The sequence below is a fragment of the Aquibium carbonis genome (genome assembly GCF_003970795.1).
GTDB classification, from domain to species: domain Bacteria; phylum Pseudomonadota; class Alphaproteobacteria; order Rhizobiales; family Rhizobiaceae; genus Aquibium; species Aquibium carbonis.
In genome coordinates this window covers 1-113,013 of sequence record NZ_RWKW01000020.1, presented here as the reverse complement: position 1 = coordinate 113,013, position 113,013 = coordinate 1, and the positions used below count along the sequence as shown (strand labels likewise).

Here is a 113,013-nt window from a genome sequence, read left to right as displayed (position 1 = left end):
GCGCGAAAGCGCCGGCGCGCCCGCCAGCGCCGCCTCGAGCTCATGCCGCGGGGCCGCGACGGACCAGGCGCGCCGCAGGGCCTCGCCGCGTGTCACCGCGACCAGGTTCACGGCCTGCCCGGACCGGATCGGGTAGGCCACGACATGAAAGCGACGATGCAGGAAGGCGGTGACGACGGAGCCGGACAGAACCGGGCCCTGGCCCTCGGCCGGCTCGCCGCGATGAAGCGTCGCGCGCCAGGCCGTCAGGCCGGAAAAGGCGCCGCGCTTGTCGTCTTCCGTTCCGCGCATCGTCGACCACACGCCGTCGGCGGCGATGACCAGGTCGCCGGCGGCCTCGATGATCGAACCGGCCTGGTCGATCGACAGCGTCACGCCCCGCGCATGGTAGGCGGCATCGCGAACCGCGGCGCCGGTCGACAGCCGGATCGACGGCTCGCGCTCGACGCGGCTCAACAGCGCGCTTTGCAGATCCGCACGATGAACCGTGAAATAGGGCGCGCCCCAGCGGGCCGCCGCCGCCGCCCCCAGCGGCACGCGGGCGATCTCGCGCAGCGACCTGGCGCGCCGCAGGACGATCGCCTCCGGCTGGACGGACACCGCGCGCAGACGCTCGATCACACCCAGGCGGTCGAGAATGCGCGTCGCGTTGGGAGAAAGCTGAAGCCCGGCGCCGACCTCTTCGAGCTTGCGCGCCTGCTCGAACAGGTGGACGGAGAAACCCCGACCGGCGAGCGCCAGCGCGACGGTCAGCCCGGCAATGCCGGCGCCCACCACCAGGATCGGTCTGTCTGGAGACAAGGTCTTCAAGCGGGCAAACCGCCCCGGGTCACGCCGCGCGCGTCAGGTAAACGCAGCCGGCCGGACGGGTCTCGGCCGCATGCAGCGCGGCGTTGTAGCGATAGAGGGTCGAGCAGTAGGGGCAGACCTTCTCGACGTCGTCGCCCATGTCGAGGAAGACGTGCGGATGGTCGAACGGCTCCGTCGCGCCGACGCACATGAACTCCTTGACCCCGACCTCCACCACCGGATGGCCGGCGTCGTTCTGGAAATGGGGAATCGTGTGTCCGGCCATCATCATCTCCTGGAATGCAGCGTGCCGGGTGGTGACGCCCGGCACGCATCTGTATCATAATCGGCTTGTTTGCAAGCCTGTGATATCACTCCGTCACGAGGCCTCGCTACCGAATCGTGGCCGCCAGTCGATGCCGCGCGCGAGCGCAAGGATAGGGGTGTGAACGTGACTGAAATGGAAGCTCCAGGTCCCGAGCGAAGCGATTTCCAGAAGGACGTGCCGCCCGGCCCGGTCATGGCCGAAGGCAACCCCGACCGGTTCGTGAACCGCGAGTTCTCCTGGCTTCAGTTCAATCGGCGGGTGCTGGAGGAATCGCAGAACGGGAACCATCCTCTTCTGGAACGCGTCCGCTTCCTGTCGATCTCGGCCGCCAATCTCGACGAGTTCTTCATGGTGCGCGTCGCCGGCCTTGCCGGCCAGGTGCGCGAAAACATCGCGACGCTGAGCGCCGACGGCCGGACGCCGGAGCAGCAGCTGGAACAGCTCCTGGTCAAGGTGGGCCGCCTCCAGGAAGACCAGCAGGCCTGTTTCTCGTCCCTGCTCGCCCTGCTCGAACCCGAGGGTATCCAGCTGGTGGGACGCGAGGCGATCACGCCCGCCGAACAGCGCTGGCTCGAGCAGCATTTCGACGCCGAGATCTATCCGGTCATGACGCCGCTCTCGATCGACCCGGCGCATCCGTTCCCGTTCATCCCCAACCTCGGTTTCTCGATCGCGCTCGACCTGCGCAACCTGCGCGACGGCTATCGCATGACCGCCCTGTTGCGTCTGCCCGTCGCTCTGAGGCGCTTCATCCGGCTGCCGGGCGACGAGCGTTCGATCCGCTTCATCACGCTGGAGGATGCGGTGGGGCTCTTCGTCGACAAGCTCTTCCCGGGCCACGAGGTCATGGGCATGGGCACGTTCCGCATCATCCGCGACAGCGATCTCGAGGTCGAGGAAGAAGCCGAGGACCTCGTGCGCTTCTTCGAGACGGCGCTGAAGCGCCGCCGCCGCGGCTCGGTGGTCCGCATCGAGTTCGACCGCGACATTCCCGAGGCGCTGCGCGGTTTCGTCACCAGCGAGCTCGGTGTCGCGGCATCGCGCGTCAGCCTTCTCAACAAGCCGCTGGCGCTCAACCAGATTTCCGAGATCGTCGGCGTCCAGCGCGACGACCTGAAGTTCAAGCCCTACAATCCGCGCTTTCCCGAGCGCATCCGCGAGCATGGCGGCGATTGCTTCGCGTCGATCCGCGAGAAGGACATCCTCGTCCATCACCCCTACGAATCCTTCGACGTGGTGGTGCAGTTCCTGCGCCAGGCGGCCGCCGATCCGGAGGTCGTGGCCATCAAGCAGACGCTCTACCGAACCTCCAACGACAGCCCCATCGTGCGCGCCCTGATCGACGCGGCCGAAAGCGGCAAGTCGGTGACCGCGCTGGTGGAGCTCAAGGCCCGCTTCGACGAGGAGGCCAACATCCGCTGGGCGCGCGATCTCGAACGCGCGGGCGTGCAGGTGGTGTTCGGGTTCCTCGAGCTGAAGACGCACGCCAAGCTGTCGCTGGTGGTGCGCCGCGAGGACATGAAGCTGCGCAGCTACGTGCATGTCGGCACGGGCAATTATCATCCGATCACCGCGCGCATCTACACCGACCTGTCCTATTTCACCGTCGATCCCGCGATCGCGCAGGATGTCGCGCGCATCTTCAACTTCATCACCGGCTATGCCGAGCCGGCCGAGGAGATGCGGATCGCCGTCTCGCCGTTCACGCTGCGCCAGCGCATCCTCCAGCACATCGCCGACGAGATCGGCCATGCCAAGGCCGGCCGGCCGGCGCAGATCTGGATGAAGATGAACTCGCTGGTCGATCCCCAGGTCATCGACGCGCTCTACGAGGCGGGCCGGGCCGGCGTGGAGATCGACCTCGTCATTCGCGGCATCTGCTGCCTGCGCCCGCAGGTGCCGGGCTTGTCCGACAACATCCGCGTCAAGTCGATCATCGGCCGCTTCCTCGAGCACAGCCGCATCTTCTGTTTCGGCAACGGCCATGGCCTGCCGTCCGACGAGGCGCTGGTCTATATCGGGTCGGCCGACATGATGCCGCGCAATCTCGACCGCCGGGTCGAGACGCTGGTGCCGCTGGTCAACCGGACGGTGCATGAACAGGTGCTGGGCCAGATCATGATCGGAAACATCATGGACAACCAGCAAAGTTTCGAAGTACTGCCCGACGGCACCTCGCGCCGGATCGTTCCGGAGGAGGGCGAGGAACCGTTCAACGCGCAGGAGTATTTCATGACGAATCCCAGCCTGTCGGGCCGCGGAATGGCGCTGAAATCCAACGCGCCGAAACGCATCGTGCGGCAAGCGCGCCGCAAGAAGGGCAAGGCGACCACCGCCGCATGATCGCAAATTCCCAGGGGCGCCTGCAGAATCGCCAACCCATCTCCATCATCGACATCGGTTCGAACTCGGTTCGCCTGGTCGTCTACGAAGGTGTCGCGCGCGCGCCCACGGTTCTCTTCAATGAAAAGATGCTGGCGGGCCTGGGCAAGGGGCTGGTGTCGACCGGGCGGCTCGATCCGGACGCCGTTCGCCGTTCGATGGAGGAGTTCCGCCGCTTCCGGGCGCTGTCGGAACAGGCCGGTTCGCGGGAACTGCACGTCATCGCCACCGCCGCCGCGCGCGAGGCCGACAACGGCGCCGACTTCATCCGTCGGGCCGAGGAGGTGCTCGGCACCGAGATCCGGGTCCTCACCGGTCGCGAGGAAGCCTATTACTCGGCGCTTGGCGTCATCTCCGGCTTTCATCCCGCCGAGGGGATCGTCGGCGACCTCGGCGGCGGCAGCCTGGAACTGGTCGACGTGCGCGGCGAGGCCATCGGCGACGGCATCACGCTGCCGCTCGGCGGCCTGCGGCTGCACGACATGTCGAAGGGCTCGATCCTTTCAGCCGGGCGCATCGCCAAGCGCGAACTCGCCCGCGCCGAGCTGCTGAAGCAGGGCGAAGGGCGCAACTTCTACTGCGTCGGCGGCACGTGGCGAAATCTCGCCCGGCTGCACATGCACGCCACCGGCTACCCGCTTCACGTCATGCACCACTACCAGATGGACGTGGCGGGTTCCGCCTCTTTCCTGAAGCGGGTCGCGCGCGGCGACATCGACAAGATGAAAGGCATCGAGCGCGTCTCCAAGAACCGTCGCGGCCTGCTCGCCTATGGCGCGACCGTGCTGAACCACATCATCTCGGTGATGAAACCCGGGAGCATCGTCATCTCCGCGCTGGGCGTGCGCGAGGGCTATCTCTACTCGCTGCTGTCCGACGCGGAGAAGGCCGCCGACCCGCTGATCTCCTCGTCCGAGGAACTGGCGCTGCTGCGCGCCCGCTCTGTCCGGCATGCGCATGAACTGGCGGACTGGACCGGCGATGCGTTCCGGGCCTTCGGCGTGGAGGAAACCGAGGACGAGGCGCGCTATCGCCGCGCAGCCTGCCTGCTGGCCGATATCGGCTGGCGCGCGCATCCCGACTATCGCGGCACGCAGTCGCTCAACATCATCGCCCACGGCGCCTTCATCGGCGTCGACCATCCCGGCCGGGCCTACATCGCGCTGGCCAATCTGTTCCGCCACGAGGGCCTGTTCGACGATGCGGCCGAGCCGCGCATCCGGGCGCTCGCCACCCCGCGCTATCGGGAGCGCGCGCGCCTGCTCGGCGCCATCCTGCGGGTGGTCTACCTGTTCTCGGCCTCGATGCCCGGCGTCATCCCGCAACTGCGCTGGGAGGAAAACGATCGAGGCGGGCTCACGCTGGTGATCCCGCGCTCGCATGCGGCCCTGCTGGGCGAGCGGCCCGAGGGCCGTCTCCAGCAGCTCGGGCGTATCACCGGCAAGCTGCTCGACATGCGGGCCGAACAGTAGGGCAGGGCGGCGGCGCGGTCGGGCCGGCTCGCCCGCCGCCCGCCTCAGATATCGAAGACCGAGACCTTGCGCTCGTCGAACTTGAGGGCAAGCCGGCCCTGCACGAGCTTCAGCGCCTTGTCGCCGAAGACCTCGCGTCGCCAGCCTTGCAAGGCGGGCACGTTCGCCTTCTCGCCTTCGGCAGCGATGCGCTCGATGTCGTCGCTCGACGCCAGCATCTTGGCCGCCACGTTCTGCTCGTCGGAGACGAGCTTGAGCAGCACCTTGAGGAGTTCGCCCGCCGCGGCCGAGCCTTCGGGCGAATGGTTCTGCTGAGGAAGGCGAGGCATCTGGTCCTTCGGGATGGCGAGCGCGGTGTTGACGGCCGCGAGCAGGCCGGTGGCCTGGCCCGACCGCTCCCAGCCCTTGGGGATGGTGCGCAGGCGGGCGAGTGCGGCGGCATCGCGCGGCTGCTGCTGGGCGACTTCGTAGATGGCGTCGTCCTTGATGACGCGTCCGCGCGGCACGTTGCGCTCGCGCGCCTCGAACTCGCGCCATGTCGCCACCGCCTGCAGCACCGCCAGTTCCTGCGGCTTGCGCATGCGCATCTTGAGGCGCTTCCAGGCATCTTCGGGATGCGGGTCGTAGGTGCGGCGCGCGGTGAGGATCTCCATCTCCTCCGTGAGCCAGCCGGCGCGGCCTTCCTTTTCGATTTCGTCCTTCAGCTTCTCGTAGACGTCGATGAGATGCGTCACGTCGGCCAGCGCATAGGTCAGCTGCTTGTCGGTCAGCGGCCGCTGGCGCCAGTCGGTGAAGCGCGAGGACTTGTCGATCTGCCCGCCGCTCAGCTTCTGCACCAGCTGCTCGTAGGAGACGCTGTCGCCGAAGCCGCAGACCATGGCCGCGACCTGCGTGTCGAACACGGGATGCGGAATGAGATTGCCGCGGTTGAAGATGATCTCGATGTCCTGCCGGGCGGCATGGAAGACCTTCGTCACCCTCTCGTTTGCCATCAGATCGAAGAACGGGCCGAGATTCATGCCCGGCGCGAGCGGGTCGACCAGCGCGGTCACGCCCGGCGCGGCCATCTGGATGAGGCACAGTTCGGGCCAGAAGGTCGTCTCGCGAATGAACTCCGTGTCGACGGTGACGAAGGCGGATTTCGACAGTTCGGAAACGACGGAGGCCAGCTCGTCGGCGGTCGTGATCAGATGCATCCGTTTCCTTTACGGGATTCGCGTCGCGGAGTCTTCAGCATGGCAACGGGGTCGTCTGACCTTGCCGGCCAACGATGTTACTTGCCCGGGCCGCCCTTGTCGCCACTTCGCTTCGCCAGCCGTGCGAACATGGTCGAGGTGCGCAGCAGCGCCGTGAAACGGCCCCGGCGCTCGGCCGGAACGCCGCCGCGCGCGATCATGCGGTAGAGGATGAAGCCGATGAAGACGGCGTAGACGACGGCGGTGAAGACGAACAGGAAGTTCGGGCCGTAGAACTCCATCGCACTGGAGGCGGCGAAGGGGCCGCCGATCGCTCCGAACGAATAGAAGAGCATCAGCGCGGCGTTCACCTGAACGAATTCGCCCTTGCCCGCCCGGTCGTTGGCGTGCGCCGCCGAGAGCGAGAAGAGCGGCATCGCGAAGGATCCGAAGATGAAGACCAGAGCGAAGTTCGTCGTCGGGTTGGTGCCGCCCACGGTCGCCAGTGCCACGGCTGATCCAAGCGCGCACACCGTGGTCAAGAGCAGCACCTTGCGGCGGTCCCAACGGTCCGACAGGTAGCCCAGCGGATACTGCATCAGCGCGCCGCCGATGATGCCGACGCTGACGAAGACGACGACATTGGCCACCGACATGCCGATGGCTTCGGCATAGACGGGCGAGAGCGTTCGAAACGCGCTGTTGGTGACGCCGATGGCGATGCAGCCGATCGCGCCGAGCGGCGAGATGCGCCAGACGCGGCCAAGGTCGAGCTTCACGTCCTCTGGCGGCGCGGGGTTGGAGCGGTCGCCGAGCGACACCGGAACCAGCGACAGCGTGATCATGATCGACATGACCGCGAAGATCGCGAAACCGTCCGCGCCGATCGCCGGGATCAGGAATTGCGCGCCCGTCACCGAACCGATGTCGATGATGCGGTAGAGCGCCAGGACGCGGGCGCGGCTGTCGTTGGACGCGCCGGAATTCAGCCAGGCCTCGATGATGGTGAATAGCCCGGCGAAGCAGAAGCCGGAGAGGAAGCGGATGGCCGACCAGACGACGGGGTCGATCATCAGGACCATGAGCAGCGTCCCGGCCGACGCGATGGCGGCCAGTGCGGAGAAGGCGCGAACGTGTCCGACGGCTTTCATCATCCGCGAGATGGCCAGGCAGCCGATGAGGAAGCCGCAGAAATAGGCCGTGCCCATCAGGCCGATGGTCGAGGCCGGGAAACCCTCCTGCGCGCCGCGCAACGCAATCAGCGTGCCTTGCAGTCCATTGCCGCCGAGCAGGATGCCCGCGGCAAGGAGGAGTGGGATCAGCGGCCGGATGGAGGACATTGCGGGCACTTGCACGAGAAGGACGGCGAATGATGGACTGCCCGTGTCAGCACCGGTTGTGCCAAGGAGACCTATTCGGTTGAAGGAACGACGGATGCGGGACGAGGGCGACGCGCTCCGCTCGCGCCTCGGCATGAGGATGACAGGTCGGCTTCCTCCCGGCTCGCCCCAATTTGCAGAACTTGACGCACACAACCCTGCGCTCCGGCTCCGCCCCGGATGACGAACAGGAGAGGGACGCGGTGCCGGGTGGGGCAGGGCCGCAAGAGCGAAGCAAGCGGACGCAGCGTCTTGTGACGCGTTTATCAAGTCCTTTCGGACCCATGGTTCGCGGACGTTCCGCCATGATCCTTGCCCGCTGGACCCGCGCATGCTCCTTCATGCCCGCCGCTCCATTCTTGACAAACCACCCCGCGCATGCGCTTTTCGCGCGGATTTTGGAGGGCCGGGCGTTCGCCGTCTGCGGCCCCGTCATCGTTTCTCGAGAAGACCGGACATCCTCATGCATCGCTACCGCAGCCACACCTGCGCCCAACTCCGCAAGTCCGACGAGGGCACCACCGCGCGCCTGTCGGGCTGGGTTCACCGCGTCCGCGACCATGGTGGGCTGCTGTTCATCGACATGCGCGACCATTACGGCATGACGCAGATCGTCGCCGATCCGGATTCGCCGGCCTTCAAGGTGGCCGAGACGGTGCGCGGCGAGTGGGTGATCCGCGTCGACGGCAAGGTCAAGGCGCGCACGCCCGAGACGGTCAACGCCAACATGCCGACGGGCGAGATCGAGCTCTATGCCGACGAGATCGAGGTCCTGTCGACGGCCAAGGAACTGCCGCTGCCGGTGTTCGGCGAGCCGGACTATCCCGAGGACATCCGCCTCAAGTACCGCTTCCTCGACCTGCGCCGCGACACGCTGCACAGGAACATCGTGCAGCGCACGAAGATCATCGCCGACATGCGCCGCCGCATGACCGACGTCGGCTTCACCGAGTACTCGACGCCGATCCTGACGGCCTCCTCGCCCGAGGGCGCGCGCGACTTCCTCGTGCCGTCGCGCATCCACCAGGGCAAGTTCTTCGCCCTGCCGCAGGCGCCGCAGCAGTACAAGCAGCTCCTGATGGTGGCGGGCTTCGATCGCTACTTCCAGATCGCGCCGTGCTTCCGCGACGAGGACCCGCGCGCCGACCGGCTGCCGGGCGAGTTCTACCAGCTCGACTTGGAGATGAGCTTCGTCACCCAGGAAGACGTCTGGACGACGATGGAGCCGGTGATCCGCGGCGTGTTCGAGGAATTCGCCAACGGCAAGCCGGTGACGCAGACCTTCCAGCGCATTCCCTACGACACGGCGCTGCGCAGATACGGCTCCGACAAGCCGGATCTGCGCAATCCGATCGAGATGCAGGCGGTGTCGGAGCATTTCGCCGGCTCCGGCTTCAAGGTCTTCGCCAACATCCTGGCCAACGACCCGAAGGCGGAGGTGTGGGCGATTCCGGCCAGGACCGGCGGTAGCCGCGCCTTCTGCGACCGGATGAACGCCTGGGCGCAGCAGCAGGGCCAGCCCGGGCTGGGCTACATCTTCTGGCGCAAGGAGGGCGAGGCGATCGAGGGTGCTGGCCCGCTGGCCAAGAACATCGGCCCGGAACGCACCGAGGCGGTGCGCACGCAGCTGGGTCTCGGCGATGGCGACGCCTGCTTCTTCGTCGCCGGCGACCCGCAAAAGTTCTACAGGTTCGCCGGCGAAGCGCGCACGCGGGCCGGCGAGGAGCTGAACCTCGTCGACCGCGACCGCTACGAACTCGCCTGGATCGTCGATTTCCCCTTCTTCGAGTGGAACGAGGAGGAGAAGAAGGTCGACTTCGCCCACAACCCGTTCTCGATGCCGCAGGGCGGCATGGAGGCGCTGGAGAACCAGGATCCGCTGACGATCAAGGCCTACCAGTACGACCTGGTCTGCAACGGCTTCGAGATCGCGTCGGGCTCGATCCGCAACCAGTCGCCCGAACTGATGGTCAAGGCCTTCGAGACGGTCGGCCTGTCGAAGGCCGACGTCGAGGAGCGCTTCGGCGGCCTCTACCGCGCCTTCCAGTACGGCGCGCCGCCGCATGGCGGCATGGCGGCCGGCGTCGACCGCATCATCATGCTTCTGGTGGGGGCGAAGAACCTGCGCGAGATCACGCTGTTCCCGATGAACCAGCAGGCGCAGGACCTGTTGATGGGCGCGCCTTCCGAGGCCCTGCCGGCGCAGCTGCGCGAACTCGGCGTGCGCGTCATCCCGCAGAAGAAGGACGAATAGCCCGATGGCGACCGGCGCGCGCGTCCTGGTCACCGGCTTCGAGCCGTTTCCCGGCGCGCCGGTCAACCCGACCGAGACACTGGTGGCGGCGCTGCGGGCCGAGCCGCCGGCTTTCGACGGCGTGGCGGCCTTCCGCGCCGAGATCCTGCCGGTCGACTTCGACGCGGTCGGCCCGCGTCTCTCGGCGATCGGCCGCGATTTCGCGCCCGACATCGCCATCCATTTCGGTCTCGCCAACGAATGCGCCGGCTTCCGGCTGGAGCGCCTCGCCCGCAACCGTTTCCTCGCCGACCGGCCCGACAATGCAGGCGTGCTGCGGGAGGCCGGCACGGTCTGCGACGGCGCGGAGACGTTTGCGTCTAGACTGCCGCTCGAGGCGATCCACGCCCGGCTTGCCGCCATGGGCCTGCCGGTCGAATGGTCGGACGATGCCGGCGGCTATCTCTGCAACATGGTGTTCGTTCTGTCGCGCGCCCACGCCTGCGAAGGCTTTGCCCCCGGCATGAGCGGCTTCGTCCACGTGCCGCTGACGGGGGAGGGCGCGGCCTTCCGGCTCAGCGACGCCGGCCTGCTGGCCGGCGCGCTGGCGGTGGTGGGGGAGTGCGTGGAGGCTTGGCGAATGGCGAATAGCAAATGGCGAGTAGTGATTAGCGAGTAGCGAGTAGCTGGGGGCGGATAGAGGATTGCTTCCGTGCGAATCCTCTAACAATCCATTCGCCATTCGCCATTCGCCATTCGCCCACTCACCACCCACTCACGCCCTCACTCGTTCGCCGCGATGCCGAAGCCGAGCTGCTGCGGCAGCGACTGCGGCGCCGTCATGGCGCCGGCCGCGAGCAGCGCGAACGGGATCGGGTTCGCCGGCGCGATGCGGATTTCCAGGCTCTCGGGATTGTCGAGAAACGTGTTCACCGCGGCGCTCACCGCCGCCGTCAGCTCCGGATTGCCCACCTGCGCCAGGGCGAACGGCAGCACCGCCTTGGCCTGGTTCTTGATGTCCGAGGGCTGCGCGCCCTGCTGCGCGGCGACGAAGGACAGCACCTTGTCGGTCAGCTTGTCGTCGTCGAAGCGCACGGTGGCGCCATGCAGGTTGATCTGCTGCATGAGGCCGAGCATCGCCATGCTCTGCGCCGACTGGTCCTGGCCCTCGGTCGCCGCCATCCTGGTCTGGATGTCGCGCAGCGCCTGGATGAACTGGGGCGTGTAGCCGCTGATGTCGAGCGTCATGCCGATCGTGCCGGCGTCGGTGATCGACGTGTCGTACTGGTCCAGGATGAGGCGGCCGTCCTGCGGATCCCAGGTGCCGGTCATCTCCACGTAGCCCTTGAGCGTCTGGTAGCCGAGCGCGTTGATGACCGCCTTCGACTGCGGGTCGTCGACCATGGCGAGGTTGATGGAAAACTCCTCGACCGCGCCGCCGAACGTGTAGCTGCCATCGTCGGCGGCTTCCATCTCGGCGTGCAGCTGGCGGATCGCGACGATCTCCTGTCCGCCGCCATAGAAGGTCAGCTCCCCGATGTCGGCGCTGTCATAGAACATCACCGTGTTCATCGCGTCGGCCGATCCGGTCTCGGGCAATTGCAGTCCGGTCATCGACACGCCGCTGATCGACAGCGTCATGTCGTCCTGCGTGCGGTTGTAGCCGGGCATCGTCACACTGCCGACGACGATCGTGTCGCCGTCACGGCTGATGTCGGACAGGGCGACGTCGCCGATCGGCGCTGCGCCGTCGAGACCCTCCATCGCGGCGCTGACGCCCTGCAGGACGAGGCCGTCGCCCTGTTCGGTAACCCCGGTCCAGGAAAGCTGGATGCCCTGATGAGCGAAGATCGCCTTGATCCGCTCGCCCACCTCGGCCGCGCTCTGCGCATGGGCCATCTGCGGGAGGGCGGCGAGCACGAGGCCGCCAATGGCGAGGCTCCTGAGTTTCGACTTGAGATACGTCATCATCTGTTCCCTGAGTTGGTCGCGCCTTGGCGCAGTCTGATTGGTCGACGCCGATATCGTCAGGATGATGTCTAGATCGGCATATCGCGCACCATCTGTAAACTTCGCCACTTTCGAAGGCGTAACGACCCCTTCCGCGAAAGCGTTCCGAACCGGCAGGCCGCACCGGGGCCAGCGCGGTGTCGAAACGTGTCGGAAAGGCTTGACGATCGCCGCCGGATCGCTTGCTCCGAATCGCCTGATTCGCTAACTGCCGCATATGTCGAAATCGCAAACGCCGCCGAACTCCGGCGATGACAGTTCAGGCATCGAGCCCGTCGACCTGAAGAAGGCGCTGGAAGAGCGCTATCTGGCCTATGCGCTGTCGACCATCATGCACCGCGCGCTGCCCGACGTGCGCGACGGCATGAAGCCGGTCCACCGCCGCATCGTCCACGCCATGCGCCTGCTCCGCCTCAATCCCGACCAGCGATTCGCCAAATGCGCCTCGATCGTCGGCGAGGTGATGGGCAAGTTCCACCCGCATGGCGACCAGTCGATCTACGACGCACTGGTGCGTCTCGCGCAGCCGTTTTCGGTGCGCTACCCGCTCGTCGACGGGCAGGGCAATTTCGGCAACATCGACGGCGACAACGCGGCCGCCATGCGCTACACCGAGGCGCGCATGACGGAGGCGGCGACCGAGCTGCTGTCCGGGATCACCGAGGACGCGGTCGACTTTCGCGCCACCTACAACGAGGAGAACGAAGAACCGACGGTCCTGCCGGGCGCGTTCCCGAACCTGCTCGCCAACGGCTCGACCGGCATTGCCGTCGGCATGGCCACCTCGATCCCGTCGCACAACGTGGCCGAACTCGCCAAGGCCTGCCTGCATCTGATCGACCACCCCGACGCCGCCGTCGAGGATCTGCTGACCAAGGATCCGCATCCCGAGGATGCCGACGAGAACATGGTGCGCGGGCCGGACTTCCCGACCGGCGGCATCATCGTCGACCGCTGGCCGGCGATCGTGGAGGCCTACAAGACGGGGCGCGGCTCCTTCCGCGTCAGGGCGAAATGGGCGGTGGAGGACCAGGGCCGCGGCACCTGGACCATCGTCGTCACCGAAATTCCCTACGGCGTGCAGAAGGCCAAGCTGATCGAGAAGATCGCCGAGCTTCTTCTGGCGCGAAAGCTGCCGCTGCTCGACGACGTGCGCGACGAGAGCGCCGAGGACGTCCGCGTCGTGCTGGTGCCGAAGAGCCGCACGGTGGACCCGGCGATCCTGATGGAATCGCTGTTCAAGCTGTCCGAGCTCGAAAACCGCTTCCCTCTCAACATGAACGTCCTGTCGCGCGGTCGGGTGCCCAACGTGCTGTCGCTCAAGGAAGCGCTCCAGCAATGGCTCGACCACCGCAAGGAGGTGCTCGTCCGCCGGTCGAGGCACCGGCTGGCCGAGATCGAGCGGCGGCTGGAGATCCTCGGCGGCTACCTGATCGCCTATCTCAACATCGACGAGGTGATCCGCATCATCCGCGAGGAGGATGAGCCGAAGCCGGTGATGATGGCCCGCTGGAACCTCACCGACGTGCAGGCCGAGGCGATCCTGAACCTGCGGCTGCGCGCCCTGCGCAAGCTCGAGGAATTCGAGATCAAGACCGAGTTCGACAAGCTGACGATCGAGAAGGCGCAGATCGAGGCGCTGCTCGCCTCCGACGCCAAGCAGTGGAAGACCATCCGCTGGGAGGTCGAGCGGCTGCGCGACCGCTTCGGCTCGCGCACCGAGCTCGGCCGTCGCCGCACCCAGTTCGCCGACGCGCCCGAGCATGACGAGACGCACATCCAGCAGGCGATGATCGAGAAGGAACCGATCACCGTCGTCGTCTCCGAAAAGGGCTGGCTGCGCGCCCTGAAGGGGCATCTGGCCGAGTTCGACAGCCTCGCCTTCAAGGAGGGCGACAAGCTCAAGCTCGCCTTCCACGCGCAGACCACCGACAAGATCCTGGTGCTCACCACCGGCGGCAAGTTCTACACCATCGGCGCCGACAAGCTGCCCGGCGGGCGCGGCCATGGCGAGCCGATCCGCATCATCGTCGACATGGAAAACGACCAGGACATCGTCACCGCCTTCGTCCACGACCCGGAGCGCAAGCTGCTGGTCGCCTCGCACGAGGGCTACGGCTTCGTGGTGCCCGAGGCCGAGGTGGCGGCCAACACCCGCAAGGGCAAGCAGGTGATGAACGTCAAGGCGCCCGACGAGATGTCGAAATGCCTGCCCGTGTCCGGCGACCATGTCGCCATCGTCGGCGAGAACCGCAAGATGCTGGTCTTCCCGCTGGCGCAGATCCCGGAGATGACGCGCGGCAAGGGCGTGCGCCTGCAGCGCTACAAGGACGGCGGCGTCTGCGACATCAAGACCTTTTCGCTCGATGCCGGCCTCACCTGGACCGACTCCGCCGGCCGCGCCTTCGTGAAATCCAAGGACGACCTCGTCGAATGGACCGGCGACCGCGCGTCGGCGGGGCGCATGGTGCCGAAGGGATTTCCACGGACGGGGAAGTTCTCGTAGAAGTACGAGGATTGGAAACCTGATCGGAACTCGTCCAATGACCCATCCCGCCGACATCCATCCCGCCGACATTTCCGTCGACGAGGAAAAAGACCTCGTCGAGAGCACCGAGCGCGGCGAGTGGGTTTCCGTCGGACTCACCGACGAGCGTCGGGAGTTCTGGAAGTCGGCCGCCCGCTCTGTGATCGACGGCAAGCGTCGGCGCATCTCGATCGCGGTCCCGGAGCGCGATCTGGCGCGACTGAAGACGCGCGCCGCGGAAGAGGGCATGCCCTACCAGACGCTGATCAACTCCATCATTCACAAGTATTTGCAGGGGAAGTGATCGCTCACCCCCGCGCCACCGCCACCGCCCGGATCTCCATCAGCCCGCCCGGCACGATCAGCTCGCTCACCCCGATCGCCGTCCAGGCTGGCCAGGGCTCGCTCAGATAGCGGTCGCGGACGGTCATGAACGTCGCCATGTGGCGGGCGATGTCGACGTGGTAGGTGGTGATTTCGACCACGTCGGAGAGATCGCAGCCCGCTTCCGCCAGGATCGCCTTCAGCGCCTCGAAGGCGGTGGCGAACTGGGCCTCCGGGTCCTTCACCGCCATCAGCGCGGCGAGCGGCGCGTCCGCGTCGGCGAGCGTCGCCTCTGCCCCCTTCAGCCCGTCTTCGCCCGGCGTCTCGCCGCCCGGGCTGGTGCCGACGATGCCCGAGCAGAAGACGAAGCCGTTGGCCACCACCGCCGGCGCGAAGTGCCACTGATCGTAGACGCCCCTCAGGGATGCGGGAACGATGGGTCTGTGCATGCGGTTCTCCTCGCTCGGAAATGCGGCGACAGTTTACCTGTTTCCGTGTTCGCCGGGTCCGGCAAGACTGCGTCATGGTGGAAACAGGTAAACTGTCCCCGTATTTCCGCCTTCCCGTCGCTCGACCTTTCGCCCCGCGCTTCCATATCAACCGCTCATGCCCGGCACGCTCCGCTTCCTCCTCGGCGACCAGCTGTCCCGATCGGTTTCCAGCCTCGACGGGCTCGATCCGCACGGGGACGTCGTGGTGATGGCGGAGGTGGGCGAGGAGGCGACCTATGTGCCCCATCACAAGAAGAAGATCGCCTTCCTGTTTGCCGCCATGCGCCACTTCGCGGACGATCTGCGCGGGGAGGGGATCACGGTCGACTACGCGGCCTTCGGCCAGGCGGGCGGGCCGGCGAGCCTGACGGAGGCGCTGCAGCAAGCGGTCGAGCGGCACCGGCCGGACCGGATCGTCGTCACCGAGCCCGGCGAGTGGCGCGTGCTGCAGGCCATGTGCGACTGGAGCGACCTGTTCGGCTGCCCGGTCGAGATCCGCGAGGATCGCCGCTTCCTCTGCTCGACGGAGGTTTTTGCCAGATGGGCGGAGGGCCGCAAGGACCTGCGCATGGAGTTCTTCTATCGCGAGATGCGCCGCAGCACGGGCTATCTCATGCGCGGCAAGGATCCCGAGGGCGGCGCCTGGAACCTGGACAAGGAGAACCGCAAGCCGCTGCCGAAAACGCTCGCCGTGCCCGAGCGCCCGTCCTTTCTGCCGGATGCGACCACGCGGCGCGTGCTCGACACGGTCGCCCGCGACTTTGCCGATCATTTCGGCGATCTCGATCCCTTCGACTATCCGGTGACGCGCGAGGATGCCCTGGTGGCGCTCGACTGGTTCGTCGAAAACGCGCTGCCGCTCTACGGCGACTATCAGGACGCCATGCGCACGGGCGAGCCGCTGCTGTTCCATTCCAACCTGTCGGCGCTGATCAATTGCGGCCTTTTGCTACCGGCCGAATGCTGCCGCCGCGCCGAGGACGCTTACCATTCCGGCGCCGCCCCGCTGAACGCCGTCGAGGGCTTCATCCGCCAGATCATCGGCTGGCGCGAATATGTGCGCGGCATCTACTGGCTGAAGATGCCGGACTATGCCGCCTCGAACGCGCTCGGCGCCGACCGGCCGCTGCCGGCCTTCTTCTGGACGGGCGACACGGACCTGAACTGCCTGGCGCAGGCGATTGGCGAGACGAAGGCCAACGCCTATGCCCACCACATCCAACGGCTGATGGTGATCGGGAATTTCTGCCTGCTCGCCGGGCTCGATCCGCGCGCGGTGCAGGAGTGGTACCTGCTCGTCTATCACGACGCCTATGAATGGGTGGAGATGCCCAACGTCGTCGGCATGATCCTGTTTGCCGATGGCGGCCTGCTGGCGTCGAAACCCTACGCGGCCTCGGGCGCCTATATCGACCGCATGTCCGACTATTGCGGCGGCTGTCGCTACGACGTGAAGCAGCGCGTCGGGCCGGACGCCTGCCCGTTCAACCCGCTCTACTGGGATTTCCTCGCACGCCATCGCCAGCGCTTTTCCGGGAACCGCCGCATGGCCATGATGATCGCCACGCTCGACCGGATGGAGCCCGGCCAGCTTGCGGCGATGCGCGCGACGGCCTCCGCCTTCCTCGACGATCTGGGCTGAACGCGAAAGCCCGGCGAGATGCGGGATCGGCCTCGCCGCAGCCACGGCTCCTGACACCGCGCTGTCGGCAGCAACACAACTTTACAATCGCGACCATTGGCAAGCCAACCGTTCCGCGCCATCTGTGCTGTCGCGAGCCCGTCATCCGTCGCGGTCCGCCCATTTTGCACTGCACCATCTTGACGGAGAACGATCGTTCGCATAAATTGAGAATGATCATTCGCATAAATCGGATGCAGATGCCTGTTTTTCACTCCTCCGCCGGCGAAGCGGCGCTCCTCGACACGGAGGCGGCGACCTCGCGCACCGAGCGTCGTGACCAGCAGGTCGCGCGCATTCTGGATGCGGCCAAGACCTGCTTCGTACGCTCCGGCTTCCAGGGCGCGTCGATGCAGCAGATCTGTTCGGAAGTGGGGATGAGCCCCGGCGCCCTCTATCGCTACTTTCCGTCGAAGGAGGCGATCATCGAGGCGATCACCGAGGCCGACCGGCGCCGCGACGCTGAGATCTTCTCCGTTCTGACGCTCGGCGGCGACGTCGTGGACGGCTTCGTCGCCGCCGCGATGGCCCATATCCGCTACATGCACGAAAGCGGCAACGCCCCGCTCTTCGCCGAGATCAGGGCGGAGTCGATGCGCAACGATGCCATCGATTTCGCCTGCAAGATGTCCATGAAGGACGTCGATGACAGCTTCCGCTCCTTCCTGCGCGGGGCCGTCGATCGCGGCGAGATCGATCCCTGCGCCGATCTCGACACCATCCTGCCCGTCATGGTCGCCTTCGGCGAAGGGCTGGCCATCAACGACCTGCCGGCGCAGGGCGTGGATTTCGAACGTCTCGAGGTCGTGATCCGCGCCATCGCCACGGCCGTGCTGCGACCGACGGGCCGCAGCACGGCTTCCTGATCCGACGTGCAGCCGGCGCCGTAGCATCGGCGTCGAACCAACAGCAACGCCACCGACCCGAGGCGCTCCGATGAAGAAAAGTCGCATCCTGGCCGTCGCCGCCATCGCCCTCGTCGGCGGCGCCGCGGCATTGGGCTATACCCAGACCGCATTGACCGCCGCCCCGGTGGAAGCCCCGGCGGACGCCGTCGCGGTGACCGCGCCGCCGGCCATTCGGGTGGTCGCAGCCGAGCGCCGCGAACTCGTCGAAAGGCTCGTCGTGACCGGCAGCATCGTCGCCCGGCAGGAGGCGGCGGTCGGCGTCGATCTCTCCGGCATGATCGTCCAGGAGCTCATGGCCGACCAGGGCGACACCGTGAGGAAGGGGCAGGTTCTCGCCTTGCTCGACCGGTCGATGCTGGAGACCCAGCTCGCTCAGGCCGATGCCAACCGCGCCCAGGCGGAAGCCAGCGTGGCGCAGGTCGCGGCGCAGATCACCGATGCCGAGATCGGCGTGCGGCAGGCCGCCGAATCGCTCGACAGGGCCCGCGAGCTGCAAAGGAAGGGCATCGCCGCCCAGTCTCAGCTCGACAATGCCGTGAACGCCTATGACAGCGCCGTGGCGAAGCTCGAATCGGCGCGCAAGGCGCTCGCCGCCTCGCAGGCGCAGCTTGGCGTCATCGACGCCCAGAAGCAGAACGTCGAGCTGCAGATCCAGAAGACGCAGGTCAAGGCGCCGGCCGACGGCCTCATCCTCGCCCGCAACGCCACGCTCGGCGGCATCGTCGGCGCCAGTGGCGGAGCGTTGTTCCGGATCGCCATCGACGGCGATCTGGAGCTTTCCGCCAGCGTTCCCGAGACGTCGCTGCCGCGGCTGAAGCCCGGCATGGCCGTCGAGGTCAGGGTGGCCGGCGCCACCGAGCCGACCCGCGGCGAGGTTCGCATGATCGAGCCCGAAGTGAACCAGACCTTGCGCATGGGTGTCGTGCGCATCGCGCTGGCCCAGGACGACGCGGTCCGCGTCGGCAACTTCGCCCGCGGTTCCATCGAGACGACGCGGCGCGACAGCGTCGCCGTTCCGCTGGCCGCGCTCGTCTACAAGGGCACGGACGGCTTCCTCCAGAAGGTCACGGACGGCAGGGTCGCGACGGTGCCGGTCTCGATCGGCGTCCGCACCGATGGTTTCGCGGAGATCGTCAGCGGCGTCGCGGCTGGCGACGAGGTCGTGTCGCGCGCCGGAACCTTCGTGGCCGATGGCGACCTGGTCAGGCCGGTGCGCCAGCAGGACACGGGAGCGGTCGCGCGATGAACATGAACTTCTCCGCCTGGTCGATCCGTAACCCGGTTCCCGCCGTCCTGCTCTTCATCGTGCTGACGGGACTGGGTCTCTACAGCTTCTCCAGCCTGCCGATCACGCGCTTTCCCAACATCGACATTCCCCTCGTCTCGGTCGTCGTCAAGGACCCGGGCGTGGCGCCGAGCGAGCTCGAGACGCAGGTGACCAAGCGCGTCGAGGACGCGGTCGCCAACGTGACCGGCGTGAAGAACGTCATTTCCACGATCACCGAAGGCAACTCGCAGACGGTGGTCGAATTCCGGCTCGAGATCGAGACGCAGACGGCGGTCCAGGACATCAAGGATGCCGTCGAGCGCATCCGCGACAGCTTGCCGGCCACCGCCGACGACCCGGTCGTCAACCGCGTCGAGGTGGAGGGACAGGCCATCCTGACCTACGCCGTCCAGGCCCCGGCCATGACGCTGGAGGAACTTTCCTGGTTCGTCGACGACGTGGTCATCCGCAAGCTGCAAGGGCTGAAGGGCGTGGCCCGCGTCGACCGCAATGGCGGCGTGACCCGCGAGATCAAGGTCGAGATCGATCCCGACCGGCTGCGCGCTCTCGGCGCCACGGCGGGCGACGTCAACCGGGCCTTGCGCGCGGCCAATGTCGACCTGACCGGCGGCAACGGAGAATTCGGCGGCCGCGACCAGACCATCCGGACGCTGGGCGGCACCCGCAGCATCGAAGGCTTGCGCAATCTCGAGATCCCGCTCGCGGGCGGGCGTCGCGTCGTCCTGGCCGACATCGCCACGGTGACGGATTCCTGGGCCAAGCCGAAGTCCTTCGCGCGGCTGAACAACCAGACGGTGGTGTCGTTCGGCATCTTCCGCGGCAAGGGCGAAAGCGATGTCGAGGTCAACGAGCGCGTGACCGCGGCGATCGCCGACCTGCGGCAGCTGAACCCGGAGGTCTCGTTCGCCAAGGTCGACGATTCGGTCACCTTCACCGAGGGCAACTACGATTCCGCGATGGAGACGCTGGTGGAGGGCGCGATCCTCGCCGTCATCGTGGTGTTCCTGTTCCTGCGCGACATCAGGGCGACGCTCGTGGCCGCCTCCGCGCTTCCGCTCTCGGCCATTCCCACCTTCTGGGCGCTCGACCTGATGGGCTTTTCGCTCAATCTGGTCTCCCTGCTCGGCATCACGCTCGTGGTCGGCATCCTCGTCGACGACGCGATCGTGGAAATCGAGAACATCGTTCGCCACATCAAGCTCGGAAAGTCGCCCTACCGGGCCTCGCTCGAGGCGGCCGACGAGATCGGCCTTGCCGTCATCGCCATCTCGGCCACCATCATGGCGGTCTTCGCGCCCGTTTCCTTCATGGGCGGCGTGGCAGGCCAGTACTTCAAGCAGTTCGGCCTGACGGTTGCCGTCGCCGTGTTCTTCTCGCTGCTGGTCGCGCGACTGATCACCCCGATGCTCGCCGCCTACTTCCTGCGCGGCCATGGCCATGAGGAGCCGAAGCCCGGCGCCGTCATGCGCGGCTATCTCGGTTTCCTGCAGACGTCGCTGCGCTTCCGCTGGATCACCATGCTGGCCGGCGTCGGCTTCTTCGCCGGCTCGATCTACGCGATCGGCCTGCTGCCGTCCGGGTTCATCCCGAAGGAGGATGCGAGCCGGATCGTGTTCTCGCTCGAGCTTCCGCCGGGAAGCCTGCTCGAAGACACCCGCGAGACGACCGACCGGGTCTCCGACATCATGCGCGAGCTTCCCGAGGTGGAGAACGTCTATGTGATCGGCGGGTCCAACCCGACCGGCACGCTGGAGCCGCGCCGCGCGACCGTCATCGCCGACCTCGTCCACAAGTCGCAGCGCGACATCAAGCAGGAAGAGATCGAGGAGATCCTCCTCCAGCGTCTCGAAGCGGTGCCGGACCTGCGCATCTACTTCGTCAACGATCGTGGCCAGCGCGCGCTCGAGTTCGGTGTCATGGGAACGGACGGCGGGCTTCTCGACAGTACCGCCCGCGAGATCCAGAGCGCGATGGTCCAGACCGGGAAGTACCGCGCGGTGACGTCGAATGCCGCGCTCGACCGGCCGGAGGTCATCGTCAAGCCCGACCTCGACCGCCTTTCGGAACTGGGCATCTCGACGGCGACGCTCGCCGAGACGCTGCGCATCGCCACCATCGGCGACATCGACGCCAACCTGGCGAAATACACGGTCGGCGACCGTCAGATTCCGATCCGCGTCCAGATCAACGAGGCCTCGCGCGACGACCTGTCCGTCGTCAGCGCGCTGCCGGTGCCGACGGCCTCCGGCTCGACGGTGCCGTTGTCGTCGGTCGCGACCATCAGCTACGGCCAGGGTCCGTCCTCGATCCAGCGCTTCAACCGCGAACGCCGCGTGGTCATCGGCGCCGACATGGCGCCCGGCTACGAGATCGGGGAAGGCCTGGCTCTCGTCAACGCGATGCCGCTGGTGCAAAACCTGCCGGCCGGCGTGCGCGTCCAGGAGACCGGCGACGCCGAGATCATGGGAGAGGTCTTCGCAGGCTTCGCGCTGGCGATGATCACCGGCCTGATGCTCGTCCTCGTGGTGCTGATCCTGCTCTTCGGCTCGATCTTCCACTCGGTCACGATCCTGGGGTCGCTGCCGCTGTCGATCGGCGGTGTCGTCGCCGGCCTCTGGCTCACCAACGCCGCCGTTTCGATGCCGGTGGTGATCGGCATCCTCATGCTGATGGGCATCGTGACCAAGAACGCCATCATGCTGGTCGACTTCGCCATCGAGGAGGTCCGGCACGGGGTTCCGCGCGCCGAAGCCATCGTCGATGCCTGCCGCAAGCGCGCCCGGCCGATCATCATGACGACGATTGCCATGTCGGCGGGCATGATCCCCGCCGCCCTGGCGCTCGGCGACGGCGGCGAATTCCGCGCGCCGATGGCGGTGGCGGTGATCGGCGGCCTGCTGGTGTCGACCGTGCTGTCGCTGGTCTTCATCCCCTCGATGTACACGATCATGGATGATGCCTCGATCTTCACCGGCCGCGTGATGCAATGGATCCTGCGGCCCAACGATCGGGACGAACCTGTGGAGGCGGAAGGCGCGACCGCCGCGCGGGTCGCGCATGAAGCGCCTCGCCCGGCGCCGGGGGCCATGCCGCTGGCCGCCGAATAGCCGGCGTCAGAGCGAAACGCCCTCGATCGTTTCGGCCTGCCTGGCGGAAACGTCCTGCATCACGGAGCGAACGGCGATGCTGATCTCGCGAACGGTCAGCTCGAGATGCGAGGCATCCCGCCAGCGGGCCTGGCCGTCGAGATAGCCGCCCTTGCCGGTGTGGGAAATCGGGCCGATGTCCCGCTCGACGAGCCGTTTCTCGCGAAGCGCCCTGTTCCAGTGCGACCCGGCGAAGATCGGCCAGCGACCGGGGAAGGCGAAGCGGGCCAGCCGGTAGACGAAGTCCCGCGAGCCGTAGAGCGAGATCAGCCGGCCGGCTTCGGTGACCCCGCGGTCCGAGGCCATGACCCCGCCGAAGGCGACGACCGAGACCGATGCCCCCGTTGCTGCGGCGAGATAGGGAGCCGCGCTGACCGCGATCTGGCCACCGCCGCTGGAGCCCATGAGAATGATCGGGCAGCCGTCGGCGGGGGCATAGCCGCTGGCGATCAGCCGGTCGAGGATGACGCGCGACAGGCCGAAGCCATAGATCGGGCCGTAGCGATTGTCCGCCGCCACCAGCACCTGGAACAGGTTGCGCGTGTGCAGGATCGGCGGCAGCAGGAACGTCTGCGCCTTGCGCCAGCGACGGGCGGTGCGCCACAGCCAGCGAAAGACGCGCTGCCCGGTGAACAGGGGCAGGCCTGACGGGGCATAGGGGAAGACGTCGGTGACGAGCGCGAATTCGGGCAGCGAGTCGCGAAGGCGCGTCAGGAAGGCCTCCTCCGAAGGCATCAGTTCCGCCCCCGAGATGGAACCGATTCCCGCGAGGAAGACCACGTGCGCACGCGGCGCCTGTGAGACCGGCGAGGCGTCTCGGTCCGGTGGTGGTGCCGCCTTGGCCGCGCCGGGTTCGTCGTGTGGACCGAGCCAGCCCGCCCACCAGCCGAGCGTCTCGAACGGCGCCATGATCATCGACACCACGAAGATGATCGCACCGAGCAGGACGATGTAGCCGAGGACGCCGGTCATTCGCCGGGTTTCCGTCCGCCGGTGAGCTTCCTTGCCCGGGCGATGAGGTGATCGGCGAGATTCTGCGACGTGACCGTCAGGGCGCCGCCGGCCGCCGCATGGTGAAGCCGTTCGATCACGAAGCCGAAGGGACGGCCGAAGAGAAGCGACATCAACCGGATCGCCACCCAGCCGAGGAGTGCTGCCATTGCGGCGATGCCCACGGGGATGCCGATGCCATGGTGCAGCCCGAACAGGATCAGGCCGAAGACGAGAACGTCGAGAAAACGGCTGAGCGCCTCACCGAAATAGGGCGCCAGCGTGAGGATCCCGAACAGCCGAGGCGCCTGCGCCAGCGCGATGATCCCGATCACCGGCCCGTAGGCGACTTCGCGCCGGAACGCGTATTCGACGGCGATCGTGGTGCTGACGGCGGTGACCACGGCGCTGGCCAGATAGATGAGGGCCATCAGGACGAGGCTGAGGACGAAGCGGGTGAACGGAACGCGATTGAAGAACAGGACGAGGCCATGGCCCGCGGCCTGCGACATGCCGGCGAGAAAGGCCATCAGCAGCGCCAGATCCCGCCCTGCCGACGTGGCCGCAACCCGAAAGGCGCCGGGCTCGAAGGCGAGGGCCGAGAGGCCGAGCGACACGGCATCGACGACCGGCCGTATCAGTTCCCATTTCAGCGCCAGCAGCCAGCCGGTGGGGCCGTCGATCATCGTGGACTTGCCTCCGGGTTCTGCGCAGCTGGCCTCGACAGGTTGAGTGGTCGGTCATCGAGAGCGGGTCATGCCGCAACGCCCGTCCGATCCGCACCTAGAATAATGTCGCGGCCGGACCTCGGCAATGAGGCCATTCGCCTCCCGGCGCCAGCCTGTGAACGGCGCGCTCAGACGGGGTGGCGCACGGTGGCGCCCGCGCGTCGCCGCCGGCCCGACTGAAGCTGCCACAGCGAATGGCCGACGAGCGTGATGATCAGGATCGAACCGCCGATCATGGACGCCCGCGACGGCACCTCGGTGAAGATGAGCCAGACCCAGACGGGGGCGAGAACGGTCTCCAGAAGATAGAACATCGCGACCTCGGGACCGGTGATGTAGCGCGGCCCGGTCGCCAGACAGAAGAAGGCGATGGGCATGACCACCGCGCCGTTGAAGAGGATCCACCCGGGCGCCTCGACCTTGTAGCCGACCTGGCCGACCATCGCGATGGCGACGAGAAACGGCGCCACGACCGCGATCAGCGCCGTGAATCCCATCTCCGCGCCCGAGGCGCGCGTGATCGTGATCGCGCAGGCGATGAAGAAGGCCGACGCCAGCGCCATCAGGTCGCCGAAGAGATTGCCGCTGGAGACGCCATCGCCGACGATGATGAGGACGCCCACCATCATCAGCCCCATCGCGACCAGCGTCGCCGGGCGCGGCCGCTCCTTGAGGAAGATCCAGGAGAGCAGGGCGGCGAACATGGTGTTGAAGGCCAGGATGAAAACGAGGTTTGCCGTCGACGTGTTGTAGACCGCCGTCATGAAGGTCAGCGTCGACATCGCATAGAGCCCGGCCACCGCGAGCCCGACCCGGCCGGGGATCAGCGCGGGCGGACGGCCGCCCAGGAGCCGCCAGGCGGTCCAGATGATCAGCGTAGCCGCCACGGTGGCTCCGCATCGCAGCAACAGGATCGACCATGCCTCGCCGTTGGCGAGCCGGAGCAGCGGGATGTCGACCGTCAGGGCCATGCCGCCGATGGCGGTGATGACGAGGCCCTTGGTGTGGTCGCTCATGGGGGTGGACATGCGTTCGATCCGTCATGGTGGGGCTGACGGAGGGCGGCAGCCTCGCTCGGCCGGGCTTGTTCCGCGGGAATGGCTTCAATCTAGAGCAGGGGCAGCATTTTCGACAGCGCTTGCGCGTCGGCAAGGACTGGTCCAGCGGTCATGCGACGGGCTCGGCATGCCGCTCCCATCCGCGCGGACCGAGATGTTCCTGCGGACCGAAGCGGATCTTGTAGGCCATCTTTCGGGAGCCGGCGACCCAGTAGCCCAGATAGACATGCGGCAGACCCGCGGCCCGGGCCCGGGCGATGTGGTCGAGGATGAGGAAGGAACCGAGCGAACGGTCCTCCTGGTCCGGAACGTAGAAGGAGTAGACCATCGAGAGGCCGTCGGACATCCGGTCGGTGAGCGCGACCGCGATCAGTTCGCCCTCGCCACGGCCGGTGATGAAGGTATCGGGTCCGCGCCGCCGGTACTCGATCACCTTGGTGTCCACATGCGTGTCCTCCACCATCATGGCGTAGTCGAGCACGGTCATGTCCGACATCCCGCCCTTCCGGTGGCGGGCGTCCAGATAGGTGCGGAACAGCGAATACTGCTCCGTCGTCGGCTCCGCGTCGTGCACCGCGCCGACCAGGTCGGCGTTGCGTCGAAGCACGCGCTTCATGTTCCTGGACGGTTCGAACTCGTTGGCGAGGATGCGCACCGACACGCAACCGCGGCATGTCTCGCAGGCCGGGCGGTAGGCGATGTTCTGCGATCGCCGGAAGCCGCCTTGCGTCAGGAGGTCGTTCATCTCGGGCGCCTTGTCGCCGACGAGATGCGTGAACACCTTCCGCTCGTACTGTCCGTCGATGTAGGGACAGGGCGAGGGGGCCGTGAGGAAGAACTGCGGCGACTGGGTCGGATGATGCGTCATCGATCGCGGACTCTGAGCATGTCCCGCAAAATCGTCCGCGCGGGGCCAAACGTCAACTGGGTGCGGGCCGGGGTCACCGAGAAATGACGCCGGCGCCGGATTCGGGTTCGGGCCGGGTTCCTCAGAAGTCGTCGCGCGTCACGACGGTGCCGAGCAGGAGATCGTGCAGGGTCCGCTTGCGGTCGAGAAACAGCGGCGCGAGCAGGATCAGCGGCGTCAGCAGCACGTTGCCGGCCCAGAACAGGACCGTGTGCACCACCGCCAGGAGCCCGTCGACGGGACGCCCGTCGAGCCGGTCCAGGCGCAGACCCATCATCCGCATCCCCACCGTCGCCTGCTTGCCGCTGCCGAGGGTGCCCCAGATGTAGATCAGCGCCACCATCGGCCCGAGCACACCGTAGAGCGCCCATCCGAGGCCGAGCGTGACGACGCCGAGCACGGCGATCAGAATGGCGAAGGGGATGCAAAGCAGGCCGATGATCAGGTAGTCGACCAGGAAGGCGAAGACGCGCCGCGTCCGCACGCCATCATAGGCGCGCCAGTCGTCCAGCCTCGTCTGGATGATTTCGCCGTCGAGAATGCGTTCCGTCATCGTCCTTGCCCTTGTTCAGCAGCCGTCGGCCACCCAGGGAAGATGGGGACGGACGCCATGAATGCAAGGTTCTGGCGGCGGTCGCGTCCGCGGGGGCGCCGGGACGCCCCGGTGATCGCCGTCGATCAGGGCGCGGCCCTGAGCGCCATGGCGGCGCTGGTGTAGCCGCCGGCCGCGCCATCGATGAAATGCACGTGGTTGTCGCTGGTCACTGACGGCACGATGCAGGTCATGATCGCCGATTCCTGCTCGAACAGGCCGTAGGAGACGATGCCGGCGGCCGAGGCTTCCCGCAAGACGGTCTCGATCCGGTCGCGGGTCGCCGCATCGCAGTCGATGGTCATTTTCAGCCCGTCGTCGAACTTCCGGAAATCGGCGTTGTCGCGCGTCACCTGGACGTAGTGCGTCGGATCGAAGGCGCCGAGCTTGATGCGGGTGATGAAGAAGAAATGGGCGACCAGCGTGGTGGCGAGCAGTTCGATCTTCCGCCGGAGCAGCGACCCGTGGCCCCGCGACGCCAGTGCCTCGATCGCGATGCCTTCGTTCGGCCAGGTGACGCCGGGCCCTTCCGGAGGAACCGGATGCCCGCCGCCGGCCAGCCCGCGCGTCATCTCCACGACACGGCGCGACACCGCCGTCACGGCGGCCGGGTCGGCGCCTGGTCGAGGCAGCACGAGAACCGAGAGGATGGTGCCGTTGCGCGACTTCATCGGCGTCCAGCGGCAGGAAAGGCCCGACAGGTCGGGCAGGGCACCCTCCGGCGCCGGGTCGATCCTGTATCGACCCGCCTTCATTTCGCGATCCGCCCAGGCAAGTCCGCCACCGGCAAACATCGCATAGTCGATCGTCGCCGACGGGCGATAGCGCGCCACCGAGACGTCGAAGCCCGCCGCGCGGATGTCGGCGACCGGCACGATCGCGCCGCGCAGCTCGAATCCGAACGCGTCCGCGGCCCAGCGCAGCACCCGGGACAGCGCATCCGTGGCCCGCGGCAGATGGCCCGAGGGGAAGGCGAAGCTGGCGCCGTCGCCGCCGAAGACGAAGGGAAAGGTCATGCCGTCGGCGGCATTCATCTGGGCGGAAATGACCGACGCCCCGACCGTGTTGACGATCTTGTAGCGGCCGGCCGCGATGTGAGCGGTGGATCCGACGATGTCGGCCGTCCCGACATACCAGTCGTCGGGCAGCGGAACATAGGCGTTGCCATCGGCCAGGCGGCTGAATTCGCCTTGCGGGGCGAGGCGGGCATAGAAGTCGTTTGCAAGCGGATCCGCCATGGCCTGTTCTCCTCCGGGTGTCGGTCGCGCCCCGCCGACATGCCCGATCAGCGCCCTGCGGGCGGAATCCTGTCGCCTCGCCCGACCTTAGCCTGCCGCGGATGCCAGCGCCGCTCAGTTACGCGTGAGCCTATGAAAGGGTTTCATCCTGCTTCGCCCCGTATCCGTCGTTTCTCGCGCGGATGCCGAGCGAATGTCCACGGCCCTCAGCCTGCCAGCGCCCGTCCGATTGCCCGGAAAAGGCCGATCGTCTCGGCTTCGCGGAAGGAGCTTTCGTCATTCGTGGTTCCGTAGCGATGGTTCGCCGACAGCTTGGCGATGACGAGGTCTCGGCGGGGATCGACATAGACGAACTGGTTGTAGACGCCGATCGCGGCGTACTCGCCCTCGTCGCCGGGTAGCCACCACTGATAACCGTAGTTAAAGATGGTGCCCGCGAGCCCGCCGGCGCCGGCCTTCAGGTGCGGCGCGTCGGCGGTGACCGACGCCGCCACCCACGCTTCCGGCACGATCTGCCGGCCGTTCCAGCGCCCGCCCAGACGGTAGAGCTCGCCGAGCTTCGCATAGTCGCGCGCCGTGGCGTTGAGACCGCCGAAGGCCATCTCCATGCCCGTCGAATCGACGAGCCAGTGCGCGTCGTCCTCCATGCCGAGCGGATGCCAGAGCTTTTCCTCGACATAGTCGCGGATCGACGTGCCGGTCACCGTCTTCAGGAGCATGCCGAGCGCCTGGGTGTCGGTCGAGTTGTAGAGATTCCAGGTGCCCGGCTCTCTCTGGCGCTCCAGCGTCGCGGTGAAGTCGTTGAAGGACCCGCCATGGGCAAAGACCGCTATGAAGCGGTTGATGTCGGAAGCCGGATCCGAATAATCCTCGTTCCAGCGCGCGCCGGACGCCATCTGCAGCACGTCCTTGATGCGCGCGCCGTCATAGGCGGAACCCTTCAATTCGGGGACGTAGGCGACGATCTGGTCCTCGACGGAGCCGAACGCGCCTTCGGCCTGCGCGATGCCGAGGGCGGCCGAGACGAAGCTCTTGGCGACCGACATCGACACCCAGGTCACGCGGGGACCGCCGGTCAGCCAGTAATCCTCGTAGCGAACCCGTCCACGGTGAAGAACCATCAGCGCGACCGTGTCGGTTTCGGCCAGGAAAGCGGCCGTGTCCCGGTCGCCATCCCCGAACCGGTAGGTCGCGGGGAGATCGATCGCCTCGCCGCGCGGCAGGGGCTGCGGCTGCGGTGCCGCCGTCATGGTGGCGACCGGAAAAATCTCGTGCTGCCGGTTGAACCTGTCCTCCTGGCGGGCGCCCGAAAACAGGCTCTGCAGATACGCGACGCGATCGGTCATCCCCGTCTTCCCCCGCTTGAGTCTGGTCCTCGCCGTTCAGCCGCGCTTGTTGAGGAGGGCTGCCACCTCGGGCGCGAAATAGGTCAGGATGCCGTCGCAGCCGGCGCGCTTGAAGGACAGCAGCGTCTCCATCATGACCTTCTCGCCATCGATCCAGCCATGGGCCGCCGCCGCCTTGATCATCGAGTACTCGCCGGAGACCTGATAGGCGAAGGTCGGCAGGCCGAGTTCGTCCTTCAGGCGCCGGATGATGTCGAGATAGGGCAGGCCGGGCTTCACCATCAGCATGTCGGCGCCCTCGTCGACGTCCTGCTCGGCTTCGCGCACCGCCTCCTCGGAATTGGCATGATCGAGGTAGTAGGTCTTCTTGTCGCCCTTCAGAAGGCCGGCAGTGCCGATCGCCTCCCGGTAGGGACCGTAGAAGGCCGACGCGAACTTCGTCGCATAGGACATGATCGCCACGTCGCCGAAGCCGGCCTCGTTGAGCGCGTCGCGGACGGCGCCGATGCGTCCGTCCATCATGTCCGACGGCGCGATGATGTCGGCGCCGGCGGCCGCCTGCAGCACCGCGGCCTCCGCGATCTGCCTCACCGTCTCGTCGTTGACGATGGTCCCGTCGCGCAGGATCCCGTCATGGCCGTGGCTGGTGAACGGATCGAGCGCGGCATCGGTGATGATGCCGATCTGCGGAACGGCAGCCTTGATGGCGCGCGATGCCCGGTTGAGGAGATTGTCGGGGTTGAGGATCTCCGAGCCGGTCTGGTCGCGCAGCGAATGGTCGACATTCGGGAACGTCGCGATCGCCGGGACGCCCAGCCTCGCGGCCTTCTCCACCTCCTCGACGGCGATGTCGATCGTCAGGCGGAAGACACCCGGCATGGCGTCGATGGGTTCGCGGCGATTCTCGCCGTCGATGATGAAGATGGGCCAGATCAGGTCGTCGACCGAGAGTCGATTCTCCTGCACCAGCCGACGCGACCAGTCGGCCTTGCGCATGCGCCGCATCCGGCGCGATCCGGTGATTTCGTCCACGGATCGGGCTCCGGGCCTCGCTGCGCGCAACATCCTGTCCATGACGCTTCCTCCGAAACTCCGCGACGCTTCCCTGTGTTCAGCGCCTTTCGATTGCCTTGCCACCGCCGTGCATCCGCCGGCATTGACGCTTCGGTCAACCCTGCTTAAGCCTCGTCACGATCGTAAGGAAGGGGTGCAGATGGATTTCGGAGGAGGCCAGGACATCCGTTTCGAGCGCCGAGGCCGGGCCGGCGTCGTGACGATGACGCGGCCCAAAGCGCTCAACGCGGTGACCCACGGCATGGTGCTGGCGCTCACGCGCGCGCTGGAGGCCTGGAGCCGCGATGATTCGGTCGCGCTCGTCGTCATTGGCGGCGAGGGGCGCGCCTTTTGCGCCGGTGGCGACATTCTCGAGGTGTATGCAGCCGGGAAGGCGGGCCGACCTCTGTTCGAGTTCTTCGCCGACGAGTACCGGCTCAATGCCGCGATCGCCCGCTTCGAAAAGCCTTACGTGGCGCTGGTGGACGGCATCGTCATGGGCGGCGGGGTTGGCGTTTCGGTTCATGGCAGTCACCGCGTCTTCACCGAGAACGCCGTCTTCGCCATGCCCGAAGTGGGCATCGGCTTTTTCCCGGATGTCGGCGGCAGCTTCTTCCTGCCGCGATTGAAGGGCAGCTTCGGCGCCTACCTGGCGCTGACCGGCAATCGCATCCGATGGGGCGATGCGCTCTGGTCCGGTATCGCGACGCATACGGTGCGATCGAGCGATTCGGCCGCGCTTCTCGATGCGCTGTGCGAAACCGGGGACGCCGACGCCGCCGGCGCGCGCTTTGCGGTCGACGCCCCCCGCGAGACGAGCGATCCGGCCATCACCACGATCGGACGGCACTTCTCGCTGGAGCAGATGGACCACATCCTCTCCAGTCTCGAAGAGGCCGCCGACAGCGGCGACGAGGTTGCGCGCCAGGCGCTCGCCACATTGCGCACCCGCTCGCCGACCAGCCTGCTCGTCACGCTCCGGGCGCTGCTGTTCGGCGGCATGCTCGACATGGACGAGTGCATGCGGATGGAGTTCCGCATCCTCAACCGCATGCTGACCGGTCATGACTTCTACGAAGGGATCCGCGCCGCGCTGATCGACAAGGGCTCGACGCCTGCCTGGCGGCCGGCGCGGATCGAGGACGTGGAGCCGGCCGCGATCGAAGCCTATTTCGAGCCGCTCGCCGGCGGGGAACTGATGATGTGACGGAAGACGGCATCAAGGCATCGGTTCTGCAACCGGCGTTGATCGAAGGCCTGTTCGCGGCCTTCCAGCGCATCGTGGCAGCCTATTGCCTGCTGTTCGGGGTGTTCTACTGGATCCGCCTGATCGGCTATTTTCCCGGTCCGCTCTGGCGCTTCGACACCATGCCGGTCGAATGGCAGATCGCCTCCGTCACGCTCGCCGCGCTCTATCCTGTGGCGGGCATCGGCTTGTGGATGACGGCATCCTGGGGGCCGGTAATCTGGTTCATCTGCGCCGCGATCGAGATCGTCATGTACGGCGCCATGGGCCATGTCTTCGGCAGTCGATGGATGCTGGTGGGCTCCTATATCCTGATCGCGCTGCTCTATGTGGGCTTCCGCGCGGCGCTCGTCTGGCATGCGCGCCAGACCCGCAAGTAGCGGTCCATTAACCCAACTCGACGGCGGGCAGAACGAAAGCCCTTGTTAATCCTGACGTTTAAGTCGAATTTTATGGGTGCGCGCTAGGGTGAGGCCAAGGTGAGAAGAAAAAAATACTCGCCAGGCGTCAAACGAGAGGCACAACCATGATCAACACCCGACAGGCACCGAAGCCCGTCCCGGCACAGGACGATCGCAAGGAAGCCATCCGCTCATTGTATCTCGAAGCACTACAGCTGGTGGAGCGTCTGCACCGCCGACTGCTCGACGTGATCAAGGACGAGTTCGAGCGCAATGGCCGTTCCGACATCAACGCGATCCAGGCATTGCTGCTGTTCAACATCGGCAATTCCGAGCTGACGGCAGGCGAACTGCGGACCCGCGGCTACTATCTGGGATCCAACGTCTCCTACAACCTGAAGAAGCTGGTGGATCTCGGCTTCATCAACCACCAGCGCTCGCGCATCGACCGTCGCTCGGTCCGAATCAGCCTGACCCCCAAGGGCCAGGAGATCGCCGAGATCGTCGCCGGTCTCTATGACCGTCACATCGGCTCGATCGAGCAGGTCGGCGGCATCAACGTCGACGAGTTCCGCGCCATGAACAAGGCGCTGCTGCGCCTCGACCGGTTCTGGAACGACACCATCGCCTATCGCATGTAATGCCCTGCGAAACGTCGGCATCGAGGATGGCGAGGGGCTGGCCGATGGCTGGCCCCTTCCGCGTCCGGCAGGATCACCGGCTTGTGTAGCGACGGGGCCATTTTGCGGCCATAATCGGGTGGTCTGGGCTAGGGCTGCGCCTGTCGGCCCTTCGACGGCGCGGGGATATGGTTGGTGTTTTCTTAACCGACCCTGCCTATCGTCGAGACCTGTCCGTCGCGGGCTTCCGCGTTCAAGAATGAGGCCGTTTGCACGATGAAGATCGATCGCCGTTCCTTTCTGACCGGTGCTGGCGCCGTGGCCGCGACCCTGGCGTCCGGCTCCGCGCATGCCCAGGACGTCATCCGTGATCTCATCCTGTCTCCGCGACGCGGAAACTGGGACGAGCAGTTCGACGCGCGCGCCTATGAGGGCGGTCGCGTGGCGACGAGCCTGCCGATCTTCAGCCCCGACACCGTCTCGCATGTCGAGATGGCGATCGGCCAGTATCACAACATCGTCGCCCAGGGTGGCTGGCCGATGGTGCAGGCCTCCCAGAAGCTGCGCCTCGGCGTGGTCGATCCGGCGGTCGAGACCTTGCGTCGCCGCCTCATGATCTCGGGCGACCTCGCGACCAGCGCCGGCATCTCGCCGGCCTTCGATTCCTACGTCGATGCCGCGGTCAAGCGCTTCCAGCTGCGCCATGGCCTGCCGTCGGACGGCGTGATGGGCGATTACTCCTACGCCGCCATGAACGTGTCCGCGCCGGTTCGCCTCGGCCAGCTCGAGACCAACCTGGTTCGCCTGCGTGCGATGTCGGGTTTCCTCGGCGACCGCTACGTGATGGTCAACATTCCGGCCGCGCAGATCGAGGCGGTCGAGAACGGCCGCGTCGTGCTGCGGCACACGGCCGTCGTCGGCAAGATCGACCGCCAGACGCCGATTCTCAATTCCAAGATCAACGAGATCATCGTCAACCCGTTCTGGAACGCGCCGGAATCGATCGTCCGCCGGGACATCATTCCGCTGATGCGCAAGAACCCGAACTATCTCGCCGAAAACAACATCCGCATCCTCGGCCCCAAGGGCGAGGTCGATCCGCTGAGCATCGACTGGAACACCGAGGAAGCCGCGAAGCTGCATTTCCGCCAGGATCCCGGCAAGATCAACGCAATGGCGTCGGTGAAGATCAACTTCCCCAATCCGCATGCCGTCTACATGCACGACACGCCGCAGCAGAGCCTGTTCAACCAGATCGAGCGCTTCCACTCGTCCGGCTGCGTGCGCGTGCAGAACGTGCGCGATCTCGTCACCTGGCTCCTGCGCGACACGGCTGGCTGGGATCGTCAGCGTTTCGAGCAGTCGATCAAGAGCGGCGAGAGCACGCCCGTTGCGCTCGCGGCCGCGGTGCCGGTCTACTTCACCTATGTGTCGGCCTGGTCCACGGGCGACCGCGTCGTCCACTTCCGCAACGACATCTATGGCCGCGACGGCGTCGACGAGCTGATGATCTCCGCCGCGCTCTGAGCAGCGCTGAACCTGTTCGAAAAGGCCGCCGCGTGCGGCCTTTTTCTTGTGTCCTGGCGGGCAGCCGCGGCCGCGGCTGCCGGGGCCGACGATCTGCCGCATTCCGGACATGGAATTTCGCACCCTCCCGCGTGGCAGGGGCATGTGCGATGTGATATTGCGCCCGCAACCGCAACCACCGTCCGAGGAAGGATGCCCATGGCCACCGCGACCGCCGCGAAGACGTTCGAGGAGAATCCGTTCAACCTGCCGCTCGAGCAGGCCGATCCCGAGATTTTCGGCGCCATCGGCAAGGAACTCGGTCGTCAGCGGCACGAGATCGAACTGATCGCCTCGGAAAACATCGTCAGCCGCGCCGTGCTCGAGGCGCAGGGCTCGATCATGACGAACAAATATGCCGAGGGCTATCCGGGCAAGCGCTATTATGGCGGCTGCCAGTTCGTGGACATCGCCGAGGAACTGGCGATCGAGCGCGCCAAGAAGCTGTTCGACTGCCAGTTCGCCAACGTCCAGCCGAACTCCGGCTCGCAGATGAACCAGGCCGTGTTCCTCGCGCTGCTCCAGCCGGGCGACACCTTCATGGGGCTCGACCTGAACTCCGGTGGACACCTGACCCACGGCTCGCCGGTCAACATGTCCGGCAAGTGGTTCAACGTCGTCTCCTATGGCGTGCGCAAGGAGGATCACCTCCTCGACATGGACGAGGTGGAGCGCCTGGCGAACGAGCACAAGCCGAAGCTGATCATCGCGGGTGGCACGGCCTATTCGCGCATCTGGGACTGGAAGCGCTTCCGCGAGATCGCCGACGGCGTCGGCGCCTGGCTGATGGTCGACATGGCCCACATCGCGGGCCTCGTGGCCGGCGGCGTGCACCCCTCGCCCCTGCCGCATGCCCATGTCGTGACCACCACCACGCACAAGTCGCTGCGCGGACCGCGCGGCGGCATGATCCTGACCAATCACGAGGACATCGCCAAGAAGGTCAATTCGGCGGTGTTTCCGGGCCTGCAGGGCGGCCCGCTGATGCATGTCATCGCCGCCAAGGCGGTCGCGTTCGGCGAGGCGTTGCGGCCCGACTTCAAGGTCTATGCGAAGGACGTCGTCGCGAACTCGCGGGCGCTGGCCGCGAGCCTGATCGAAACAGGCCTCGACATCGTCTCGGGCGGCACCGACAACCATTCGATGCTGGTCGACCTGCGTCCCAAGAACGCCACCGGCAAGCGCGCCGAGGCAGCGCTCGGCCGCGCCAACATCACCTGCAACAAGAATGGCATCCCCTTCGATCCCGAAAAGCCCTTCGTCACGTCGGGCATCCGGCTCGGAACGCCGGCCGGCACGACGCGCGGCTTCGGCCAGGCGGAATTCCGCGAGATCGGCCAGCTCATCTCCGAGGTCATGGACGGCCTCAAGGCGGCGAACTCCGACGAGGGCAATGCCGCCGTCGAAGCCGCCGTCAAGGCCAGGGTCGTTGCGCTCACCGATCGCTTCCCGCTCTACCCCTTCATGGGGTGAACGGCGGGACGGTTTGAGGCGAACTGGATGCGGCCGGGGCGACCCGGCCGTTTCGTTTGGACGGAGGGCACCTTCGGCTTTGCGCCGACGGACGAATCCGCCTAAGCCTCTCCTGGCCGACGAACACGCGACAGGGTTCCATGCGCTGCCCCTACTGCCAGTCTGAAGACACCCAGGTAAAGGACTCGCGCCCGGCCGAAGACGGCGCGGTGATCCGCCGCCGTCGCGTCTGTCCCGATTGCGGCGGCCGCTTCACCACCTTCGAACGCGTCCAGCTTCGCGACCTCGTCGTCACCAAGAAGTCGGGGCGCCGCACGCCGTTCGATCGCGACAAGCTGGAGCGGTCGGTGCAGACGGCGCTGCGCAAGCGCCAGATCGATCCGCAGCGCGTCGAGCGCATGATCTCCGGCATCGTGCGGCAACTCGAGAGTTCCGGCGAAAGCGAGGTCTCGTCGAGCACCATCGGCCGCCTCGTCATGGAAGGGCTGATGAACATCGACGAGGTGGCCTATGTCCGCTTCGCCTCCGTCTACCAGGATTTCCAGAAGGCCGAGGACTTCGAGGGATTCCTGCGCGAGATGGACAGGCAGGACTGATCGGCCGGCTTCAACTGGCGCTTTTCGAGTGGCCCATGCCTGCGCTATGGCATCGACCATGAGCACGACGACCGACGACATCGACTTCATGAAGGCGACCATCAGGCTGGCGCGCCGCAATCTCGGCCGGACGGGTACCAATCCGTCCGTCGGCTGCCTGATCGTGCGCGATGGCCAGGTGGTGGGGCGCGGCGTGACCGCGCCGGGTGGACGACCGCATGCCGAGCCGGTCGCGCTGGCCGAGGCGGGCGAGCTGGCGCGAGGGGCGACCGCCTACGTCACGCTGGAACCCTGCGCCCATCACGGCGCCACGCCGCCATGCGCCCGAACGCTGATATCGGCCGGCATCGCGCGCGTGGTGACCGCGGTCGTCGACCCCGACGAACGCGTCAATTCCAAGGGCCACGCCATGCTGCGCGAGGCGGGCGTCGTGGTCGAGACCGGGCTGCTGGAAGCGGAAGCCGGGCACGATCTCGCCCCGTATCTCGTGCACAAGAGCCTTCGCCGATCCTTCGTCACGCTGAAACTCGCGGTTTCCCCGGACGGGCTGCTGGGGTTGCGCGGCGGCCGCCAGGTCGCGGTCACCGGCACGGAAGCGCGCACGCAGGTTCATCTGATGCGGGCCGAGCATCATGCGATCCTGATCGGCGCCGGCACCGCGATCGAGGATGATCCGGAACTGACCTGCCGCCTCGCAGGCCTCGAGGATCGGTCGCCGCAGCGCATCGTCCTCGATGCGCATGCGCGGCTGCACGCCGGCCTGAAGCTCGTGACCAGTGCGCGCGAGACGCCGCTTCTGGTTGCCGGACCCGTCAACCCGGCCCTGGCCGACAGCGGCGCGGAGTTTCTCGCCTGCGAATATGCCGACGGGCGGGTGGCGCTTCCGGAACTGCTCGAAGATCTCGGCGCGCGCGGCGTCCAGAGCGTCCTGGTCGAAGGCGGCGCCCGCGTTGCCGAAGCCTTCCTGGCCGCGGGCTTGGTCGACCGGATCGCGCTGTTCACCGGCGCGTGGCGCGTCGGCGATGGCGTTGATCCCGCGCGCCACGTGGTCTCTCCGATCACCGCCGCGACGCCGCCGAAGGGCTATGGTTTGACATCGACCGGCGCTTTCGGCCAAGACCGGCTGCACATCTACGACAGGGCCTGACCATGTTCACGGGTATCATCACCGACGTCGGCACCGTCGCGGAGAAGCGTTCGCTCAACGAAGGCGTGCGCTACCGGATCGAGACCGCCTATGACCCGGCCTCGATCGCGATCGGCGCGTCCATCGCCTGCTCAGGCGTCTGCCTCACCGTCGTGGCCCTGCCGCCGGACGGCTCCAACGCGCGCTGGTTCGAGGTCGAGGCCTGGGAAGAGGCGTTGAGGCTGACCACCGTCTCGCAGTGGCAGGTCGGGACCCGCATCAACACCGAGCGCGCCCTGAAGATCGGCGACGAGCTGGGCGGCCACATCGTTTCGGGCCACGCCGACGGCATGGCGACCATCGTCGCCCGCAAGGACGAGGGCGACGCGGTGCGCTTCACGCTGGAAGCGCCGGCCGAGCTTGCCCGCTTCATCGCGCCGAAGGGTTCGGTGGCCCTGGAGGGCACGTCGCTGACCGTCAACAAGGTGGAGGGACGTCGCTTCGACGTGCTTCTCATCCAGCATTCCCTTTCGGTGACCACCTGGGGGGCGCGGCAGGTCGGCGACGCCGTCAATCTCGAGGTCGACACCATGGCGCGCTATGCCGCGCGGCTCGCGGAAGCGGACAGGGAACTGTCCTGAACCGAACGTTTCCGGACGGAAGACAGGGGAGCTTGAAGCATGAGAATCCTGTCGCTCAATGCCTGGGGCGGCCGGGTCTTCGAACCGCTGCTTCCGTTTCTCCATGAGATGGATGCCGATGTGCTGTGTCTCCAGGAGGTCATCCGCACGCCCGGGATGGGGGCACGATGGCTGACCTATCGGGGCGATGGCGCCGAACTGCCGCAACGGGCCAACCTCTTCGACGAGGTCCGCGCCCTGCTGCCGGATCATGATGCGGGGTTTTTCCCGTCGGCGCGCGGCGTTCTCCATGACGACGGCACCGTTCATCGGTCGGAGTTCGGACTGGCGACCTTCACGCGCCGCTCCTTCTCCGTGATCGGGCAGGCGCTCGATTTCGTCCACGGCTCCTTTTCGCCCGATGGTTGGGGCGCGCATCCACGGCCGCGCAACGCGCATGGGGTCCGGCTGTTTGATCCGGAGACGAACGAGCCCATCGCGGTGGTGCACCTGCACGGGCTCCGCGAGCCGGGCGGCAAGGCCGATACGCCGCACCGCCGCGCGCAGGCGCAGGCCCTGGTCCAGCTCATTCGTCGCGTCTGGAGCCCCGGCGAGAGGCTGGTCGTGTGCGGCGATTTCAACCTGCTGCCCGACAGCGAGACTTTCGCCACCCTCGCAGCGCTGGGCCTGACGGAGCTCGTCACGACACGCGGCTTCACCGACACGCGCACGTCTTTCTACGAAAAGGACGGTCGCTTCGCGGATTATCTCCTGGTGACCCGCGACGTGGAGGTGCGTCGCTTCGAGGTCGTCGCGGCCCCCGAAGTGTCGGATCATCGTCCGCTTCTGCTCGACATCGGCTGAAGGCGCCTCGAAGTCGCACCGCATCCGGTCGTAAATGGCTTGCGGGAGGACGCCGATCGGCCTAAGTCACGCGCGATCCGGAGACAGACATGGCATCCACCACGCAACAGGGCTCGGCTTTCCTTCAGCCCGAGGGCAAGGCCCATCTTCTCATCATCGAGGCGCGCTTCTACGATGACCTCGCCGACGCCTTGCTCGACGGCGCCAGGATCGCGCTCGACGAAGCCGGTGCGACCTATGACGTCGTCACCGTGCCCGGCGCGCTCGAGATTCCTGCCGTGGTCGCCCTCGCGCTCGAAGGCGCGCGGAAGGGTGGGACGGTCTACGACGGCTTTGTCGCGCTCGGCACCGTCATGCGGGGAGAAACCTATCATTTCGACATCGTCGCCAATGAATCCAGCCGCAAGCTGATGGACCTTTCGGTCGACAAAGCGCTGGCGCTCGGCAACGGCATCCTGACCACCGAAGACGAGGCGCAGGCCTGGGCGCGCGCGCGCCGGAGCGAGGGCGACAAGGGCGGTTTCGCCGCCCGTGCCGCTCTCACGATGATCGCCTTGCGCGAAAAGTTCGGAGCCTGACGCGTGGCGCCGGATGAAAAATCGAACCCGGGCGGTCCGCGTCAGGCCAACAAGCGGGGCGCGGCGCGTCTGGCGGCCGTGCAGGCGCTCTACCAGATGGACGTGGCCGGCAGCGGCCTGCTGGAGATCACCGCCGAGTATGAGTCCTTCCGGCTCGGCAAGGAAATCGACGGCGCCCTCTACCGCGAGGCGGACCCGCAGTGGTTCCGCGCCATCCTGGCAGGGGTGGTCGAGAACCAGAAGGTCGTCGACCCGGTGATCCGTCAGGCCCTGACCGAGGATTGGCCCCTGTCCCGTCTCGATTCGACGCTTCGCGCGATCCTGCGCGCTGGCGTCTATGAACTGATGGAGCGCAAGGACGTCCCGGTCGCCGTCATCGTTTCCGAATATGTCGACATCGCCAAGGCCTTCTACGACGAGGACGAGCCGAAGCTGGTGAATGCGGTGCTCGATCGCGTCTCGCGCCGCATTCGGGGCGAAGGACGCGGCAAGGACGCATCGTGATCGAGGGGCTGGCCGCGCGGGAAAAGGAAGCGCGCCGCACGGCGATCATCCTGGCTTGCGCCAGCGCCATCGTCGGATCGGCCGCGCCCATCGCGATCTCCACCGGCGGGCTTGCCGGTCACTATCTGCTCGACGCCGACAAGTCGCTCGCGACCGCACCGGTGACGGCCTACAACATCGGCGTCGCGCTCGGGGCCCTGCCGCTGGCGTTCGTCGTGCGCCGTTTCGGCCAGCGCAACGGCTTCATCGGCGGAACGCTGGCCACCGCCGCCGGCGGCGCGCTGGCGACCTACGGCCTGTTTCGCGGCGATTTCTGGCTTTTCGGGCTGGGCTTGCTGATCGTCGGCTTCGGCGGCGCTTCCGTGCAGCAATATCGGTTCGCTGCGGCCGACAACGCGCCCTCCACCTACAAGGGCAAGGCGATCTCGACGGTTCTCACCGGCGGCGTCGTCATGGCGATCATCGGGCCGCAGGTGGTCATCTTCTCGCGCGAACTCTTTGCGCCGGTCATGTTCGCCGGTTCCTACGTGGCCATCATCGTGCTGGCCGCCATCGGCGCCGTCATCCTGTCGTTCCTGCGCCTGCACGACAAGCAGGCCAAGCCCTACGTCGAATCCGCGCTGCCTGCCCGTTCGACCTTCGAGATCTTCACGCAGCCGCGCTTCATGGTGGCGTTGCTGTGCGCCATCGGCTCCTACGCGCTGATGAGCTTCATGATGACCGGCGCACCGATCGCCATGGTCGGCTGCGGCTTCACGCCGGACGAGGCGGCGCTCGGCATCTCCTGGCACGTGATGGCGATGTTTGCGCCGAGCTTCATCACCGGGAAGCTGATTTCGCGCTTCGGCAAGGAAACGATCGTCGCCGTCGGGCTGCTGCTTCTCGTCGCCTGCTCGGTGGTGGCCCTGTCCGGCATCGCGTTGTGGCAGTTCTGGACTGCGCTCATCCTTCTGGGCGTCGGCTGGAATTTCGGCTTCATCGGCGCGACGGCCATGGTCTCGGAAACCTACACCGATGCCGAGAAAGGCAAGGTCTCGGGCCTGCACGACTTCCTGCTGTTCGGCTCCGTCGCGTTCGGCTCGCTGATGTCGGGAACGGTCTACAACGCCTATGGCTGGGACATGCTGGCCTGGATCATGTTCCCGGTCATCGCGCTTTGCCTTGGCGCGCTCGGCTGGCTGTGGCTGCTTTCGCGCAACGGCGCCGAACGTCCGGCCTGACGCCGTCCTGCCGCCGCGCGCTGGCGCAAGACGCGATCGTCGTCTCGGCCGACGGCGTCGGAGTTGCCGCCGCTGCCCGCACCCCGTCCCAACGCCGGCCGCTTGCGGCCATGATGGCGAAAGCCGGGCAAAACAATAACAAATCCTTGACGTTGGCTTGGCTGTTCCGGATAAAGCCGGACGCTGGGCGCAAACCGGACTTGCCGATCATCGCCCGGTCACCCAAAGGCCCGGGGAGGGGTTCAGTCGGGCCACCATTCGAGGAAATCCGCAATGACCATGCTCTATGTCGTCATACTCTGCGGCGTGCTGTCGGTCGTCTACGCCATCTGGGCGACGCAATCGGTCCTTGCGGCCGATCAGGGCAATGCACGCATGCAGGAAATCGCCGGCGCCATCCGTGAAGGCGCGCAGGCCTATCTTTCCCGCCAGTACACCACCATCGCCATCGTCGGCGTCGTCGTGTTCCTGCTCGCCTGGTGGCTTCTGTCCGGGCTCGCGGCCATCGGCTTCCTGATCGGCGCCGTGCTTTCGGGCGCGGCCGGCTTCATCGGCATGCATGTGTCGGTGCGCGCCAACGTCCGTACGGCGCAGGCCGCTTCCAACAGCCTCGCGGCGGGTCTCGACATCGCATTCAAGTCCGGCGCCATCACCGGCATGCTCGTCGCAGGCCTGGCGCTGCTCGGCGTCTCCGTCTACTATTGGGTGCTGATCGGCCCGATGGGCATCGCACCGAACGACCGCGCCGTGATCGACGCGCTCGTCTCGCTCGGCTTCGGCGCTTCGCTGATTTCCATCTTCGCGCGCCTCGGCGGCGGCATCTTCACCAAGGGTGCGGATGTCGGCGGCGATCTCGTCGGCAAGGTCGAAGCGGGTATCCCGGAAGACGACCCGCGCAACCCGGCTACGATCGCCGACAACGTGGGCGACAATGTCGGCGACTGCGCCGGCATGGCGGCGGACCTGTTCGAAACCTACGCCGTGACCGTCGTCGCCACCATGGTGCTCGGCGCCATCTTCTTCGGCGGGACCGCCGTGCTCGGCAGCGTGATGATCTATCCGCTGGCGATCTGCGCGGCCTGCATCATCACCTCGATCGTCGGCACCTTCTTCGTCAAGCTCGGCTCCAACGGCTCGATCATGGGCGCTCTCTACAAGGGCCTCATCGTGACGGGCCTTCTGTCCATCATCGGGCTCGCCGTGGCGACGTCGCTGACGGTCGGCTGGGGCGAGATCGGCACCGGCGGCGGTGTGGCGATCACCGGCATGAACCTGTTCGTGTGCGGCATCGTCGGCCTCGTCGTGACCGGCCTGATCGTGGTCATCACCGAGTACTACACCGGCACCAACAAGCGCCCCGTGAACTCGATCGCCCAGGCGTCGGTGACCGGCCACGGCACCAACGTCATCCAGGGCCTTGCGGTGTCGCTCGAGTCGACGGCGCTGCCTGCGCTCGTCATCGTCGGCGGCATCGTCGTCACGTTCCAACTGGCCGGCCTCTTCGGAACCGCGATCGCGGTGACGACCATGCTCGGCCTCGCCGGCATGATCGTCGCCCTCGACGCGTTCGGCCCCGTCACCGACAATGCCGGCGGCATTGCCGAAATGGCCGGGCTGCCCAAGGAAGTGCGCCAGTCGACCGACGCGCTCGACGCGGTCGGCAACACCACCAAGGCGGTGACCAAGGGCTACGCGATCGGCTCGGCCGGTCTCGGCGCGCTGGTTCTGTTTGCGGCTTACTCCTACGACCTGGAGTACTTCATCGCCAACAGCGCGACCTACCCCTACTTCCAGGGCATGGAGGACGTCTCGTTCTCGCTGTCCAATCCCTACGTGGTGGCGGGTCTCATCTTCGGCGGCATGATCCCCTACCTCTTCGGCGGCATCGCGATGACCGCCGTCGGTCGGGCGGCCGGCTCGATCGTCGAGGAGGTTCGCCGGCAGTTCAAGGCCGATGCCGGCATCATGGCGGGAACGTCGAAGCCGGACTACGCTCGCGCCGTCGACATGCTCACCAAGGCCGCGATCAAGGAGATGATCATCCCCTCGCTGCTGCCGGTGCTGGCACCGCTCGTCGTCTATTTCGGCGTGCTGCTGATCTCGGGTTCCAAGGCTTCGGCGTTTGCCGCGCTCGGCGCCTCGCTGCTCGGCGTGATCGTGAACGGCCTCTTCGTTGCCATCTCGATGACCTCGGGTGGCGGCGCGTGGGACAATGCCAAGAAGTCCTTCGAGGACGGCTTCATCGACAAGGATGGCGTCAAGCACCTGAAGGGTTCCGAGGCCCACAAGGCGTCGGTGACCGGCGACACCGTCGGCGATCCCTACAAGGATACCGCTGGTCCCGCCGTGAACCCGGCGATCAAGATCACCAACATCATGGCGCTGCTGTTGCTGGCCGTTCTCGCCCACAACTGACCGCGCTGCCGGGCCGAAAGAAAGAGACCCGCGGGAGCGATCCCGCGGGTCTCTTCGTTCGTGAACCGGATGGCGCGGCCCGGAGGGCGCGGCAAGGACCGCCGCGAAGGCGCGCTCTTACATCCCGCTGCCGCCGAGGATACGGCCGGCCTGCGAGGCTGCAGCGGCGCCGCCGCCGCCGCCGGACAGCAACTGCCCGATGAAGCCCTGGTCCTTGCCGCCGGTCGGCGTCGTGCGCGACACGAAATCGAACACCTTGCCGTCCTGAAGGCCATAATTGGCGATACGCTCGACGCGCCCGTCAGCGCCGAAATAGACCGACATGATGCGCTGGTCGACGAGCTTCGAATTCATGAAGGCCGCCTGCCGGACCCGGGTCTGGGAGATGTAGTAGAACACTTCGCTGTCGAAGGTGGCCGTGGTCGAGGGCGTTCCGAGCGCCAGCAGCACCTGCTCGCGGCTGGAGCCGACCGGCACGAGCTCGAGCGCCTGTTCGTCGGCCACGTATCCCTGGGTGATGGTCTCACGCGGGTTCAGCGCATCGGTACTGCACGCCGACAGCAAAATCGCGGAGGCGGATGCGAGAACGGGCAGGACGATCATCCTGGCCTTGAAATCGTGAAAGGGCACCGACATCTCCATGCAAATGCGGCCAACATGCTTGCGCAGGGCCACGAACTCGGTAAACCAGCTTCTTCGCCGATGCAACCGGAAGCCCGGTGACGGCGCTCGTGGAGATCCCGGCATGCTCTCACGCCTCTTCGGCCGTTGGCGGAACTCGAACCAGGATGTCGTCGACAGGCTTTACGAACGAATCGTGGCGGCGGCGCGGCAGCCCGTGTTCTATTCACAGTGGAACGTGCCCGACACGCCGCTGGGGCGCTTCGAGATGCTGTCGCTGCACATGTTCCTGTTCCTGCATCGCTGCCGGCGCGACGAGGCGGTCCTTCGCGATCTCGCCCAGGAACTCACCGACGACTTCTTCACCGATGTCGACCACTCCCTGCGCGAACTCGGCATCGGCGACATGGGGGTGCCGAAGCGCATGAAGAAGCTCGCCAAGATGTTCTACGGCCGCGCCCAGGCCTATGGCGAGGCGATCGATGCCGGCGATCTCGAAGCCCTTTCGCTGGCCTTGTCGCGCAACGTCCTGCCGGAAACGGCCGAATGGCCGCAGTCGACGCTGATGGCAGCCTATGTTCTGGAGGCCAATTCCGCGCTCGCGGCCCAGACGGCGGAGGAAATCTCGGCGGGAAGGGTGGAATTTCCGGCGCGGCAGGGCTAACTCCCGCACGACATGACCATGACCTTCAACGCCCAGAGCCCGATATCCTTCAAGACGAGCGTTCTGCGTCTGCCGCGCAAGGGCGTTCCCGTTTCCATCGTCGCGGACGAGGAGCAACGCGCCGCGCTTTCGGCCGAACATGGTCTTCTTTCGGTGGAGCGCCTGTCAGCCGAACTGCTCGTGGTGCCGTGGAAGAGCGACGGCGTGCGCGTCACCGGCCGGGTGGAGGCCGAGATCCAGCAGGCCTGCGTGGCGACGCTCGAGCCCATCGGGGCGTCGATCCGGGAGAACATCGACGCGATCTTCATTCCCGAAGGATCGTCGCTGGCCAAGCGGGTCGCGGACCCGTCCGGCGAGTTCCTTCTGGACCCGGACGGACCCGACGCGCCGGAACTCTTCGTCGGCGACATGCTCGACGTCGGGGCCGTGGCGGAGGAATTCTTCGCGCTTGCCATCGATCCCTATCCGCGCAGCCGCGCGGCGCCTGCCTTGCCGGTCGCGCCGGACGACGGCGAGGCTGCCAAGCCGGTTTCCCCCTTCGCGATCCTGCGGAACCTGAAGCCCGGCGGCTGAATGGCCTCCCGGGAACCGATTCCGGTTGTGCGCGTCCTGAAAAAGGATATTTTCGCCGGGCTTCGGCGAGGCGTGCACGGTCGGCAACCAACGATGAGACAAGAGTGATCAGAATCTCCATTGACGCGATGGGCGGCGACCACGGTCCGGAGATCATTCTCCATGGCTTGGACAATGTCGCACAACGCCGGACCGACGTGCGGTTTCTCATTTTCGGCCGCGAGGATGCGGTCGCGCCGGTCCTTCGCAAATATCCCCGTGTCGCGGCGATCTCGGATTTCACTCACTGCGAGGTTTCGGTCCGAATGGACGACAAGCCGAGCCAGGCGCTTCGCCATGGCCGCTGGAAGTCGTCGATGTGGAAGTCGATCGAGGCCGTCAAGGCCGGCGACGCCGACGTCTGCGTGTCGGCGGGCAACACCGGCGCGTTGATGGCCATGTCGAAATTCTGCCTGCGCACCATGGCCGCCATCGAGCGGCCGGCGATCGCGGCGATCTGGCCGACGGCCAAGAGCGAGAGCATCGTCCTCGACGTGGGCGCGACGATCGGGGCCGACGCGCATCAGTTGATCGACTTCGCCATTCTCGGCAGCGCGATGGCGCGTGCGCTCTTCCAGGTCGACCGCCCGACGGTGGGTCTGCTCAACGTCGGCGTCGAAGAGGTGAAGGGGCAGGAGGATGTCCGCGAGGCCGGCCGCCTGCTGCGCGAGGCCGACCTGACGTCGATGCGCTATCACGGGTTCGTGGAGGGAGACGACATCGGTCGCGGCACGGTCGACGTCGTGGTGACGGAAGGCTTTGCCGGCAACATCGCCCTGAAGACGGCGGAAGGGACGGCACGGCAGATCGGCGAGTATCTTCGCGCCGCCATGAGCCGGACGCTGATGGCCAAGGTCGGCTATCTGTTCGCCCGCAACGCCTTCCAGCGCCTGCGCGAGAAGATGGACGTCCGCAAGATCAATGGCGGCGTGTTTCTCGGCCTCAACGGAATCGTCGTGAAAAGCCATGGCGGCACCGACGACGAAGGCTTTGCGGCGGCCGTCGAACTCGGCTACGACATGGCCCGAAACAACCTCATCGACAAGATCCGCGCCGACATCGATGCCTTTCACGCTGCGATGCCCGCCGGGCGCGCTGGCCGGCAAGCCGATGGCGAGCCGACCGACTTATAGGGGCAGGAAATGATTCGTTCTGTGGTCCGCGGCATCGGCTCTGCCTTGCCTCGGCGCATCATGCGCAATGCCGACTTCGAAGGCGTGCTGGAGACGTCGGACGCCTGGATCGTCCAGAGGACCGGCATCCGGCAGCGCCATATCGCCGCCGACGACGAGACGACCGCTTCGCTCGGAGAAGCCGCCGCCCGGGCCGCCCTCGACGCGGCCGGGCTCACGGTCGACGACATCGACCTGATCGTTCTGGCGACGTCGACGCCCAATCACACGTTCCCGGCGACATCGGTCGAGATCCAGGAACGGCTCGGCATGCGCCACGGCTTCGCCTTCGATCTGCAGGCGGTGTGCAGCGGCTTCGTCTATGCGGTGACGACGGCCGATCTCTACCTTCGCGGCGGCCTTGCGAAGCGCGTTCTGGTGATCGGCGCCGAGACCTTCTCGCGCCTTCTCGACTGGTCCGACCGTTCCACCTGCGTTCTCTTCGGCGATGGCGCGGGCGCGCTGGTGCTCGAGGCGGCGGAAGGCGAGGGCGGGCTTGCGGATCGCGGCATCCTGGCGGCCAGCCTGCGTTCGGACGGGACGCACAAGATGAAGCTCTATGTCGATGGCGGACCATCCACCACCCAGACCGTCGGGCATCTTCGCATGGAGGGCCGCGAGGTCTTCAAGCATGCGGTCGGCATGATCACCGACGTGATCGAAGCCACCTTCGCGACGGCCGGGATAACCGCCGACGACCTCGACTGGTTCGTGCCCCACCAGGCCAACAAGCGGATCATCGACGCGTCGGCCAAGAAGCTCGGCATCGCCGAGGAGAAGGTGGTCGTGACCGTCGACCTGCATGGCAACACCTCGGCGGCGTCCGTTCCGCTGGCGCTGTCGGTGGCGGTCGCGGACGGCCGGATCAAGCGCGGCGATCTGGTGTTGCTGGAAGCCATGGGCGGTGGATTTACGTGGGGCGCGGTCCTGATTCGCTGGTAGAATCAAACGGCGAGTCAGACCTGCGTAGCCTTGACCGCGCCGGTGCGATTTCCTAACCTATGCCCATTGAATACCTACAATTTTTTCTTCAGATTGGGACGATCCGATGGGGGGTAAGACTCTGACGCGCGCCGACCTCGCCGAGTCCGTGTATCGGAAAGTCGGCTTGTCGCGAACGGAATCGGCGCAGCTCGTCGAAATGGTGCTCGACGAGATCTGCACGGCGATCGTCGCGGGCGAGACCGTCAAGCTTTCCTCCTTCGCCACGTTCCATGTGCGCGAGAAGAACGAGCGGATCGGCCGCAACCCCAAGACGGGTCAGGAAGTGCCGATCCTGCCCCGCAAGGTCATGACCTTCAAGGCCTCCAACGTGCTGAAGAACCGCATTCTGGAAACGCACAAGAAGGCCAAGGGCAAGGCCTGAAGCCAGGCGGCAGCGCTCTCCCGGCGCCGGCTGGTCGCATCCTCCTGCGCGCTCTTGAATAGGCTGGCCCAACCAGATGAAATGGGCGGCGAATCGCAAAGAGAGCCCAAGACATGGACAAGAGCCCGGACGCCTTCCGGACCATCAGCGAGGTGGCCGAAGATCTCGACCTGCCGCAGCATGTCCTGCGCTTCTGGGAAACGCGCTTCACGCAGATCAAGCCGCTGAAGCGCGGCGGCGGACGGCGCTACTATCGACCCCAGGACGTCGACCTGATCAAGGGCATCAAGAGCATGCTCTACGATCAGGGCTACACGATCAAGGGCGTCCAGAAGCTTCTCAAGGAGAATGGAAACCAGTTCGTCGCGGCGATCGGCGCCGGGGACATGGCTGCCGCCGACCTCATTGCACAGCGCAAGCAGCAGCCCGCCACGCCGCCAACGGTCAGCGCGCCGCCGCGCGGCGCGGAAGACGAGACCCTGGTCGGCGAAGCCAAGGCCCGCCCGAGCCGCCGGTTCTTCGGTCTCGGCAAGGCGGAGGAGGACGGAGCGGTGCCGCCGGATGGCGGAAGGCTCACGCGCGACAATCGGGCGCTGCTGCAGGAAGCGCTGTTCGACCTGCTCGAATGCAAGCGCCTGCTCGACCAGGTGCGATGACGGCGCCCGGCGGGCGCCCCTGCCTCGCGCCCGTCAATCGTCGTTCGCGGCGGTCAGATTCTCCGGGCGGATGCCCTCCTCGGCCGGACGATGGTCGATCACGCGTGCCAGCACCAGGCGACGGGACTTGACCAGCGGCGCCATGGCGGCGCGTACGCGTTCCAGGCGCGGGTTCTGCTCATGCTGCGACAGGGCGAGGGCCGAGGCGTAGGTTTCCTGGACCATGAGACGGTTCCGGACGGCCTCCCCGCCACGCTCGATGGGCTCCAGCACCTCGAACCGCAAGCAGCCCTGTTCTTCCTCGAGCGTGCGCCGCGCGTGGTCGGTCAGCAGCGCGCGAAGTTCGTCGGCGCGTCCTTCCTCGGTCTCGTATTCGACGATGACGGCGTGTTCGTCCACCCGAATCCTCCTCGCAAACGTTCGATCCGGGCCGATTGTAGCCTTGGGATTGCGTGCTTGCCAACGCGGGGGAGGGGGGCGAGGTTCCTGCCGGAGCCGGGCACCCGGTCGGCGGGCGCTATTTTTCCCGCGCGGTGAAGGTGCCGTCCCAGCCGGGAGGCGGCGGGTCGGCCCGCAGCACGGCCAGGCGTCCGCGCATGATCTTGTAGAGCTTCGCCAGTTCGGGCGGCGAATCCGCGTCGAAGGCGTCGAGCGCGGCTTCCGTCGCGTCGAAGTCGAGCGCGCGGTAGTGGGCCAGGAATCGGTCGTGCCGCGCCTTCAGCGCCTGGAACGTGGCGCTTTCCTTCACGTCGCGATGGCCGAGCAGGGTGAAGACCGGCGTCGGCTCGGCCCGCCCGACGAGTTTCACCCGGTCGACCTCCAGAAGGGCGAAATCGTCCATGCCCTCGGCGGTGCTGCCCGAGATCAGGTTCGACAGGCCATACTGCTTCGTCATGCCCTCGATACGCGCGGCGACGTTCACCGGGTCGCCGATCGCCGAGTAGTCGAACCGCTGCCGCGAGCCGAGATTGCCGACGCAGCAGATGCCCGAATTGAGGCCGACGCCGACGCCGATATCCGTGCCGTGCTCGCTGTTGAAGCGAACGAGCGCGGCCTGCATGGCCAAGACGCTTTCGCAGGCCTTGCGCCGGTGGTCCGGAACGTCGAGGGGCGCGTTCCAGAATGCCATGATGCCGTCGCCCATGTACTTGTCGATGGTCGCGCCGCGCTCCATCAGCACGTCGGTCATGGGGGTGAGGTAGTTGTTGAGAAACTCGGTGAGCTCGTTGGCGCCGAGTTTTTCCGACAGTGTGGTGAAGCCGCGAATGTCGGCGAAGAGCAGCGTCAGCTCCTTGTTTTCGCCCCCGAGCACCAGGCTTTGCGGATTGTCCATCAGTTTCTCGACCATGGACGGCGCCAGATAGTGGCTGAAGGCGGAGCGGATGTAGCGCCGTTCGCTTTCGCTGACGAGCAGCCGCACGCCCGACGCGATGCCATAGGCCAGCAGGCTGCTCTGGGCGGGCAGGATGGGCGAGAGCAGCAGGTTGTACCAGGCAAAGGCGAGCCAGCCCGTGACGACCGCGATCGCGATCGCGGCCGTCGCCACGAGCGCGTTGGCAAGTGCCGGCAGCGACGGCAGGAAGGCGAGCACCAGCAGGGTCAGCACGATGGCGAGCGCCACCTCGGCGCCCACCGCCCAGTCGGGCCGGCTGAGAAAGCTGCCGCCCAGGATCTGGTCGATGATCTCGGCATGGACGAGCACGCCCGGCACGCCCGACGCGAGCGGCGTGGAGACGAGGTCGCGCAGGCCGATGGCGGAGGTGCCGATCAGCACGATGTGGCCGGCGATGACGTCTTCCAGCGCCGGGTCCACGCTCTCGCTCGCCAGGCTGGCGGCGGGGACGATGTTGGCGACGGGCTGGCCGGAAAAATAGACCCACATGGTGGCGTCCGGCCCGGTCGGAACCTCGTAGTGGCCGTTCTTGATCGCGATCATGCCCGGCAGCCCGGTGTCCTGCTCGCCATGGGCCCCGGTGCTGCGGATCACATAGGTCGACGCGCCCTGCGCCATGCGCAGCAGTTCCATCGAGAGCGCCGGGTAGAGCCTGGTGTCGAAGCGGGCGACCAGCGGTATCTGCCGCACGACGCCGTCGCGGGCGGGCGGGAAGTTGATCAGGCCGATGCCGGGCGCCGCCGCATCAAGCGCCGGCAGGTTGCGCACGCTGCCCAGATATCCCGGCAGGTAGTCGACCGGGCTCGTGCCGCCGAATCCGAATCCGGCCTTGGGGTCGGGCGGCGGCGTGCGGGTGGTCTCGGCGAGCGCCAGGCCGGCGACGACGGGAGACAGGGCGAAAACGTCGGCCAGATAGGCGTCATTGTCGAGGACCGCGCCCTGGTCCGGCTCGACGATCTGGAAGCCCTGGCGTCGCAGTTCCTGGAGCGCCAGCACCGGCGAGGTGCGATCCGGCTCGGCCAGCAGCATGTCGAGGCCGATGGCGGCGGCGCCCATCTCGGTCATGTTGCCGATGATGCGCGCCAGAACCGTGCGCGGCCAGGGCCATTGGCCAAGCTCGCCGATGCTCGCGTCGTCGATGTCGATGACGGTGATGGGGCTGCCGGCCAGCGGCCTCGGCTTCAGCGCCTGATAGCCGTCGAAGACCATGGCATTGAGCCGGTCGACCGGGCTGAGGGGCGAGAAGGCGGCCAGGATCACGAACAGGGCGGACAGAACGCCGGACGCCCAGATGGACGTGCGCCGATAGCGTCGCAAGGCATTGCCGAGGCTCTTGGCGAGGTTGGTCACGTGCGCCTTGCCCGCCCCGGCGTCTCGCTTCGGCGGCGCGCGACCTGGTTCGGCGACGTCGGGCGCGACACGACGGGAACTGTCAGTGTCCGAGCGATGGCGACGTGCCGGTCTGGACGCCGGCGATGGTGCCGGTGGCAAGCACCCCGTCGCCGGCGATGCCGAAGTTGCCGATCACGCCGCCCGCCTTGATGGACCCGTTGTTGACGAAGGCGCCGCTGATGCCGCCGTTCACGTTGTTGCCGTAATCGTGCATCGATCCCGCAAACAGCGCCTGATTGCCCGTCGAGACGTCGCTCACTTCCGAAAACAGGTTCATGCCGTCGAAATTGCTGATGTTCAGGGTGCCCCTGCGGTCGTCGAAGTCGAACGTCATGTTCATGCTGCCCGACGCGATGTACTTGACCGTGCCACTATCCGTGTCGCGCGACACGTTGCCGAGCGCCGTTCCTGCATAGGTGCCCACGATGCCCGTCGGCATGTCCGCCGGGTTGGTGATGTCGCCCGCCACCCAGGTGCCCATGTGGACATGGTCGGAGCGGGTGGTCGTGGTTTCACCGTCGTCGTAGTCGGTGCGCACGCGCGTTCCCCACCAGCCCCAGTCGAGGAAGGTGCATTCCGTGCAGTGGGCGTAGCCGTCGATCGGGTTGGCGCGGCCGGACACGATGTAGCTGCCGGGATTGTCGCCAGCCTTGTTGGGCAGATTCTGTTCGTCGGACGTCCGGAGCCGTGTGTTTTCGTTGTCGCCATTTTGGGCCGCGCCGAAGACGTTGTCATCGACGAAGGCGCTTCCGCCACCGCTGCCCTGTCCCGGGCCGAACGCGAGATCATAGCCGTCCACGGCTTCGTTGCCGTCGAGCACTCCGTAATAATAGATTTCGTTGTCGTATTCGTAGGGCACGTAGACGGTGTCGGAGAGTTCCGCCGTTGCCGAAACGTTGTTCGTCGCCGCGTCGAGCGAGAGAACGAAGGTCGGATTGATGCCGCTGAGCACGATGTAGGGGTTGTCGGCGCCGTCATAGCTGGATTCGACCATGCCGGACATGAAACCGCTGTAGGTGCGTGAGGTCCGGCCCGCCGGATCCTGCGGCGTCGTCGAAACGAGATCGGCCACGTGGTGCGTTGCGTAGGGATAGCCGCCGGCGAGGTAGCCTTCGCCGTTGTCATAATCATAGCCAGGGCCAAGCAGGATGTCTGCGTAGCCGTCAGGCGGGGAGATGCTGCCGCCGAGGACGAAGTGCTCGGCATTCTGGCCGAAGAAGGTGTTTCCGTTCACGCCCTCGGTCGCCACCACCGCGCCGCGCATGTTGGCGGGGCCGGCGGAGGCGTCGTAGCGGAAGCTTCCCCGGCGTGCACCGCCCAGCGAGGCATCGCCGTCCGGGTCGACGCCGATCGACGTGACGTAGAGGTGCGCTGCGCTCTTCTGGTCCTCGCCGCTGCCCTCGATGTAGATCCAGGACTGGAACACCTTCGCATCCCAGTTGGTCTGGTCTTCGCCGTGGTCGGCCGCCGTGTTCGACTCGACGATGTAGAGGTTGGTCGAACTCAGGTACTGGCTGTCCATCGGTCCGAACAGGTCGGCGAAGAAGAACGGGGCCTCGATGCCGGCAAGCGGATCCTGCGTCAGCGTGTATTCGCGAATGTTGGTGCCGGTATTGAGGCTCTGGACCACGGCGACCGGCGTCGCTGTGCCGGTGAGCAGGTGGTAGGGATCGGCCGGGTCGCCATCGAAGCCCAGGAAGTAGGCGGCAAAATCGCCGCGGCCGGCATAGGCGGTCCCGGAGACATCGCGATCGTTCGCGATACCCGTGATGGCGATGGCCTCGAGCCCGTCGTCGCCCTCGATGCCTGTCACGTCGGGCAGCTGGGTCACGTCGGCGCTGTTGATCAGCATCCCGCCCGTCTTGTCGAAGGTCACCCTCCGGTCGCTTTCCGGCGTCGAACCGACGATGCCGCGCGGACCGGCGTCGTCGAAGGTTTCCGCGCTGCCGATCGGCTCGAATAGGTCGGGCGCGGTCAGCACCCGGGCCGTGAGAATGTCCGCCTGCCCCGTGCGCTTGCCGGCGATCGTGCCGACCGCGCGATAACCGTTGTAATAGTCCTCGATCGTGAAGTCGCCGATGACGCCGGCCGCCTTGTCGGTGCCGTTGTTGACGAAGGCGCCGTTGATGGTGAAGCAGGCCGACTCGCCGCAATACTCGCTCTGCGCATAGAAGAGCGCCTGAGAGTCCCAACCATTGCCGGAGGCCTGCCCGTAGAGCGAATACCCGTCGAAATTGTCGATCCAGAACTCGCCGGCGCGATCGTTGAAATTGTAGGACATGCCGAACGTGCCGCTGGCGACGTATTGTGCCGTCGTGTAGGGATCCACCTGCACGGCGACGGTGCCCAGCATGGTGCCCTGGTAGGTGGCGCGGATGTTGGTCGGCAGGTCGACCGGGTTCGTGATGTCGCCGGCGACCCATGTGCCCATGTGGACAAAGTCGTTTCGCCCGTTGGGCAGCGCCGCACTTTCCCCTGGCTGCACGGTGACGCGGGTGCCCCACCAGCCCCAGTCGATGAAGTCGCAGTCGCCGCAATGCGAAAAGCCCTCGATCGGCACGGCGCGACCCGAAACCAGATAGCTGCCGGGATTGGTCGACGAGGTATGGGCCACTTCCTGCGGTTCGGTCCCGTACTCCCCCCCGTACTCACCCTCGTATTCGCCGAAGTCGCCATCCGTCAGGATGCGGGTGTTGCCGGGGTCGTTGTTCTGCACCGCGCCATAGATGTCCCAGGCGACATAGGTGTTTCCGCCGGTCGCCCCCAGGCCGCCGGTCTCCAGGTCGCCGAAGGGGCCGAGGTCGAGTTCGTTCACGGGTGCCGCGCCGAAGGTCAGGAGGTAGCTCTCGACCTCCCAGGCGTCGTTGAAGATGTCGGTGAGAATGCCGACCGCCGCGACCGAATTGTTGACCGCGTCGAGTTCCATGTAGAAGTTCGTGCCGGTGGTGGAGGCCAGCGCATAGGGGTAGTCCGGGTTGGACGAGGACTCGGCCATGCCGGCCATGAAACCGGCCACGTTTCGCGACGTGCGCTCATAATTGGCCTGCGGCGTTTCATCCACCAGCGAAGCGACATGGTGCGACCCGAACGCTGCATCGCTCTCGTAGTCGACGGACGAATCGAAGAACGTCTGGTTCGGATCGAGCGAGGAGCCGATGACGAAATGATCCGCGTTCGGCCCGAAGAAATGCGACCCGTCCGGCCCGGCCAGCGTCGTCATGGCGCCGCGCATGTTGACGGCACTGGAATCGGAGGAGGAGCGGTAGCTGCCGCGGCGCGATCCGCCGAGCACGTCCGCGTCCAGTTCGTCCACGTAGTTCGACGACGCGGTCACGAAGACGGCGCTCTTCTGGTTGAGCCCCTCGCCTTCGATCGAGAGCCAGCTCATGAAGGTCTCGAACTCGCCGGTGACGGAATCGCCCGGCTCGACGACATAGAAGTTGGTCGCGCTGGCATTGGTCACGGGTCCGTAGGACGTGGGCGCGAAGAACGGCACGCCCACGTTCGGGTCCGACGTCAGGCTGTACTGGCGGATGTCGTTCAGCGTCTGGTTCTCGGCCGCAGCCACCAGATCCGTTCCCGTTCCGTGGATCATGTAGAACGGGTAGGTCGTGTCGGTGCCGTATTCGAGCAGATAGGCGGCGAAATCGCCTCGGCCCGCATAGGCCATGCCGGTCAGCGTGTTGCCGCTGAAGACGCCGTCGGTCACGATGAACGCCTCGAGCCCTTCGTCGCCTTGCGTGCCCGTGTAGTCGGGGAGGTTGACGACGTTGGCGCCCGCGACGAGCCGATTGTTGGTCTTGGCGAAGGTCACGACTTCCTGGGTGAAGGGCTGCGGCGCGCCGAAGCTCATGATGCTGAAGCCGGACATCGGGCTGGGGCCGCCGTAATACACCGTCCCCGTGGTCGTCACGAGCGGGACCACGGGCGCGCGCGTGTCGACGTCCGAGACCTTGGTCTCCACCTCCTCGATGCCGCTCGACTTCACCGCGATCGAGCGCGGCGTGGGGATCGGAACGGTGTTGGGAAGGTTGGAATTGGACTGTGGCACGGGGCTGTTCTGCACCGTTCCGTCGGTGGGCTTCTCCGAGGCGCCGCCGGTCTGGCCGTCGCCGCCGGCCAACGCCGTCTGGAAGGTGGAGGCGTCGCTTTCGTTGCGGCGGCGCACATTGGTGTCCAGCCCGCCGCCATTGCCGCGAACCACCAGCGTGTAGCCCGGCTCGTAGATGCGCGAGCGCTTGCCGTCGCGGCCGCGGAACTGGACCTCGTCGCCGAAGATCATCGAGAACAGGGCCTGGTCGGACGAATCCACGCGGCCTTCGACCATGGCGCCACGGATGCCGATGGTGCCGACCGGCGTGTTGATCGTGGCGCCATCCGGCCGGCGGCTGGTCTGGCCGCCGATGAAGCGGAACGCGCCCTTGGCGACGGTCGCGACCACCTTGGCGTCGCCCGTCGCGGGGTTGTAGACGAACTCGTCGATGGTCAGCTGGCTGTTGGGACCGACCGTGAAGGTGGTTCCGTCGAGCAGCAGCACCTGCACCAGCCCGCGCGCGTCAGTGACAATCTCTTCCTTGAAGATGACGGTCTGGCCCAGCGAGATGACCCGCGGCGCGCCGCCGGGCGCGCGGCCCCGTGCGTCGGTGTTGACGGCGGCGGCAACGCCCACCTTGGCCACGGCCGGCGACTGCGCCGTCAGCAGCGCGGCGGCGGCCACGCCGGCCGACAGCGTGCGCACGAACATGGACTTTCCGGGGCGAGCGGCCATGATCAGAACCTCTTCACGACGCTGAGCGAGACGGAGAGATTGTCGTAATCCCGGATCGCGTAGTTCGAACTGACGTTGCGGTATTCCGTGTCGGCCATGAGCGACCAGCTCTTGGCGACGGGCACCAGCAGGCTGGCGCCGACATAGGCCTCGTGGTCGACCTCCGACAACGTCGGATCGATGACCGGGTCGGGATCGTCGTAGTCGCGATAGACGTAACCGGCCGTCGGCGAAAGCGTCCACGGCCCGTAGGACTTGCCGAAAGGCGAGGCGAAGGCATAGCTGAAACTGGCGGAGACGCCGGCCTCGACATAGGCGAGATAACCGAAGTCGGATTCGGTGCGCTGGACGTAGCCGCCGCCGTTGAGCATCAGGACCGGCGTGACGATGTAGCTGTTGCTGGTGTACAGGCGGTACTCGTTGCCGTCGCGCCGGTTCGCGGTCGGGGCCGCGCTCGATTCCTGGTAGTCGCGATAGCGATATTCGAAGGCGGTGAGGCTGGACGTGCGCGCCGTCGGGCGAATGACGAAGCGGGTGCCGATGCCGCCGGCCGCCGAATAGAAATGGTCGTCGACGAACACGCCCGACGCGATGCCGTAGACGCCGAGCACGGCGTTGTCGACGCCGAAACGGCCCATGTCGAAGGCCGGGCCGAAGGTCAGCTCGGCCAGGGCGGTGTCCAGCTCGTCGCGCTTGAACTGCTTGGAGCCGTAGAAGACGAGGTCGGCTTCGAGCGAATCGCCCTGGCTCGGCAGGTCGTAGCTCCCATGCAGATTGCCGGCGATGTAGGCATTGCCGTCCGCCGCGCCGACGGAGCCCGGATCGATCGTCAGGCCGCCGCTGGTGAGCACGGTGCCGAGACCCGGCGCGCGGTTGGCGTTGGTCTGGTAGCGCACGCCGGCGCGAAGCTGGCCGGAAAAGCGGGTGTCCATCTCCGCCGTCGCGATGCCCGACAGGTATTCCTCGACCTTGAGGCGAACCGCATCCGGCACCTGCGGTCCGGCGATCGCCGCCTGGAAATAGGTGCGTGCGGTGACATAGGCGCCGAGGCGGTAGTAGAGCACGCCGAGCTCCAGCTGCAGCCGGGGGAGTCCCGGCGCGAAGATCAGCATGCGCTCGAGGGTGGCGATGGCGGCTTCCAGGTCCCCGACCTGCGCCGACAGCGCCGCATACTGAAACGCGGCGTCGAGATCGTCCGGCTTCTCGAGCATGCGCTGGAAAAGCGCGCTGCGCTTGGCCTGAAGCGTGGCGATGTCGACGCCGACCTGCGGCGCGGCCACCACCTTGGGCGCCACGTTCGTATTCGTCTGGGCCGACGCGCTCGTTGCAAAGGCAACGAGCGCTCCAGCCAGGATTGCTTGCGTCCACACGCGCACGAATTCCCCCGGAAGCCGGCGTTCAATTCGGCTGACGTTGCGTCAAACCTCCGGGGGTGTCAACGAGATGCTGATTGCAACAAACGCCAGCCTGAACGCCCGCTCGCAGGCTGTGTCGTTTCGGAGACACTTCTCCGCCTAATTCAGAGGCAGAGCTGTTCTTGTTGCCTAAAGTTGTCATTACCGGACATTGCGCAAGAACAAGCAAATATACTTCTTGGCGTTCGGCCGGTTCGATCCGGTGCCCTCGCATCGGATCGAACCGGCCGTTTGAAGTCTTAGAGCGTGTCGCTTTAGCGCGGGTGGTGGAACAGGTTGAGGTAGGTGGGGTCGAAATCGGCGAGTTTGGCCAGGCCGTCCCAGTCGTGGATCACGATCCGGTTGCCTTTCCAGGTCGTGAACCCGGTGGCGCGCAGATCCTGCAGCGTCCGGTTGGTGTGGACGATGGAAAGTCCGACCAGATCGGCGATTTCGGCCTGGGTGAGCGGAAAGTCGAACGAGCCGTTCTCGACACGGCCGACGATCTCCAGCCGCTTGTAGACCTCGCACACCATGTAGGCGAGATGGCGGATCGGCTCCATGCGTCCCATGCACGCGATCCAGTTGCGCTGGATGGCGGCGTCGATGGCGACCATCATGAACAGCATGCGTCCGAGATGCGGCATCTCCGTCGCGAGACGCTGCACGTCGCGATGGGGCACGAAGGCGACCGTGACGGGCGTCAGCGCCACCACGGCGTGATCCATCACCTTCAGGAAGAAGCCGTGCATGTCGACGAAGTCACCCGAGACATGCAGTGCGGTCAACTGGCGGTTGCCGTTGGCGAGATGGCGGCTGCGCGCCGCGATGCCGTCGACGAGAAGGCAGCTCTCGGTCGGACGGGACGCCTCGGCGACGATTTCCTCGCTGTCGCCATAGCGCTTCAGGCGCCAGGGAAGGTCACGGAGCGCCTGCCGCTCCTCGTCGGAAAGGGCGTCGCGCCGTTCCAGCGATGCAATCAGGGGCTGCGCGTCGAAGCGGTGTGTGTCGGTGGAGGCGCCGGCCGCGCCGTTTCCGCTGGGAGGCGCGGGGTCGAGAAGCAGGATGCGCGACCCGGAGGCGTTTTCCGTCTTCAGGCCGGCTTGTGTGATCGATGACATGTCTGGGCCCCCGCGCCATTGAACGTATCCATCCAATGGATGAGACGCCATCTGGTTCCACGGGTATCGCACGGCATCGCCGGCCGCCAGCAGCGGCAAAGAACGCGCCGTTGCGACACGCGCAACGGCGCGACCGTCGCAGGAGGTTGTTGGGCCAAGTTTGCGTCGGCTTGCCAGCAACCCCCGAAATGCGTCCGGGTTCCGTTCCGTCTATGCAGATCGGCCCTCGAGGATCAGCGTCGCCATGCGCCGCGTCGCCAGAACGTAGCCCTCGACCCCGAAGCCGGCGATCACGCCGTCGGCCCGCAGCGACACATAGGAATGATGGCGGAAGCTCTCCCGCTTGTGCACGTTCGAGATGTGCACCTCGAGCACCGGCCCTTCGAAGGCGTTGAGGGCATCGAGAATGGCCACGGACGTGTGGGTGAAGGCGCCGGGATTGATGATGATGCCGGCCGCCGCCTCGCGGGCTTCATGGATCCAGTCGATGATCTGGTGCTCGGCATTGGACTGGGCGAACCGGATGTCGAAGCCGAGTTCGCCCGCCAGCGCGCGGCAGCCCGCCTCCACGTCGGCGAGGGTCTCGCGGCCGTAGATCTCGGGCTGTCGCTTGCCGAGGAGGTTCAGGTTTGGTCCGTTGAGGATGAAGACGGTCTGCATCGGGCTCCCTCACGCCGGCGACTTGCCGGAAGCGCTGTGTGTGCCCGGGGCCTCGTGACGGGGCTGGGGCAGGGCGGTTGGCGGTCCCGGTCAGTCGGCGATTTCGGGTTGGTCGTCAAGCGGTCGCGATGGCCCTGGAACGGTTGCGTCAGAAGTCGATCTTCAGACCGATCACGTTCGAATTGGTCGCGTCGCGCATGTTGCCCAGCGTGTGCCATGCGCCGGATCGATGGTGAATGCGGTACACCAACGCGACGCCCGGCAGCGCCGAGGAGCGGAATTGCAGTTCGGGGCCGAGGTAGAACAGGAGCCGGGCATCGCCTTTCGCGCCCCTGCGCCGACTTTCGATCCCCACCGCCTTGTTGACCGCGGAGAGGCCGACCACCAGCGAGGGCGAGATGGTGATGGGGCCAATGGTCGGCCCGACATGCGTGGCCGAAACGCCTCCCCACACCTCGCCGCTGACGTCGGGACCCACCCGGGCCGCCACGCCGGCTTCCGTGCCAAAGCTCACGCCGTTTTCGAAACGGACGAAATCGTGCTGGAGCGCCGCGCCGAGGATCATGCGCCTGTCGAAGCGACTGCCGAAAGGAATGATGGCGTCGCCGGGGAAATGTCCCTGCATCATCGGCCCGCCGAACAGAAGAACCGAATTGCGGCTGCGTTCGTTGCCGGCAAAGGCGTCGGGGGACAGCCAGAACAGGACTGTCAACGCGCCGAGCAGGCTCATCCCGTGTCTGGCCAAGCGACCCCGCATCACTTGCCATCTCCCATGCTCGAACGCCACACGCATCTCCTATACTATGGCCTCCGGCGGTAAAAATCCAGTTAGGCCGCCATCGGCGCGCCGGGTTCGCCGCCCGCGCGCTCGGCTGATGGTCGGCTCAGGCCGTATGCCATGCCTAACCTTTTGATATAAAACCACTTGCGGCGTTCGACCGGCTTCGGGCGTTCCGCACGGTACTCTTCACCCATCGAACAGGACCGGTCTTGCCTGCCTCCGGCACCGCGGAAGCGGTCCCCGGATGAAGTCCGATCAGGTGAGCCCGAGCACGACGACGGGATCCAGAGGCGCTCAGGCCCGCGGCCGTGCGGCCGCACCGGGCGGCTCTGGCGTTGATCCCCGCGGCGGGGGGCAGGCGGCGGGACCGCCGCGCTGCGCCGGATGGCGACGGCCGTCAGGCCGCGCCGCCCCAGTCGCCGATGCCGGCATAGATCGCGTCGCGCAGATCGCGCACCTCGCGATTGAGGTCGTTGAGTCGGGTCGCGCTTTGGCCTGAAGCGGCGAGCAGCGCGTCGGCCAGGCAGCCGGCCCGTGACCGGAGGGCCCGACCCTGATCGGTCAGCGCGACGACCACCTGGCGTTCATTCAGGGGGTTTCGTGTCCGTCGCAGGAAGCCAGCCGCTTCGAGGCGCTTGAGCAAAGGGGTGAGGGTGCTCGACTCCAGCGCCAGTCTCTCGGCGATGCCGCCCACGGTGAGTTCGTCCTGACGCCAGAGCACGTTGAGGACGAGATACTGGGGATAGGTCAGCCCGAGATCGTCCAGCAGGGGCTTGTAGACGCGCTGGATCGCCATGCCGGCCGAGTAGATGGCGTAGCAGAGCTGGTCGTCCAGCGGTAGGGGCTCGTTCGTTTCGTCGTTCGTCATCGGTGTCTCCCTTGAGGCTCTCTTAGCAGATCCGCTCGAAAAAGAATATCGCGATAAAAATTATGCTGGACAAGCTCATTGTCCAGGCCTATATGGGGATTGTCGCGATAACAGTTATCGCAAGAACAAAGAAAGGACCACACCATGAGTGCCAGGATGGGAAGCTTCTTGATGGCGACGGCCGCGATTGCGGGCCTCGCTGCGGTCACCAGCGCGCCGGCCGCAGACCGGATCGCCGACGATCAGGCAGTGCGCAACGTCGTGCTGGTGCACGGCGCCTTCGCCGACGGGTCGGGCTGGCGCGGGGTCTACGACGAGCTGACCGCTCGCGGGTATCGCGTCTCCATCGTCCAGAACCCGCTGACCTCGCTTGCCGAGGACGTCGCGGCGACGACGCGCATCCTCGACCGCCAGGACGGTCCGACCATCCTCGTCGGCCATTCATGGGGCGGGACCGTCATCACGGAGGCGGGCGTCCACCCCAAGGTCGAGGGCCTCGTCTACGTGTCGGCCCTCTCGCCCGACGCCGGCGAGACGACGTCGCAGCAGTACGAGGGTTTCCAGACGCCGCCGGAATTCGTCATCGACGTGGGAGCCGACGGCTTCGGGTTCATCAACCTCGACAAGTTCAAGATCGGCTTCGCTAACGACACCAGCGACGCGGACGCGGCCTTCATGCGGGTTTCGCAGGTGCCGATCGACATGTCCGTCTTCGCCACCCGGCTGGAACATGCGGCCTGGCGCACCAAGCCCAGCTGGGCCGTCATCGCCACCGAGGACAAGGCTTTCGACCAGCGCATGCTGCGCGCCATGGCCGAGCGCATCGGCGCCGAGATCACCGAAGTCCCGGCCAGCCACGCGGTGTTCATGACGCAGCCGAAGCTGGTCGCCGATGTGATCCACCGCGCGGCGCAGGGCTCGGCCCAAGCCGCGCGCTGATGCCGGGTGCCGCAGCAGGCTAACAGGCGGCGTCTTCGGCGACGCCTGTCCCCTCCCGCGGGCCGGGAGACGAGGAAGGCCTTCACGCGCAGGGTCGCCCGGGAAGGCGGAAGCGGCTGGCCCTGGCCTGGGCCGGGGTCGCTTCCCGCAAGAAAACGGCACCGGCTCCCGAGCCGGGCAACCCGGATCATGAACCAGTAGAACCAGAGAGTCAGATCATGCTTGTCACACCCAAATTCGATCCCGTCGCCGAGCGGCCCGGCGTCGATCACCGGCAGATCTATGTCCTCGTCGCCTGGCTGGTCGACGGCGCGCGGTCGAGCACCGATGCCCGTTCCTTCGTCGAGGAAGTGTGCCGACGACTGCTCGCGGCAGGGGTTCCGCTCGACCGCGTCGGCCTCTTCATCAACACGCTGCATCCCAATGTCGCCGCCCGCCGCTTCCTGTGGACCAGCGCCGAGGGGGTGACGATGCAGGAAGGTCCCATCAGCCTGTTCTCGCCGGACCAGCATCTCGAGAACCCGCTTCCCCTGGTCACCTCGCGCCAGACCTCGGTCCGGCGAATGCTGACCAGCCCGGCGTCGCTGACCGAGTTCACCATCCTGGCCGACCTTCGCGAGGAGGGTTTCACCGACTACCTCGCGCAGCCGCTGATCTTCACGACGGGCGAGACGCATGCGGCCACGTTCGCGACGCGGCATGCGGCGGGGTTCACCGGAGACCAGCTCGCCGCCCTCGAACGGGTGCGCCAGCCGCTGGCGCGGGTGGTCGAGGCGTACCTGCTCAGAATGAACGCGGCCTGCATCATCTCGACCTATGTCGGGCGCGGCAGCGGCAACCAGATCCTGCAAGGCCGCATCCGTCGCGGCGATGGCGAGGAAATTGCCGCCGCGATCCTGTTCGCCGACCTGATCGGCTTCACCGAACTGTCGAACCAGCTGACCGGGGAGCAGATGGTGGAGACGCTCAACGACGCCTTCGACGTCGTCGTGCCCCTGGTGGAAGCCAATGGCGGGGAAATCCTCAAGTTCCTCGGCGACGGCTTCTTCGCCATCTTTCCCTATGGCGGCAGCCGCCTGATCGACGACGCCGTGCGGTCGGCGCGGCAGACCATCATGGAAGGCGAGGAAAGGCTTGCCCGCGCACCGGTCGGCAGGGACGTCGCCTTCCGCTGGGCGCTGCATGCGGGACGGTTCCACTACGGCAACATCGGCGGTGCGAACCGGCTCGACTTCACTGCCATCGGCCGGCCGGTCAACTATGCGGCGCGGCTGCTGGCGGCGGCGTCCGACCTTTCCCTCAAGCACGTCGCGTCGGGCACCGTCGCGGAGTATCTTTGCACGATGCCGAGGGTCGCCGCGGAAGTCGAGTTCAAGGGATTCGAGGGGAAACAGAAGATCTACAGGTGCTGACCACCCGGTCCGCTCATCCAGGGACAGGGAACCGAAAGGAAAGGCAATGACCTTCGATCTCACGCGGCGAACACTGATTTCCTCAGGGACGGCGGCGGCCACCCTGTTGATGATGCCACGCATGACCTTCGCTCAAAACCAAGGAGACATGACGATGTCGACGATCAAGACCTCGGACGGAACCACTCTCTTCTACAAGGACTGGGGGCCGAAGGACGCCCAGCCCATCGTCTTCCACCATGGCTGGCCGCTCTCGGGCGACGACTGGGACAATCAGATGCTGTACTTCCTGGAACGGGGATATCGCGTCGTGGCCCATGACCGGCGCGGTCACGGCCGGTCGGACCAGACGGACACCGGCAACGACATGGACACCTACGCGGCCGACGTGGCCGACCTCGCCCGGGCGCTCGATCTGAGGAACGCCGTCCATATCGGCCACTCCACCGGCGGCGGCGAGGTTGCGCGCTATGCGGCACGCGCGGAGGCCGGCCGGGTCGCCAGGGCCGTCCTGATCGGGGCGGTGCCGCCGGTCATGGTCGCCTCGGCAGCCAATCCCGACGGCATTCCGCTCGAGGTGTTCGACGGTTTCCGCGCGGCCCTGATCGCCAACCGGGCGCAGTTCTTCCGCGACATTCCGGCGGGCCCGTTCTACGGCTTCAACCGCGACGGCGCGAAGGTCAGCGAGGGCATGATCGACAACTGGTGGCGCCAGGGCATGGCCGGTGGCGCGAAGGCTCACTACGACTGCATCAAGGCCTTCTCGGAAACCGACTTCACCGAAGACCTCGAGGCGATCACGGTGCCGGTCCTCCTGATCCATGGCGAGGACGACCAGATCGTGCCGATCGCGAATTCGGCGCACAAGGCGATCAGGCTGTTGAGGAACGGGACGCTGAAGACCTATCCGGGCCTCTCGCACGGGCTTTTCGCCACGCATCCGGAAATCATCAACCCGGATCTCCTGGCCTTCATCCGGGCCTGAGCGGGTATTCGCGACGACATCGGGGGCGGGCTTGGTCCTGCCCCCGTGACGACACCGCCGTGACGGCACAGGCAGGCGAGATGCGTTGCACGCAAACGGTGCTGACCGGCAGGATGTCTGGAATGGCGGGACTTCTTTCCGTCGGGCAGGCCGGATTCGAACCGACGACCCCTTGACCCCCAGTCAAGTGCGCTACCGGGCTGCGCTACTGCCCGAAGGAAAGAAGTCCCTCGCTCGAAGCGTCCAGGAACTCCGGCCGGCGGAGACTGCGTCCCTCGACCTTCCGGTCGATCGCGGGGCCGGGGCTCCGCGCCGAACCGTGGGAAGCCCTATATTCTCGAAGGTTCAGGTGCAAGAGCCAAATTCGAGAAATGTGGCCCGGGATCGCGTCCCCCATGGCCCGGAAGCGGGGGCGCCGCCGCTTCCGGGTCTGTCGCGTGTCGACGGACCCTAAAGCGGGTCGCGCCCAACCGTATTGGACGCGACACGCTTTAGACGACGATCGGATTGGAGGCTCCGTCCATGCTGATCGAAACGCCGGTGACGTAGCTCGCCCGCGCCGAGGCGAGGAATACCACCACGTCGGCGACTTCCCCCGGTGCGGCGAAGCGTCCGAGCGGGATGCGGGCGCGGCCCTTCTCGCGGGCGTCCTCGACGCTGGTGCCCGACAGCCGCGCATCGGCTTCCAGCCCCTGCGTCATGCGTTCGGTTTCGGTGATGCCGGGATTGACCGCGACCACCCGCACGCCGCGCGACGCATAGGCATTGGCGAGACCGGCCGTCATCAGCATCAGGGCGGCGTTGGCGGCGCCTCCGGCGATGTGCGTCGGCGAGGCGACCTTTCCGCCATTGCCGGCGACGTTGACGATGACGCCGGTCTTGCGCTCGGCCATGCGCTTGACCACCGGGTCGATCGCGTTGACGTAGCTGAAGAACTTCGCGTCGAGCGCGGCGCGATAGGCGGCCGGGGACAGTTCGTCGGGCGGTGTGCGCCGCGCCGCGCCGGCGCTGTTGACGAGGACGTCGATCGGTCCGAGTTCGCGCTCCAGCGCATCGATCGCGCGCAGGGCCGCCTCCGCATCGACGAGATCGGCGCTCGTGCCCACGAGGCCCGGAAGCCTCGCTTTCGCCGCCTCCATGTTGGCCGGGCTGCGCGAGACGATGCCGACGCGGGCGCCTTCGCGCAGAAACGCCTCGGCGCAGGCAAAGCCGATGCCGCGCGAGCCGCCGGTGACCACGACCACCTTGTTCTTCAGTTCCAGATCCATGCGTCTTCTCCTGTTGCGAACAGGATTGCCCCGCGCGAGGGGTCGGATGCAAGCGCCAAGGTCGAGAGTTTGCCTACGAACCCGCCTGTAGCGTCGCGGCGGCCGGTCTCGCGCTCCAACCCACGTCGCGGATCATCTGCCATTGATGCCGCTGTTCGAGCGCGATCCCGCCCCAGACGAGGCCGAGCAGGAGATAGAAGTGGCGCCAGTGGTCGGTGTCGATGACGGTGCCCAGCAACACGTGGCCGAGGAAGACCACCCAGGCGCACAGGAGATAGGGCTGCCAGGGGCGGTCGCGAAACAGGATGCGCAAGCCGGCCGCCAGCGTCCACACGATCATGGTGAGCCAGCAGGCAAAGCCCAGCCAGCCATAATCCATCAGCGCCTTCAGCCAGATGTTGTGCGTGTCCTCGCCGTAGAGCTTGCCGAAGACCAGCGGTCCGATTCCGAGTGGCTTCTCCATGGCCAGCAGGAAGCCGATGCCGTGGCGGGCGAAGCGGCCGAGGCGGGCGCCGTCATACTCCTGCACGAGTTGCGCGCGCGTGGAAAACAGGTCGGCAATGGCTGGGATCTGCAGCGCGATCAGCAGCCCGACCGCCAGCAGCCCGAAGGCGACGCCGCCCATCAGGAGAATGCGCAGCCGGAACAGTCCGCTGCGGCTGTGGATGAAGAGCAGCAGCGCCAGAACCAGCGCCGAGAAGGCGAACAGGCCCCACGCGCCGCGCGAGAACGACAGGAACACGCCGAACGCGATGATGCCGAGCGGCAGCGCCAGAAGCGGCATCCGCGATACGGGTCCGGTCAGCATCCTGTGGAGCAGGTAGATGCCGGGAAGCGTGATGAAGGGGCCGAAGACGTTCGGATCCTGGAAGGCGCCGGCGGCGCGTTCGAACTTGGTGAACATCTCGGCGCCGGGAAAGACGTGAAAATAGCCGAGGATGCCGAGCGTGGAGGTGAAGATCGCCGCCGCGACCCAGGCGTGGAAGATGAGGCGGAAAAGCTCCGGCCGTCCGTCCAGCACGGCGGCGTAGAAGATCGCGGTGAAGGCGAGGAACAGCGACACGGCGATGTAGAGCGGCGCATCGCCGAGGATCGGCATCTGCGTCGCCGCGATCATGCCGCCGATGTTGAAGACCACCAGAAGCACGGCGAGCGGCACGATGGCGCGCGAGATGCGCAGCCCGAACAGCGCCCACACCGCGATCAGCGCGACCATGTAGAGTTCGTAGGGCGCCGGTTCGCGAATGACGAAGCCGGACAGGAACACGCCCAGCGTCACCGCTCCGGTCGACAGGAGCGCGACGAGCCTGGCATTGACGTCCGCGCGGGAGGGCGTGTCCCTCGGGAGGGCGAGGCTCGCGGTCAATAGGCGTTTTCCGTGTCGAGCAGCCGGATCGGCGTCAGGAACAGGATCTTGAGGTCGAACCACAGGGACCAGTTCTCGATGTAGTGCAGGTCGAACTCGGTGCGCTTCCTGATCTTCTCGTCGGTGTCCATCTCGCCGCGCCAGCCGTTGATCTGGGCCCAGCCGGTGACGCCGGGCTTGACCTTGTGCCGGGCGAAGTAGCCGTCCACCACCTCGGTGTAGAGGAGGTTGTGCGACTGCGCGGCGATGGCGTGCGGCCTTGGCCCGACCAGCGACAGGCTGCCGAGCAGCGCATTGAAGAACTGCGGCAGTTCGTCGATCGAGGTCTTGCGGATGAAGCGGCCGACGCGGGTGACCCGCGGATCGCCCTTGGTGACCGCCTGCCTGGCCGTCGGGTCAGCCTGGTCGACATACATCGAGCGGAACTTGAACACCTCGATGACCTCGTTGTTGAAGCCGTGCCGCTTCTGCTTGAACAGCACCGGGCCCTTCGAATCGAGCTTGATGCCGATGGCCGTGGCGACCATGATCGGCGAGAAGACGATGATGCCGAACAGCGAGAACACGATGTCGAAGGCGCGCTTGGCCACCGAATCCCAGTCGTTGATCGGCTTGTCGAAAATGTCGAGCAGCGGAACCGAGCCGACGAAGGAGTAGGCGCGGGGCCGGAAGCGCAACTCGCTCGAATGCGCCGACAGGCGGATGTCGACGGGCAGGACCCAGAGCTTCTTCAGGAGCGACAGCACCCGCGTTTCGGCGGTCAGCGGCAGCGAGACGATCAGCATGTCGATGCGCGCGACGCGGGCGAACTCGATCAGTTCCGACACGTTGCCGAGCTTGGGGTAGCCTGCGACGATCGGTGGCGAGCGGGTGTCGCCGCGATCGTCGAAGATGCCGCAGATGCGGATGTCGTTGTCAGGCTGCTGCTCCAGCGAGCGGATCAGCGACTCGGCGCCCTTGCCGCCGCCGACGATCACCGCGCGCCGCTCCATGACGCCGTTGCGTGCCCAGCGGCGGATGAGCCGCGACATCACCAGACGCAGGCCAAACAGGCTCACGATGCCCATCGCGTACCAGGTGGCGAACCAGAGCCGGGAAAAGTCGTGCGACGTCTTCATGAAGAAGGCGCCAAGCGCCATCAGCGCGAAGACGCCCGACCACACCACCGCGATCTTGCGGGCATGCGACAGCGTGTTGCGCAGCGTCGCCATCTGGTAGGCGTCGGTGAACTCGAGAAGGATGACCGCGAGCAGGGCGCCGCCGAGGCTCGTCCAGACATAGCTCCAGTCGAGGCCGATCCGGTCGAAGTGGAGACCGAGCGCCAGGACACCCGAGAGCGACAGCAGAAGGAATTCCAGAATCCGAACCTTGCCGCTGACCATGACCGGGGACATGGTGTCCATGCGGTACTGCGCGGCGACGCGCTTGGCGAAGGCGCCGAGTTCGGCTGATCCGCCGCGCTCCGCTCCGCTGTCGTCGAAACGGCGAACGGCGTCCGGCGTGAAGCGCGATGACGGGTCGATCTGGTTCATTTCGTCGAGCCTGTTGAGGCCGTGACGTTAATCACGAATGCGCTAACATTCCCTTGCGATCGGTCGTGGCATTGGAGCGATCCGGCCCCGCCAAGGGCTCAGCGCCCCGCAATGACGCTCCGGTAGACCGTGTCGATGTCCCGCGCCATCGTCGCGATCGAGAAGCGGGCGCGAACCTCCTCGGCGGAGGGCATCGAGGCGGCCCAGGCGAGGGGGTCGTTCATGGCCAGCACCATCTTGTCGGCAATGGCCCGGGCGTCCGGTGCCACCAGCGCGCCGGGCGCGCTTTCGAAGATCTCGGGGATGCCCCCGACCGAACTGGCGATCATCGGCCGGCCGGCGGCGAGCGCTTCCAGAACGATGTACGGCATGGCTTCGGCGCGCGACGGCACCACGACGGTGCGGGCCAGCGCAAAGGCCTCGCGCGCCGGCATCGGGTCGTGAAAGGCCACGCGCTCGGCCAGTCCGAGCCGCGCCGCCAGCGCCTTGTAGCGATCGCGATCGTCGCCCGCGCCCACCATGGTCGCCGTGAGCGGACGGCCGAGATCCGTCTCCGCCATCGCGAGCGCCTCGATGAAGAGATCAGGACCCTTCAGGTCGCGCATCATGCCGATGTAGAGAAAGTCGGTGGCGTCGTCCGTCGGCGCGACCGGAACAAACTCCGCCGGCGTCACGCCGTTGTAGACGATGCTCGACGGCACGCTCGGCCCGCCGATCTTGCGGCCGTAGGTGTCGCGTTCGTAGCGCGAGACGAACAGGATGTGATCGGAGAACCGCTCGACCGCCCGTTCGAGGAGAAAGACGGCGCGTCCCGTCATGGTCGACGCGTCGTAGTGCAGGCTGCCCCCATGGGGCGAATAGAGGCGGGCTACGCGAAACCTGGATACCCGCAGAAGCGAGCCGAACACACGCGAATAGACGCCACCCTTGGCGCTATGTCCGTGCAGGATGTCCGGCTGCAATCCCTTGATGATTCGATAGGTCCTCCAGGCGGCGGCCAAGTCGCCCGGTCCGACGTGACGTTGCATGGGCGTGCGCCAGACACCCAGTTCGAGCTTCGGCTCCAGCGCCTGGAAGAGCCGCTCCTCGTAGGCGCCTCCCGTCGATGAATCGCAGACGATCCCGACCTTGTGTCCGGCCGCCACCTGCGCGTCGGTCAGGTCCCGCACATGACGGAAGATCCCCCCGACCGGCGATCGAAAGCAGTGGACGATACGCAGGCTCTGGCTCAAGGGCGTACGGACCTGTCCTGGTCAAAACAGGCGCTCGCGGACATAGACCGTGTCTCCGGGCAGGATCGGGTCGGATGTCAGCACGCGGCCCGTCATGACCTTGCCGTTGATGTCACGGGTGATGTCGGCGTTGGCCTGGTTCGCCCTCGGCGAAAAGCCGCCGGCGGCGGCGATGGCCTTGTGGACGGTCATGCCGGGCACGTAGGAATACTGCCCTGCGGCGCCGACTTCGCCCATGACGTAGATCGGCCGATAGCGGTCGATCTCGACCGAGACGTCGGGATCGCGCAGATAGCCGCCGCGCAATTTCTGCGCGAGCGTGCCTTCGACCTGCTGCGCGGTGAGGCCGCGCGCGGCGACCGCGCCGACGAGGGGGAAGGCGATGTAGCCGGCCTGGTCCACGCTGTAGACGTTGGACAGTCCGTCCTGTTCGAAAACGGTGATCCGGACCCGGTCGCCGGCATCGAGGACATAGGGCTTGCTGATCGCGGCATGAAACGCGGGCGCGACCGGACGATAGCTGGCGCAACCGGCGAGAAGAAGCACGGCGAGCGCGATGGTCGAGGCAGCGAACGGGCTTTTCATCGGAAACACGCACCTTTGACGGATCGCCGGGCGGCCGGTCGATCGAAGACGCTCCCGTTATCCACTCGTTAGGGTTAATGCCCGGTAAAAGCCGCGGGCGATCGGTTGCGCCCGCTCGCAGGAAGGTCGAAACGGTCATTGTTAAGGTCTTGTGAACCCGCGTGAATTTTCACTTACTTCGGTCTTAACCGCGCGGTTACCATAGTCGTTTACGTTCTTGGTCACAGAGTTGAGTGGAGTGACCACCTATGGCCGTCGTCGACGCCTCCCGAGCGGATCTCGACATCGATATCACCGCGTTGATGTCGAGCCTCGCGCGCGACTGGAAGCGGATCGCGCTCGTGGCGTTGTGCGTGACAGCGGCGGCCTTCGCCTTCGCCAGTCTTTCGACGAAGCACTACCAGGCCGAGACCCGCATCCTGATCGAGACGCGCGAGTCCATCTTCACGCGTCCCGACGCGCGCAACGACGATTCCACCATCCTCGACGAGCAGGGCGTGACCAGCCAGGTGGAGGTCATCGGTTCGGCCGATCTGCTCAAGCAGGTCGCCCGCGATCTCAACCTGGCCGCGCTTCCCGAGTTCAAGGCATCGGGAGAGGTTTCCTTCGCCGGCCGCATGATGATCCTGCTCGGGCTGAAGTCGGATCCCGTCGAGATGCCGCCCGAGGACCGCGTCATCAAGGCCTTCCGCGAAAAGCTGACCGTGTACCGGGTCGAGCGGTCCCGCGTCATCGTCGTGCAGTTCTCGTCGGAAGATCCGGCGCTTGCCGCGCGTGTCCCCAACAGCATCGCCGACGCCTACATCGCGCTCCAGCGCGGCGCCAAGGAACAGTCCAACGCCGACGCGACCGACTGGCTGGAGCCGGAAATCGCCGACCTGAGCGCGAAGGTGAGGGCAGCCGAAAGCAGGGTGGCGGATTTCCGTTCCAGCTCCGACCTCATGGTGGGGAACAACAACGCCGCGCTCGCCACCCAGCAATTGTCGGAACTGTCGAGCGAACTCTCCCGGGTCAAGGCCAGCCGCGCCGCGTCCGAGGCGACGGCGTCCGCCGTCCGCCGGGCGATCGCGGGCGGCACGTCGATCGATGCGCTGCCCGGCGTGCTGGCGTCGCCGCTGATCCAGCGTCTTCGCGAGACGCAGGTGCAATTGAGGGCCGATATCGCCGACCTGTCGGCGACGCTGCTCGACAATCATCCCCGCATCCGGGCGCTGCGCTCGCAGCTCGCCGATCTGGACGCCCAGATCCGCAACGAGGCCGGAAAGGTCCTGGCCGGGCTCGATACGGAAGCCGACGCCGCGCGCCTGCGCGAAGTCGAACTGGTGGCCGAGCTCAACCGCTTCAAGGCGGAATCGGCGCGCGTCGGGGAGCAGGAGGTCGAGCTGCGGGCGCTCGAGCGGGAAGCCGCCGCCCAGCGCGACCTGCTGGAATCCTATCTGATCCGCTACCGGGAAGCGGCCTCGCGCAAGGATCGCAACTACCTTCCCGCGGATGCGCGCGTCTTCTCCCGTGCCAGCGTGCCCGCCGAGCCCTACTTCCCGAAGGTCGTCCCGATCACCGCCGCCGCCTTCGTCGCCTCGCTTCTGGTCATGGCGCTCGTGACACTGCTGCGGGAACTGTTCAGCGGTCGCGCCCTGCGCCCGGCAGCGACCCGGGAACCGGTCCGCGACGTGCGCATGCCGGCCTTTGCGCCCGCCGGTGTGGGAGCGAGCCTCGATGCATACGCAAACGACCCGGGCGACGAACCGGCGCCGGTGTTTACCAAGGGCCAGATCACGGTGGAAGCCGCCGCCGAACGCCTCATCGCGCGGGGCGCCTCGAGGGCGATCTTCGTCTCGCCGGAAGGCGACGAGGGCGCAGCCACCGCCATCATGGTGGCGCGCGAGGTGGCCGATGCCGGCCTTCGCACGCTGCTTCTCGACCTGACGTCGACGGGCGCGGCCTCCCGGCCCATGCTCGACGACACGAGCCACAAGGGCATCACCAACCTGCTCTGCTCGGAGGCGCAGTTCACCGACATCATCCATGCCGACCTCTATTCGGATTGCCACGTCATCCCCGTGGGAACCGCCGATCCCGCCCGCGCCATGCGTGGCGTCGACCGGCTGCCGATCATCATGAATTCGCTGACGACCGCCTACGACCTGGTCATCGTCGAGTGCGGTCCGGCCGAGCCGGCGAGCCTCAAGCGCCTCGTCTCCGGCGCGACGGAGGTGATCATCAGCGTCATCGAGGAAGAGGACGCAGCGGTCTCGGCCACCGAGGACAGCCTGAAATCCGTCGGCTACGACCAGGCCTTCCTGGTGACGCCGGTCGGCTACGTGCCGCCGCGCTCGCCCGCGCCGAGCGAACGATCCGTCGCCTGACGCAATCGAACCCGGACCTGGCACAAGCGTCCGCAGGTGACGGCGCCCGTCCGGCCCGCTAAGAGCGATGTCGTGTATACATCGCGTAGCGGGGAGGCTCGATGACCATCGCCGACGGTGACTTCCTCTGGGAAGGCAGTGACGACTTCAAGAACGCGTCGAACACGGCGGCGTTCATGCGCTGGCTGAAGGCGAAGCGCGATGTCGACCTGGCGGATCACGAGGCGCTGCGCGCCTGGTCGGTCGACGACATCGAGGGTTTCTGGGCTGCCGTCTGGGACTATTTCGACATCATCTCCGACGCCGGCTACGACAGCGTTCTGGAGAGCCGGACGATGCCGGGGGCGCGGTGGTTTTCCGGCAGTCGCGTCAACTACGCCGAGCATATCCTTCGCCGCGAAGCCGACCATCCCGACCGCACGATCTTCCATCACGTCTCGGAGGTTCGTCCGCGGGCGGACATGTCCTGGGGCGAGCTGGGATCGCAGGTGCGCATGCTGGCGACCTGGCTGCGCGGGCGCGGCATCGGCCCCGGCGATCGGGTCGTCTCTTACATGCCCAACGTGCCCGAGACGATCGTCGCCATGCTGGCGGTCACGGCGATCGGCGCAGTCTGGTCGTCGGCAGCGCCCGAATTCGGCGTCAAGACCGTCGTCGACCGGTTCGCGCAGATCGAGCCGAAGCTGCTGTTTGCCGCCGACGGCTACCGCTTCGCCGGTCGCGATTTCTCGCGCGTCGCCGAGATCGAGCAGATCGTCGCCGCGTTGCCCGGCCTGCAGACGGTCGTCTGGCTCGACTATGCCGGCAGCGGCGCGCGGCCCAGGCTCGGCGACGTGGCCATCGTCGCCTGGGAGGATGCCCTGGCGGGCCAGCCCGTGCCGCGCGACGGCTTCCATTACGAGCGCGTCGCCCCCGACCATCCGCTCTGGGTGCTGTTTTCGTCGGGTACCACCGGCCTTCCCAAGGCGATCGTGCATGGCCATGCCGGCATCATCGTCGAGCACTACAAGACGGCCGCCTTTCATCTGAACCTGAAGCCCCACTCCTGCATGTTCTTCTATTCGACGACGGGCTGGGTGATGTGGAACTCGCTGCTCTGGGGACCGCTGATGGGCGGCCGCGTCCTGCTCTACGACGGCGCCCCGTCGCATCCGGGGCCGGACCTGCTGTGGCGGCTCGCCGCCGAGGTCGATGCGACATCGTTCGGCGCCAGCCCCACCTATGTCGACACGATGCGCCGTCAGGGCGTGGTGCCGAAGGACGTCTGCGACGTCTCCTCCTTCGAGAACGTCTTCCTCGCCGGCTCGCCGTCGACGCCCGAGACCTTCGCCTGGCTGCGCGAGGCGGTGAAGGAGGATCTCTGGATCACCTCGCAGTCGGGCGGGACCGAGTTCTGCAGCGGCATCGTCGGCGGCACGCCGCTGCTGCCGGTCCATGCCGGCGAGATCCAGACGCGCTGCCTTGGCGTCGACGTGCGCGTCTTCGGCGACGATGGACGTGAACTGGTCGGCGAGGTCGGCGAGATGGTGATCGCCAGTCCGATGCCGTCGATGCCGATCTTCTTCTGGGGCGACGAGGATTTCGCGCGCTACCGCGAAGCCTATTTCGACACCTGGCCCGGCGTCTGGCGGCATGGCGACTTCATGGAGATCAACGCGCGCGGCGGCTGCTTCGTCCACGGACGTTCCGATTCGACGCTCAACCGCTTCGGCGTGCGGATCGGCTCGGCCGAGATCTACCGAACGATCGATCATATGGAGGCGCTGGCCGACAGCGTCGTCGTCTGCATCGAGGAACCCGGCGGCGGCTTCTACATGCCGCTCTTCGTCGAGTTGCGGGACGGCGCGGTGCTCGACGACACGCTGCTCCAGGAGATTCGCACGCGGCTGCGCACCGAGCGCAGCCCGCGCCACGTGCCCGACGAGGTGCTGGCTGTGCCGGCGATCCCCTACACGCTGTCGGGCAAGAAGATGGAGGTGCCGATCCGCAAGCTGCTGATGGGCTGGCCGGCCGACAAGGCCTTCAGCGCCGATGCGATGCGCAATCCCGGCAGCATGTCCTGGTTCGTCGACTTCGCGGAGAAGCGAGCCGCGAAAGGCGAGGGGCTGTACAAGAGCCTCGCCGGTCGCTGAAGTCGCAAGGAGCGGTGCGGGCTTTCGCCCGCGCCCTCAGATCAGCTTGAGCAGCTTGGCCGCGTTCTGCTTCAGGACCAGCGGCTTCACCTCGTCCTTGATGCCGATCGTGTCGAAATCCGACAGCCAGCGGTCCGGCGTGATCGCCGGCCAGTCGGAGCCGAACAGCATCTTGTGCTTCAGGATCGAGTTGACGTAGCGCACGAGAATCGGCGGGAAATATTTCGGCGACCAGCCCGACAGGTCGATGTAGACGTTGGGCTTGTGCGTCGCCACCGACAGCGCTTCTTCCTGCCAGGGGAAGGAGGGATGCGCCAGGATGATCGGCATGTCGGGGAAATCCACCGCCACGTCGTCGAGATACATCGGGTTGGAGTATTTCAGCCGCATGCCCATGCCGCCGCGCATGCCCGAGCCGACGCCGGTCTGGCCGGTGTGGAACAGCGTGATCGCGCCTTCCTCGGCAATCGCCTCGTAGAGCGGGTAGGCGCTGCGGTCGTTGGGATAGAAGCCCTGCATGGTCGGATGGAACTTGAAGCCCTTGATGCCGAAGTCGCGCACCAGCCGCTTCGCCTCGCGCGCGCCGAGCTTGCCCTTGTGCGGATCGATCGAGGCGAAGGGGATCATGATGTCGCTGTTGGCGGCGGCGATTTCGGCCACCTCCTCGTTCTTGTAGCGGCGAAAGCCCGTCTCGCGCTCGGCGTCCACGGGGAAGATCACGCAGCCGATCTTGCGCTCACGATAATAGTCGGCCGTTTCCTGCACGCTGGGAAGCATCCCCTGGGCGCCGGCCGGATTGCGAAAATAGGCGGCCATTCCGGCCTGGAACTCGTCATAGCCGTCGTCGCGCGGACCGCAGCACGGCTCCTCGGCATGCGTGTGGATGTCGATCGCCAGCAGTTCGTCGAGTTTCATGCGTTGCGTGCCTCCTGAAGTTGGCGGCACATTCCCCAAACGGGGCATGATTGTAAACACAAAAAGCCCGGCTTCGCGGTCCCCGCTCAGTCTTCCGCGTCCTGCGCTTTCGCCGTCTTGCCGCCATCGCGTCGGCGAAGGGCCTTGACCGCATTCCAGAGGCGCGGGTTCGACTTGACGGAGCGCTTGACGGCGACGAGGCCGCGCCGGAGACCGACGGCGACATGGCCCTTCGCCGTCAGCGGAACGGCCACGTCGAACTGCCAGGTTTCGAGATCGCACCACTGGCGCTTGTAGCCCTCGTCGCCGACGCTGAAGTCGAACACCGCAAGCCCCTCGTCGCAGGCCTCGCGGATGTTTTCGAAGAACAGGAAGTCGCCGGGGCTGGCGGCGGCGAGGTCGTCCTCGGCGATGGCGGCGAAGTCGCAGACGATCGAGGCCGGAGTGCGGCTGCTGCCGGTGACCGCGCGCACGATCCCGCCGACCTCAAGCGCCTGGAGCAGGAAGTCGGGTCGAGGGGTCGTCTCTGTCGCGGTGCCGAAGAGATCACGGAAGAAGGCGCGCACCTTCTCGTCGCCGAATGCGTCGGCCACGCCCATGGCTTTCAGCCGCGCCGATTTCAGGCGGAAGAACGCGTCGAGCAGCCGATCCACGTCCTCGCGAGTGGTGGCCGTGATCCGCCGGAAACCGCCGGCCGCCTCGAACTTGCGGACCTGCGAGCGGTGCTTCTTGCGCTTGCGCTTGCCGCTGGCGCGCGCCAGCACGCCCTCGAAGCCGGGCGTGAGGTCGATCGCCAGGGCGGGATTGGGACTGTCCCACGACCGAAGCGGATGCAGGGGGTTCTCGACGCCTTCGAGCTGCGGCGCAAGGCGCTCCATCGACAGGAGATCGACATCGGGGCGGGCCGCGCGAACGGACGCGGCCAGGCCTTCGAGGTCGGTGCGGGCGAGGACTGGAAACGGTCCGCCGGAGAGGGCCGGAAAGCTGCCATTGGCATGCGATCCGCCGACGAGACGGGCGGTACGGACCAACCGGTCCCGAACCACCTCGAGGCAGACCGCAAGCCGCGGCCCGCCGTGCGGCGCCAGAGTCAGGCAGACGATGTCGGGATTGCAGTTTCGCGCCCAGGCCTCGATCCAGTCGGGGCTTTGCGGCGGCGCGAAAAGCGCGTCGCTGCAATGCGCCCGGTAGGCGACGAGCGCCTCGCGCCCCCCGATGCAGGCGGCCAGCCGGTCCGGTCCCGACGCGGTGCGGCCGGCCGGCTGCGCGGCAGCATCCGTCGCCCGGCCTTCCGGAGGGTTGCGGACGACCGCATCAACCATACCTTTAACCTTCGAGGCTACTGCTACCTTGAGCACGGCATCGCGTCTGCCGAAGCTGCAGCCTAGCGGGAAATGGTGAAAGAATGATCGACAGGGGGGAGTTGCTCAGGAAGCTGGTGCTGCACGCGGCCCGCCTGAGCCTTCTTGCCCCCATTGCCGGCCGGCTTCTCGGCGGCATCGGCGCCATCCTGATGGTCCACCGCATCAACGACGACCGTCCGCGCGGCATCGGCGTCAACCGTCATCTCACGGTCACGCCCGGTTTTCTCGATGCCGTGCTGACCGAGGTCCGCCGCATGGGCTACGTGTTCGTCTCCATGGACGAGGCGGTCGACCGGTTGAAGAGCCGTTCCTCGGGCCAGCGGTTCGTCACCATCACCGCCGACGATGGCTATCGCGACAATCTGACCGACGCGCTGCCGGTGCTGGAGCGTCATGAGGCGCCCATCACCGTCCACGTTGCCCCGGCGTTGACCGAGGGCAAGGTGCTGCTCTGGTGGGATCTGCTGGAAGAGATCATCGCGACGCGTGACGTCGTCTATCTTTCCCTGCCGGAAGGACCGGCGGTCTTCGACTGCGACACGCCGACTGCGAAGTTCCGGGCCAACACCGAAATCCACAACTACCTGACCGACCGGGTCGCCGAGGAGGACCAGGTGCGCGTGATCGAGGGTCTGGCGCGCTCCTGCGGCATCGACCCGCTGCAAGCCGGCCACGCCTCCCTGATGGACTGGAACGAGTTGCGCCGCTTCGCCGCACATCCGCTGGTCACCATCGGCGCCCACACGGTGCATCACTACAACCTGCGCCGCCTGAGCGCCGAAAAGGCCTTGCGCGAACTGGCGGATGCACGCCGTCTCCTGCGCGTCGAGCTGGGCGAAACCCCGAGCCACATGGCTTACCCCTATGGCTACGAAGCGGCCGTGGGAAAGCGCGAGGTCGACCTGGCGCGCGAGGCCGGCTACGCATCGGCGGTGACGACGCGGCATGGCCTGCTCCAGACCGAGCATGCGTCGCATCTTCAGGCCTTGCCGCGGATCTCCGTCAACGGCCGCTACCAGCAGGTCGCCCATGTCGGCACGATGCTGTCGGGCATCACCACGCCGATCGCCAATCGCGGCCAGCGGGTCGTCACCGTCTGAGGCAGGGGTTCCCGGCTCTCAGGGCTGGGCCTTCGGCCCCGCCATCCATTTGATGATGGCCATCGCCGGCAGCACCCACAGCAGCCCGGTGAAGAAGAAGTAGGCGAGGTGGACGACCCAGGAGGACTCCGCCAGCTGCGCCACCGCCACGATCGTCGCGACGATGGCGTAGAACACCACCAGCGTGACGAGGAGAATGGTGCCGATCAGTTTCTTCAGACGCAGGGGCATGGCGCTTCCTTTCGGTGCTGCATGTACGCAGGCAGGCGCGAAAGGCAATGCCCTATGCGCGCCGCGGCGGTGGCGCGACCGCGTGCCGCGCGGAGAAGCCTTGCCAGCGCCCCGTCGATCGGCCACGAGACATCGCCGCATGAACCGTTGGACGAACCCATGACCGCCATCGCCGAATCGACGCTGCAGGACGCCATCGACCAGCAGGAGCGCAACCGCGTTCTCGTCCGGCGCTGGCTCTATGTCGTGCTGCTGGTCCTGTTTGCCCTCGTGGTGGTGGGCGGCGCGACCCGCCTGACCGAGTCCGGCCTGTCGATCACCGAATGGAAGCCGGTCATGGGCGTCCTCCCGCCGCTCACCGAGGAGGCCTGGGAGGTCGAACTCGAGAAGTACCGCCAGATTCCGGAATACCAGCTCATCAACAAGGGCATGAGCATGGACGACTTCAAGACCATCTACTGGTGGGAATGGAGCCACCGGCTGCTGGCCCGGGGCGTCGGCGTCGTCTTTGCCCTGCCGCTCGCCTTCTTCTGGCTGACCGGCCGCCTCGAAGGGCACTTGAAGCCCAAGCTTGTCGGCCTGCTGGCGCTGGGTGGCCTGCAGGGCGCGGTCGGCTGGTGGATGGTGGCGTCAGGTCTCGTCGACCGCACCGACGTCAGCCAGTACCGCCTCGCCACGCATCTCACGCTGGCCTGCGTCATCTTCGCGGCCACGATGGTGGTGGCCCGGGGACTGGCGCCGCACACGGCGGCGCCGTCGAAGGACGGGACGCGCAGCTTCGCGCTGGTGCTCATGCTCCTGGTGCTCGTGCAGATCTATCTCGGAGGCCTCGTCGCCGGTCTCAATGCCGGTCTTGCCTACAACACCTGGCCGCTGATGGACGGCGCGATCGTGCCGGGCGACCTCTTCATCCAGCGCCCCTGGTGGGTCAACTTCTTCGAGAACGCCAAGACCGTCCAGTTCGTGCATCGGATCGGCGGCTACGTGCTGTTTGCCGCCGCCCTGTGGCACATGATCCAGGCGCGCAGGGATGAGCCCGGCTCCACCCATGCGCGGCGTGCGCTGGTGCTGTTCCATCTGGTGCTGGTGCAGGCCGCCATCGGCATCACGACGCTGCTGCTGGAAGTCCAGATCGGCTGGGCGCTGCTTCACCAGGCCTTCGCGCTGGTGGTCTTGGGATTTGCGGCGGCGCACTGGCGGGCCACGCGCGGCAGCTATCCGGCCGAGACGGGCGTCGTCCTCCGCAGCTGAGCTGCCGACCGAGCGCGGCGCAGGGCGCGCCGCACTGCCGGCCCCGTGCTTACGCGGCGCGGCCGAGCATCAGGTCCATGTTCTGGACCGCCGCGCCCGAAGCCCCCTTGCCGAGATTGTCGAGCACGGCGACGAGGTTTGCCTGGCCCTTGCCTTCGGTGCCGAAGACGTAGAGCCGCATGCGGTCGGTGTCGTTGAGCGCGGTCGGGTCGACGCGCGCGACCGCGGCGCTGTCGGCCAGCGGCACGACCTCGACGACAGATTGCCCGGCATAATGGGCGACCAGCGCGTCATGCAGGTCGCGAAGCAACGGGGCGCCGTTCAGGTCGGACAGATGCAGCGGCACCTGCACGATCATGCCCTGGGCGAAGCGTCCGACGCTGGGCGAGAAGATCGGCCGGCGCGCCAGCAGCCCGTGCGCCTGCATCTCCGGCACGTGCTTGTGGGCGAGCGTCAGCCCGTAGAGAAAGTGCGGCGCCGCGATGTGCTCGGGATTGGCCGCGTCTTCCATCTGCGCGATCATCTGCTTGCCGCCGCCGGTGTAGCCCGAGACGGCGTTGACGCTGACGGGATAGTCGGCGGGCAGGAGGCCGGCTTCGACCAGCGGCCGGATGAGGCCGATGGCACCCGTTGGATAGCATCCCGGATTGGCCACGAGCCGCGCCCCGGCGATCTTGTCGCGCTGGCCGGCGGTCAGCTCGGCGAAGCCGTAGGCCCAGTCGGCATGGACACGGTGCGCCGTCGAGGTGTCGATGATGCGGGTGGAGTTCGTTCCTTCGAGCAGGGTCACCGCCTCCTTCGAGGCATCGTCCGGCAGGCACAGGATGGCGATGTCGGCGGCCTTCAGCATGTCTTCGCGCAGCGACTTGTTGCGCCGCTCCGCCTCGGGAATGGACAGGATGTCGAGATCGTCGCGGCTGCCGAGTCTTGTGCGGATCTGAAGGCCGGTCGTGCCGTGCTCGCCGTCGATGAAGATTTTCGGTTTCATGCTGTCTCGCCTGGATGGTAGAGAAATCAAAGGGTTGGATCGACGCGCGGACGATCGTCCGGACGGCGTCGATCGAGGTCGCGAGGCCCTGCCTCAGGACGCGGGTGTTTCCGGGCGTGCCGCCCTGGGGTGTCGTCGTCGGCTCATGCGAGGCGCGCCTTCCTTTCCGCCAGCAGGCCGAGATACATCTGGGCCACCGTCGCGCCCGCGATCGCCGTGATGTCGGCATGGTCGTAGGGCGGCGACACTTCTACGATGTCGGCCCCCACGATGTCGAGTTGGCCGAGCTGGCGCAGCACCGAAAACACCTTGGCCGAGGACGGGCCGCCCGCCACCGGCGTGCCGGTGCCCGGCGCGAAGGCGGGGTCGAGGCAGTCGATGTCGAAGGTGATGTAGGTCGGCGCGCCCGCCGTCCGCTCGATGATCGCGGTGGCGATCTCGGACGCCTTCATCTCTTCCACATCGTAGCCGTAGAGCATCTGGATGCCGCAATCCTCCGGCGCGTGGGTGCGGATGCCGACCTGGATCGACTTCGCCGCATCGATGACGCCCTCGCGCACCGCGCGGCCGACGAAATTGCCGTGGTTGATGCTCTTGCCGTCGTCGAACCACGTGTCCTGGTGGGCGTCGAACTGGACGAGCGCCAGCGGACCATGTTTCGCCGCATGGGCCTTGAGCAGCGGCCAGGTGACGAAATGGTCGCCGCCGAGCGAGACGAGGAAGGCGCCGCCCTTGATCAGCTTGGCCGCCTCGCGCTCGATGCGCCCCGGCGTCTTGCGGTGGTCGCCGGTGTCGAGCAGGCAGTCGCCATAGTCGACGACGGCAAGCTCGCCGGTGATGTCGCGGTGGAAGGGATATTGCGGGTCGTTGTCGAAGATCGCCGCGGCGCGTCGGATCGCCTGCGGGCCGAAGCGCGCGCCGGGGCGGTTGGTCACCGCCGCGTCGAAGGGAATGCCCCAGACGATGGCGTCGGCTCCCTTGATGGTCTTGGTGTAGCGCCGGCGCATGAAGGAGAGCGCGCCCGCATAGGTGGGGTCGCCCGCGCTGCCGGTGAGGCCCTTCGCGGTGAAGGCGTGGTCGATGGTGGATGCGGGCATTGGGTGCGTCTCCAGTTCCGCCGGGGCGGTCAGTTGCGGGTCGCGACGAAGCTGCGGAAGGATACCTGGTCGCGAGGGGTCCCCTCCGGATTGCCGGGGCGATAGAGGCCAAGCTTGTAGTACGGGGTTCCGCGCGCCGGGAAATGGTAGCGGGCCGATGTGAGCAGACGGCGTCCATCCATGGAAATGTCGAGCGTGTTGCCGCTGCCGGGATGGGTTGTGAAATCGACGGTGAACCGCCGCCATCCGGCCGCCAGCTGGCTTCGCGACACGCCCAGGCCGACCGCGCGATGCGTCTGCCCGTTGGCGTCGAGCAGGAAGGCCGACACCATCCCGTCGCCGCCGATCCTCAGCATGATGGGCGGCTTGCAACCGGTGCAGCCCCGGTTCCAGCTGTGAACCTGGAAAAAGCTCGTGCCGCGAGCCGACCGGCCGTCGGGCGCGAAACGCAGGGCGAACTCGGCGCGGTGGCGCGCGCCACGCGCGATGACGTCGCTGCGCAGTTCCGCGCGTTCCGAATAGGGCGCGCTGCCGCGCGGGCGGCTGTCGCCGTCGCAGCGTCCCTTGTCTCCATGGGCGAGCGTGAAGATCGTCGTGTCGCCCGCGCGCTGGATGGCATTCGGCCGCGGCAGGCCGCAGTCGCTGCGAAGCGGCACGGCCTGCGCCGGCCAGAGCGCGGCCATGAGAACCGCAGCCACGACAATCGCTGACAAATGGGGCGCCGACATCGCGCGCATGACCGTATCGCTTCTCATCACGCCGCAATAATGGGACTGCATGACAGCAACGCAAACGAAAAAAGCGGACCCGAAGGCCCGCTTTTCCCAGGTCGGTGAGGCGCGGATGCGGATCAGCGCTTCGAGAACTGGAACGAACGACGGGCCTTGGCCTTGCCGTACTTCTTGCGCTCGACGGTACGCGAATCGCGGGTCAGGAAGCCGCCCTTCTTGAGCACGCCGCGCAGCGCCGGCTCGTAGTAGGTCAGCGCCTTGGAGATGCCGTGACGCACCGCGCCGGCCTGGCCCGACAGGCCGCCGCCGACCACGGTCGCGACGATGTCGTACTGGCCTTCGCGGTTGGCCGCGACGATGGGCTGGCGCAGGATCATCTGCAGCACGGGGCGGGCGAAGTACGCCTTGTACTCCTTGTCGTTGATGACGACCTTGCCGGTGCCGGGACGGATCCAGACGCGGGCGATGGCGTCCTTGCGCTTGCCGGTCGCGTAGGCGCGGCCCTGGGCATCGAGCTTCTGGACATGGACCGGTGCGGCCGGCTGGGCGTTGGTGACGCCCGTCGCGGTGCCGAGTTCGGCGAGGGAATTCAGATCAGCCATTGACCGGGGTCCTTACGTTCTTCTTGCTCATCGAGCCCACGTCGAGCGTCTCGGGTGTCTGAGCCTCGTGCGGGTGGGCTGCGCCCGCATAGACGCGAAGGTTCTTCATCTGGCGACGGCCGAGCGGGCCGCGCGGGATCATGCGCTCGACGGCCTTCTCGAGCACGCGCTCGGGGAAACGGCCTTCCAGCAGGTCGCGCGCCGTGCGCTCCTTGATGCCGCCCGGGTGGCCGGTGTGCCAGTAATACACCTTGTCGGTGAACTTCTTGCCGGTCAGCACGACCTTGTCGGCGTTGATGATGATGACGTTGTCGCCATCGTCGACATGCGGCGTGAAGGTGGGCTTGTGCTTGCCGCGCAGGCGGTTGGCGACGATGGTGGCGAGGCGGCCGACGACGAGACCTTCGGCGTCGATCAGCACCCACTTCTTCGTCACCTCCGCAGGCTTCTGCGAAAAGGTTTTCATGGTGGTACTTTCCTGTCGGACCTTCCATCCGGTGAGGGAAGAGAAGGCGTTTCTTGTTGCTTGCGTTGGACGGCCGATCTGCCGGCCAACAGGAGAGCTGCGGCTGGTGGCCGCTGCGTCCGCGCGGTCTATAGGCGAAGGCCGTCGTGTCGTCAAGCGATGCAAGCCGACATCTCGCCAGATGTGTCAATGAATACAATGGCTTGCAATTGCGGTATTATTTTACCGCACTTTCCGGGCGGCGCTTGCCACCAGCGGCATGCCGAAGCTTCGGGTTGGACCCGCAGCCCGCCGCGGCAATCCATCTTGCACGCGCGCCACGAACGGATGGCGTTTCGGCCGAGCGAGAAGTAAAAAAATCGGAATGTGAAAAATTTCACTTGAGGAAAAGACGTATAGAATTGTGAAATATTTCAAGCGGCCAAAATAAATACTAATATGAATGACAAATGAACGGTATAATCAGTTCCGGTTCAGTCACCTGGCAGTAGAACGGTTGGCATTGGGGCAAGCAACCAACCAGACCTGAAACCGAAAGGAAACGATCATGACCATCCGCAACACCCTCGCCGCCGCCGCCGCTGTCGCCATCGCAGTCGTCGCCGGGTCCACCAGCTTTGCCGGCAACTTCGTGGCCATGCCCGCCTCGAACGGCGGCGCGTCCATCAACTGCTCGGTACCCAACAACGTGGTCTGCACCATCTCCAGCGCCAAGGGCGTGAAGTCGGTCAAGATCAGCGCCAACGGACCCTACGGCGCCTTCGACCTGGTCAACAAGAGCTATCGCAACTGCCCCAGGCAGGTGAAGGTCTCCTGGGACTCCGCCTATCAGGAGAGCGGCACCAAGATCGTCGAGTGCGCGCCGGGCGCCTTCAAGGCCGCGCACTGATCCCGTCTGACGGATCGGAACGGACGGGCCCCGCCATGCGCGGGGCCCGTTTTGCGTTAGTGCTCCGTGCGCAGGTCGAGAAGCGCCTGCGTTCCGCCCGCGACCGCGTCCAGCGCGCGGTCCAGCGCGCCGCCGAGCGCATCGATGCGGTCGACCGTCTCGGCATGACCGCCATGGGCGCGGGCAATCGCGGCATAGTCTGGGCTGGGCGACAGATCGGCCAGGAACATGCCGTCGTCCGCCGCGGCCGCGCCTTGCGGATACATGGCGAGGGTGGAGTTCCGCACCGCCCCCCAGCGCCGGTTGTTGAAGATGATGGTGAGCACCGGCAATTTGTGCGCCGCCGACACCCAGTGGCAGGCCACCGGATTGTTGAACATGTAGGCGCCGTCGCCGAGTGTCACCACCACCGGTCCGCGCGTGGTCGTATCGCGGGCGTCGGCGGCCGCGACCCCCAGCGCCGCGCCGAAGCCGAAGCCGAGGCCGCCGGCCGGCGTGAAGCCGTAAAACTGGCCCGGCCGGTCGAAGCGGGCGAACTCGGTGCGGAAGGAATACTCGTTCACCAGCACCGATTCCGTCGGCAGCCGGGCGGAAATCACCGCGCTAGCGCTCTCGGCCGTGAGACGCGTCATGTCGAGCCTGTCGGCCGACAGTCTCTTTGCCCGGTCGCGCGCGACGGCCCTGCGGCGAGCGTCCAGGCGCACGCCATCCGACGCGGCCGGCGAGCCGAGCGCCTTCGACAGCGCCGACAGCGCGGCCGCGGGCCCGGCGATGATCGATTCGACCGCAGGGAAGCTGCGCAGCGGGTAGCGCGAATACAGCGGATCATTGTCGATTTCCCAGAGCGGCGCGGTCGGCTTCGGGCGCGTGACGCGCGGCACCCAGGGCACGTCGCAGGCGATCGAGATGATCAGGTCCGCGGGGCCGAGCAGGTCCTTGGTGTCGAAGCCGAGCGCCATCTCGTGGTCGAAGGCGAGGCTGACGGAGCGCGCATTGTACTGGATGACCGGAATGGCCCACGCGTCCACGAGAGCGGTGAGCAGAGCGGTCGCGCGCGGGTCGCGGCCGAGATTGCTGGTCACGATGACCGGATAGTCGGCGGCGCGGATCGCAGAGGCGAGGCGGTCGATCGCATCGGCGTCGGCCGCCGGCTCGACCACGCGGCTGCGGCGACGGTCGGGCCGGACGGGCGACACGCGCTCGGCCAGCAGTTCCCGCGGCAGCGACAGATAGACCGGTCCCTGCGGCGGCGCGCAGGCGATGTCGAGCGCGCGGATCGCGACGTCCTCGACCTGTTCGGCGCTGCGCAGCTCGAAATCCCATTTCACCGCTTCGCGCAGCATGCCGCCCTGGTCGAACATCTCCTGCGCCCAGTGAATGAAGCGCGACCGGGTGCCCTCCGGCCCGTCTTCCGTGAGGGGCGTGCGGCCGGCGCTCAGCACGACAGGCACGCCGTCGCGAATGGCGTTCAGCGCCCCGCAGACCATGTTGGCCGTGCCGACGCTGACATGCACCATCGCCACCTGCGGACGGCCCGAGCGCAACGCGTCGCCATGCGCCATCGAAACGGCAAGATTTTCATGTGGAACCGTATAGGCCTTGGGAAGGTTGGTGCCCTTGGACGGCGCCCGCGCATAGGCTTCCACCACGGATGGAAAATCGGTCCCCGCCACGGCGTAGAGCGAGTCCACCCCGCCGTCCGTCAGGGCTTCGAGATAGGCTTCCGCCGCCAGCATCTCCGTGTGTTCCGCCTTCGTGTCCAATCCAGGATCCTCACATTAGTTATGGACAAATCGTCAAGAACGCGATCGATTGTCCATATGTTGCTGTCTTCGCTTGTGCAGGTCTGGGCCGCACGTTGCGGGCAAACCATCTCATGTGCCGGCCGATATGTCGACTTCCGAGGCCGCAATTCTCCAAATGTCTTTACAAAGTTCCGTTCGTGGGGTGGTATTGTCCAAATGGGTAGCGACAACGTTGCCCGCGAAAAAAACGGGAGCCTCCAACGCATGAAGATCATCCGAAACACCATCCGGGCCTTTGCCGGCGCGGCCGTCGCGGCGGCCCTCGGCCTCGCTGCGCTGCCGGCCGCCGCCCAGACGATCGGCATCGGAACCACTCAGGGGGGTGCGACGGGCCAGATCGGCATCGCCATCGCCCAGGCGGTTTCGCAAAACAGCGATCTGCGTGCGCTCCCGCAGGTCAGCGCCAACACCTCGCAATACATCCCGCTGGTGGACGCAGGCCGCCTCGAACTCGGCGTCGCCAACTATCCGCAGACCTACTACGCGATCCAGGGCACCGGAATGTCGACCGAGGCCGCCGCCAATCTGCGCGTCGTGGCCACGTTGATGCCGTTCCTGGCCGCGCTGGTGACGGCCGAATCGAGCGGCATCGAGACCTACGCCGACATCGCTGGCCGGAACGTGCCGCGCTATCCGGAGAATTCGCTCGGCGACTTCATCATCCGGGCCACCCTGGCCGCCGGCGGGCTGACCTATGACGACGTCAACAGCGTGCCGATCTCGAACTTCCCGCAGCAGTACGAGGCGTTCAAGGCCGGGCAGATCGCGGTGTCGATCGCCTCGGTCGGCGCGCAGCCGACCTTCGACCTGGAGGCCTCGGTGGGCAAGATCCAGTTCATCCCGGTCCCCCAGGAGGCCGAGGAACAGATCCGCACCCTGCTGCCCGGCGCCTATCTGCACGATGTCGCCGCCAGCGACACCTTGCCGGGCCTCGGTGCCGCCACCACGGTCATCGCCTATGACTACATGCTGTTTGCCGGCGCCAGCGTGCCCGACGACGTGATCGGCAAGGTGGTCCGCGCGATGTACGAGGGCGCAGAGGGCCTGAAGGCGTCGAGCCCGGTCTGGGCCGACTTCGATCGCGACCAGATGGGCAAGGCGGCCGAGATCCCCTACCACCCCGGCGCCGCTGCCTATTACCAGGAAATCGGCATCGCCGAGTAAGGCGCGCCGCACCCCGTCGAAAGGCCGTGCCGCGAAAGCGGTGCGGCCTTTTTCCGTTGCGGGACGATCGGCGGGCGCGTCAGCGCTTCGGCGGAATCGAATAGGTGCCCGTGGCGTGCGCGACGGTCAGCCGGTCCGGCCCGGCGACGATGTCGATGTCAAAGACCATCAGGCTGCGACCCAGCTTGATGATGCGGCAGTGGCCGTCGATCGGGCCGGGCTCGGCCTTGCGCACGAAGTTGATGTTGAGGTTCGTCGTCACCGACAGCGCGTCGGGGCCGGCATGGGACAGCACGCAGACGAAGCCGCCGATGTCGGCCAGCGTGAAAAGGCACGGCCCCGACACCGTGCCGCCGGGCCGCAGGTGCCGTTCGTTGGCATTGAGCCTGACCGTGCAGCCCCCAGGAAACACCTCGGTCGCCACATAGTCGGCATACTCGCCGTTGAGCTGGGGATAGACCGACACCATCAGCCGGTTGACCTCCTCGGTCGTCAGCACCGGCGAGGGCGTGTTGTTCCTCATCGTCGTGTCCATCGCCGTGCTCATCCCTTCGGCGCGTTGATGGGTCGGTTCTGCGTCCAGTCGAACGTTCCGAGATCGCGTTCGCGCACCGCGTGCTTCCAGCCCATCGCTTCCGCGCGATGCTTGAAGTTCAGCCCCTCCGGCGAGTGCCGGGTGATGCCGTCGAACAGGGTCGCGAACATCTGCGTCTGTTTCAAGCCCATCGCCTCGATCGCCTGGTTGACGACGAGCTTCTGCATCATCAGCTGGTTGACGGGCACGCCGGCCATGCGCTCGGCCAGCCGCTCCACCTCGGCGTCGAGATCGGCAGGCGGTACCGATTTCAGCACCAGGCCCATCGCCTCGGCTTCCTTGCCCTTCACCTTGTCGCCGGTGAACAGCATGCGCTTGGCGCGCTCGGGTCCCAGCCTGTAGACCCACATGGCGGTCGTCGGGCAGCCCCAGACACGGATCGGCATGTAGCCGATCTCGGCATCGTCGGCCATCACGATCATGTCGGCGCACAGCGCGATGTCGGAGCCGCCCGCGACTGCGAAGCCGTGCACCTTGGCGATCACCGGCCGGTGGCTGCGCCACAGCGACATGAACAGCTCGGTGTTGCGCATCATGAAGGCATAGTCCTGCATCGGGTCCCAGGGCATGTCCTGCGTCATCGCGTTGCCGGCGCCGCTGTCCTGTTCGGCGTAGTAGGCGAGGTCATAGCCGGCGCAGAAGGCGCGGCCGGCACCCGACAGGATGATCACATGCACGCCGGCATCCGCGTTCGCCTGCGCCACGCAGTCGGCGAGTTCGACCGGCAGGTCGTCGTCGATCGCATTGAGCACGTCGGGGCGGTTGAGGGTGACCCGGGCGATCCGCCCGTCTTTCTCGTACAGGACCCGCGGCATGATATCCTCCCGCATTCCGTTTCCGTAAACGTCAATCAATCTGTCTCATTTCCGGGCTTTTCTTCAACCCGCTCCATGATAGTTCTCTTGGTCCAAGGGAAAGACGCGCCGAAGGAAGTGCAGATGGCCGAGATTGTGGCGATGAAACGATCCATGGAGGAGGGGCCGGTCCATGCGAGCCTGTCGGGCGGCATCCTGACGCTGACGCTCGCCAATCCGCCCGCCAATGCCCTGTCGATCGCGACGATGGAGGCGCTGCAGGGCGCGCTCGACCAGGCGCGCGACGACGACGCCGTGCGCGTCGTGGTGCTTGCGGCGGCGGGCAAGGTGTTCTGCGCCGGGCACGACCTGAAGGAACTGACCGCGCATCGTGCCGACGCCGATCGCGGCCGCGCCTTCTACGAGAAGACCATGCGGCTCTGCGCGGGGGTCATGCAGTCGATCGTGCGGTTGCCGAAGCCCGTGATCGCCGAAGTCGCCGGCACGGCGACCGCCGCCGGCTGCCAGCTGGTGGCGAGCTGCGACCTCGCGGTGGCCACCACCGAGGCGATGTTCGCCACGCCCGGCGTCAACATCGGCCTGTTCTGCTCGACCCCGATGGTGGCGCTGTCGCGCAACGTCTCGCGCAAGCATGCGATGGAAATGCTCCTCACCGGCGAGATGATCGACGCGACGACGGCCCGCGAATTCGGCCTGGTCAACCGCGTGGTGCCGCCGGAATATCTGAATCAGATCGTGCGGAAATACGCCGAAACCATTGTTTCCAAATCGCCTCTGACGCTGAAGATCGGCAAGGAAGCCTTCTACGCGCAGGCCGAGATGGGCCTGTCGGACGCCTACGACTATGCCGTCAAGGTGATGGTGGAGAACATGATGGCGCGCGACGCCGAGGAGGGCATCAAGGCCTTCGTGGAAAAGCGCAGGCCGGAGTGGACGGGAGAGTGATGGAGCCGCGGGTCTCCATCGTCACGCTCGGCGTCCATGATCTCGACCGGGCGGTACGCTTCTACGAGGCGATGGGACTGACGCGTCACGCCGGCATCACCGAGGGCGTCGCGTTCTACCAGATGGGCGGCATCATCCTGTCGCTGTTCCCGCGCGGCGAACTGGCGAAGGACGCGGGGATCGATCCCGACGGCTCGGGCTTTTCGGGCATCGCGCTCGCCTACAACACCCGCTCGGAAGCGGAGGTCGACGCGGTTCTTTCAAGAGCCGTCGAGGCGGGCGGCACGATCGTCAGGCCGGCGGGCCGCGCCTTCTGGGGCGGCCGGACGGGCTATTTCGCCGACGCCGAGGGACATCTGTGGGAGGTCGCGCACAACTCGACCTTCCCGATCGCCGCGGATGGGTCGATTACGCTGCCCGACTGACGGTCCGGCCTCCGAAACGCCCCGGCGGCGCCCGCTTGTTGCCCAGCCGCGGCCATGCTCGTCGATATGATCGCCCGCGGGCATGATGGGTGGGCGAGGCATGGCGCGTCTGGCGACATTGGCACTGGCAGGCTTCATGGCGGGTGCGGAAAGCGCGGCCGCGCAGACGGTGCATCACGAAAGCCTGGAGCCGCCGCTCTATCCCGAGATCATCCTCGAAACGGACGACAGCTTTTCCGACGACCCTGAACTGAGCGCCTTCCGCCGCGCCTTGGCGGAGGCCGCCGGCTACCGATGGGGCAGGCCGCTCGATCCGGAGGCCGTTCTCCCCTTCCTTGCCGCCGAGGTCGAATTCTTCATCGGGCAGAAGGGGAGGGGATTTCGCGAGGCGTTCGTGTCGCTGGGCCACCATCCCGCCCGCCGCGCGCTGGAGATGGCGGGACGCCTGACGCGCGGGAGCGACAGCGCCGATTCGAGCGTTCAAAGCCGGTATGGTCTGTACGTGCTTGAGCAACTCGTCATGGAGCCGACGGTCGGCCGGACGCCCTGGCTCGACGGCCGCATCTGCACCGCGAGCTACGGGCGGATTTCCTGGCCCGATTGGATCGCGCTGGACGGCAAGCTGCGTTTCATCGACCGGGAACATTGGGTCATTGCGAGCGTCGTAACACCCGACGGCATGGAGGGTCTTCCGGTCGCCGGCTGGCCGAAGCCCTACCAGATGGTTCCGGTCGCGCCTGAACAGAAGCGCTCCGGCGGGTCGCTGGGGATCATCCATCCCGACGGAGGCGTGGTGTTCTTCAGCACGTTCCACGGATCGGACGCCAGCCACTTCGCGCCCTATCTCAACTCGCATCTCTGCTTCGAGGAGCGCGAGGGCGCCTGGAAGGTCTCGGTGATCGCGATGCGGCTTGATTGACGCCTTGCCTTCCGGCAAAGGAAGCGCATGAACCACGATGCCTATGACGACGCCTACATCTCCGGGATCCTGCATGAGACGCGCACCATCGCGGTGGTCGGCGCCTCGGCCAACGACGTCCGGCCGTCGTTCTTCGTGACGAAGTACCTGATCGACAAGGGCTACACCGTCTACCCGATCAATCCGGGCCAGGCCGGCAAGGACATCCTCGGCCGGCCGGTCTTCGCGCGGCTGGCCGACGTGCCCGAGCCGATCGACATGGTCGACGTGTTCCGCGCCTCCGAAGCGGCCGCCGGCGTCGTCGACGAGGCGCTGGCGCTCGACCCGCTGCCCAAGGTGATCTGGCTGCAGCTCGGCGTGCGCAACGACGACGCGGCGGCGAAGGCGGAAGCCGCCGGCGTCAAGGTCGTCATGAACCGCTGCCCCAAGATAGAGTATGGCCGCATGTCCGGCGAGATCGGCTGGAACGGGGTCAACAGCCGCATGATCTCGTCGAAGAAGCCGGTCATGCGCGCCGGCTTCCAGAGCTTCGGCATCCGCAAGCGCTGACGCTGCGGACGAATTGATCCGGCTGCCTGCGCTTTTCGCAATGGTTTTTCGGCGATCGCCGGGTCTTTGCACGATTCCCCTTTGATTTCGCGAACACGCTTTGCGAAAACCCCCGCAACCGCAATCCGCTGCCATGCGCAGCCTGGGAGGACATGACATGACACAGCGCACGCCCGGTTTCGACACGCTCGCCATCCACGCGGGCGCCCAGCCCGACCCGGCGACCGGCGCCCGCGCCACGCCGATCTACCAGACGACGTCCTTCGTCTTCGACGATGCCGACCATGCCGCCTCGCTGTTCGGGCTGAAGGCCTTCGGCAACATCTACACCCGCATCATGAACCCGACGCAGGCGGTGCTCGAGGAGCGCGTCGCCGCGCTGGAAGGCGGCACTGCCGCGCTCGCCACGGCTTCGGGCCATGCCGCCCAGCTCCTCGTCTTCCACACGATCATGCAGCCGGGCGCCAATTTCGTCGCCGCCAACAAGCTCTACGGCGGTTCGATCAACCAGTTCGGCCATGCCTTCAAGAACTTCGACTGGCGCGTTCGCTGGGCGGATGCGGGCGATCCGGCCTCGTTCGAGGCGCAGATCGACGATCAGACCCGCGCGATCTTCGTCGAGAGCCTGGCCAATCCCGGCGGCACCTTCGTCGACATCGAGAAGATCGGCGACGTGGCCCGCAAGCACGGCCTGCCGCTGATCGTCGACAACACCATGGCCTCGCCCTACCTGCTGCGTCCGATCGAGCATGGCGCCGACGTGGTGATCCACTCGCTGACCAAGTTCCTCGGCGGCCACGGCAATTCCATGGGCGGTGCCATCGTCGACGGCGGCACCTTCGACTGGTCGAAGAGCGGCAACTATCCGATGCTGTCGCAGCCGCGCCCCGAATATGCCGGCCTCGTCCTGCACGAGACCTTCGGCAATTTCGCCTTCGCCATCGCTTGCCGCGTGCTCGGCCTGCGCGATTTCGGCCCGTCCATCTCGCCCTTCAACGCCTTCATGATCCTGCAGGGCATCGAGACCCTGTCGCTCAGGATGCAGCGCCATTGCGAGAATGCGCTGAAGGTGGCGACCTGGCTGAAGCAGCACCCGAAGGTCGCCTGGGTTTCCTATCCCGGCCTGGCCGACGATCCCAACCATGCGATGATGAAGAAGTATTCGCCGAACGGCGCGGGCGCCGTGTTCACCTTCGGCCTCGCCGGCGGCTACGAAGCCGGTGTGAAGGTCGTCGAAGGCGTCGAGCTCTTCTCGCACCTGGCCAACATCGGCGACGTGCGCTCGCTCATCATCCATCCGGCCTCCACCACCCACCGCCAGCTGACCGACGAGCAGAAGGTGGCGGCGGGCGCCGGGCCGGACACCATCCGCCTGTCGGTCGGCATCGAGAGCGCCGAGGACATCATCGCCGACCTCGAGCAGGCGCTGGCGAAGGCCTGAGCCGATGGCGCGGTTCGCGGCCATCGACGTCGCCGGCGTCGAGCCGGAGCATGGCGCCCCGGCGGCCGAGCGGCTGATCGCGGGCGATCCGCGCTTCACCACCTGGAACGTCGAGGAGGCCGAAGGCGGCCTCTATGCCGGCATCTGGGAGGCCACGCCGGGCAAGTGGCGCATCGTCTACGACGAGTGGGAGTTCTGCCACATCCTGTCCGGCGTCTCGGTGATCGCCGAGGAGGGCGGCGAGGCCCGCACGGTCAAGGCCGGCGACAGCTTCGTGCTCAGGCCCGGCTTCAGGGGAACCTGGGAAGTCGTTGAAACGACTCGCAAGGAGTATGTGATCAAGGTGTAGGATCGACGGGGAGGGCGGCGTGCGCCACCGCCAGCCGAACGTATTGACATCGTGGATACGCCAAAGCATATTTTCCTCATGATGAAGGCACGTACCCAAGGCGCTGATCCAGACCTCGTCTCGGTCGCCGGGCGGGTGTCCGAGACAAAGGGCAGCATCAACCTGCGGATCGAAGCGAACACCCGCCAACTCATTGACGACGCGGCAGCGGTGCTGGGCAAGACGCGCACGGAATTCATGGTCGAAAGCGCTCGGAGGGAGGCAGTCGACGTGCTGCTCGACCAGCGCCTCTTCGTGCTCGATCCCGATCGCCACGAGGCGTTCATGCACGCGCTCGACAATCCGCCTGCGCCCGGGCCGAAGCTGCGGTCCCTGCTGCGCCGCGTGCCGGCATGGCAGAAATAGGCGAGGCGTCGCAGAGCCGGGACGATGGTCTTTCGGCTCCCGTTCCCCTCACCGGTGAACACGATATATCGCGCTTCGACTGTGGTGAACCGGCTTTGAACGATTGGCTGCGGCAACGGGCGTTGAAGAACGAAAGCCGCTTCTCCCGCACCTATGTCGTCTGCGAAGGCAACCGTGTCGTGGCCTTTTTCAGCATTTCGGCAGGAGCCGTCGAGCGCGGAGCGGCGCCCGGCAAGATCAGGCGCAATGCGCCCGATACGATCCCGGTCTCGGTCATCGGGCGTCTGGCCGTCGATAGGATTCATGCGGAGAAAGGTATCGGCGCCGACATCCTGTCGGATGCCTTGCGGCGGACCGCCGTCGCGTCCCAGAGCATCGGCATCGGCGCCGTGCTGGTTCATGCGAAGGACGATGCTGCAAGGCGCTTCTATCTTCGCTGCGCCGAGTTTATCGAGTACCCAGACGACAGCCGCACGCTGTTTCTACCCATAGAAACCGTCGTTGCCGCCTTCAGCGAGTCGTGAGCCGACACAGGCGGCTCAGCATCACCATTCCACCACCAGCCGCTCCAGCCCGTGGAAATGGTAGTTGTCGCCGTAGGCGGGCGCTTCGGCGAGGCGCAGGCCGGGCAGGCGGGTAAACAGCACCTTCAGCGCCACCTGCAATTCCAGTCGCGCCAGCGGCGCGCCGATGCAGAAGTGGATACCGGCGCCGAAGGTGACGTTCTTCTGGTCGGTGCGGGCGGGGTCGAAGGAGCGCGGCGCCGCGAAGCCCGCCGGATCGTTGTTGGCGGCGCCGAGCAGCAGCGCCACCTGTTCGCCCGGCTGGAGCACGATGCCGGGCTCGAGTTCCACGGTCTCGTAGGCGTAGCGGGTGAACAGGTGCAGCGGCGCGTCGAAGCGCAGGCACTCCTCCACGGTCGCCTCCGTCCTGGCCGCGTCGCCGAAGAACCGGCGCGGGTCGCCACCCTGGTCGAGGATCGTCTTCACCGCGTTGCCGGTCTGGTGGACCGTCGCCTCGTGCCCGGCATTGAGCAGCAGGATGACGGAGGTGATCAGTTCGTCCTCCGACAGCCGTTCGCCGCTGTCGCTGGCCGAGATCAGCAGGCTGAGCAGGTCGTCGCCGGCAACGGCCCGGCGCCGCTCCACGTAATCCCGCAAGGTGTCGGCGAAGGCCAGCGCCGCCGCATTGGCGTCTTCCTGCACGGCGCGGGACGGGCGGTGCGTGTACATGCGCACCATCCTGTTCGACCAGTCGACGAACTGCGGCCCCATGTCGACGGGGACGCCCAGCATCTCGGCGATGACGGTGACGGGGATGGGCGTGGCGAAGGCCGGCAGGGGATCGACCCGCCGATCGGCCTCGAACCCGTCGATCAGGGCATGCGCCAGCGCCTCGACGCGCGGCCGGAGCCGCTCGATCTGGCGCGAGACGAAGGCGCGGTTGACCAGGCCGCGCAGCCGCGTGTGCACCGGCGGCTCGCGCTCGAGCAGCGAATGACGCTCGATGCCGTCGAAACCAGCCAGATGCTCGCGCCCGGCGACCTCCATCATCGGGGGACCCCAGCGGTTCTCGCGACCGAAGCGGCGGTCGCGCAGCAGCCGGTTGACCTCGTCATACCCCGACAGGCACCACAAGCCGTAATCCTCCCAGAAAAAGGTCGGCGAGGCGGCCTGGATGGCGGCGTAGGCCGCGTAGGGATCCTGCACGAAGGCGGGATCGCGCGGCGACAGCCGCACGCGGTTGCCGTTGATGTCGAGGGCGGGGGCGGGTGGTGTGTCCATGGGGCTGCTCGTGATGTCGTCAGTGGGTGAACGCCGCGGCGAGCCGTTCCCAGTCCGCGATCAGGGCGTCCCGTGTGCGCAGCCCGGGCGAGCCCTTGCGCACGCTCTCGTCCTGATCGAGCCGCGCGAAGACGACGCTGCGGCCGTCGCGCTCGGCCCAGCCGACATACCAGCCCCAGCCCCGTGCCCGGTCGAACGTGCCGTCGGCGCGGCGCGGATAGGCCGAACCGGTCTTGCCGTGAATGGTCCAGCCGCTGGCAAGGTCTCGTTGCTCGACGATCGCCGCCGTCTTGTCCATGGCTTCCCTGGAGACCGGCAGGGTGCGGCTGACCAGGCGGGCGAGGAACGCCACCTGCTCGTTCGGCGAAATCTGGAGCGATGACGCGATCCAGCTCCGCTCCAGGCCGTTGGCCTTTCCCGGATCGCCGGTAAAATCGGCGTTGCCGTAGGAGAACGCCCGCCCCTGACGCGTCAGGGTGTCCGTGCCGAGCCGGGAGGCGATCTGCTGCGAGTACCAGACGACCGAGTGCTTCATCCATGCCGTCGGGTCGGTCGGCTGTCGCCAGGCCGCGCCGCCCCAGTCGGGATAGCCTTTCCGGAACGGCCAGTTGGGAGCGTGGGCGTCCGACAGGACGCCGGCCTCGAAACCCATGATGGCGAGCGCGACCTTGAAGGTGGAGGCGGGCGTCGCGCGGACGTCGCAGTCGCCCTCGCTCACCAGAGCCGCGCCGGTGGCCGGATCCGCGATCACCGAGCATATTGTCCCCGCCGCCGAAGGCTGCGAAAGAACCAGGGCCGCGAGCACGACCGAAGCGGCGACACGTTTCATCAGGGTCTCGTCCTCGTTTGCATCGGTCCCCGTGGACCACAAGGCGGATCGAATTGGAAGAGTGGGGTCGGGCGGCGTGGTGGTCCGGCTCGTCCCGGCAGGGTCGGACAGGAGATCGCTCATGAACGTCATCGTCGTCGGCGCAGGCATCGCCGGTCTCTCGACGGCCTGGTCGCTCACCAGGCGCGGCCACGCCGTCACGCTGATCGAGCAGGGCCCGATTCCCAATCCGATGGCGGCGTCCGGCGATCATCACCGCATCATCCGCCGCGCCTATCCGTCGGCCACCGGATACGGGCGGGCGATCACGGAAGCCTATGAAGCCTGGGACGAGCTCTGGGCCGATCTCGGCGAGAGCCATCTCGATGCGCGCGGCTTCCTGTGCATTTCGCGGGATCCGGGCGACGAGGCCGAGGACTATCTCGAGGGTCTGAAGGCGGGCGGTTTCCCCTTCGAGATGCTGTCGCCGCGCGACGCGGCCGAGCGCTGGCCTTTCCTCGACGCGGACACCATGCGCTACGTCTATGTCTCCTCAGAGGGCGGGGCCCTGCACTGCCGGCGCATCGCGCAGGGCCTGGCGGCCTGGCTGCGGCGCAACGGCGCCGATCTGCTGGAGAACACGCGGGTGGACGCGGTGGATGCCGGGGCCGGTGCCGTGACGCTCGCCGACGGACGGACACTCTCGGCGGATCGGATCGTCGTCACCGCTGGCGCCTGGGTCACGAAACTGTTTCCCGACCTGACGTCGGATCTGACCACCTATCGCACCGCCGTGGTCTATCTCGAACCGCCGGCCGACCTGAAGGCGGCCTGGGAGGCTGCGCCGGTGATCCTCGACGTCGGCGGGAAGACCGATGGCTACATCATCCCGCCCTCGGGCGATGGCGGCCTGAAGTTCGGCTCCGGCCTGCACAGGTTCGCCTCCGCTAATGCGGATGCGCATCGCGTGCCCCAGCCGGGGGAAGGGGAGGCGATCCGCGACCTGTTCGCCCCGCCGATGCTGCGTCTGGAAGACTATCGCGTCGAGGCCGTCGTCACCTGCGCCTACACCTTCACCGCCGACGAGCGCTTCTTCGCCACCGAGCGCGGCAGGTGCCTCGTCGTCTCGGCCTGCTCGGGCCATGGCTACAAGTTCGGCGCGGCGGTCGGACGGCGCGTGGCCGCGCATGTGGAGACGCCCGACCTCGCCGGGCTGGTTTCATGGCTGCGCGCGGAGGCGGCGTAAACCATTTGCACTGTTTCGAACGGGCGCGTCGCGCGAACCCTTGCGCTGGCATGATTCCGCACCTTATCTAGCACCAACCTGTCCCTTGCCGATTCTGCGGTTTCATGCGCCCGAATCGATTCCACGAAGGAAACGTCCCATGCGAAATCCCGTCGAAACCGCGATGAACCTCGTCCCCATGGTCGTCGAGCAGACCAATCGCGGCGAGCGCGCCTACGACATCTTCTCGCGTCTCCTCAAGGAGCGCATCATCTTCATCACCGGCCCGATCGAGGACGGCATGGCGACGCTGGTGTGCGCGCAGCTTCTCTTCCTCGAGGCGGAGAACCCGAAGAAGGAAATCTCGCTCTACATCAACTCGCCCGGCGGCATCGTCACGAGCGGCATGGCGATCTACGACACCATGCAGTTCATCAAGCCCGCGGTGGCGACGCTGTGCATCGGCCAGGCGGCCTCGATGGGCTCACTGCTCCTTTGCGCGGGCCACAAGGACATGCGCTTCGCCACGCCCAACGCCCGCATCATGGTCCACCAGCCGTCGGGCGGCTTCTCGGGCCAGGCATCCGACATCGAGCGGCATGCCCAGGACATCATCAAGCTGAAGCGCCGCCTGAACGAGGTCTACGTCCAGCACACGGGGCAGGACTACGAGACGATCGAGCGCACGCTGGACCGCGACCATTTCATGACGTCCGACGAGGCGCAGGCCTTCGGGCTGATCGACAAGGTCATCTCCAGCCGCGAGGCGCTCGAGGGGCCTTCCGCGGCGTAAAGCCGGCTTTCCACATCTGATTGACGGCGGTGCCGCGATTTTGAAGCGTTCTGCGGCATTTCTGTCACAAAGGGGTGTTCCCACCGGGCTCCCGGCATCCTACGTTAAGCCTATGTTGAGTTTCGGGGGACTAGCGTCGACCGACCTGGGCGAATCATTGCCGCGACCCGTGTTTTGTGTTTCGTTCGTTGGCGCTCGACCTGTATCGGGGGAAAAGGGCGCGGCGCATCGGTCTTTTGGGATCGATGCCGCGCCGAGATTGGTCTGGCGACCGGCCGGCAGGGACTGAAAGGACTGAAGGGCATGAGCAAAATCGGAAACAGCGGCGGCGGCGACTCCAAGAACACGCTCTATTGCTCATTCTGCGGCAAGAGCCAGCATGAAGTGCGCAAGCTGATCGCGGGGCCGACGGTCTTCATCTGCGACGAGTGCGTCGAACTGTGCATGGACATCATCCGCGAGGAGAACAAGACCTCGATGGTGAAATCCCGCGAGGGCGTTCCCACCCCGCAGGAGATCCTGAAGGTTCTCGACGACTACGTGATCGGCCAGCCCTACGCCAAGCGCGTGCTGTCGGTCGCGGTCCACAATCACTACAAGCGCCTGGCTCACGCCTCCAAGAGCAACGACGTCGAACTGGCCAAGTCGAACATCCTGCTGATCGGCCCGACCGGCTGCGGCAAGACGCTGCTCGCGCAGACGCTCGCCCGCATCATCGACGTGCCGTTCACCATGGCCGACGCGACGACGCTGACCGAGGCGGGCTATGTCGGCGAGGACGTCGAGAACATCATCCTGAAGCTCCTCCAGTCGGCCGACTACAATGTCGAGCGGGCGCAGCGCGGCATCGTCTACATCGACGAGATCGACAAGATCAGCCGCAAGTCGGACAACCCCTCCATCACCCGCGACGTGTCGGGCGAGGGCGTCCAGCAGGCGCTGCTCAAGATCATGGAAGGCACCACCGCGTCGGTGCCCCCGCAGGGGGGGCGCAAGCATCCGCAGCAGGAGTTCCTGCAGGTGGACACGACCAACATCCTGTTCATCTGCGGCGGCGCCTTCGCCGGCCTCGACCGCATCATCTCCGACCGCGGCCGCAAGACCTCGATCGGCTTCGCGGCCAACGTCGCGTCGCCGGAAGATCGCCGCACGGGCGAACTCTTCCGCCAGGTCGAGCCGGAGGATCTGTTGAAGTTCGGGCTGATCCCCGAGTTCGTCGGTCGTCTGCCGGTCCTCGCCACGCTCGAGGACCTGGACGAGCCGGCGCTGATCCAGATCCTGACCGAGCCGAAGAACGCGCTCGTCAAGCAGTACCAGCGCATGTTCGAGATGGAGAACGTCGAGCTGACCTTCCACGAGACCGCGCTGTCGGCCATCGCCCGGCGCGCCATCGAGCGCAAGACCGGCGCGCGCGGGCTGCGGTCCATCATGGAGGCGATCCTGCTCGACACCATGTTCGAGCTTCCGGCCCTGGAAGGCGTCCAGGAAGTGGTGATCTCCGACGAGGTGGTCACCGGCAAGGCGCGGCCGCTCTACATCTACGCCGAGCCCAAGAAGGAAAAGGCCAACGCCACTGCGTAGCGTTCCGAAATGGGGCGACGACCCGGGAAGGCGCCGTGGCATCGGCGCCTTTTCCGTTTTCCGCCGGCGCCTCGCCCGGCGTGTGACGGAGGCTTTCGCGGGGACGAAGATCGGCGATCGGGCGCCACTTGATCTTTCGCATCTGGAGTTCCACCTAACGATTCATCAGGCGGCATGCCGGTTCGTGCTACTTTCCTCCCAATCCCTCCCGGGCATAGGCGGATCGGCTTGCAGCCGCTAATATGAGATTCGCGGTTGGCTGACGGCGGCCGCGAAGTGAAAGGCAAATCGATGTCCAACACCACTCGTTCCACTGACGAATCCGGTACGACGAACGTCTACGCGGTCCTCCCGCTGCGCGACATCGTCGTGTTCCCGCACATGATCGTGCCGCTCTTCGTCGGCCGCGAGAAATCGATCAAGGCGCTCGAGGAGGTCATGGGCGCCGACAAGCAGATCCTGCTTGCCACCCAGAAGAACGCCTCGGATGACGATCCGGAGCCGGACGCGATCTTCGAGATCGGCACGCTCGCCAACGTCCTGCAGCTGCTCAAGCTTCCCGACGGCACCGTCAAGGTGCTGGTGGAAGGCAACGCCCGCGCGCGCATCGCGTCCTTCACCGACCGCACGGACTTCCACGAGGTGCGCGCCAGCATCCTCCCGGAGCCCGAGGAGGAGGAAGTCGAGGTCGAGGCGCTGTCGCGTTCGGTGGTCTCGGACTTCGAGAACTACGTCAAGCTGAACAAGAAGATCTCTCCCGAGGTCGTCGGCGCCGTCGGCCAGATCGACGACTATTCGAAGCTCGCGGACACCATCGCGTCGCACCTCGCCATCAAGATCCCCGAGAAGCAGGAGATGCTCGCGACCCTCTCCGTCAAGGAGCGGCTCGAGAAGGCGATGGGCTTCATGGAAGCCGAGATCTCGGTGCTGCAGGTCGAGAAGCGCATCCGCTCGCGCGTCAAGCGCCAGATGGAGAAGACGCAGCGCGAGTATTATCTCAACGAGCAGATGAAGGCGATCCAGAAGGAGCTCGGCGAGGGCGAGGACGGTCGCGACGAGTCCGCCGAGATCGAGGAGCGGATCAAGAAGACCAAGCTCACCAAGGAAGCGCGCGAAAAGGCGAACGCGGAGCTGAAGAAGCTGCGCTCGATGTCGCCGATGTCGGCCGAGTCCACCGTGGTGCGCAACTACCTCGACTGGCTCCTGTCGATCCCGTGGGGCAAGAACTCCAAGGTCAAGCAGGATCTGGCCTTCGCCCAGAACGTGCTCGACACCGATCACTTCGGTCTCGACAAGGTCAAGGACCGGATCGTCGAGTACCTGGCCGTTCAGAGCCGCCAGAAGAAGCTGAAGGGGCCGATCCTGTGCCTCGTCGGACCTCCCGGCGTCGGCAAGACCTCGCTCGGCAAGTCGATCGCCAAGGCGACCGGCCGCGAGTTCGTGCGCATGGCGCTCGGCGGCGTTCGTGACGAGGCCGAAATCCGCGGCCACCGTCGGACCTATATCGGCTCAATGCCCGGCAAGGTCATCCAGTCGATGAAGAAGGCCAAGAAGTCCAACCCGCTCTTCCTGCTCGACGAGATCGACAAGATGGGCATGGATTTCCGCGGCGATCCGTCGTCGGCCCTGCTCGAGGTTCTCGATCCGGAGCAGAACGCCACGTTCATGGACCACTACCTCGAGGTCGAATACGACCTGTCGAGCGTGATGTTCGTGACCACGGCCAACACGCTGAACATCCCGCCGGCCCTCATGGACCGCATGGAGATCATCCGGATTGCCGGTTACACGGAGGACGAGAAGGTCGAGATCGCCAAGCGGCACCTGCTCCCCAAGGCGGTGCGCGACCATGCGCTCCAGGCCAGGGAGTTCTCGGTCACCGACGAGGCGATCCGCGCCATGATCCAGACCTACACCCGCGAGGCGGGCGTGCGCAGCCTCGAGCGCGAGCTGATGAAGCTCGCCCGCAAGGCGGTGACGGAAATCCTCAAGACCAAGAAGCCCTCGGTGAACATCACCCAGGACAATCTGTCGGACTATCTCGGCGTGCCGCGCTATCGTTACGGGCAGGTCGAGGGCGAGGATCAAGTCGGCGTGGTCACGGGTCTGGCCTGGACGGAAGTCGGCGGCGAACTGCTGACGATCGAAGGCGTCATGATGCCCGGCAAGGGCAAGATGACGGTGACGGGCAACCTGAAGGACGTCATGAAGGAGTCCATCTCCGCGGCCGCGTCCTACGTCCGCAGCAGAGCCATCGATTTCGGCATCGAGCCGCCGCTGTTCGACAAGCGCGACATCCACGTGCACGTGCCGGAAGGCGCGACGCCGAAGGACGGACCGTCGGCCGGCGTGGCCATGGTCACGGCCATCGTCTCCGTGCTCACCGGCATCCCGGTCAAGGCGGATGTGGCGATGACCGGCGAGATCACGCTGCGCGGACGCGTGCTGCCGATCGGCGGCCTCAAGGAAAAGCTGCTCGCCGCTCTGCGCGGCGGCATCAAGAAGGTGCTGATTCCCGAAGAGAACGCCAAGGACCTGGCCGAGATTCCCGACAACGTGAAGAGCGGGATGGAGATCATCCCGGTCAGCCGGGTCGGCGAGGTGCTGCAGCACGCCCTGCAGCGCGTGCCGGTGGCGATCGACTGGGTCGAGCCGGTGGAACCGGCCAAGAAGGCCGCCGGCGAGGACGCCGGCGCGGGCACCTTCGCGCACTGATCGCAGCTGCGGAAACTCGAAAACACGAAAGGCCAGACGAAAGTCTGGCCTTTCTGCCTGCCGACCCCCAAAAAACCGCGCAATTCCGGGGTTTTCGGGTTTTTCTGACTTGGTTGCCGCGCACGATCTCAATACAGTCCCGCCGCGGCCGTCGAGTCGCAGACAATGCGGTCAAGAAAATAAAATGAGGTTTTCATGAACAAGAACGAACTCGTATCGGCCGTGGCGGAGGCAGCCAAGCTGTCGAAGTCCGACGCACAGTCGGCGGTCGAAGCCGTATTCTCGGTCATCACCAACGAGCTCAAGGGCGGCGGCGACGTTCGTCTCGTGGGCTTCGGCAATTTCGAAGTGAGCAAGCGTGAGGCCTCGACGGGCCGCAATCCTCAGACGGGTCAGCCGGTCCAGATCCCCGCGCGCAACGTGCCGAAGTTCTCGGCCGGCAAGGGTCTCAAGGACGCCGTCAACTCCTGATCCATTCAGGTGGACGTGCGAAAGGCCGGGCCTGTCCCGGCTTTTCTCTTTTTTGGGGCCTCTGCCGGCGTCGGCGGGGCCTCAGCCGGTGGGCGCCCAGCCGCCATCGTCGCGGCGGGCCAGCAGCGGTGTCCGAAGGGCGCCGTACACCTTGCCCGGCAGGGCGGGGTCGAGCGCCTGCAACACCGGGCGCCACCGCTCGGTCTGCAGCATGGCGAACACGAGCGCGATCGGCGCCACCCCGGCTTTCGACAGCAGCGCCAGGACCGCGCGCATCGAGGCGGCCGAACTGATCACGTCGTCGACGACCGCGACGCGCTTGCCCCGGAGCAGCGGCAGCATGCGCGGGTCGAGATAGAGCCGCTTGATCTGTTCGGGGCTGGTGATCGACGACATCGGCTCCGACAACCCCTCGTCGTACCAGAACTTCCGCGATGTCCCGAGCGCCACCATGCGCGGATGGCCGAGCCGGCGCGCAACCGCGTTGGCAAGCGGAAGACCGAGCGTCGGCACGCCGATCACGACGTCGGCGCCGAGCGGGCGAAGCGCCGCGGTCATCGTGTCCGACAGCGCATCCTCGAGCGCGAAACTGGCCTGGTTCACGATCAGCGAGGCGACCGCGCGCGACCCGTCGCCCGGCAGGGTCCGGATCGGCAGCGCGATCTGGCGCCCATCCGGCAGGCGCGCCGGATAGAGATCGCGAAATCCCTCGGCCGGATTCTCCCGAAACGTCAGAGGCGGGTGGATTTCCTGCCAGAACTCGTGGGGCGCGAGTGACACGGCGGGCCTTTCTGCTAGAAATCATCGTGGAACAACAATTGGATGGCGCCGGCTTGGATCGGCGGGCGGAGTGTAGTGATGGCGCGTGCGGAAGACCACATCGACGAGCTCGATTTTCTCGTCCGCCTTCGCCGTGACCTGCATGCCCATCCCGAACTCGGCTTCGAGGAGGAACGCACCAGCCGCATCGTGCGTGAATGCCTGGAGGAGGCCGGTATCGCGGTGACGGCGGGCCTTGGCGGAACCGGACTGGTCGGTTCGCTGCAGGCAGGCAATGGCCACCGGCGCATTGCGCTGCGCGCCGACATGGATGCGCTGGCCATGCGCGAAGCGGCGGCCGATCGGCCCCATCGCTCGACCGTGGACGGCCGCATGCATGCCTGCGGCCATGACGGCCACACGGTCATGCTGCTGGGCGCCGCGCGTGCGCTGGCCCGCTCGCGCGCCTTCTCCGGCACGGTCCATTTCATCTTCCAGCCGGCCGAGGAAGGACGCGGCGGGGCCGAGGCCATGGTCGCGGACGGCTTCTTCGAGCGTTTTCCGGTCGACGCGGTCTACGGGCTTCACAACATGCCCGGCCTCGCCGTCGACGAGATCGCGGTGGTGGAAGGACCGCAACTCGCTTCCTCCGACCGCTGGCACGTGACGTTTCGCGGCGAGGGCACGCATGGCGCCAAGCCGCATCTCGGCCGCGACGCCGTCACCGCGGCCGGCCAGTTCCTCACCGCCCTGCACACGATCGTGGCGCGCCGGGTCGACCCGCTCCAGCCTGCCGTCGTCAGCGCCTGCGCGGTCCAGGCCGGCGACTTTGCTGCGCTGAACGTCATCCCAGACGAGGTCGCGATCGGCGGCACGGCACGGGCCTTTTCGGCGGAGGTGAGGGCGCTGGTCGAGGCGGAAATCGGCGCTCTGGCGCAAGGCACGGCGGCGATGTACGGCATCGCCTGCGATTATCGCTACCTGCGCCAGGTTCCGCCGGTCATCAACGATGCCGATGCCACCCGCCGCGCGCTTTCGGCCGCCCGGGCTTCCGCGGCCAGCGTGCGCACCCGTTTTCCCCCGTCGACCGCCGGGGACGATTTCGCTGTCTTTTCCGGCCGGGTGCCCGGCTGCTATGTCTGGCTCGGCAACGGCCCGGCCGAGGACGGCGCGCTGCACCACAACAGCCGCTACGATTTCAACGACGCGGCCATCGCGACCGGCGTGCGGTTCTGGACCACGCTGGTCGAACAGGACCTCGTCGACGCCTGATCAGGATCGCCGGGTGAGGAGGTCGGCGAGCAGCGCCAGCGCACCCGCCCCGTCGACCGTCAGCGCCACCGAGACCGGCCGCCTTCCGTCGGCGGCAGGCTCGAGGCTGCCCGCATCGACGCCCGACGAGCAGTCGACGGCAAGCGGCAGGTCTTCGCAGCCGAAGAGTTCGGGCGCGAGCGCCAGAAGCATCACGCAAGGATCGTGCAGCGGCCGGCTTTCGCCGCCCGTGGTGGTCTGGAAATAGGCCGCGATAAGATCGGCGCCCGCGCGGGACGCCGCCGTTCCAGCCTCGCGCAAGGCCGCGACATAGGCCCGGTCGGCGCGCACCTTGCGCGTCACGTCGAGCGGGATCAGCGTCAGCGGCAGGCCGGCGGCGAGCACGGCTTCGGCGGCTTCGGGGTCCGCGGCCATATTGAACTCCGAGCGCGCGCCGATGTTGCCGGGCTCGCGGATGGCGCCGCCCATGGCGACGATCCGGCCAATGCGCCGCGTCGCGTCGGGATTGTCGGCGACAAGCTGCGCGATGTTGGTGAGCGGTCCGAGCGCCAGGATGTCGATCGCGCCGATCGGATGCGCCATCAATGTCTCGGCGAGCCAGATCGAGGCATGTCCGGGCCGCGGTGGCGTCGGCGGCTCGGGAAAGGCGACACCGCCCAGCCCGTCGCTTCCATGGATCTCGGCGACGTCGAAGCCCTTGCGCGACAGCGGGCCGACCGCGCCCGCGACCACGGGAACGTCTCCGCGCCGGGCGAGCGCCAGGACGCGCCCGGCATTGCGGGTCGTCGTGGCGATGCCGATGTTGCCGGCCACCGTCGTGATGCCGAGCACGTTGAAGTCGGGCGAGCCCAGCGCCGCCAGGATCGCGACCGCGTCGTCGATGCCCGGATCGGTGTCGATGATGACGGCGCGCGGGCTCACTTCGTCTCCGCCAGCGCGGCGAGGATGCGCACCCAGGAGCGGATGCCCTTGTGGAAACTCGACAGGTCGTATTTCTCGTTCGGGCTGTGGATGCGGTTGTCGAACTTGGCGAAGCCGACGAAGATCGAATCCATGTCGAGCCGGTCCTTGAACACGGTCGCGATCGGGATCGATCCGCCGGTGCCGGCCACCGCAGCCTCGCAGTCCCACTCCTCCGACAAGGCCTTCAGCGAACGCTGCAGAAACTCGCTGTCGATCGGCATCACGGTCGCCGCGCTGCGGCCATGGCGCTTGAAGGTGACGCTGCAATCGGCGGGAAGGCGCGCCTCGACGTGCCGCCGGAAGGCCTCGGCGATCCGGTCGGGGTCCTGTCCGGCGACGAGCCGGAACGAGATCTTCGCGCTCGCCTCGGCCGGAATCACCGTCTTGAAGCCGTCGCCGGTGTAGCCGCCCCACATGCCGTTGATCTCGCAGGACGGCCGCGCCCAGACCTGTTCGAGAACGGTCCGTCCCGCCTCGCCCGCCGGCATGTCGAGGCCGACGTCCTTCAGGAACTTCGCCTCGTCGAAGGGCAGGCGCTTCCAGCGCTCGGCGATCTCGGCCGGTAGCTCGGTCACGCCGTCGTAGAAGCCCTCCACGGCGACGCCGCCGTCCGGCGTGCGCAGGCTGGCGACGATGTCGGAGAGCAGTTGCAGCGGGTTGCGCGCGGCGTTGCCATACATGCCCGAATGCAGGTCGCGGCTGGCGCAGCGGATGGTGATTTCCTCGGAAACCATGCCGCGCAGCATGGTGGTGATGGCCGGCGTCGTGTCGTCCCACATGTCGGTGTCGCAAACGAGCATCACGTCGGCCTTGAGTTCGGCCGCCGCCTGATCGAGGAAGCCGGGCAGGCTGTCGCTGCCGGATTCCTCTTCGCCTTCGAACAGGATCGAGACCCGAATCGGCAGCGAGCCGGTGACCGATTTCCAGGCGCGGCAGGCTTCGACGAAGGTCATCAGCTGGCCCTTGTCGTCGGAAGCGCCGCGCGCGACGATCCAGGTGTCGCCATTGGGCTGCGGCACCAGCGTCGGCTCGAAGGGCGGCGAATTCCAGAGCGCCACCGGATCGACCGGCTGCACGTCGTAGTGCCCGTAGAACAGCACGTGCGGACCGTCGCCGCTCCTGTCATGGCCCACCACCATCGGGTGGCCGGGCGTGTCGCGAACCGAGGCGTCGAAGCCAAGGCTCGACAGGTCGGCGGCCAGCCACTCCGCCGTCTTGCGGCAGTCGGCTGCATAGGCCGGATCGGTCGAGATCGAGGGGATGCGGATCAGGTCGCACAGCCGCGCGACGCTCTCGTCGATATGGGCGTCGACATCGGCGAGAACGGCGTCGAGACGGGCTGGATCTGTCTGGGGCATCATGCGCCTCCTTCTTTCGATTTGTCTTCGAGATGACCGCACATCGCCGTCCGGTCAAGGCGTTCAAGCGGCCGTCGAATGGGCCAGGCCGTCAGCCGGCGGCGTCGATGCGCGTCATCTCCGCCTTGAAATGGGCAGCGACCTGCAGGGCGTCGCGCAGCACCTTCCGGCGCTCGAGCGTGAGCACCTCGCGATCCCGCATCAGCCAGCGTCCCGCCACCATGACGTCGCAAACGTCGGCCGGCATGGCCGCAAACACCAGCGTCGCATAGGTGTCGTAGATCGGCTGCAGGCGCGGCGCCGACAGGTCGATGCGCACGAGGTCGGCCTGCTTGCCAGGCTCCAGCGACCCGATGCGGGCATCCATGCCGAGCACGCGGGCGCCTTCGATGGTGGCCATGCGGATCACCTCGACGGCGGGCATCGGCTTGCGGCTGTGGCCGGCGAGCTTCTGGAACATCGACACGGGTCCGAACTGCGAAAACAGGTCGAGCGTGTTGCCGCTCATCGGGCCGTCGGTCGCCACGCCCACCGGAATGCCGGCGGTGCGCATGGCCTCCACCGGGGCGATGCCGCGCCCGGCCTTGGCGTTGGAGCGGGCATTGTGCGCCACGCAGACGCGGGCATGCGCCATCTTCTCGATGTCGGAGGCGTTCACGTGCAGGCAGTGGGCGCAGATGAGCCCGGGGCGCAGCAGCCCGGCCTTCTCCACCAACTCCACCGGCCGCAGGCCATGGTGCTTCGCGCACCATTCCATCTCCGAATCCATCTCGGCGAGATGGATCTGCACCGGCACATCGGGGTGATCGTCGGCCCAGCGCGAGACCCGGTTCATCACCGCGATGTCGGTCGAATAGGGCGCATGCGGGGCGATCGAGGCGGTCACGCGGTCGTGGCCGGCAAACTCGGCCGCCAGCTCTTCCGTCAGGGCAAAGCCGCCGTCGATGTCCGTGTGGTCCGGCGGGTCGAAATCGGCGATCGTCTGGCCGACGACGCCGCGCATGCCGGCCTGGTCCACCACGCGGCCGACCTCGGTCTCGAAATAGTACATGTCGGCGACGGTGGTGACGCCGGCCTGGATCAGCTCGATCGCGGCCAGCGCGGTGCCGGCTCGCACCATCTCGCGGGTGACGAACTTGCGCTCCAGCGGCAGGACGTAGCGGTAGAGCCGGTCGTCGACGTCTTCGCCAAGGCCGCGAAACAGGGTCATGGCCATGTGGCAGTGCGGATTGACCATGCCAGGCATGACGATGTCGCCGCCACAATCGATCGTCTCGGCGCCATCGATCGCAGGCGCGGGTCCGCTGCCGGTGGCGGTGATCGTCTGGCCGTCGATCCGGATCCAGCCCTTGTCGACGACCGGCATGGCCGGCGTGCAGGGCAGGAGGGTGGCGTTGGACAGAAGGAGGGTCACAGCTCCGTCCCCGCCAGCACGCAGCACTGGTCCGGCACCGGCACGAGGCGCGCGGTCCCGCCGGGCTCCAGCGGCGCGGACAGGGCGCCGTTGGCCACGAGATGCCCGGCCGCCGTCTCGCACTGGTATTGATAGGCGCGGCCGAGATAGGTCCGCAGGCCGAGCGTGGCCGGAAGGCCGTCCGCCCCGGCTTCTGGCGTCACCGCCAGCCCGTCCGGCCGGGTCGCCAGCGTGAAGGCGTCCGGGATCGGCCCGAACCGCTCCTGCGACAGGGTCAGCTGCGCACCGCCGGCCGCCTCCACCGTCACCATCTCGCCATCGCGGGCAACGGTCCGCAGGGGAATGAGGTTCTCGAAGCCGACGAAGCGCGCGACGAAGGCGTTCGTCGGCCGTTGGTAGAGCACCTCGGGCGTATCGAACTGCATGATGCGCCCGGCATTCATGATCGCCACGCGGTCCGAGATCGAGAAGGCCTCTTCCTGGTCGTGCGTGACATAGACCGAGGTCGTGCCGTTGGCGCGCTGCAATTGGCGAATCTCGACGCGCATGTCGACGCGCAGCTTGGCGTCGAGGTTGGACAGCGGCTCGTCGAACATCAGGAGCGGCGGCTCGATGACCAGCGCGCGGGCGAGCGCGACGCGCTGCTTCTGTCCGCCCGACAGGGCGCCCGGCAGCCGCTCGGCCAGGACCGACAGCCCGACGCGATCCAGCATGGCGCGAGCGCGCTTGTCGCGTTCGCCGGACGCGACGCCGCGCTGCTTCAGCCCGAAGGCCACGTTTTCGAGCACGGTGAGGTGCGGAAACAGCGCGTAGTTCTGAAACACCAGACCGATGTCGCGCTTGTGGGCCGGCAGCCGCGTCAGGTCGCGGCCGCCGAGCCTGATCGTGCCCTCGGTCGGCTCGAGGAAGCCGGCGATGAGGCGCAGCGTCGTGGTCTTGCCGCAGCCGGACGCGCCGAGCAGCGAGACGAGCTCGCTGGCGCCGACCGACAGCGAGAGGTCTTCCAGCACCTTGGTGGAGCCGTAATGGGCGGTGAGGTCGTTGATGTCGAGGGCCTGGGTCATGCGGTTGTCATTCGTCTTGTGCCGGTCACTTGGCGAGGAAGGTGAGGCCGAGCGTCCGTTCCACGATCGCCATCACGGCGACGGTGAGGAACATCAGAAGCACCGACACCGACGCGATGGTGGGGTCGAAGAACTGCTCGACATGGGCGAGGATCTGGATCGGCAGGGTCGAGACGCCCGGGCCGGTGAGGAATAGCGACGTCGAAACGTCGTTGATCGAGGTGATGAAGGCGAGGATGAAGGCCGCGACCACGCCGGCCCGCACGTTGGGCAGCACGATGGTGAAGAAGGTCTTGGCCGGCGGGCTGCCCAGGCTGATGGCGGCCTCCTCGATGGAGAAGTCGAACGAGGCGAGGCTGGCCGAAATCACCCGCACGCAATAGGGCAGGACGAGCAGCGTGTGCCCGATCAGCAGCGACAGGAAGATCGGGAACGAAGCGCCGACGGCAACCGACTTCAACAGCGAGAAGCCGAGCACGATCTCCGGCACCAGGATCGGCAGGACGAACACCGTCGACAGCCATGAGGGAAGCTGGATGCGATAGCGGTTCAGGGCATAGGCCGCCGGTATCCCGATCAGGAGCGCGAGGCCGGTCGCCAGGAAGGCCAGTTGCAGGCTGGTGACGATGGTGCGCCGGAAGGCCGTGATCTCGAAAATCTTCTCGAACCAGCGCAGCGACAGACCCTGCGGCGGGAAGGTCAGATAGGTCGTGTCGCTGAGCGAGGCGCCGATCACGATGATCAGCGGCCCGACCAGGAAGATGTAGACCAGCGCCGCGACGGCGATGAGGGCAGGGGAGAGGCGCGTTGTCATGTCGTCATCGGGTTCAGGCGTTTGGCGATGCGGGTCATGGCCAGCACCACCGCGACGGTGATGACGACCATGATGGCGGCGATGGTGGAGGCGCCCACCCAGTCGAAATTGACCATGGCGCGCTGGTAGAGGAAGGTTCCCATCATCATCTGCCGCTCGCCGCCGAGAAGCTGCGGCGTGGCGTAGGAGGTGAAGGACCCGGTGAAGACGAGCACGGCGCCGACGATGAGACCGGGCACCGCGAGCGGGAAGATCACCTGCCGGAAGGTGCCCGAGGGCGAGGCGCCGAGCGAGGCCGAGGCCTGGATCACGTCCTCGGGGATGTTTTCCAGGACGCCGACCAGCGTCAGGATCATCAGCGGCGTGAACAGGTAGACCATCGCCACGATGACCGATCCTTGCGTGTAGAGCATCGAGAAGGGCTCGTCGGTAAGGCCGATGCCGACGAGAAAATTGTTCAGGATGCCGTTCTTGCCCAGGATGATCAGCCAGGCGAAGGAGCGGACGACGACGCCGGTGAGCAGCGGAAAGACCGCCGCGATGATGAGAATGCTCTTCAGCCGGCCGGGCGCGCGCGAGACGACGAAGGCGGTGAGGAAGCCGAGCACCAGCGAGATCGCGGTCGTGATCAGCGAGACCTCCAGCGTGCGCCAGAGAACGGTGCGGCGAAAGCCGCTGGAGAAGAAGGTGACGTAAGGCGCAAGGACGCCCTTCGCGTCGACGAATGTGGTGCCGATGGTGGCGGCGACGGGCAGGACGAGAAACAACGCCACGAGCAGCGTCGCGGGCAGGGCGAGCGTCCAGCCGGTGTATCGCTTGAACATGAAGACAGACAGTCCGGAAAGGCACTTTCGGCCGCCCGGTCCCGACTGGGTGCCGCGACGGCCGAAAGCAAGGGGTCAGGAAAGGCGCGCGCGCGGCGCGCCGGCGATCACATGCCGAAGATTTCGTTCCAGCGGTCGATCCAGTCCGACTTGGCGGCGTTCAGCTTGGAATAGTCGACCCGCTTGAGGCCGTCGATCATGTCCTTGCCATAGGTCCACTGCGCGGCCTGCTCCGGGGTGAGCTCGACCGACGCCACCACCGGTGCGTCGACGCCGTTTTCGGCGAGCGTCTGCTGCAGCGCCGGATCCAGGATGAAGTTGATGAACTCGTGCGCCAGGTCGACGTTCGCCGCGCCCTTCGGGATGTTCACCGTGTTCAGCGTGGCGATGGCGCCATCTTCCAGGTCGGCCCAGACGACCGTCGGCACCGCCGCCTTCAACTGGCCGAGCGCGAAGTCCTGCGCCAGCGACACCGTGATCTCGCCGGTCGAGAACAGATTGATCATTTCCGAACCGGTGTTGTAGTTCTTGACCACGTTGGGCTTGATCGCCTCGATCTCGGCAAACGCCGGATCGGCATCCTCGAAGGCGTCGGTGCCGGCCTTTTCGCCCGCGATCATCACCACCATCGGGCCGGCGGTCGTGGTGATGCCCGGCAGCGACAGGGCGCTCTTCAGGTCGTCGCGCCACAGGTCGGCCCATTTCGTGATCGGCGAGGCGACCTTGGCCGAGTCGTAGACGATGCCGACGCGGCCGATCGTGTAGGCGGGGCCGTACTCGCCCTGCGGCGCCTGCGCCATGTCATGGAGCCCTGCGAGGTTGGGCACCTTGGAACGGTCGATCGGCTGGAACAGGCCGTCCTCGATGCCGATCTGCGAGAAGCCGTCGGTGAAATAGGCGACGTCGACGCCTTCGCCGCCACGGATCTTGATCTTGTTCAGCCGGTCGGCATTGTTGCCGGTCTCGAACACCAGCGTGCATCCGCACTTCTCTTGGAAGGGCTGGACGATGAACTGGTTCAGCTTCTCGCCGTTGAAGCCCCACCAGGAGATGGTCAGTGTCTTGTCCTGCGCGGTCGCGGGCGCGGCGGCAAGCAGGGCCGCGACGCAGGCTGCGCCGGCCAGGCGGCGGTGGTGGGCGTTCGTCATTCTCGTTGCCTCTCTCTGTATGGGGGTGATCCCGGGCCGCGCGCTCCAGCGCGCAGTTCCGGTCAAACCATACTTTTTCCGATCCCGACGCTGCAAGGCCATATACGACCAAAGGAGAAGCACAGGCGGGGTTTGCCCATGCAAGCGGCACTTTCGGCTCCATCCGCGCCGCATGGGCCGGAGCCGGTCCCCGCTCCGTGCGGATGACGCAGCGTCGCTGTGGGTTCATGACGTCCCGATGACGGCGTAAAAATGAAAATAAGCAAGAATTAACAGACAGTTGCCGACAGAAATGGTGCATCTGTCCACAGCCTTGGGGCTCAGGAAAAAATCGTACGAGGGGCCGAAAAACCTCGTTGACAGGCTGCGGGGGTGGGGCCTATATACGCCTCACCAACGACAGCGGCGACGCTGC

At 66.6% G+C, this 113,013-nt stretch carries 101 protein-coding genes and 1 tRNA gene; 52 read left to right on the top strand and 50 right to left on the bottom strand.

What is annotated here, in order from left to right; translation table 11 throughout:
* Both EJC49_RS06185 and EJC49_RS06180 read right to left on the bottom strand, forming a co-directional pair.
* On the bottom strand, positions 1 to 801 hold an 801-nt coding region (locus EJC49_RS06185), incomplete at its 3' end, for an FAD-dependent oxidoreductase (RefSeq protein ID WP_170314634.1).
* Between the two features lie 28 nt (positions 802 to 829).
* On the bottom strand, positions 830 to 1,075 hold the full coding sequence (locus EJC49_RS06180) for a zinc-finger domain-containing protein (protein WP_126698588.1): 246 nt from the start codon (positions 1,073 to 1,075) through the stop codon (positions 830 to 832).
* Between the two features lie 174 nt (positions 1,076 to 1,249).
* Here EJC49_RS06180 and EJC49_RS06175 point away from each other — a divergent pair, with 174 nt between their 5' ends.
* Together EJC49_RS06175 and ppx are read left to right on the top strand one after the other, a co-directional pair.
* Positions 1,250 to 3,460 (top strand): RNA degradosome polyphosphate kinase, encoded by a 2,211-nt coding sequence (locus EJC49_RS06175; protein ID WP_170314636.1) that lies wholly within the window; start codon positions 1,250 to 1,252, stop codon positions 3,458 to 3,460.
* Positions 3,457 to 4,971, top strand: coding sequence for an exopolyphosphatase (ppx, locus tag EJC49_RS06170; RefSeq protein WP_126698587.1), 1,515 nt, complete (start codon positions 3,457 to 3,459; stop codon positions 4,969 to 4,971). The genes EJC49_RS06175 and ppx overlap by 4 nt, the downstream gene beginning before the upstream one ends.
* Positions 4,972 to 5,015: 44 nt before the next feature.
* On the opposite strand, the gene rnd is transcribed toward ppx, so the two are convergent.
* Together rnd and EJC49_RS06160 are read right to left on the bottom strand one after the other, a co-directional pair.
* Positions 5,016 to 6,167, bottom strand: coding sequence for a ribonuclease D (gene rnd / locus EJC49_RS06165; protein WP_126698586.1), 1,152 nt, complete (start codon positions 6,165 to 6,167; stop codon positions 5,016 to 5,018).
* 77 nt (positions 6,168 to 6,244) lie between these two features.
* The gene (locus EJC49_RS06160) at positions 6,245 to 7,486 is read right to left on the bottom strand and encodes an MFS transporter (protein WP_126698585.1); all 1,242 of its coding nucleotides are present in this window, start codon (positions 7,484 to 7,486) and stop codon (positions 6,245 to 6,247) included.
* Between the two features lie 502 nt (positions 7,487 to 7,988).
* Here EJC49_RS06160 and aspS point away from each other — a divergent pair.
* Both aspS and EJC49_RS06150 read left to right on the top strand, forming a co-directional pair.
* Positions 7,989 to 9,779, top strand: coding sequence for an aspartate--tRNA ligase (gene aspS / locus EJC49_RS06155; protein WP_126698584.1), 1,791 nt, complete (start codon positions 7,989 to 7,991; stop codon positions 9,777 to 9,779).
* Between the two features lie 4 nt (positions 9,780 to 9,783).
* Positions 9,784 to 10,437 (top strand): pyroglutamyl-peptidase I, encoded by a 654-nt coding sequence (locus tag EJC49_RS06150; RefSeq protein ID WP_126698583.1) that lies wholly within the window; start codon positions 9,784 to 9,786, stop codon positions 10,435 to 10,437.
* 104 nt (positions 10,438 to 10,541) lie between these two features.
* Here the strand turns inward: EJC49_RS06150 and EJC49_RS06145 are convergent, their stop codons facing one another.
* Complete coding sequence (locus EJC49_RS06145; RefSeq protein WP_170314633.1) at positions 10,542 to 11,729, bottom strand: hypothetical protein; 1,188 nt, start codon at positions 11,727 to 11,729, stop codon at positions 10,542 to 10,544.
* A gap of 256 nt (positions 11,730 to 11,985) precedes the next feature.
* Between EJC49_RS06145 and parC the strand changes: the two genes are divergently transcribed.
* Positions 11,986 to 14,274 carry a DNA topoisomerase IV subunit A gene (gene parC / locus EJC49_RS06140; RefSeq protein ID WP_126698581.1) on the top strand — a complete coding sequence of 763 codons (2,289 nt, stop codon included), beginning with the start codon at positions 11,986 to 11,988 and terminating at the stop codon, positions 14,272 to 14,274.
* A gap of 37 nt (positions 14,275 to 14,311) precedes the next feature.
* Positions 14,312 to 14,599, top strand: coding sequence for a DNA-binding protein (locus tag EJC49_RS06135; protein WP_126698580.1), 288 nt, complete (start codon positions 14,312 to 14,314; stop codon positions 14,597 to 14,599).
* A gap of 4 nt (positions 14,600 to 14,603) precedes the next feature.
* Here EJC49_RS06135 and EJC49_RS06130 read toward each other — a convergent pair whose 3' ends face one another.
* Positions 14,604 to 15,068: a RidA family protein gene (locus tag EJC49_RS06130; protein ID WP_126698579.1), complete on the bottom strand. Its 465-nt coding sequence runs from the start codon at positions 15,066 to 15,068 to the stop codon at positions 14,604 to 14,606.
* 157 nt (positions 15,069 to 15,225) lie between these two features.
* On the opposite strand from EJC49_RS06130, the gene EJC49_RS06125 reads away from it, so the two are divergent.
* The 4 genes from EJC49_RS06125 (at position 15,226) to EJC49_RS06110 (ending at position 22,094) form a co-directional block, all read left to right on the top strand.
* Complete coding sequence (locus tag EJC49_RS06125; RefSeq protein WP_126698578.1) at positions 15,226 to 16,752, top strand: cryptochrome/photolyase family protein; 1,527 nt, start codon at positions 15,226 to 15,228, stop codon at positions 16,750 to 16,752.
* A gap of 233 nt (positions 16,753 to 16,985) precedes the next feature.
* Positions 16,986 to 17,657 carry a TetR/AcrR family transcriptional regulator gene (locus EJC49_RS06120; RefSeq protein ID WP_170314632.1) on the top strand — a complete coding sequence of 224 codons (672 nt, stop codon included), beginning with the start codon at positions 16,986 to 16,988 and terminating at the stop codon, positions 17,655 to 17,657.
* A gap of 70 nt (positions 17,658 to 17,727) precedes the next feature.
* On the top strand, positions 17,728 to 18,945 hold the full coding sequence (locus EJC49_RS06115; protein WP_126698576.1) for an efflux RND transporter periplasmic adaptor subunit: 1,218 nt from the start codon (positions 17,728 to 17,730) through the stop codon (positions 18,943 to 18,945).
* Positions 18,942 to 22,094, top strand: coding sequence for an efflux RND transporter permease subunit (locus tag EJC49_RS06110; RefSeq protein ID WP_245453286.1), 3,153 nt, complete (start codon positions 18,942 to 18,944; stop codon positions 22,092 to 22,094). Before EJC49_RS06115 ends, EJC49_RS06110 begins: the two co-directional genes overlap by 4 nt.
* Positions 22,095 to 22,100: 6 nt before the next feature.
* On the opposite strand, the gene EJC49_RS06105 is transcribed toward EJC49_RS06110, so the two are convergent.
* The 8 genes from EJC49_RS06105 to hemB all read right to left on the bottom strand — a co-directional run bounded on the left by EJC49_RS06105 (position 22,101) and on the right by hemB (position 30,066).
* Positions 22,101 to 23,105, bottom strand: a complete 1,005-nt coding sequence (locus EJC49_RS06105; protein WP_126698575.1) for a hypothetical protein — start codon at positions 23,103 to 23,105, stop codon at positions 22,101 to 22,103.
* Positions 23,102 to 23,809 (bottom strand): hypothetical protein, encoded by a 708-nt coding sequence (locus tag EJC49_RS06100; protein WP_126698574.1) that lies wholly within the window; start codon positions 23,807 to 23,809, stop codon positions 23,102 to 23,104. The genes EJC49_RS06105 and EJC49_RS06100 overlap by 4 nt, the downstream gene beginning before the upstream one ends.
* 170 nt (positions 23,810 to 23,979) lie before the next feature.
* Positions 23,980 to 24,879 (bottom strand): DMT family transporter, encoded by a 900-nt coding sequence (locus EJC49_RS06095; protein ID WP_126698573.1) that lies wholly within the window; start codon positions 24,877 to 24,879, stop codon positions 23,980 to 23,982.
* 139 nt (positions 24,880 to 25,018) lie between these two features.
* The gene (locus EJC49_RS06090) at positions 25,019 to 25,777 is read right to left on the bottom strand and encodes an arginyltransferase (RefSeq protein WP_126698572.1); all 759 of its coding nucleotides are present in this window, start codon (positions 25,775 to 25,777) and stop codon (positions 25,019 to 25,021) included.
* A 121-nt stretch (positions 25,778 to 25,898) separates the two neighbouring features.
* A complete protein-coding gene (locus EJC49_RS06085) occupies positions 25,899 to 26,369 on the bottom strand; it encodes an RDD family protein (RefSeq protein WP_126698571.1) in 471 nt (156 codons plus the stop codon).
* 125 nt (positions 26,370 to 26,494) lie between these two features.
* On the bottom strand, positions 26,495 to 27,646 hold the full coding sequence (locus EJC49_RS06075) for a DUF3095 domain-containing protein (RefSeq protein WP_126698569.1): 1,152 nt from the start codon (positions 27,644 to 27,646) through the stop codon (positions 26,495 to 26,497).
* Between the two features lie 206 nt (positions 27,647 to 27,852).
* The gene (locus EJC49_RS06070) at positions 27,853 to 28,992 is read right to left on the bottom strand and encodes a serine hydrolase domain-containing protein (protein WP_126698568.1); all 1,140 of its coding nucleotides are present in this window, start codon (positions 28,990 to 28,992) and stop codon (positions 27,853 to 27,855) included.
* A 36-nt stretch (positions 28,993 to 29,028) separates the two neighbouring features.
* A complete protein-coding gene (gene hemB, locus EJC49_RS06065) occupies positions 29,029 to 30,066 on the bottom strand; it encodes a porphobilinogen synthase (RefSeq protein WP_126698567.1) in 1,038 nt (345 codons plus the stop codon).
* Positions 30,067 to 30,205: 139 nt separating this feature from the next.
* Between hemB and EJC49_RS06060 the strand changes: the two genes are divergently transcribed.
* From EJC49_RS06060 to EJC49_RS06000, 13 genes are all read left to right on the top strand, one after another.
* Positions 30,206 to 31,252, top strand: a complete 1,047-nt coding sequence (locus EJC49_RS06060) for an enoyl-CoA hydratase/isomerase family protein (RefSeq protein WP_126698566.1) — start codon at positions 30,206 to 30,208, stop codon at positions 31,250 to 31,252.
* Complete coding sequence (locus EJC49_RS06055) at positions 31,249 to 31,671, top strand: DUF6163 family protein (RefSeq protein WP_126698565.1); 423 nt, start codon at positions 31,249 to 31,251, stop codon at positions 31,669 to 31,671. Before EJC49_RS06060 ends, EJC49_RS06055 begins: the two co-directional genes overlap by 4 nt.
* 146 nt (positions 31,672 to 31,817) lie before the next feature.
* Positions 31,818 to 32,333, top strand: a complete 516-nt coding sequence (gene ldtR / locus EJC49_RS06050) for a transcriptional regulator LdtR (protein WP_126698564.1) — start codon at positions 31,818 to 31,820, stop codon at positions 32,331 to 32,333.
* A 255-nt stretch (positions 32,334 to 32,588) separates the two neighbouring features.
* Complete coding sequence (locus EJC49_RS06045) at positions 32,589 to 33,839, top strand: L,D-transpeptidase family protein (protein ID WP_126698563.1); 1,251 nt, start codon at positions 32,589 to 32,591, stop codon at positions 33,837 to 33,839.
* Positions 33,840 to 34,037: 198 nt separating this feature from the next.
* A complete protein-coding gene (gene glyA / locus EJC49_RS06040) occupies positions 34,038 to 35,351 on the top strand; it encodes a serine hydroxymethyltransferase (protein WP_126698562.1) in 1,314 nt (437 codons plus the stop codon).
* Between the two features lie 140 nt (positions 35,352 to 35,491).
* A complete protein-coding gene (gene nrdR / locus EJC49_RS06035; protein ID WP_126698561.1) occupies positions 35,492 to 35,947 on the top strand; it encodes a transcriptional regulator NrdR in 456 nt (151 codons plus the stop codon).
* Between the two features lie 58 nt (positions 35,948 to 36,005).
* Positions 36,006 to 37,094: a bifunctional diaminohydroxyphosphoribosylaminopyrimidine deaminase/5-amino-6-(5-phosphoribosylamino)uracil reductase RibD gene (ribD, locus tag EJC49_RS06030; protein WP_245453285.1), complete on the top strand. Its 1,089-nt coding sequence runs from the start codon at positions 36,006 to 36,008 to the stop codon at positions 37,092 to 37,094.
* A gap of 2 nt (positions 37,095 to 37,096) precedes the next feature.
* Positions 37,097 to 37,714: a riboflavin synthase gene (locus EJC49_RS06025; RefSeq protein ID WP_126698559.1), complete on the top strand. Its 618-nt coding sequence runs from the start codon at positions 37,097 to 37,099 to the stop codon at positions 37,712 to 37,714.
* 39 nt (positions 37,715 to 37,753) lie between these two features.
* On the top strand, positions 37,754 to 38,557 hold the full coding sequence (locus tag EJC49_RS06020; RefSeq protein WP_126698558.1) for an endonuclease/exonuclease/phosphatase family protein: 804 nt from the start codon (positions 37,754 to 37,756) through the stop codon (positions 38,555 to 38,557).
* A gap of 89 nt (positions 38,558 to 38,646) precedes the next feature.
* Positions 38,647 to 39,135, top strand: coding sequence for a 6,7-dimethyl-8-ribityllumazine synthase (gene ribH / locus EJC49_RS06015; RefSeq protein WP_126698557.1), 489 nt, complete (start codon positions 38,647 to 38,649; stop codon positions 39,133 to 39,135).
* A gap of 3 nt (positions 39,136 to 39,138) precedes the next feature.
* The gene (nusB, locus tag EJC49_RS06010) at positions 39,139 to 39,639 is read left to right on the top strand and encodes a transcription antitermination factor NusB (protein WP_126698556.1); all 501 of its coding nucleotides are present in this window, start codon (positions 39,139 to 39,141) and stop codon (positions 39,637 to 39,639) included.
* Complete coding sequence (locus EJC49_RS06005; RefSeq protein WP_126698555.1) at positions 39,636 to 40,859, top strand: MFS transporter; 1,224 nt, start codon at positions 39,636 to 39,638, stop codon at positions 40,857 to 40,859. The genes nusB and EJC49_RS06005 overlap by 4 nt, the downstream gene beginning before the upstream one ends.
* Positions 40,860 to 41,132: 273 nt before the next feature.
* A complete protein-coding gene (locus EJC49_RS06000; protein ID WP_126698554.1) occupies positions 41,133 to 43,274 on the top strand; it encodes a sodium-translocating pyrophosphatase in 2,142 nt (713 codons plus the stop codon).
* Between the two features lie 117 nt (positions 43,275 to 43,391).
* Here the strand turns inward: EJC49_RS06000 and EJC49_RS05995 are convergent, their stop codons facing one another.
* The gene (locus tag EJC49_RS05995) at positions 43,392 to 43,910 is read right to left on the bottom strand and encodes an outer membrane protein assembly factor BamE (protein ID WP_170314635.1); all 519 of its coding nucleotides are present in this window, start codon (positions 43,908 to 43,910) and stop codon (positions 43,392 to 43,394) included.
* 109 nt (positions 43,911 to 44,019) lie between these two features.
* Between EJC49_RS05995 and EJC49_RS05990 the strand changes: the two genes are divergently transcribed.
* From EJC49_RS05990 to EJC49_RS05965, 6 genes are all read left to right on the top strand, one after another.
* Complete coding sequence (locus tag EJC49_RS05990; RefSeq protein WP_126698552.1) at positions 44,020 to 44,559, top strand: ubiquinol-cytochrome C chaperone family protein; 540 nt, start codon at positions 44,020 to 44,022, stop codon at positions 44,557 to 44,559.
* A gap of 18 nt (positions 44,560 to 44,577) precedes the next feature.
* Positions 44,578 to 45,132 (top strand): YceD family protein, encoded by a 555-nt coding sequence (locus EJC49_RS05985; protein WP_126698551.1) that lies wholly within the window; start codon positions 44,578 to 44,580, stop codon positions 45,130 to 45,132.
* A 104-nt stretch (positions 45,133 to 45,236) separates the two neighbouring features.
* A complete protein-coding gene (plsX, locus tag EJC49_RS05980; RefSeq protein WP_126698550.1) occupies positions 45,237 to 46,304 on the top strand; it encodes a phosphate acyltransferase PlsX in 1,068 nt (355 codons plus the stop codon).
* A 9-nt stretch (positions 46,305 to 46,313) separates the two neighbouring features.
* A complete protein-coding gene (locus tag EJC49_RS05975; protein ID WP_126698549.1) occupies positions 46,314 to 47,285 on the top strand; it encodes a beta-ketoacyl-ACP synthase III in 972 nt (323 codons plus the stop codon).
* Between the two features lie 106 nt (positions 47,286 to 47,391).
* Positions 47,392 to 47,709 (top strand): integration host factor subunit alpha, encoded by a 318-nt coding sequence (locus tag EJC49_RS05970; RefSeq protein WP_126698548.1) that lies wholly within the window; start codon positions 47,392 to 47,394, stop codon positions 47,707 to 47,709.
* Positions 47,710 to 47,822: 113 nt separating this feature from the next.
* Positions 47,823 to 48,365, top strand: coding sequence for a MerR family transcriptional regulator (locus EJC49_RS05965; RefSeq protein WP_126698547.1), 543 nt, complete (start codon positions 47,823 to 47,825; stop codon positions 48,363 to 48,365).
* 33 nt (positions 48,366 to 48,398) lie between these two features.
* Here EJC49_RS05965 and EJC49_RS05960 read toward each other — a convergent pair whose 3' ends face one another.
* The 8 genes from EJC49_RS05960 to EJC49_RS05925 form a co-directional block, all read right to left on the bottom strand.
* On the bottom strand, positions 48,399 to 48,764 hold the full coding sequence (locus EJC49_RS05960; protein WP_126698546.1) for a putative quinol monooxygenase: 366 nt from the start codon (positions 48,762 to 48,764) through the stop codon (positions 48,399 to 48,401).
* Between the two features lie 118 nt (positions 48,765 to 48,882).
* A complete protein-coding gene (locus EJC49_RS05955; protein ID WP_170314631.1) occupies positions 48,883 to 51,108 on the bottom strand; it encodes a CHASE2 domain-containing protein in 2,226 nt (741 codons plus the stop codon).
* 82 nt (positions 51,109 to 51,190) lie between these two features.
* On the bottom strand, positions 51,191 to 55,918 hold the full coding sequence (locus tag EJC49_RS05950; protein WP_126698544.1) for a FecR family protein: 4,728 nt from the start codon (positions 55,916 to 55,918) through the stop codon (positions 51,191 to 51,193).
* 2 nt (positions 55,919 to 55,920) lie between these two features.
* A complete protein-coding gene (locus EJC49_RS05945; RefSeq protein ID WP_126698543.1) occupies positions 55,921 to 57,288 on the bottom strand; it encodes a tetratricopeptide repeat protein in 1,368 nt (455 codons plus the stop codon).
* 299 nt (positions 57,289 to 57,587) lie between these two features.
* Positions 57,588 to 58,433, bottom strand: coding sequence for a Crp/Fnr family transcriptional regulator (locus EJC49_RS05940; RefSeq protein ID WP_126698542.1), 846 nt, complete (start codon positions 58,431 to 58,433; stop codon positions 57,588 to 57,590).
* 210 nt (positions 58,434 to 58,643) lie between these two features.
* On the bottom strand, positions 58,644 to 59,093 hold the full coding sequence (gene aroQ, locus EJC49_RS05935; RefSeq protein ID WP_126698541.1) for a type II 3-dehydroquinate dehydratase: 450 nt from the start codon (positions 59,091 to 59,093) through the stop codon (positions 58,644 to 58,646).
* A 148-nt stretch (positions 59,094 to 59,241) separates the two neighbouring features.
* Positions 59,242 to 59,850 (bottom strand): hypothetical protein, encoded by a 609-nt coding sequence (locus tag EJC49_RS05930; protein WP_126698540.1) that lies wholly within the window; start codon positions 59,848 to 59,850, stop codon positions 59,242 to 59,244.
* 421 nt (positions 59,851 to 60,271) lie between these two features.
* A complete protein-coding gene (locus EJC49_RS05925; protein ID WP_126698539.1) occupies positions 60,272 to 60,742 on the bottom strand; it encodes a MarR family winged helix-turn-helix transcriptional regulator in 471 nt (156 codons plus the stop codon).
* 144 nt (positions 60,743 to 60,886) lie between these two features.
* On the opposite strand from EJC49_RS05925, the gene EJC49_RS05920 reads away from it, so the two are divergent.
* The 3 genes from EJC49_RS05920 (at position 60,887) to EJC49_RS05910 (ending at position 64,078) form a co-directional block, all read left to right on the top strand.
* Positions 60,887 to 61,681, top strand: a complete 795-nt coding sequence (locus EJC49_RS05920) for an alpha/beta fold hydrolase (protein WP_126698538.1) — start codon at positions 60,887 to 60,889, stop codon at positions 61,679 to 61,681.
* A 218-nt stretch (positions 61,682 to 61,899) separates the two neighbouring features.
* Positions 61,900 to 63,093: an adenylate/guanylate cyclase domain-containing protein gene (locus tag EJC49_RS05915; RefSeq protein WP_126698537.1), complete on the top strand. Its 1,194-nt coding sequence runs from the start codon at positions 61,900 to 61,902 to the stop codon at positions 63,091 to 63,093.
* Between the two features lie 154 nt (positions 63,094 to 63,247).
* Positions 63,248 to 64,078, top strand: coding sequence for an alpha/beta fold hydrolase (locus EJC49_RS05910; protein WP_126698536.1), 831 nt, complete (start codon positions 63,248 to 63,250; stop codon positions 64,076 to 64,078).
* 141 nt (positions 64,079 to 64,219) lie between these two features.
* Here EJC49_RS05910 and EJC49_RS05905 read toward each other — a convergent pair.
* The 6 genes from EJC49_RS05905 to EJC49_RS05880 form a co-directional block, all read right to left on the bottom strand.
* A tRNA-Pro gene (locus EJC49_RS05905) sits at positions 64,220 to 64,293 on the bottom strand.
* Positions 64,294 to 64,569: 276 nt separating this feature from the next.
* Positions 64,570 to 65,346, bottom strand: coding sequence for an SDR family NAD(P)-dependent oxidoreductase (locus EJC49_RS05900; protein WP_126698535.1), 777 nt, complete (start codon positions 65,344 to 65,346; stop codon positions 64,570 to 64,572).
* Positions 65,347 to 65,419: 73 nt separating this feature from the next.
* Complete coding sequence (locus EJC49_RS05895; protein WP_126698534.1) at positions 65,420 to 66,712, bottom strand: O-antigen ligase family protein; 1,293 nt, start codon at positions 66,710 to 66,712, stop codon at positions 65,420 to 65,422.
* Positions 66,709 to 68,244 (bottom strand): undecaprenyl-phosphate glucose phosphotransferase, encoded by a 1,536-nt coding sequence (locus tag EJC49_RS05890; RefSeq protein WP_126698533.1) that lies wholly within the window; start codon positions 68,242 to 68,244, stop codon positions 66,709 to 66,711. The genes EJC49_RS05895 and EJC49_RS05890 overlap by 4 nt, the downstream gene beginning before the upstream one ends.
* Before the next feature lie 98 nt (positions 68,245 to 68,342).
* Positions 68,343 to 69,476 carry a glycosyltransferase family 4 protein gene (locus EJC49_RS05885; protein ID WP_126698532.1) on the bottom strand — a complete coding sequence of 378 codons (1,134 nt, stop codon included), beginning with the start codon at positions 69,474 to 69,476 and terminating at the stop codon, positions 68,343 to 68,345.
* Between the two features lie 21 nt (positions 69,477 to 69,497).
* The gene (locus EJC49_RS05880; RefSeq protein WP_126698531.1) at positions 69,498 to 70,061 is read right to left on the bottom strand and encodes a polysaccharide biosynthesis/export family protein; all 564 of its coding nucleotides are present in this window, start codon (positions 70,059 to 70,061) and stop codon (positions 69,498 to 69,500) included.
* 248 nt (positions 70,062 to 70,309) lie between these two features.
* Between EJC49_RS05880 and EJC49_RS05875 the strand changes: the two genes are divergently transcribed.
* On the top strand, positions 70,310 to 72,427 hold the full coding sequence (locus EJC49_RS05875; protein ID WP_126698530.1) for a GumC family protein: 2,118 nt from the start codon (positions 70,310 to 70,312) through the stop codon (positions 72,425 to 72,427).
* 101 nt (positions 72,428 to 72,528) lie between these two features.
* A complete protein-coding gene (locus EJC49_RS05870) occupies positions 72,529 to 74,559 on the top strand; it encodes an acetoacetate--CoA ligase (RefSeq protein ID WP_126698529.1) in 2,031 nt (676 codons plus the stop codon).
* A gap of 36 nt (positions 74,560 to 74,595) precedes the next feature.
* Here the strand turns inward: EJC49_RS05870 and EJC49_RS05865 are convergent, their stop codons facing one another.
* Together EJC49_RS05865 and EJC49_RS05860 are read right to left on the bottom strand one after the other, a co-directional pair.
* Positions 74,596 to 75,474: an amidohydrolase family protein gene (locus tag EJC49_RS05865; RefSeq protein ID WP_126698528.1), complete on the bottom strand. Its 879-nt coding sequence runs from the start codon at positions 75,472 to 75,474 to the stop codon at positions 74,596 to 74,598.
* An 86-nt stretch (positions 75,475 to 75,560) separates the two neighbouring features.
* Complete coding sequence (locus tag EJC49_RS05860) at positions 75,561 to 76,796, bottom strand: GNAT family N-acetyltransferase (protein WP_126698527.1); 1,236 nt, start codon at positions 76,794 to 76,796, stop codon at positions 75,561 to 75,563.
* Between the two features lie 83 nt (positions 76,797 to 76,879).
* On the opposite strand from EJC49_RS05860, the gene EJC49_RS05855 reads away from it, so the two are divergent.
* On the top strand, positions 76,880 to 77,938 hold the full coding sequence (locus EJC49_RS05855) for a polysaccharide deacetylase family protein (protein WP_126698526.1): 1,059 nt from the start codon (positions 76,880 to 76,882) through the stop codon (positions 77,936 to 77,938).
* Between the two features lie 18 nt (positions 77,939 to 77,956).
* Here the strand turns inward: EJC49_RS05855 and EJC49_RS05850 are convergent, their stop codons facing one another.
* Positions 77,957 to 78,169, bottom strand: coding sequence for a DUF2842 domain-containing protein (locus tag EJC49_RS05850; RefSeq protein WP_126698525.1), 213 nt, complete (start codon positions 78,167 to 78,169; stop codon positions 77,957 to 77,959).
* A gap of 159 nt (positions 78,170 to 78,328) precedes the next feature.
* Here EJC49_RS05850 and EJC49_RS05845 point away from each other — a divergent pair, with 159 nt between their 5' ends.
* Complete coding sequence (locus tag EJC49_RS05845) at positions 78,329 to 79,420, top strand: COX15/CtaA family protein (RefSeq protein WP_126698524.1); 1,092 nt, start codon at positions 78,329 to 78,331, stop codon at positions 79,418 to 79,420.
* Positions 79,421 to 79,469: 49 nt separating this feature from the next.
* Here the strand turns inward: EJC49_RS05845 and argC are convergent, their stop codons facing one another.
* From argC to rplM, 5 genes are all read right to left on the bottom strand, one after another.
* A complete protein-coding gene (gene argC / locus EJC49_RS05840; RefSeq protein ID WP_126698523.1) occupies positions 79,470 to 80,408 on the bottom strand; it encodes an N-acetyl-gamma-glutamyl-phosphate reductase in 939 nt (312 codons plus the stop codon).
* A 143-nt stretch (positions 80,409 to 80,551) separates the two neighbouring features.
* Positions 80,552 to 81,505, bottom strand: coding sequence for an agmatinase (gene speB, locus EJC49_RS05835; RefSeq protein WP_126698522.1), 954 nt, complete (start codon positions 81,503 to 81,505; stop codon positions 80,552 to 80,554).
* A gap of 29 nt (positions 81,506 to 81,534) precedes the next feature.
* Complete coding sequence (locus tag EJC49_RS05830; protein WP_170314629.1) at positions 81,535 to 82,203, bottom strand: heparin lyase I family protein; 669 nt, start codon at positions 82,201 to 82,203, stop codon at positions 81,535 to 81,537.
* A 152-nt stretch (positions 82,204 to 82,355) separates the two neighbouring features.
* A complete protein-coding gene (rpsI, locus tag EJC49_RS05825; protein WP_126698520.1) occupies positions 82,356 to 82,838 on the bottom strand; it encodes a 30S ribosomal protein S9 in 483 nt (160 codons plus the stop codon).
* Positions 82,831 to 83,304 carry a 50S ribosomal protein L13 gene (gene rplM, locus EJC49_RS05820; protein WP_126698519.1) on the bottom strand — a complete coding sequence of 158 codons (474 nt, stop codon included), beginning with the start codon at positions 83,302 to 83,304 and terminating at the stop codon, positions 82,831 to 82,833. Before rplM ends, rpsI begins: the two co-directional genes overlap by 8 nt.
* Positions 83,305 to 83,851: 547 nt before the next feature.
* On the opposite strand from rplM, the gene EJC49_RS05815 reads away from it, so the two are divergent.
* Entirely contained in the window at positions 83,852 to 84,193 is a 342-nt protein-coding gene (locus tag EJC49_RS05815; protein WP_126698518.1) for a hypothetical protein, read from the top strand.
* A gap of 56 nt (positions 84,194 to 84,249) precedes the next feature.
* Here EJC49_RS05815 and EJC49_RS05810 read toward each other — a convergent pair whose 3' ends face one another.
* Positions 84,250 to 85,956, bottom strand: a complete 1,707-nt coding sequence (locus EJC49_RS05810) for a thiamine pyrophosphate-requiring protein (protein ID WP_126698517.1) — start codon at positions 85,954 to 85,956, stop codon at positions 84,250 to 84,252.
* Positions 85,957 to 86,202: 246 nt separating this feature from the next.
* Between EJC49_RS05810 and EJC49_RS05805 the strand changes: the two genes are divergently transcribed.
* Positions 86,203 to 87,162 carry a TAXI family TRAP transporter solute-binding subunit gene (locus EJC49_RS05805; protein WP_170314628.1) on the top strand — a complete coding sequence of 320 codons (960 nt, stop codon included), beginning with the start codon at positions 86,203 to 86,205 and terminating at the stop codon, positions 87,160 to 87,162.
* A 79-nt stretch (positions 87,163 to 87,241) separates the two neighbouring features.
* Here EJC49_RS05805 and EJC49_RS05800 read toward each other — a convergent pair whose 3' ends face one another.
* Positions 87,242 to 87,685: a PaaI family thioesterase gene (locus EJC49_RS05800; protein ID WP_126698595.1), complete on the bottom strand. Its 444-nt coding sequence runs from the start codon at positions 87,683 to 87,685 to the stop codon at positions 87,242 to 87,244.
* A gap of 20 nt (positions 87,686 to 87,705) precedes the next feature.
* Positions 87,706 to 88,572: a crotonase/enoyl-CoA hydratase family protein gene (locus EJC49_RS05795; protein WP_126698515.1), complete on the bottom strand. Its 867-nt coding sequence runs from the start codon at positions 88,570 to 88,572 to the stop codon at positions 87,706 to 87,708.
* 123 nt (positions 88,573 to 88,695) lie between these two features.
* Here EJC49_RS05795 and EJC49_RS05790 point away from each other — a divergent pair, with 123 nt between their 5' ends.
* The 8 genes from EJC49_RS05790 (at position 88,696) to EJC49_RS05755 (ending at position 94,129) form a co-directional block, all read left to right on the top strand.
* Positions 88,696 to 89,517, top strand: coding sequence for an enoyl-CoA hydratase (locus EJC49_RS05790; RefSeq protein ID WP_126698514.1), 822 nt, complete (start codon positions 88,696 to 88,698; stop codon positions 89,515 to 89,517).
* Entirely contained in the window at positions 89,517 to 89,942 is a 426-nt protein-coding gene (locus tag EJC49_RS05785) for a VOC family protein (protein WP_126698594.1), read from the top strand. Before EJC49_RS05790 ends, EJC49_RS05785 begins: the two co-directional genes overlap by 1 nt.
* 100 nt (positions 89,943 to 90,042) lie before the next feature.
* Entirely contained in the window at positions 90,043 to 90,861 is an 819-nt protein-coding gene (locus EJC49_RS05780) for a hypothetical protein (protein ID WP_126698513.1), read from the top strand.
* Between the two features lie 27 nt (positions 90,862 to 90,888).
* Entirely contained in the window at positions 90,889 to 91,410 is a 522-nt protein-coding gene (locus EJC49_RS05775) for a CoA-binding protein (RefSeq protein ID WP_126698512.1), read from the top strand.
* Between the two features lie 157 nt (positions 91,411 to 91,567).
* Positions 91,568 to 92,851 carry an O-acetylhomoserine aminocarboxypropyltransferase gene (locus EJC49_RS05770; RefSeq protein WP_126698511.1) on the top strand — a complete coding sequence of 428 codons (1,284 nt, stop codon included), beginning with the start codon at positions 91,568 to 91,570 and terminating at the stop codon, positions 92,849 to 92,851.
* 4 nt (positions 92,852 to 92,855) lie between these two features.
* Complete coding sequence (locus EJC49_RS05765; protein WP_126698510.1) at positions 92,856 to 93,200, top strand: cupin domain-containing protein; 345 nt, start codon at positions 92,856 to 92,858, stop codon at positions 93,198 to 93,200.
* A gap of 81 nt (positions 93,201 to 93,281) precedes the next feature.
* The gene (locus tag EJC49_RS05760; RefSeq protein WP_245453287.1) at positions 93,282 to 93,605 is read left to right on the top strand and encodes a type II toxin-antitoxin system TacA family antitoxin; all 324 of its coding nucleotides are present in this window, start codon (positions 93,282 to 93,284) and stop codon (positions 93,603 to 93,605) included.
* On the top strand, positions 93,593 to 94,129 hold the full coding sequence (locus EJC49_RS05755; protein WP_126698509.1) for a GNAT family N-acetyltransferase: 537 nt from the start codon (positions 93,593 to 93,595) through the stop codon (positions 94,127 to 94,129). Before EJC49_RS05760 ends, EJC49_RS05755 begins: the two co-directional genes overlap by 13 nt.
* Positions 94,130 to 94,150: 21 nt before the next feature.
* Here EJC49_RS05755 and EJC49_RS05750 read toward each other — a convergent pair whose 3' ends face one another.
* Positions 94,151 to 95,389, bottom strand: coding sequence for a cytochrome P450 (locus EJC49_RS05750; RefSeq protein ID WP_126698508.1), 1,239 nt, complete (start codon positions 95,387 to 95,389; stop codon positions 94,151 to 94,153).
* Positions 95,390 to 95,408: 19 nt separating this feature from the next.
* Positions 95,409 to 96,218 carry a class D beta-lactamase gene (blaOXA, locus tag EJC49_RS05745; protein ID WP_126698507.1) on the bottom strand — a complete coding sequence of 270 codons (810 nt, stop codon included), beginning with the start codon at positions 96,216 to 96,218 and terminating at the stop codon, positions 95,409 to 95,411.
* A gap of 121 nt (positions 96,219 to 96,339) precedes the next feature.
* Here blaOXA and EJC49_RS05740 point away from each other — a divergent pair, with 121 nt between their 5' ends.
* The 5 genes from EJC49_RS05740 to EJC49_RS05720 all read left to right on the top strand — a co-directional run bounded on the left by EJC49_RS05740 (position 96,340) and on the right by EJC49_RS05720 (position 102,982).
* Entirely contained in the window at positions 96,340 to 97,443 is a 1,104-nt protein-coding gene (locus EJC49_RS05740) for an NAD(P)/FAD-dependent oxidoreductase (RefSeq protein ID WP_126698506.1), read from the top strand.
* A gap of 139 nt (positions 97,444 to 97,582) precedes the next feature.
* Positions 97,583 to 98,215, top strand: coding sequence for an ATP-dependent Clp protease proteolytic subunit (locus EJC49_RS05735; protein ID WP_126698505.1), 633 nt, complete (start codon positions 97,583 to 97,585; stop codon positions 98,213 to 98,215).
* A gap of 303 nt (positions 98,216 to 98,518) precedes the next feature.
* A complete protein-coding gene (gene clpX, locus EJC49_RS05730; RefSeq protein WP_126698504.1) occupies positions 98,519 to 99,796 on the top strand; it encodes an ATP-dependent Clp protease ATP-binding subunit ClpX in 1,278 nt (425 codons plus the stop codon).
* Between the two features lie 291 nt (positions 99,797 to 100,087).
* Positions 100,088 to 102,511: an endopeptidase La gene (gene lon, locus EJC49_RS05725; RefSeq protein WP_126698503.1), complete on the top strand. Its 2,424-nt coding sequence runs from the start codon at positions 100,088 to 100,090 to the stop codon at positions 102,509 to 102,511.
* A gap of 195 nt (positions 102,512 to 102,706) precedes the next feature.
* Positions 102,707 to 102,982 (top strand): HU family DNA-binding protein, encoded by a 276-nt coding sequence (locus EJC49_RS05720; protein ID WP_126698502.1) that lies wholly within the window; start codon positions 102,707 to 102,709, stop codon positions 102,980 to 102,982.
* A gap of 81 nt (positions 102,983 to 103,063) precedes the next feature.
* On the opposite strand, the gene EJC49_RS05715 is transcribed toward EJC49_RS05720, so the two are convergent.
* Positions 103,064 to 103,762: a phosphoribosyltransferase gene (locus tag EJC49_RS05715; protein ID WP_126698501.1), complete on the bottom strand. Its 699-nt coding sequence runs from the start codon at positions 103,760 to 103,762 to the stop codon at positions 103,064 to 103,066.
* A 78-nt stretch (positions 103,763 to 103,840) separates the two neighbouring features.
* Between EJC49_RS05715 and EJC49_RS05710 the strand changes: the two genes are divergently transcribed.
* On the top strand, positions 103,841 to 105,013 hold the full coding sequence (locus EJC49_RS05710) for an amidohydrolase (protein WP_126698500.1): 1,173 nt from the start codon (positions 103,841 to 103,843) through the stop codon (positions 105,011 to 105,013).
* Here the strand turns inward: EJC49_RS05710 and EJC49_RS05705 are convergent, their stop codons facing one another.
* The 7 genes from EJC49_RS05705 to EJC49_RS05675 form a co-directional block, all read right to left on the bottom strand.
* Complete coding sequence (locus EJC49_RS05705; protein WP_245453284.1) at positions 105,014 to 105,934, bottom strand: nucleoside hydrolase; 921 nt, start codon at positions 105,932 to 105,934, stop codon at positions 105,014 to 105,016. It lies immediately after the preceding gene.
* The gene (locus EJC49_RS05700; protein WP_126698591.1) at positions 105,931 to 107,334 is read right to left on the bottom strand and encodes a dipeptidase; all 1,404 of its coding nucleotides are present in this window, start codon (positions 107,332 to 107,334) and stop codon (positions 105,931 to 105,933) included. Before EJC49_RS05700 ends, EJC49_RS05705 begins: the two co-directional genes overlap by 4 nt.
* Positions 107,335 to 107,425: 91 nt before the next feature.
* Positions 107,426 to 108,748, bottom strand: a complete 1,323-nt coding sequence (locus tag EJC49_RS05695) for an amidohydrolase family protein (RefSeq protein WP_210211755.1) — start codon at positions 108,746 to 108,748, stop codon at positions 107,426 to 107,428.
* A complete protein-coding gene (locus EJC49_RS05690) occupies positions 108,745 to 109,812 on the bottom strand; it encodes an ABC transporter ATP-binding protein (protein WP_126698499.1) in 1,068 nt (355 codons plus the stop codon). Before EJC49_RS05690 ends, EJC49_RS05695 begins: the two co-directional genes overlap by 4 nt.
* Before the next feature lie 25 nt (positions 109,813 to 109,837).
* On the bottom strand, positions 109,838 to 110,626 hold the full coding sequence (locus EJC49_RS05685; protein ID WP_126698498.1) for an ABC transporter permease: 789 nt from the start codon (positions 110,624 to 110,626) through the stop codon (positions 109,838 to 109,840).
* The gene (locus EJC49_RS05680; RefSeq protein WP_126698497.1) at positions 110,623 to 111,450 is read right to left on the bottom strand and encodes an ABC transporter permease; all 828 of its coding nucleotides are present in this window, start codon (positions 111,448 to 111,450) and stop codon (positions 110,623 to 110,625) included. The genes EJC49_RS05685 and EJC49_RS05680 overlap by 4 nt, the downstream gene beginning before the upstream one ends.
* A 107-nt stretch (positions 111,451 to 111,557) precedes the next feature.
* On the bottom strand, positions 111,558 to 112,598 hold the full coding sequence (locus EJC49_RS05675) for an ABC transporter substrate-binding protein (RefSeq protein ID WP_126698496.1): 1,041 nt from the start codon (positions 112,596 to 112,598) through the stop codon (positions 111,558 to 111,560).
* Positions 112,599 to 113,013 lie beyond the last annotated feature (415 nt).

Excerpts from the sequence above, each read along its gene's own strand:
- EJC49_RS06180 (WP_126698588.1), bottom strand. The coding sequence starts at position 1,075 with ATGGCCGGACACACGATTCCCCATTTCCAGAACGACGCCGGCCATCCG.
- EJC49_RS06175 (WP_170314636.1), top strand. The coding sequence starts at position 1,250 with ATGGAAGCTCCAGGTCCCGAGCGAAGCGATTTCCAGAAGGACGTGCCG.
- ppx (WP_126698587.1), top strand. The coding sequence starts at position 3,457 with ATGATCGCAAATTCCCAGGGGCGCCTGCAGAATCGCCAACCCATCTCC.
- rnd (WP_126698586.1), bottom strand. The coding sequence starts at position 6,167 with ATGCATCTGATCACGACCGCCGACGAGCTGGCCTCCGTCGTTTCCGAA.
- EJC49_RS06160 (WP_126698585.1), bottom strand. The coding sequence starts at position 7,486 with ATGTCCTCCATCCGGCCGCTGATCCCACTCCTCCTTGCCGCGGGCATC.
- aspS (WP_126698584.1), top strand. The coding sequence starts at position 7,989 with ATGCATCGCTACCGCAGCCACACCTGCGCCCAACTCCGCAAGTCCGAC.
- EJC49_RS06150 (WP_126698583.1), top strand. The coding sequence starts at position 9,784 with ATGGCGACCGGCGCGCGCGTCCTGGTCACCGGCTTCGAGCCGTTTCCC.
- EJC49_RS06145 (WP_170314633.1), bottom strand. The coding sequence starts at position 11,729 with ATGATGACGTATCTCAAGTCGAAACTCAGGAGCCTCGCCATTGGCGGC.
- parC (WP_126698581.1), top strand. The coding sequence starts at position 11,986 with ATGTCGAAATCGCAAACGCCGCCGAACTCCGGCGATGACAGTTCAGGC.
- EJC49_RS06135 (WP_126698580.1), top strand. The coding sequence starts at position 14,312 with ATGACCCATCCCGCCGACATCCATCCCGCCGACATTTCCGTCGACGAG.
- EJC49_RS06130 (WP_126698579.1), bottom strand. The coding sequence starts at position 15,068 with ATGCACAGACCCATCGTTCCCGCATCCCTGAGGGGCGTCTACGATCAG.
- EJC49_RS06125 (WP_126698578.1), top strand. The coding sequence starts at position 15,226 with ATGCCCGGCACGCTCCGCTTCCTCCTCGGCGACCAGCTGTCCCGATCG.
- EJC49_RS06120 (WP_170314632.1), top strand. The coding sequence starts at position 16,986 with ATGCAGATGCCTGTTTTTCACTCCTCCGCCGGCGAAGCGGCGCTCCTC.
- EJC49_RS06115 (WP_126698576.1), top strand. The coding sequence starts at position 17,728 with ATGAAGAAAAGTCGCATCCTGGCCGTCGCCGCCATCGCCCTCGTCGGC.
- EJC49_RS06110 (WP_245453286.1), top strand. The coding sequence starts at position 18,942 with ATGAACATGAACTTCTCCGCCTGGTCGATCCGTAACCCGGTTCCCGCC.
- EJC49_RS06105 (WP_126698575.1), bottom strand. The coding sequence starts at position 23,105 with ATGACCGGCGTCCTCGGCTACATCGTCCTGCTCGGTGCGATCATCTTC.
- EJC49_RS06100 (WP_126698574.1), bottom strand. The coding sequence starts at position 23,809 with ATGATCGACGGCCCCACCGGCTGGCTGCTGGCGCTGAAATGGGAACTG.
- EJC49_RS06095 (WP_126698573.1), bottom strand. The coding sequence starts at position 24,879 with ATGTCCACCCCCATGAGCGACCACACCAAGGGCCTCGTCATCACCGCC.
- EJC49_RS06090 (WP_126698572.1), bottom strand. The coding sequence starts at position 25,777 with ATGACGCATCATCCGACCCAGTCGCCGCAGTTCTTCCTCACGGCCCCC.
- EJC49_RS06085 (WP_126698571.1), bottom strand. The coding sequence starts at position 26,369 with ATGACGGAACGCATTCTCGACGGCGAAATCATCCAGACGAGGCTGGAC.
- EJC49_RS06075 (WP_126698569.1), bottom strand. The coding sequence starts at position 27,646 with ATGGCGGATCCGCTTGCAAACGACTTCTATGCCCGCCTCGCCCCGCAA.
- EJC49_RS06070 (WP_126698568.1), bottom strand. The coding sequence starts at position 28,992 with ATGACCGATCGCGTCGCGTATCTGCAGAGCCTGTTTTCGGGCGCCCGC.
- hemB (WP_126698567.1), bottom strand. The coding sequence starts at position 30,066 with ATGGACAGGATGTTGCGCGCAGCGAGGCCCGGAGCCCGATCCGTGGAC.
- EJC49_RS06060 (WP_126698566.1), top strand. The coding sequence starts at position 30,206 with ATGGATTTCGGAGGAGGCCAGGACATCCGTTTCGAGCGCCGAGGCCGG.
- ldtR (WP_126698564.1), top strand. The coding sequence starts at position 31,818 with ATGATCAACACCCGACAGGCACCGAAGCCCGTCCCGGCACAGGACGAT.
- EJC49_RS06045 (WP_126698563.1), top strand. The coding sequence starts at position 32,589 with ATGAAGATCGATCGCCGTTCCTTTCTGACCGGTGCTGGCGCCGTGGCC.
- glyA (WP_126698562.1), top strand. The coding sequence starts at position 34,038 with ATGGCCACCGCGACCGCCGCGAAGACGTTCGAGGAGAATCCGTTCAAC.
- nrdR (WP_126698561.1), top strand. The coding sequence starts at position 35,492 with ATGCGCTGCCCCTACTGCCAGTCTGAAGACACCCAGGTAAAGGACTCG.
- ribD (WP_245453285.1), top strand. The coding sequence starts at position 36,006 with ATGAGCACGACGACCGACGACATCGACTTCATGAAGGCGACCATCAGG.
- EJC49_RS06025 (WP_126698559.1), top strand. The coding sequence starts at position 37,097 with ATGTTCACGGGTATCATCACCGACGTCGGCACCGTCGCGGAGAAGCGT.
- EJC49_RS06020 (WP_126698558.1), top strand. The coding sequence starts at position 37,754 with ATGAGAATCCTGTCGCTCAATGCCTGGGGCGGCCGGGTCTTCGAACCG.
- ribH (WP_126698557.1), top strand. The coding sequence starts at position 38,647 with ATGGCATCCACCACGCAACAGGGCTCGGCTTTCCTTCAGCCCGAGGGC.
- EJC49_RS06000 (WP_126698554.1), top strand. The coding sequence starts at position 41,133 with ATGACCATGCTCTATGTCGTCATACTCTGCGGCGTGCTGTCGGTCGTC.
- EJC49_RS05995 (WP_170314635.1), bottom strand. The coding sequence starts at position 43,910 with ATGTCGGTGCCCTTTCACGATTTCAAGGCCAGGATGATCGTCCTGCCC.
- EJC49_RS05990 (WP_126698552.1), top strand. The coding sequence starts at position 44,020 with ATGCTCTCACGCCTCTTCGGCCGTTGGCGGAACTCGAACCAGGATGTC.
- EJC49_RS05985 (WP_126698551.1), top strand. The coding sequence starts at position 44,578 with ATGACCTTCAACGCCCAGAGCCCGATATCCTTCAAGACGAGCGTTCTG.
- EJC49_RS05975 (WP_126698549.1), top strand. The coding sequence starts at position 46,314 with ATGATTCGTTCTGTGGTCCGCGGCATCGGCTCTGCCTTGCCTCGGCGC.
- EJC49_RS05970 (WP_126698548.1), top strand. The coding sequence starts at position 47,392 with ATGGGGGGTAAGACTCTGACGCGCGCCGACCTCGCCGAGTCCGTGTAT.
- EJC49_RS05965 (WP_126698547.1), top strand. The coding sequence starts at position 47,823 with ATGGACAAGAGCCCGGACGCCTTCCGGACCATCAGCGAGGTGGCCGAA.
- EJC49_RS05950 (WP_126698544.1), bottom strand. The coding sequence starts at position 55,918 with ATGGCCGCTCGCCCCGGAAAGTCCATGTTCGTGCGCACGCTGTCGGCC.
- EJC49_RS05940 (WP_126698542.1), bottom strand. The coding sequence starts at position 58,433 with ATGTCATCGATCACACAAGCCGGCCTGAAGACGGAAAACGCCTCCGGG.
- aroQ (WP_126698541.1), bottom strand. The coding sequence starts at position 59,093 with ATGCAGACCGTCTTCATCCTCAACGGACCAAACCTGAACCTCCTCGGC.
- EJC49_RS05930 (WP_126698540.1), bottom strand. The coding sequence starts at position 59,850 with ATGCGGGGTCGCTTGGCCAGACACGGGATGAGCCTGCTCGGCGCGTTG.
- EJC49_RS05925 (WP_126698539.1), bottom strand. The coding sequence starts at position 60,742 with ATGACGAACGACGAAACGAACGAGCCCCTACCGCTGGACGACCAGCTC.
- EJC49_RS05920 (WP_126698538.1), top strand. The coding sequence starts at position 60,887 with ATGAGTGCCAGGATGGGAAGCTTCTTGATGGCGACGGCCGCGATTGCG.
- EJC49_RS05915 (WP_126698537.1), top strand. The coding sequence starts at position 61,900 with ATGCTTGTCACACCCAAATTCGATCCCGTCGCCGAGCGGCCCGGCGTC.
- EJC49_RS05910 (WP_126698536.1), top strand. The coding sequence starts at position 63,248 with ATGTCGACGATCAAGACCTCGGACGGAACCACTCTCTTCTACAAGGAC.
- EJC49_RS05900 (WP_126698535.1), bottom strand. The coding sequence starts at position 65,346 with ATGGATCTGGAACTGAAGAACAAGGTGGTCGTGGTCACCGGCGGCTCG.
- EJC49_RS05890 (WP_126698533.1), bottom strand. The coding sequence starts at position 68,244 with ATGAACCAGATCGACCCGTCATCGCGCTTCACGCCGGACGCCGTTCGC.
- EJC49_RS05880 (WP_126698531.1), bottom strand. The coding sequence starts at position 70,061 with ATGAAAAGCCCGTTCGCTGCCTCGACCATCGCGCTCGCCGTGCTTCTT.
- EJC49_RS05875 (WP_126698530.1), top strand. The coding sequence starts at position 70,310 with ATGGCCGTCGTCGACGCCTCCCGAGCGGATCTCGACATCGATATCACC.
- EJC49_RS05870 (WP_126698529.1), top strand. The coding sequence starts at position 72,529 with ATGACCATCGCCGACGGTGACTTCCTCTGGGAAGGCAGTGACGACTTC.
- EJC49_RS05865 (WP_126698528.1), bottom strand. The coding sequence starts at position 75,474 with ATGAAACTCGACGAACTGCTGGCGATCGACATCCACACGCATGCCGAG.
- EJC49_RS05860 (WP_126698527.1), bottom strand. The coding sequence starts at position 76,796 with ATGGTTGATGCGGTCGTCCGCAACCCTCCGGAAGGCCGGGCGACGGAT.
- EJC49_RS05855 (WP_126698526.1), top strand. The coding sequence starts at position 76,880 with ATGATCGACAGGGGGGAGTTGCTCAGGAAGCTGGTGCTGCACGCGGCC.
- EJC49_RS05850 (WP_126698525.1), bottom strand. The coding sequence starts at position 78,169 with ATGCCCCTGCGTCTGAAGAAACTGATCGGCACCATTCTCCTCGTCACG.
- EJC49_RS05845 (WP_126698524.1), top strand. The coding sequence starts at position 78,329 with ATGACCGCCATCGCCGAATCGACGCTGCAGGACGCCATCGACCAGCAG.
- argC (WP_126698523.1), bottom strand. The coding sequence starts at position 80,408 with ATGAAACCGAAAATCTTCATCGACGGCGAGCACGGCACGACCGGCCTT.
- speB (WP_126698522.1), bottom strand. The coding sequence starts at position 81,505 with ATGCCCGCATCCACCATCGACCACGCCTTCACCGCGAAGGGCCTCACC.
- rpsI (WP_126698520.1), bottom strand. The coding sequence starts at position 82,838 with ATGGCTGATCTGAATTCCCTCGCCGAACTCGGCACCGCGACGGGCGTC.
- rplM (WP_126698519.1), bottom strand. The coding sequence starts at position 83,304 with ATGAAAACCTTTTCGCAGAAGCCTGCGGAGGTGACGAAGAAGTGGGTG.
- EJC49_RS05815 (WP_126698518.1), top strand. The coding sequence starts at position 83,852 with ATGACCATCCGCAACACCCTCGCCGCCGCCGCCGCTGTCGCCATCGCA.
- EJC49_RS05805 (WP_170314628.1), top strand. The coding sequence starts at position 86,203 with ATGAAGATCATCCGAAACACCATCCGGGCCTTTGCCGGCGCGGCCGTC.
- EJC49_RS05800 (WP_126698595.1), bottom strand. The coding sequence starts at position 87,685 with ATGAGGAACAACACGCCCTCGCCGGTGCTGACGACCGAGGAGGTCAAC.
- EJC49_RS05795 (WP_126698515.1), bottom strand. The coding sequence starts at position 88,572 with ATGCCGCGGGTCCTGTACGAGAAAGACGGGCGGATCGCCCGGGTCACC.
- EJC49_RS05790 (WP_126698514.1), top strand. The coding sequence starts at position 88,696 with ATGGCCGAGATTGTGGCGATGAAACGATCCATGGAGGAGGGGCCGGTC.
- EJC49_RS05785 (WP_126698594.1), top strand. The coding sequence starts at position 89,517 with ATGGAGCCGCGGGTCTCCATCGTCACGCTCGGCGTCCATGATCTCGAC.
- EJC49_RS05780 (WP_126698513.1), top strand. The coding sequence starts at position 90,043 with ATGGCGCGTCTGGCGACATTGGCACTGGCAGGCTTCATGGCGGGTGCG.
- EJC49_RS05775 (WP_126698512.1), top strand. The coding sequence starts at position 90,889 with ATGAACCACGATGCCTATGACGACGCCTACATCTCCGGGATCCTGCAT.
- EJC49_RS05770 (WP_126698511.1), top strand. The coding sequence starts at position 91,568 with ATGACACAGCGCACGCCCGGTTTCGACACGCTCGCCATCCACGCGGGC.
- EJC49_RS05765 (WP_126698510.1), top strand. The coding sequence starts at position 92,856 with ATGGCGCGGTTCGCGGCCATCGACGTCGCCGGCGTCGAGCCGGAGCAT.
- EJC49_RS05760 (WP_245453287.1), top strand. The coding sequence starts at position 93,282 with ATGAAGGCACGTACCCAAGGCGCTGATCCAGACCTCGTCTCGGTCGCC.
- EJC49_RS05755 (WP_126698509.1), top strand. The coding sequence starts at position 93,593 with ATGGCAGAAATAGGCGAGGCGTCGCAGAGCCGGGACGATGGTCTTTCG.
- EJC49_RS05750 (WP_126698508.1), bottom strand. The coding sequence starts at position 95,389 with ATGGACACACCACCCGCCCCCGCCCTCGACATCAACGGCAACCGCGTG.
- blaOXA (WP_126698507.1), bottom strand. The coding sequence starts at position 96,218 with ATGAAACGTGTCGCCGCTTCGGTCGTGCTCGCGGCCCTGGTTCTTTCG.
- EJC49_RS05740 (WP_126698506.1), top strand. The coding sequence starts at position 96,340 with ATGAACGTCATCGTCGTCGGCGCAGGCATCGCCGGTCTCTCGACGGCC.
- EJC49_RS05735 (WP_126698505.1), top strand. The coding sequence starts at position 97,583 with ATGCGAAATCCCGTCGAAACCGCGATGAACCTCGTCCCCATGGTCGTC.
- clpX (WP_126698504.1), top strand. The coding sequence starts at position 98,519 with ATGAGCAAAATCGGAAACAGCGGCGGCGGCGACTCCAAGAACACGCTC.
- lon (WP_126698503.1), top strand. The coding sequence starts at position 100,088 with ATGTCCAACACCACTCGTTCCACTGACGAATCCGGTACGACGAACGTC.
- EJC49_RS05720 (WP_126698502.1), top strand. The coding sequence starts at position 102,707 with ATGAACAAGAACGAACTCGTATCGGCCGTGGCGGAGGCAGCCAAGCTG.
- EJC49_RS05710 (WP_126698500.1), top strand. The coding sequence starts at position 103,841 with ATGGCGCGTGCGGAAGACCACATCGACGAGCTCGATTTTCTCGTCCGC.
- EJC49_RS05700 (WP_126698591.1), bottom strand. The coding sequence starts at position 107,334 with ATGCCCCAGACAGATCCAGCCCGTCTCGACGCCGTTCTCGCCGATGTC.
- EJC49_RS05690 (WP_126698499.1), bottom strand. The coding sequence starts at position 109,812 with ATGACCCAGGCCCTCGACATCAACGACCTCACCGCCCATTACGGCTCC.
- EJC49_RS05685 (WP_126698498.1), bottom strand. The coding sequence starts at position 110,626 with ATGACAACGCGCCTCTCCCCTGCCCTCATCGCCGTCGCGGCGCTGGTC.
- EJC49_RS05680 (WP_126698497.1), bottom strand. The coding sequence starts at position 111,450 with ATGTTCAAGCGATACACCGGCTGGACGCTCGCCCTGCCCGCGACGCTG.
- EJC49_RS05675 (WP_126698496.1), bottom strand. The coding sequence starts at position 112,598 with ATGACGAACGCCCACCACCGCCGCCTGGCCGGCGCAGCCTGCGTCGCG.